Source organism: Arthrobacter sp. 05L417 (assembly GCF_056397865.1).
Genome location: NZ_JBFTOG010000002.1, coordinates 1 through 112,407 on the forward strand (window position 1 = coordinate 1; position 112,407 = coordinate 112,407).

104 protein-coding genes, 1 tRNA gene, 1 other RNA gene, 1 pseudogene and 1 riboswitch (1 of these 108 only partly in view) are annotated in these 112,407 nt (G+C 63.5%); of the genes and pseudogenes, 65 read left to right on the forward strand and 42 right to left on the reverse strand.

Going from position 1 to position 112,407, the window contains the following annotated elements:
- The 3 genes and pseudogenes from AC1DJW_RS01910 to AC1DJW_RS01920 all read left to right on the forward strand — a co-directional run.
- A pseudogene (locus AC1DJW_RS01910) lies at positions 1-177 on the forward strand (dTDP-glucose 4,6-dehydratase); the annotation flags it as partial.
- Between the two features lie 3 nt (positions 178-180).
- The gene (locus AC1DJW_RS01915) at positions 181-1,605 is read left to right on the forward strand and encodes a sugar nucleotide-binding protein (protein ID WP_284751295.1); all 1,425 of its coding nucleotides are present in this window, start codon (positions 181-183) and stop codon (positions 1,603-1,605) included.
- Positions 1,606-1,617: 12 nt separating this feature from the next.
- Entirely contained in the window at positions 1,618-2,619 is a 1,002-nt protein-coding gene (locus tag AC1DJW_RS01920; protein WP_284751294.1) for a glycosyltransferase, read from the forward strand.
- On the opposite strand, the gene AC1DJW_RS01925 is transcribed toward AC1DJW_RS01920, so the two are convergent.
- The 3 genes from AC1DJW_RS01925 to AC1DJW_RS01935 all read right to left on the reverse strand — a co-directional run bounded on the left by AC1DJW_RS01925 (position 2,620) and on the right by AC1DJW_RS01935 (position 8,818).
- Positions 2,620-3,807 (reverse strand): lipopolysaccharide biosynthesis protein, encoded by a 1,188-nt coding sequence (locus AC1DJW_RS01925; protein ID WP_476900589.1) that lies wholly within the window; start codon positions 3,805-3,807, stop codon positions 2,620-2,622.
- Positions 3,808-4,056: 249 nt separating this feature from the next.
- Positions 4,057-6,291 (reverse strand): lysozyme, encoded by a 2,235-nt coding sequence (locus AC1DJW_RS01930; protein WP_476900590.1) that lies wholly within the window; start codon positions 6,289-6,291, stop codon positions 4,057-4,059.
- A 619-nt stretch (positions 6,292-6,910) separates the two neighbouring features.
- On the reverse strand, positions 6,911-8,818 hold the full coding sequence (locus AC1DJW_RS01935; protein ID WP_476900591.1) for an S-layer homology domain-containing protein: 1,908 nt from the start codon (positions 8,816-8,818) through the stop codon (positions 6,911-6,913).
- 193 nt (positions 8,819-9,011) lie between these two features.
- On the opposite strand from AC1DJW_RS01935, the gene AC1DJW_RS01940 reads away from it, so the two are divergent.
- The 13 genes from AC1DJW_RS01940 to ssrA all read left to right on the forward strand — a co-directional run bounded on the left by AC1DJW_RS01940 (position 9,012) and on the right by ssrA (position 19,295).
- Complete coding sequence (locus AC1DJW_RS01940; protein WP_476900592.1) at positions 9,012-10,235, forward strand: CpaF family protein; 1,224 nt, start codon at positions 9,012-9,014, stop codon at positions 10,233-10,235.
- Entirely contained in the window at positions 10,235-11,086 is an 852-nt protein-coding gene (locus AC1DJW_RS01945; protein ID WP_459341256.1) for a type II secretion system F family protein, read from the forward strand. Before AC1DJW_RS01940 ends, AC1DJW_RS01945 begins: the two co-directional genes overlap by 1 nt.
- Entirely contained in the window at positions 11,083-12,021 is a 939-nt protein-coding gene (locus tag AC1DJW_RS01950) for a type II secretion system F family protein (protein ID WP_476900593.1), read from the forward strand. The genes AC1DJW_RS01945 and AC1DJW_RS01950 overlap by 4 nt, the downstream gene beginning before the upstream one ends.
- A gap of 129 nt (positions 12,022-12,150) precedes the next feature.
- The gene (locus AC1DJW_RS01955; protein WP_459341258.1) at positions 12,151-12,414 is read left to right on the forward strand and encodes a hypothetical protein; all 264 of its coding nucleotides are present in this window, start codon (positions 12,151-12,153) and stop codon (positions 12,412-12,414) included.
- A gap of 3 nt (positions 12,415-12,417) precedes the next feature.
- Complete coding sequence (locus AC1DJW_RS01960; RefSeq protein ID WP_284751286.1) at positions 12,418-12,840, forward strand: TadE family protein; 423 nt, start codon at positions 12,418-12,420, stop codon at positions 12,838-12,840.
- Positions 12,821-13,339, forward strand: coding sequence for a hypothetical protein (locus AC1DJW_RS01965; RefSeq protein WP_476900594.1), 519 nt, complete (start codon positions 12,821-12,823; stop codon positions 13,337-13,339). The genes AC1DJW_RS01960 and AC1DJW_RS01965 overlap by 20 nt, the downstream gene beginning before the upstream one ends.
- An 11-nt stretch (positions 13,340-13,350) precedes the next feature.
- A complete protein-coding gene (locus AC1DJW_RS01970) occupies positions 13,351-13,806 on the forward strand; it encodes a hypothetical protein (RefSeq protein WP_476900595.1) in 456 nt (151 codons plus the stop codon).
- Positions 13,807-13,872: 66 nt separating this feature from the next.
- Positions 13,873-14,988 carry a peptide chain release factor 2 gene (prfB, locus tag AC1DJW_RS01975; protein ID WP_284751283.1) on the forward strand — a complete coding sequence of 372 codons (1,116 nt, stop codon included), beginning with the start codon at positions 13,873-13,875 and terminating at the stop codon, positions 14,986-14,988.
- Positions 14,989-15,151: 163 nt separating this feature from the next.
- Positions 15,152-15,916 (forward strand): cell division ATP-binding protein FtsE, encoded by a 765-nt coding sequence (ftsE, locus tag AC1DJW_RS01980; RefSeq protein ID WP_284751282.1) that lies wholly within the window; start codon positions 15,152-15,154, stop codon positions 15,914-15,916.
- Positions 15,913-16,827, forward strand: a complete 915-nt coding sequence (gene ftsX / locus AC1DJW_RS01985; protein WP_284751281.1) for a permease-like cell division protein FtsX — start codon at positions 15,913-15,915, stop codon at positions 16,825-16,827. The genes ftsE and ftsX overlap by 4 nt, the downstream gene beginning before the upstream one ends.
- A 2-nt stretch (positions 16,828-16,829) precedes the next feature.
- On the forward strand, positions 16,830-18,254 hold the full coding sequence (locus AC1DJW_RS01990; RefSeq protein ID WP_390279117.1) for a peptidoglycan DD-metalloendopeptidase family protein: 1,425 nt from the start codon (positions 16,830-16,832) through the stop codon (positions 18,252-18,254).
- A 64-nt stretch (positions 18,255-18,318) separates the two neighbouring features.
- On the forward strand, positions 18,319-18,789 hold the full coding sequence (gene smpB, locus AC1DJW_RS01995) for an SsrA-binding protein SmpB (protein WP_028264808.1): 471 nt from the start codon (positions 18,319-18,321) through the stop codon (positions 18,787-18,789).
- A gap of 137 nt (positions 18,790-18,926) precedes the next feature.
- Positions 18,927-19,295: a transfer-messenger RNA gene (gene ssrA, locus AC1DJW_RS02000) on the forward strand.
- Positions 19,296-20,018: 723 nt separating this feature from the next.
- On the opposite strand, the gene menE is transcribed toward ssrA, so the two are convergent.
- The 6 genes from menE to AC1DJW_RS02030 all read right to left on the reverse strand — a co-directional run bounded on the left by menE (position 20,019) and on the right by AC1DJW_RS02030 (position 26,596).
- On the reverse strand, positions 20,019-21,578 hold the full coding sequence (menE, locus tag AC1DJW_RS02005; RefSeq protein WP_476900596.1) for an o-succinylbenzoate--CoA ligase: 1,560 nt from the start codon (positions 21,576-21,578) through the stop codon (positions 20,019-20,021).
- A gap of 40 nt (positions 21,579-21,618) precedes the next feature.
- On the reverse strand, positions 21,619-22,986 hold the full coding sequence (locus AC1DJW_RS02010; RefSeq protein ID WP_476900597.1) for an MFS transporter: 1,368 nt from the start codon (positions 22,984-22,986) through the stop codon (positions 21,619-21,621).
- A 63-nt stretch (positions 22,987-23,049) separates the two neighbouring features.
- Entirely contained in the window at positions 23,050-23,505 is a 456-nt protein-coding gene (locus AC1DJW_RS02015) for a MaoC family dehydratase (protein ID WP_284751278.1), read from the reverse strand.
- 26 nt (positions 23,506-23,531) lie between these two features.
- Positions 23,532-24,755: an acyl-CoA dehydrogenase family protein gene (locus tag AC1DJW_RS02020; RefSeq protein ID WP_476900598.1), complete on the reverse strand. Its 1,224-nt coding sequence runs from the start codon at positions 24,753-24,755 to the stop codon at positions 23,532-23,534.
- Between the two features lies 1 nt (position 24,756).
- On the reverse strand, positions 24,757-25,653 hold the full coding sequence (locus AC1DJW_RS02025; protein WP_459341263.1) for an amidohydrolase family protein: 897 nt from the start codon (positions 25,651-25,653) through the stop codon (positions 24,757-24,759).
- A gap of 1 nt (position 25,654) precedes the next feature.
- Complete coding sequence (locus tag AC1DJW_RS02030) at positions 25,655-26,596, reverse strand: SDR family NAD(P)-dependent oxidoreductase (RefSeq protein ID WP_476900599.1); 942 nt, start codon at positions 26,594-26,596, stop codon at positions 25,655-25,657.
- A 123-nt stretch (positions 26,597-26,719) separates the two neighbouring features.
- On the opposite strand from AC1DJW_RS02030, the gene AC1DJW_RS02035 reads away from it, so the two are divergent.
- Together AC1DJW_RS02035 and AC1DJW_RS02040 are read left to right on the forward strand one after the other, a co-directional pair.
- Positions 26,720-27,190 (forward strand): MarR family winged helix-turn-helix transcriptional regulator, encoded by a 471-nt coding sequence (locus AC1DJW_RS02035; RefSeq protein ID WP_284751274.1) that lies wholly within the window; start codon positions 26,720-26,722, stop codon positions 27,188-27,190.
- 141 nt (positions 27,191-27,331) lie between these two features.
- Positions 27,332-28,330 (forward strand): S1C family serine protease, encoded by a 999-nt coding sequence (locus AC1DJW_RS02040; protein WP_284751273.1) that lies wholly within the window; start codon positions 27,332-27,334, stop codon positions 28,328-28,330.
- Between the two features lie 62 nt (positions 28,331-28,392).
- Here the strand turns inward: AC1DJW_RS02040 and AC1DJW_RS02045 are convergent, their stop codons facing one another.
- The gene (locus AC1DJW_RS02045; RefSeq protein WP_172465476.1) at positions 28,393-28,533 is read right to left on the reverse strand and encodes a hypothetical protein; all 141 of its coding nucleotides are present in this window, start codon (positions 28,531-28,533) and stop codon (positions 28,393-28,395) included.
- Positions 28,534-28,654: 121 nt separating this feature from the next.
- The gene (locus AC1DJW_RS02050) at positions 28,655-29,029 is read right to left on the reverse strand and encodes a hypothetical protein (protein WP_390279102.1); all 375 of its coding nucleotides are present in this window, start codon (positions 29,027-29,029) and stop codon (positions 28,655-28,657) included.
- Positions 29,030-29,102: 73 nt separating this feature from the next.
- Between AC1DJW_RS02050 and AC1DJW_RS02055 the strand changes: the two genes are divergently transcribed.
- Positions 29,103-30,554: an MFS transporter gene (locus AC1DJW_RS02055; RefSeq protein WP_390279100.1), complete on the forward strand. Its 1,452-nt coding sequence runs from the start codon at positions 29,103-29,105 to the stop codon at positions 30,552-30,554.
- A 54-nt stretch (positions 30,555-30,608) separates the two neighbouring features.
- On the opposite strand, the gene AC1DJW_RS02060 is transcribed toward AC1DJW_RS02055, so the two are convergent.
- The 7 genes from AC1DJW_RS02060 to AC1DJW_RS02090 all read right to left on the reverse strand — a co-directional run bounded on the left by AC1DJW_RS02060 (position 30,609) and on the right by AC1DJW_RS02090 (position 37,819).
- On the reverse strand, positions 30,609-31,322 hold the full coding sequence (locus AC1DJW_RS02060) for a metal-dependent transcriptional regulator (protein ID WP_390279098.1): 714 nt from the start codon (positions 31,320-31,322) through the stop codon (positions 30,609-30,611).
- Positions 31,323-31,351: 29 nt separating this feature from the next.
- Positions 31,352-32,128 (reverse strand): class I SAM-dependent methyltransferase, encoded by a 777-nt coding sequence (locus tag AC1DJW_RS02065; protein ID WP_476900600.1) that lies wholly within the window; start codon positions 32,126-32,128, stop codon positions 31,352-31,354.
- A 51-nt stretch (positions 32,129-32,179) separates the two neighbouring features.
- The gene (locus AC1DJW_RS02070; RefSeq protein WP_476900601.1) at positions 32,180-33,604 is read right to left on the reverse strand and encodes an aminotransferase class V-fold PLP-dependent enzyme; all 1,425 of its coding nucleotides are present in this window, start codon (positions 33,602-33,604) and stop codon (positions 32,180-32,182) included.
- A gap of 35 nt (positions 33,605-33,639) precedes the next feature.
- A riboswitch (SAM riboswitch) is annotated at positions 33,640-33,752 on the reverse strand.
- Positions 33,753-33,912: 160 nt separating this feature from the next.
- Complete coding sequence (gene hisN, locus AC1DJW_RS02075) at positions 33,913-34,725, reverse strand: histidinol-phosphatase (RefSeq protein ID WP_284751267.1); 813 nt, start codon at positions 34,723-34,725, stop codon at positions 33,913-33,915.
- Between the two features lie 59 nt (positions 34,726-34,784).
- Positions 34,785-35,900 (reverse strand): ribosome small subunit-dependent GTPase A, encoded by a 1,116-nt coding sequence (gene rsgA / locus AC1DJW_RS02080; protein WP_476900602.1) that lies wholly within the window; start codon positions 35,898-35,900, stop codon positions 34,785-34,787.
- A 2-nt stretch (positions 35,901-35,902) separates the two neighbouring features.
- Entirely contained in the window at positions 35,903-37,297 is a 1,395-nt protein-coding gene (gene aroA, locus AC1DJW_RS02085) for a 3-phosphoshikimate 1-carboxyvinyltransferase (protein WP_284751265.1), read from the reverse strand.
- 6 nt (positions 37,298-37,303) lie between these two features.
- Positions 37,304-37,819 (reverse strand): DoxX family protein, encoded by a 516-nt coding sequence (locus AC1DJW_RS02090; RefSeq protein ID WP_284751264.1) that lies wholly within the window; start codon positions 37,817-37,819, stop codon positions 37,304-37,306.
- A gap of 307 nt (positions 37,820-38,126) precedes the next feature.
- Between AC1DJW_RS02090 and AC1DJW_RS02095 the strand changes: the two genes are divergently transcribed.
- Together AC1DJW_RS02095 and rsrA are read left to right on the forward strand one after the other, a co-directional pair.
- Positions 38,127-38,876, forward strand: coding sequence for a sigma-70 family RNA polymerase sigma factor (locus AC1DJW_RS02095; protein WP_284751263.1), 750 nt, complete (start codon positions 38,127-38,129; stop codon positions 38,874-38,876).
- Positions 38,873-39,130 (forward strand): mycothiol system anti-sigma-R factor, encoded by a 258-nt coding sequence (gene rsrA / locus AC1DJW_RS02100; protein ID WP_028264789.1) that lies wholly within the window; start codon positions 38,873-38,875, stop codon positions 39,128-39,130. Before AC1DJW_RS02095 ends, rsrA begins: the two co-directional genes overlap by 4 nt.
- A gap of 79 nt (positions 39,131-39,209) precedes the next feature.
- Here the strand turns inward: rsrA and AC1DJW_RS02105 are convergent, their stop codons facing one another.
- The 5 genes from AC1DJW_RS02105 to AC1DJW_RS02125 all read right to left on the reverse strand — a co-directional run bounded on the left by AC1DJW_RS02105 (position 39,210) and on the right by AC1DJW_RS02125 (position 45,568).
- Positions 39,210-39,284: a 50S ribosomal protein bL37 gene (locus AC1DJW_RS02105; protein ID WP_369299106.1), complete on the reverse strand. Its 75-nt coding sequence runs from the start codon at positions 39,282-39,284 to the stop codon at positions 39,210-39,212.
- Between the two features lie 154 nt (positions 39,285-39,438).
- On the reverse strand, positions 39,439-40,053 hold the full coding sequence (locus AC1DJW_RS02110; protein ID WP_284751262.1) for a PadR family transcriptional regulator: 615 nt from the start codon (positions 40,051-40,053) through the stop codon (positions 39,439-39,441).
- Complete coding sequence (locus AC1DJW_RS02115) at positions 40,053-40,901, reverse strand: DUF4097 family beta strand repeat-containing protein (protein WP_476900603.1); 849 nt, start codon at positions 40,899-40,901, stop codon at positions 40,053-40,055. Before AC1DJW_RS02115 ends, AC1DJW_RS02110 begins: the two co-directional genes overlap by 1 nt.
- A gap of 116 nt (positions 40,902-41,017) precedes the next feature.
- Positions 41,018-41,617 (reverse strand): GDSL-type esterase/lipase family protein, encoded by a 600-nt coding sequence (locus AC1DJW_RS02120; RefSeq protein ID WP_284751260.1) that lies wholly within the window; start codon positions 41,615-41,617, stop codon positions 41,018-41,020.
- Positions 41,618-41,761: 144 nt separating this feature from the next.
- A complete protein-coding gene (locus AC1DJW_RS02125) occupies positions 41,762-45,568 on the reverse strand; it encodes a multifunctional oxoglutarate decarboxylase/oxoglutarate dehydrogenase thiamine pyrophosphate-binding subunit/dihydrolipoyllysine-residue succinyltransferase subunit (protein WP_284751259.1) in 3,807 nt (1,268 codons plus the stop codon).
- 532 nt (positions 45,569-46,100) lie between these two features.
- Here AC1DJW_RS02125 and AC1DJW_RS02130 point away from each other — a divergent pair.
- The 5 genes from AC1DJW_RS02130 to AC1DJW_RS02150 all read left to right on the forward strand — a co-directional run bounded on the left by AC1DJW_RS02130 (position 46,101) and on the right by AC1DJW_RS02150 (position 51,609).
- Positions 46,101-47,582, forward strand: a complete 1,482-nt coding sequence (locus tag AC1DJW_RS02130) for a hemolysin family protein (RefSeq protein ID WP_476900604.1) — start codon at positions 46,101-46,103, stop codon at positions 47,580-47,582.
- On the forward strand, positions 47,579-48,649 hold the full coding sequence (locus tag AC1DJW_RS02135) for a hemolysin family protein (protein ID WP_284751257.1): 1,071 nt from the start codon (positions 47,579-47,581) through the stop codon (positions 48,647-48,649). Before AC1DJW_RS02130 ends, AC1DJW_RS02135 begins: the two co-directional genes overlap by 4 nt.
- A gap of 124 nt (positions 48,650-48,773) precedes the next feature.
- Positions 48,774-49,736, forward strand: coding sequence for a metal ABC transporter solute-binding protein, Zn/Mn family (locus tag AC1DJW_RS02140; RefSeq protein ID WP_390279080.1), 963 nt, complete (start codon positions 48,774-48,776; stop codon positions 49,734-49,736).
- Between the two features lie 121 nt (positions 49,737-49,857).
- Positions 49,858-50,691 (forward strand): metal ABC transporter ATP-binding protein, encoded by an 834-nt coding sequence (locus AC1DJW_RS02145; RefSeq protein ID WP_476900605.1) that lies wholly within the window; start codon positions 49,858-49,860, stop codon positions 50,689-50,691.
- Entirely contained in the window at positions 50,692-51,609 is a 918-nt protein-coding gene (locus AC1DJW_RS02150) for a metal ABC transporter permease (RefSeq protein ID WP_284751254.1), read from the forward strand.
- On the opposite strand, the gene AC1DJW_RS02155 is transcribed toward AC1DJW_RS02150, so the two are convergent.
- Positions 51,606-52,088 carry a Fur family transcriptional regulator gene (locus tag AC1DJW_RS02155; protein ID WP_284751253.1) on the reverse strand — a complete coding sequence of 161 codons (483 nt, stop codon included), beginning with the start codon at positions 52,086-52,088 and terminating at the stop codon, positions 51,606-51,608. The two genes, AC1DJW_RS02150 and AC1DJW_RS02155, sit on opposite strands and share 4 nt — an antisense overlap.
- Positions 52,089-52,197: 109 nt before the next feature.
- On the opposite strand from AC1DJW_RS02155, the gene AC1DJW_RS02160 reads away from it, so the two are divergent.
- Complete coding sequence (locus AC1DJW_RS02160; protein ID WP_284751252.1) at positions 52,198-52,854, forward strand: MBL fold metallo-hydrolase; 657 nt, start codon at positions 52,198-52,200, stop codon at positions 52,852-52,854.
- An 18-nt stretch (positions 52,855-52,872) separates the two neighbouring features.
- On the opposite strand, the gene cds1 is transcribed toward AC1DJW_RS02160, so the two are convergent.
- Positions 52,873-53,961 (reverse strand): L-cysteine desulfhydrase Cds1, encoded by a 1,089-nt coding sequence (gene cds1 / locus AC1DJW_RS02165; protein ID WP_284751251.1) that lies wholly within the window; start codon positions 53,959-53,961, stop codon positions 52,873-52,875.
- 115 nt (positions 53,962-54,076) lie between these two features.
- Here cds1 and AC1DJW_RS02170 point away from each other — a divergent pair, with 115 nt between their 5' ends.
- The 3 genes from AC1DJW_RS02170 to AC1DJW_RS02180 all read left to right on the forward strand — a co-directional run bounded on the left by AC1DJW_RS02170 (position 54,077) and on the right by AC1DJW_RS02180 (position 56,624).
- Positions 54,077-54,931, forward strand: coding sequence for a sulfurtransferase (locus AC1DJW_RS02170; protein ID WP_284751250.1), 855 nt, complete (start codon positions 54,077-54,079; stop codon positions 54,929-54,931).
- A gap of 77 nt (positions 54,932-55,008) precedes the next feature.
- A complete protein-coding gene (locus AC1DJW_RS02175; protein ID WP_284751249.1) occupies positions 55,009-56,199 on the forward strand; it encodes an NAD(P)-dependent alcohol dehydrogenase in 1,191 nt (396 codons plus the stop codon).
- Entirely contained in the window at positions 56,196-56,624 is a 429-nt protein-coding gene (locus AC1DJW_RS02180) for an HIT family protein (RefSeq protein ID WP_476900606.1), read from the forward strand. The genes AC1DJW_RS02175 and AC1DJW_RS02180 overlap by 4 nt, the downstream gene beginning before the upstream one ends.
- A gap of 205 nt (positions 56,625-56,829) precedes the next feature.
- Here AC1DJW_RS02180 and hrpA read toward each other — a convergent pair whose 3' ends face one another.
- Genes hrpA through AC1DJW_RS02195 form a run of 3 tightly spaced genes read right to left on the reverse strand, consistent with a single transcriptional unit; the run spans position 56,830 to position 62,010 of the window.
- Positions 56,830-60,786 carry an ATP-dependent RNA helicase HrpA gene (gene hrpA, locus AC1DJW_RS02185; protein ID WP_476900607.1) on the reverse strand — a complete coding sequence of 1,319 codons (3,957 nt, stop codon included), beginning with the start codon at positions 60,784-60,786 and terminating at the stop codon, positions 56,830-56,832.
- A 13-nt stretch (positions 60,787-60,799) separates the two neighbouring features.
- Positions 60,800-61,786, reverse strand: coding sequence for a helix-turn-helix transcriptional regulator (locus AC1DJW_RS02190; protein WP_284751246.1), 987 nt, complete (start codon positions 61,784-61,786; stop codon positions 60,800-60,802).
- Between the two features lie 59 nt (positions 61,787-61,845).
- Complete coding sequence (locus tag AC1DJW_RS02195; protein WP_284751245.1) at positions 61,846-62,010, reverse strand: hypothetical protein; 165 nt, start codon at positions 62,008-62,010, stop codon at positions 61,846-61,848.
- 81 nt (positions 62,011-62,091) lie between these two features.
- Between AC1DJW_RS02195 and AC1DJW_RS02200 the strand changes: the two genes are divergently transcribed.
- Positions 62,092-63,060, forward strand: a complete 969-nt coding sequence (locus AC1DJW_RS02200; RefSeq protein WP_284751244.1) for a GlxA family transcriptional regulator — start codon at positions 62,092-62,094, stop codon at positions 63,058-63,060.
- Here the strand turns inward: AC1DJW_RS02200 and AC1DJW_RS02205 are convergent.
- From AC1DJW_RS02205 to AC1DJW_RS02235, 7 genes are all read right to left on the reverse strand, one after another.
- Positions 63,057-63,380: a protealysin inhibitor emfourin gene (locus AC1DJW_RS02205; RefSeq protein WP_284751243.1), complete on the reverse strand. Its 324-nt coding sequence runs from the start codon at positions 63,378-63,380 to the stop codon at positions 63,057-63,059. The genes AC1DJW_RS02200 and AC1DJW_RS02205 overlap by 4 nt on opposite strands.
- Positions 63,381-63,413: 33 nt before the next feature.
- Complete coding sequence (locus tag AC1DJW_RS02210) at positions 63,414-64,430, reverse strand: M4 family metallopeptidase (RefSeq protein ID WP_459341299.1); 1,017 nt, start codon at positions 64,428-64,430, stop codon at positions 63,414-63,416.
- Between the two features lie 115 nt (positions 64,431-64,545).
- Complete coding sequence (locus AC1DJW_RS02215; protein WP_284751241.1) at positions 64,546-64,716, reverse strand: hypothetical protein; 171 nt, start codon at positions 64,714-64,716, stop codon at positions 64,546-64,548.
- Positions 64,717-65,011: 295 nt separating this feature from the next.
- Positions 65,012-65,084, reverse strand: a tRNA-Arg gene (locus AC1DJW_RS02220).
- An 86-nt stretch (positions 65,085-65,170) separates the two neighbouring features.
- On the reverse strand, positions 65,171-66,691 hold the full coding sequence (locus tag AC1DJW_RS02225) for an FAD-dependent oxidoreductase (protein WP_284751240.1): 1,521 nt from the start codon (positions 66,689-66,691) through the stop codon (positions 65,171-65,173).
- Positions 66,688-67,560 (reverse strand): FAD:protein FMN transferase, encoded by an 873-nt coding sequence (locus AC1DJW_RS02230; RefSeq protein WP_284751239.1) that lies wholly within the window; start codon positions 67,558-67,560, stop codon positions 66,688-66,690. Before AC1DJW_RS02230 ends, AC1DJW_RS02225 begins: the two co-directional genes overlap by 4 nt.
- Positions 67,561-67,564: 4 nt before the next feature.
- A complete protein-coding gene (locus AC1DJW_RS02235) occupies positions 67,565-67,984 on the reverse strand; it encodes an FMN-binding protein (RefSeq protein ID WP_284751238.1) in 420 nt (139 codons plus the stop codon).
- Between the two features lie 232 nt (positions 67,985-68,216).
- Between AC1DJW_RS02235 and argS the strand changes: the two genes are divergently transcribed.
- From argS to AC1DJW_RS02285, 10 genes are all read left to right on the forward strand, one after another.
- Positions 68,217-69,866 carry an arginine--tRNA ligase gene (argS, locus tag AC1DJW_RS02240; protein ID WP_284751237.1) on the forward strand — a complete coding sequence of 550 codons (1,650 nt, stop codon included), beginning with the start codon at positions 68,217-68,219 and terminating at the stop codon, positions 69,864-69,866.
- Positions 69,867-69,871: 5 nt separating this feature from the next.
- Positions 69,872-71,353 carry a diaminopimelate decarboxylase gene (gene lysA, locus AC1DJW_RS02245; protein ID WP_284751236.1) on the forward strand — a complete coding sequence of 494 codons (1,482 nt, stop codon included), beginning with the start codon at positions 69,872-69,874 and terminating at the stop codon, positions 71,351-71,353.
- Complete coding sequence (locus tag AC1DJW_RS02250) at positions 71,346-72,662, forward strand: homoserine dehydrogenase (RefSeq protein WP_284751235.1); 1,317 nt, start codon at positions 71,346-71,348, stop codon at positions 72,660-72,662. The genes lysA and AC1DJW_RS02250 overlap by 8 nt, the downstream gene beginning before the upstream one ends.
- Positions 72,663-73,769: a threonine synthase gene (gene thrC / locus AC1DJW_RS02255; RefSeq protein WP_284751234.1), complete on the forward strand. Its 1,107-nt coding sequence runs from the start codon at positions 72,663-72,665 to the stop codon at positions 73,767-73,769. It begins immediately after the preceding gene.
- 2 nt (positions 73,770-73,771) lie between these two features.
- A complete protein-coding gene (gene thrB / locus AC1DJW_RS02260; protein WP_390279048.1) occupies positions 73,772-74,746 on the forward strand; it encodes a homoserine kinase in 975 nt (324 codons plus the stop codon).
- A 301-nt stretch (positions 74,747-75,047) separates the two neighbouring features.
- The gene (gene rho, locus AC1DJW_RS02265; RefSeq protein ID WP_476900608.1) at positions 75,048-77,168 is read left to right on the forward strand and encodes a transcription termination factor Rho; all 2,121 of its coding nucleotides are present in this window, start codon (positions 75,048-75,050) and stop codon (positions 77,166-77,168) included.
- Positions 77,169-77,345: 177 nt separating this feature from the next.
- Positions 77,346-78,419 carry a peptide chain release factor 1 gene (prfA, locus tag AC1DJW_RS02270; protein ID WP_028264759.1) on the forward strand — a complete coding sequence of 358 codons (1,074 nt, stop codon included), beginning with the start codon at positions 77,346-77,348 and terminating at the stop codon, positions 78,417-78,419.
- A gap of 18 nt (positions 78,420-78,437) precedes the next feature.
- Complete coding sequence (prmC, locus tag AC1DJW_RS02275) at positions 78,438-79,310, forward strand: peptide chain release factor N(5)-glutamine methyltransferase (protein ID WP_390279044.1); 873 nt, start codon at positions 78,438-78,440, stop codon at positions 79,308-79,310.
- 12 nt (positions 79,311-79,322) lie between these two features.
- A complete protein-coding gene (locus AC1DJW_RS02280) occupies positions 79,323-80,129 on the forward strand; it encodes an L-threonylcarbamoyladenylate synthase (RefSeq protein ID WP_476900609.1) in 807 nt (268 codons plus the stop codon).
- Positions 80,126-80,923, forward strand: a complete 798-nt coding sequence (locus AC1DJW_RS02285) for a WecB/TagA/CpsF family glycosyltransferase (protein WP_390279040.1) — start codon at positions 80,126-80,128, stop codon at positions 80,921-80,923. Before AC1DJW_RS02280 ends, AC1DJW_RS02285 begins: the two co-directional genes overlap by 4 nt.
- On the opposite strand, the gene AC1DJW_RS02290 is transcribed toward AC1DJW_RS02285, so the two are convergent.
- Positions 80,920-81,816, reverse strand: a complete 897-nt coding sequence (locus tag AC1DJW_RS02290; protein WP_476900610.1) for a glycosyltransferase — start codon at positions 81,814-81,816, stop codon at positions 80,920-80,922. The two genes, AC1DJW_RS02285 and AC1DJW_RS02290, sit on opposite strands and share 4 nt — an antisense overlap.
- A gap of 213 nt (positions 81,817-82,029) precedes the next feature.
- Between AC1DJW_RS02290 and AC1DJW_RS02295 the strand changes: the two genes are divergently transcribed.
- The 14 genes from AC1DJW_RS02295 (at position 82,030) to AC1DJW_RS02360 (ending at position 95,514) form a co-directional block, all read left to right on the forward strand.
- Complete coding sequence (locus AC1DJW_RS02295; protein WP_284751226.1) at positions 82,030-83,139, forward strand: MraY family glycosyltransferase; 1,110 nt, start codon at positions 82,030-82,032, stop codon at positions 83,137-83,139.
- Between the two features lie 128 nt (positions 83,140-83,267).
- Positions 83,268-83,756, forward strand: a complete 489-nt coding sequence (locus AC1DJW_RS02300; RefSeq protein WP_476900611.1) for a hypothetical protein — start codon at positions 83,268-83,270, stop codon at positions 83,754-83,756.
- Positions 83,743-84,081, forward strand: coding sequence for an AtpZ/AtpI family protein (locus tag AC1DJW_RS02305; protein ID WP_390279036.1), 339 nt, complete (start codon positions 83,743-83,745; stop codon positions 84,079-84,081). Before AC1DJW_RS02300 ends, AC1DJW_RS02305 begins: the two co-directional genes overlap by 14 nt.
- A gap of 81 nt (positions 84,082-84,162) precedes the next feature.
- Positions 84,163-84,963, forward strand: coding sequence for a F0F1 ATP synthase subunit A (gene atpB / locus AC1DJW_RS02310; protein ID WP_284751224.1), 801 nt, complete (start codon positions 84,163-84,165; stop codon positions 84,961-84,963).
- Positions 84,964-85,044: 81 nt separating this feature from the next.
- The gene (gene atpE / locus AC1DJW_RS02315) at positions 85,045-85,263 is read left to right on the forward strand and encodes an ATP synthase F0 subunit C (RefSeq protein WP_028264751.1); all 219 of its coding nucleotides are present in this window, start codon (positions 85,045-85,047) and stop codon (positions 85,261-85,263) included.
- A gap of 54 nt (positions 85,264-85,317) precedes the next feature.
- Positions 85,318-85,878 carry a F0F1 ATP synthase subunit B gene (locus AC1DJW_RS02320; protein ID WP_284751223.1) on the forward strand — a complete coding sequence of 187 codons (561 nt, stop codon included), beginning with the start codon at positions 85,318-85,320 and terminating at the stop codon, positions 85,876-85,878.
- Positions 85,878-86,705 (forward strand): F0F1 ATP synthase subunit delta, encoded by an 828-nt coding sequence (locus AC1DJW_RS02325; RefSeq protein WP_459341283.1) that lies wholly within the window; start codon positions 85,878-85,880, stop codon positions 86,703-86,705. The genes AC1DJW_RS02320 and AC1DJW_RS02325 overlap by 1 nt, the downstream gene beginning before the upstream one ends.
- Before the next feature lie 83 nt (positions 86,706-86,788).
- Positions 86,789-88,426, forward strand: a complete 1,638-nt coding sequence (gene atpA / locus AC1DJW_RS02330) for a F0F1 ATP synthase subunit alpha (protein ID WP_078108478.1) — start codon at positions 86,789-86,791, stop codon at positions 88,424-88,426.
- Between the two features lie 93 nt (positions 88,427-88,519).
- Positions 88,520-89,407 carry a F0F1 ATP synthase subunit gamma gene (locus AC1DJW_RS02335; RefSeq protein WP_284751221.1) on the forward strand — a complete coding sequence of 296 codons (888 nt, stop codon included), beginning with the start codon at positions 88,520-88,522 and terminating at the stop codon, positions 89,405-89,407.
- Positions 89,408-89,493: 86 nt separating this feature from the next.
- Positions 89,494-90,948: a F0F1 ATP synthase subunit beta gene (gene atpD / locus AC1DJW_RS02340; RefSeq protein ID WP_284751220.1), complete on the forward strand. Its 1,455-nt coding sequence runs from the start codon at positions 89,494-89,496 to the stop codon at positions 90,946-90,948.
- 1 nt (position 90,949) lies between these two features.
- Positions 90,950-91,234, forward strand: coding sequence for a F0F1 ATP synthase subunit epsilon (locus tag AC1DJW_RS02345; RefSeq protein ID WP_059387616.1), 285 nt, complete (start codon positions 90,950-90,952; stop codon positions 91,232-91,234).
- Positions 91,235-91,244: 10 nt separating this feature from the next.
- Positions 91,245-91,676: a DUF2550 domain-containing protein gene (locus tag AC1DJW_RS02350; protein WP_284751219.1), complete on the forward strand. Its 432-nt coding sequence runs from the start codon at positions 91,245-91,247 to the stop codon at positions 91,674-91,676.
- Between the two features lie 23 nt (positions 91,677-91,699).
- Entirely contained in the window at positions 91,700-92,953 is a 1,254-nt protein-coding gene (locus AC1DJW_RS02355; protein WP_284751218.1) for an alpha/beta hydrolase, read from the forward strand.
- 68 nt (positions 92,954-93,021) lie between these two features.
- On the forward strand, positions 93,022-95,514 hold the full coding sequence (locus AC1DJW_RS02360; RefSeq protein ID WP_459341300.1) for a bifunctional lysylphosphatidylglycerol flippase/synthetase MprF: 2,493 nt from the start codon (positions 93,022-93,024) through the stop codon (positions 95,512-95,514).
- Positions 95,515-95,586: 72 nt separating this feature from the next.
- Here the strand turns inward: AC1DJW_RS02360 and AC1DJW_RS02365 are convergent, their stop codons facing one another.
- From AC1DJW_RS02365 to nucS, 3 genes are all read right to left on the reverse strand, one after another.
- Positions 95,587-95,790 (reverse strand): cold-shock protein, encoded by a 204-nt coding sequence (locus AC1DJW_RS02365; protein ID WP_028264741.1) that lies wholly within the window; start codon positions 95,788-95,790, stop codon positions 95,587-95,589.
- Between the two features lie 320 nt (positions 95,791-96,110).
- The gene (gene nagA, locus AC1DJW_RS02370; RefSeq protein ID WP_284751217.1) at positions 96,111-97,358 is read right to left on the reverse strand and encodes an N-acetylglucosamine-6-phosphate deacetylase; all 1,248 of its coding nucleotides are present in this window, start codon (positions 97,356-97,358) and stop codon (positions 96,111-96,113) included.
- A gap of 64 nt (positions 97,359-97,422) precedes the next feature.
- On the reverse strand, positions 97,423-98,118 hold the full coding sequence (gene nucS, locus AC1DJW_RS02375) for an endonuclease NucS (protein WP_284751216.1): 696 nt from the start codon (positions 98,116-98,118) through the stop codon (positions 97,423-97,425).
- A 69-nt stretch (positions 98,119-98,187) separates the two neighbouring features.
- On the opposite strand from nucS, the gene AC1DJW_RS02380 reads away from it, so the two are divergent.
- On the forward strand, positions 98,188-98,520 hold the full coding sequence (locus AC1DJW_RS02380; protein WP_284751215.1) for an ATP/GTP-binding protein: 333 nt from the start codon (positions 98,188-98,190) through the stop codon (positions 98,518-98,520).
- An 18-nt stretch (positions 98,521-98,538) separates the two neighbouring features.
- The gene (locus AC1DJW_RS02385; RefSeq protein WP_284751214.1) at positions 98,539-99,333 is read left to right on the forward strand and encodes an alpha/beta hydrolase; all 795 of its coding nucleotides are present in this window, start codon (positions 98,539-98,541) and stop codon (positions 99,331-99,333) included.
- 24 nt (positions 99,334-99,357) lie between these two features.
- Here the strand turns inward: AC1DJW_RS02385 and AC1DJW_RS02390 are convergent, their stop codons facing one another.
- Entirely contained in the window at positions 99,358-100,548 is a 1,191-nt protein-coding gene (locus tag AC1DJW_RS02390; RefSeq protein ID WP_284751328.1) for an AI-2E family transporter, read from the reverse strand.
- 299 nt (positions 100,549-100,847) lie between these two features.
- Here AC1DJW_RS02390 and AC1DJW_RS02395 point away from each other — a divergent pair, with 299 nt between their 5' ends.
- The 8 genes from AC1DJW_RS02395 (at position 100,848) to AC1DJW_RS02430 (ending at position 110,466) form a co-directional block, all read left to right on the forward strand.
- Entirely contained in the window at positions 100,848-102,662 is a 1,815-nt protein-coding gene (locus tag AC1DJW_RS02395) for a DUF8094 domain-containing protein (protein WP_390279028.1), read from the forward strand.
- A 36-nt stretch (positions 102,663-102,698) separates the two neighbouring features.
- Positions 102,699-103,664, forward strand: coding sequence for a co-chaperone YbbN (locus AC1DJW_RS02400; RefSeq protein WP_476900612.1), 966 nt, complete (start codon positions 102,699-102,701; stop codon positions 103,662-103,664).
- Positions 103,664-104,767, forward strand: a complete 1,104-nt coding sequence (locus tag AC1DJW_RS02405) for an NADH:flavin oxidoreductase/NADH oxidase (protein ID WP_284751211.1) — start codon at positions 103,664-103,666, stop codon at positions 104,765-104,767. The genes AC1DJW_RS02400 and AC1DJW_RS02405 overlap by 1 nt, the downstream gene beginning before the upstream one ends.
- 145 nt (positions 104,768-104,912) lie before the next feature.
- Positions 104,913-105,704 carry an ABC transporter ATP-binding protein gene (locus AC1DJW_RS02410; RefSeq protein WP_284751210.1) on the forward strand — a complete coding sequence of 264 codons (792 nt, stop codon included), beginning with the start codon at positions 104,913-104,915 and terminating at the stop codon, positions 105,702-105,704.
- The gene (locus AC1DJW_RS02415; protein ID WP_390279023.1) at positions 105,686-107,257 is read left to right on the forward strand and encodes a transporter; all 1,572 of its coding nucleotides are present in this window, start codon (positions 105,686-105,688) and stop codon (positions 107,255-107,257) included. The genes AC1DJW_RS02410 and AC1DJW_RS02415 overlap by 19 nt, the downstream gene beginning before the upstream one ends.
- A gap of 92 nt (positions 107,258-107,349) precedes the next feature.
- Entirely contained in the window at positions 107,350-108,132 is a 783-nt protein-coding gene (nagB, locus tag AC1DJW_RS02420; protein WP_390279021.1) for a glucosamine-6-phosphate deaminase, read from the forward strand.
- A gap of 36 nt (positions 108,133-108,168) precedes the next feature.
- Positions 108,169-108,507 carry a DUF3039 domain-containing protein gene (locus AC1DJW_RS02425; protein WP_390279019.1) on the forward strand — a complete coding sequence of 113 codons (339 nt, stop codon included), beginning with the start codon at positions 108,169-108,171 and terminating at the stop codon, positions 108,505-108,507.
- Between the two features lie 180 nt (positions 108,508-108,687).
- Entirely contained in the window at positions 108,688-110,466 is a 1,779-nt protein-coding gene (locus tag AC1DJW_RS02430; RefSeq protein WP_284751206.1) for a DEAD/DEAH box helicase, read from the forward strand.
- Between the two features lie 24 nt (positions 110,467-110,490).
- On the opposite strand, the gene AC1DJW_RS02435 is transcribed toward AC1DJW_RS02430, so the two are convergent.
- Complete coding sequence (locus tag AC1DJW_RS02435; RefSeq protein ID WP_284751205.1) at positions 110,491-111,117, reverse strand: isochorismatase family protein; 627 nt, start codon at positions 111,115-111,117, stop codon at positions 110,491-110,493.
- Positions 111,118-112,407: the 3' portion of a nicotinate phosphoribosyltransferase gene (locus AC1DJW_RS02440; protein ID WP_390279017.1), read on the reverse strand. It continues 39 nt past the right edge of the window; the window shows 1,290 of its 1,329 coding nt (coding positions 40-1,329); the start codon falls outside the window, past its right edge; its stop codon occupies positions 111,118-111,120.

The following is a 112,407-nucleotide window of genomic DNA, read 5'->3' on the forward strand; positions in this document are numbered from 1 at the left end:
GACCTGCGCTACGCGATCGACTCCACGAAGCTGCGCACCGAGCTGGACTGGAAGCCCGAGTTCTCCAACTTCGAGGCCGGCATCGAAGACACCATCAAGTGGTACCGCGACAACGAAGCATGGTGGCGCCCGCAGAAGGCCGAAACCGAAGCCAAGTACAAGGAACAGGGCCAATAGACGATGTCGATCGAGTTTTCCAAGCAGCTCAGTGCCCGCGAAACACCGATTCCCGGCGTCGTTCTTTACGAGCTTCCCGTCCACGGCGACAACCGCGGTTGGTTCAAGGAGAACTGGCAGCGCGAGAAGATGCTGGCCCTGGGCCTTCCTGACTTCAAGCCGGTTCAGAACAACATCTCTTTCAACGAAAAAGCCGGTACCACCCGCGGCATCCACGCCGAACCTTGGGACAAATTCATCTCTGTGGCCACGGGCAAGATCTTCGGCGCCTGGGTGGACTTGCGCGAAGGGCCATCGTTCGGTGCCGTATTCACCGCCGAGCTGGATCCGAGCCAGGCAATTTTCATCCCCAGGGGTGTGGGCAACGCTTTCCAGACCCTGGAAGACAACACTGCTTACACCTACTTGGTCAACGACCATTGGAGCGCTGACGCCCAGGGCCAGTACACCTTCCTGAACCTGGCCGACGAGACAGCGGCCATCGACTGGCCCATCCAGCTCGAGCGGGCCGAGCTTTCTGACAAGGACAAGGCCCATCCGCGCCTGGCGGATGTGCGGCCGATGGGCCCTAAGAAGACGCTGGTTCTGGGTGCCAACGGCCAGCTCGGCAAAGCCCTTCGGGAACTGTACGACGGCGATGCCTCCGTTGAGTTTGCCGGCCGCGCCGAGTTCGACCTCAGTTCCCCGGATGCGATCGAGCAAAGGAACTGGAAGAACTACTCCGCCGTCATCAACGCGGCCGCTTACACCGCCGTCGACGCGGCCGAAACCCCGGAAGGCCGCCAGGCCGCCTGGGAGACCAACGTCGCTGCCGTCGCTCGTCTGGCACGGGCCGCCGTCGAGCACGACCTGACGCTCGTGCATGTCTCCTCCGACTACGTGTTCGATGGCGCTGCTGACACCCATGGGGAAGACGAGCCAGTCTCGCCGCTGGGCGTGTACGGGCAGACGAAGGCCGCCGGCGACGCCGTGGTCAGCGTCGTTCCAAAGCACTACATCGTGCGCACCAGCTGGGTCATTGGTGAAGGCAACAATTTCGTCCGCACCATGGCGTCCCTCGCAGCGCGCGGGATTGAACCCTCCGTGGTCAACGACCAGATCGGCCGCTTGACCTTCACCGAGGATATCGCCGCGGGAATCAAACACTTGCTCGACTCCAAAGCCAGCTACGGCACGTACAACCTCAGCAACGCCGGTGAGCCGCAGTCATGGGCTGACATCGCCGCCGACGTCTACGAGCTCAGCGGCGCGGCACGGGATTCCGTCACAGGCGTCACCACCGAAGAGTACTTCCGTGGCAAAGCCGCCGCTCCACGCCCGCTCAACAGCGTCCTGGACTTGAGCAAGATCCGGGAAGCGGGATTTGAGCCGCGGTCCGCCCGGGAAGCTCTTGACGCCTACCTCGCCACCAGTCCCGCGATCGGCTAGCGGCTGACCGAGATGGCTTATGACTCTTCCTCATTCGGTGTGGTGGCCCTCGCCGCATACCGTCCTGACTGGGACCTTTTCCGTGCCCAGCTCCGGTCTATCCAGGATCAAAGCCACACCGATTTTGTCTGCCTGATCTCCGCCGATGGGGGCGACCAGGAAATCGCCGAATTTGTCAGGGCGGAGCTCAACGACGATAGCCGGTTTCGGGTCCTTGGATTCCCTGAAAGACTGGGGTTTTACGGTAACTTCGAGAGGGTTGTTCAAGCTGTTCCCCCTGAAGCGCAGTGGGTGGCGCTGGCGGACCAGGATGATCGGTGGTACCCCTCCAAACTCGCCACGCTTATTCCTCAGCTGAATGATGTGGCGCTGGTTTCGGGGCAGGCCAGGGTGGTCCGAAATCCCGGGCATGAGGTTGTGGCTGATTCCACAGCCCGAAAGAACGTTCCCTTTAGCGCGTTGGTTGCCCAAAACCAAGTGACCGGAAGCCTTTGCGTCTTCCGCAGGGAACTTCTCGATCTGGCGCTTCCCTTTCCGCGGCTGGAAACCATCACGCAGGTCCACGATCATTGGCTCGCAGTGTGCGCCGCGGCCACCGGTGGTGCCCTGGTGGTAGAGGACGTGCTGCAGGACTACGTCCAACACGGCGGAAATGTCCTTGGGGAGGTGGAAGACCACCGAGGCATCCTGTCATCGTGGCGGCACCTTGCGTCGATGTCGAAGAAATACCATGGCAGCAAGAGCCTGCTGGCGATGCTGCGCACATCCAACGATCTCAGCTTTGGGTGGCGCCGGACCATGATGGACTGTCTGAAGGCCCGGGTTGCCATTAGTTCCGCGGACGTGGAGACCGGTCTGTCGGCCTTTTCCAGCGGTCATGCGTGGAGGCCGACGCTGAGGGTGTTGTGGTCAGGCTTGCGCAGTGGGGACATCGCGCCGCCATGCCTGCTGGAATTCGTTGCGGGTGCTCCGGCGGAGCTCTTCGTCAACGGCTTAGGAGCTCGAAGCCGCTAACTAAGGAGCGGTTGGGCCGGTGCCTGGATCCTCCACGGACTCAGGCACCGGCTTCAATGCCTGCTCCCTGAAGTGTCGCCGTACGGCCATCACTTGATAGGCGGCCACGACAACCTCGGACAAACCGACGGCCCACGCCACGCCCGAACCCCCGTACAGTGCCCCCATGGCGAACATCAGGGGAACGTTAAGAATGGCGCCCAGCGCCGTCGATTTGGCCAGGATGGCGCCTTCGCCGAGCGGTATGAGACATGCCAGGCCGACGACTTGGGCTACCAACACGGCCGCGAAGATCAAGCCAAAAGGAATGCTCAATACGTATCCGACGGTGATCTCGCCCCGTGAGAAGATCGGGCTTGCCCACGGGATCAACACCGCCAGAAGCACCCCGCCCAGGGCCCCGACAGCGGGGACAAACTTGGCCACTAGTTGGATGCGTTCCATGCTGCGGGCTCGCCCAGATTCGGGAATCCAGCCCTGCACAACTTGCAGCACCGGCCCAAACCCTGCCACGGCAAATCTGAACAGCTTGTCCGTGAGGGCGTAGAGGGGGACCGCCGGCGGGACTACGAGCGAGACTGCGATCATCGGCAGATTGCTGTTGATGGTTCCGGTGCCTGCAGCGATGACGCCAAATTTTTGGTTCCGAAGCCGTTGCATGGCGGGCACAAAGCCCAAGTTCATCGTGAGCGGTGTTTCATGTCCCCCCTTCGTGGCCGCCAGGGCTCCGACCGCGACGGCGATGACGTTAAACGCAAGCAGGCTGCCGGCAAACACGATTGCATAAGGGAAGAATTGCAGCAGAATCACGCCGGTGATGACGCCTAGTCCCTGGGGGAGCACATCGAAGAACAGAAGGGACCACGGCTTGGCCTGGCCGATGAAATACCAGGAGGCGCCGAGGAATGGCATCAAATAGGCCAGTGAGGCAACCGCGGCCGCCACGGGATCGACCCGCGTCAACAGAAGGAGCACGAAAAACATCACTGGCGCTGCGAAGAGGAACAGGTAGAGCCGGCTGACCACCGAATTCAAGAACATCTGGGGCCGCCGTGCTACCGGGGTGGAGGCGACCATGGCTGCCCCGACGGTTCCCCAACCGAACGCGACGACGACGCCGAATATTGCCGCCGTCGCTTGCGCCACTGCCAGTTCGCCCCATATCCCTGGACCCAAAGTCGATATCACAAAAGGAATGGCGAGGAGATTTACGGCAGTTGAAAACAAGAGCGACGTTGCAAAGCCTCCGAATCGGCGCAGCAAAGCAGAAGCGGGCTTCGAAGCCACGGATATTCCCCGTTCGTGTCGGTATTTGCACTTGGCCGATCGGCGCGGCTCATTGGCCGAACAGAATCTTACCTTGGGTATGCCGGCCTCACCGACAGCGTACGCACTGTCGAAGCTTGGTGGCGGCCCCGCAGTGGGGCCGCCACCACACTAGAACGTGATGTTCGTGCAACCCAGGAGCGTGTTTCCCAACGAGAAGGGAGACGTAGCTATTCCATGCGCGCATACCCTGTAGGTGCCCCGTTGGAGGATGTTTGTCGACAGCGAGAAGCCATGGTCTCCCGTGGTCTTCATCGCCGCGTTCACATCGGGCCTTGGCAGGTTGGCGATGATGGGGAAGTACTTTTGCTGGGTGTCTGGCTGTGTCACGTAGACGTGCACCTCAATTGATGCGCCGGTGGTCGGGTCCATGGCCCATCCGGAGGCGGTAAGGGACGTGACGCCGTTCGTTGTCGAGAGCTTGACCGAGTCCAGAAATCCGACGGGCTTGGCGCTGACTCCGACCGTCACGGACTTGCAACCGAGCAGGGCGTTTCCTGGAGCGACGGGGCTAAGTGCGATGGCCCAGGAACAGACCCTGTACGTGCCCGGTGCGCTAAGTGGTATGTCCGTCTGGTATCCATGGTCCCCAGGGACCTGAAGAACCTTGTTCACGTCCGGTCGCGGCTGTGAAGCCGTGATCTTGTAGAGCTGGGTGGTTCCGTCCGGTGATTGTACGTAGACGTGCACCGCAATTTGCCTGGTGGTGTCTCCGTAATCCAGGGCCCAACCGCGCGTGGTCAGCGAGGCCGTGGTGCTGGTCGTCTTGAGATCCACGGAGTCAAAGGACCCGACCGGCAGGGCTGCCGCAGCGATGGTGAAAGACTTACACCCCATGTCCGAGTGCAGGTACTGGCCCACGGCGTAGAAGCAAATGCGGTAGGTCCCGGCTTTTGTGATGTTGATGTCCTGCTGGAAGCCGTGGTTGCCTCCAATGCCCAAGACCTGATTCACGTCAGGTCGGGATGCATTGGCTGGCACTACGTAACCCGTGGTCGTTCCGTCGGGTGCGGAAACATAGGCGTGGGCGGCCGCCGTCGACGATGTGTTGCTCATGTCCACTACCCAGCCGCGAATCCTGAAGCTCACCTTGTCAGGTGTACGGACTTCGTAGGCATCATCGACGTTGCCGATGGGTGGTTCCGCTCCTACGACTGAGACGGTTTTGCATCCCAACCCAACGTTGGTGAATTTTCCAATGGCGTAGACGCAAACTTGGTAGTTCCCCGATACGGTCACGGGGATTTGTTGGTCGAAACCGTGGTTGTCTCCGAGACCCAGTGCTTGGTTTACATCCGGTCTATAAGTTGTGGCCGGGATCTTGTAGAGCTGTTGCGAGCCGTTCGGGGCGGTGACGTAGGCGTGTGCTTCGGTAGTGTTTTGCGGTAATCCGGCGTCCGCTGCCCACCCCCTGACTCTTAGAGAAGCGGCCGTGTCGGTTCGCTCCGCGGTGAGGCTATCAAACGATCCTTGCGGTGTCGTGCCCGCAAAGACTGCGAGCGAGGCGTATGAGCCGTTCCACACGTTCGAATCCCCCTGGAACGGGCCGGTGCTGCTGTACTGCCACATGCTGAATTGGTTCCAGCTGGCCGGCAAAACGCCCGGCGAATTGCCTGGGGAAGAGGGGTAGGAAGCAATCCACAGCGGATATGCACTGAAGGAAGCCGAGTTTCCCGTGCATCGAGCCCACCAATCGGTAGTGCTGTAAATAACGGGATACCGGCCGGTCAGTGCTTGTATGGTGTTCCCGAAATCCGCTATCCAGCTGCTCATTTGCGCACCTGACATGCCATAGCAAACGTCGCCGAAGTAGAAGCCGCCGATGGTTTGGCCCTCATAGGGGTTGTATTCGATGTCCAGGACCGGCGGGAGTGTGTAGCCGTCAGGGCTCCACCCTCCACCGTTTGCTACGAAGTACCTAGCCTGGTCTGCCCCCGAGGACCAGTTCGGAATGGCGAAATGATACGCGCCACGGATCATTCCGACGCTGCGTGAGCCGGCGTATTGCTGGGAGAAATTCCCATTGACGTAGTAGTTGCCCTCCGAGGCCTTCACGTAGGCGAAACGTGAGCCTTGGTTCCACTGGGATGCCCAATCGACGTTCCCTTGATACGCGCTGACATCCTGCCCAGCGACACCGAACGACGGAGACCAGTGTCCGGTGTCTAGTGCCATGGAGAGAGTGCCTGCCACGGTACGGGACCCCATGGGTGCTGCACTTGCCGGTTGGTTCTTGTCAGCCAAGACTCGCGGCGACCGCTGGCCCATTTCGGCTCCACCGCTGGGAATCGCCTGGAGCATGGCGCGCTTCATCGCGTCGCCGATGATCGGAGTGCTGCCGGGCATCGCTGGCATTGCGACCGGCGAAGGTGTGGTGACCGGCGCCGTCGTCTCTGCAGCGGAGTCGGTCAACGGACTTAGCGCACTTGCTGGAGCAGGCGGCCTAGGAGCAGGGGAGCCGCCAGGAACCGTCGGAGATTGGCCCGGTTTCGTACCCGCAGTTGTTTCTGCTTTCGTGGCTTGCGTCTGTGCTGAAGCAGCGGAGATCGCGCTTTCCGACGGAGTGGCCCCGGCCACGGTGAGAGTCAAGCCGAGCGCGATGCCTAGTGCGACGCCAGTGCGCGCGACGGGGAATCGAAGTGCCTTTACAGCGGTTGTTCGTTTCATTTTCAATTCCGGCAAGGTGCCGCTCAATTGAGGGCACATGGTGATAGCTTGCGACTGCAGCTCCAGCAACTAACGCTTCTGCAGTGCACCATAAGGCCAGCTCCTAACCGGGACACCATAGCATTCAGGGGCAGGAGTGACCAGAGTTTTATGTGGTGCTGGTGTGACTAGTGGCTGAACAGTTATCCAACGACTGGACCAACATTGGCGCCACTGTGCGTCCATCCGAACCTGGGGTCCTCAAAGTTAGTCGGTTCACAGCGCCGGATGGGCTAACCGGCGCCTGTGGCTGTAGTCCTCAACGACCGATTCTGGCGTTGTAGCGGTACATGAACGCAGCCATGGCGTCGCGGTTGACAGGGTTCAGCGGCCGGAAGGTGCCATCGGCATATCCGGTCGTGATGCCGGTCGAGGCCAGCCACGTGATTTCGAGGTAGAACGGGGTAGCCGGGGTGAGATCGGTGAACGGTGAGGCACCGGGCGGGGTGTATGCGGGTTTGCCGGCAAGCCGGTAGAGGAATGCAGCCATGGCATCGCGATTGACAGGTTCCGAGGGGCGGTAGGTGCCGTCGGGGTATCCGGTGGTGATGCCGGTGGAGGCCAGCCAGGTGATTTCCTTGTAGAAGGGTGAAAGTAGTCCGATGTCCCTGAACGGAGAGATGACCGGCGGGATGAAGAAGGGACTTCCCCTGAGGCGATAGAGGAAAGCAGCCATTGCTTCGCGCGTGACGGGTTGGACGGGGCGGAACGTACCGTCGGGATAGCCCGTGGTGATGCCGTTGTATGCCATCCACGTCACTTCTATATAGAAGGGGTAGCTGCCGGGGACATCGGTGAACGAAGGCGGGCTCGAAGAAGAAGTGAAGGCTGTCAAACCTTGAGCGGTGCCGAGCCCGGTGGGCCCGTCGTATCCGTAGCCGGCGGTGCACAGATAAGGCACGGTGCACGTCCCGTTCGCACCGTTGGCAACATCATTGAGCGCCCACGGTGAGCTGTAGCCAAGCTGGGCAGGGGAGATTCCCGCAGGCGTGGGGCCCGCGAGGGCGTACGTGGCTGCGATGACGGGGGCGGCAGCGCTGGTTCCGCCAAAGACCATCCACCCGCTCATCCCGTTGCTGGGGGTGCTGTCGTAGACAGCGACGCCGGTGCTCGGGTCGGCAACTGAGGCCAGATCGGCGACGGTGCGGTTGGGACAGCCCGTGTCGTGCTGCCAGGCCGGCTTGGGCTCGTAAGCCGAGCACCCGCTGCCCGGACCGGCCGCGCCGGATCCGGTGGCCCCCCAAGCGCGCTCGGTCCAGCCCCGCACCTTGCTTGTGTCGAGGGTCAGGGTGGTGCCCCCAACCGCGACGACATTGGGGGAGGAGGCTGGATAGTTCACCGAAGGCGGTGCGGTGGTGTTCGTGTAGCCGTTGTCGCCGGAGCTGGCCACGAGAGGGATCCCGGGGTGATTGAAATAGGCGGCGTCGAACCGGGTGATCCCGCTGACCTCTGGCCCCCCGAAGCTCATTGAGACAGCACTGGCACCCAGATTGACCGCGGTATTGACCGCAGTGCCCAGATCGGTGAGGGAATTGGATGTGGCCTCGACGAGCAGGATGTTGCAATTGGGACAGGCCGCCGAGACCATTTGGACATCGAGGGACGCTTCCTGGGCCCACGCCGCGTTGGGGGCCGGCAGGGAGGTTCCGCCGTTTTGGTTTACTTTCCGGAAGCACCCCGAGGCTGAAGAACAAGGAAGCTGCCCGTACCTCGTCCGGTAGACAGCCAAATCCGCCTCGGCAGTCGGGGCATCATACGGATCGACTACCGCTACGGTCCTGCCGGTGCCGGCGGTGAGTGAGGGCAGCTTATAGGCGGACTGCAGGTCTGCCGGCCCGTACCCGGCGGGGAGAAGCTGCCCGGCAGCCAGGGGACCAGCGACTTCGTCGTCGATTTCCGCATGGCATGATGCGTAGCCTGGGGGTGCGTCGCCGCATACCCGCGAATGTCGGTGCCCCTTCAACCGTGCCATGGCCTGGGCAGCCGGCGTGGGGTCAGGGGGCGAGACTGATGCCGACGATGTTCCAGGAAGGGGGTCGCTTGAACTCTCTTCTGCTTGCGCAGGCGTGACAATCGCGGACAGTACCATCAGTACCGCGGCACCGGTCACCAAGCGGGGCCTGCTGAACCAGCGGCCGCGGGGATATCCGCGCGGTGTTTTCGGCATGAGATCCTTCTTTTGCCCTGATAATTGGGGTCTGGAGTGGCCAGAGATTCACGTGTTTCTGGTGTGACTTGCGGATAAGACAATTATCCACAGGTCCCTCAAAATGACTTGGTCTCAGCTTGTAACCTCCCCTACTTTTAACCTTGTTGAAGGTTTTCCGCAGCGCGTGGGCGCATGCTGCATTGGGGGGAAAATGGAGGCTTTGCGCATCGTCGAGGATGAAGTCCGCGAGCTGATTCGTCGGCGTGGACTGGATCCTTTGAGCCAAGCAGTCGAAGTTCACCGGCTCGTCGAGGCCGCCGTGAATGACTACGATGAGCGGGCGCTTCTCGGCCCCTTGCCTCCTTTGGGACATTTGGACATTGCGCGCAAGTACGTGTTCGACGCCGTTGCCGGCTTCGGCCCGCTCCAGCCGCTTCTGGATGACCCCACCATCGAAGAGGTCTGGCTCAATGCGCCGAACGAGGTTTACGTTGCCCGGAACGGCGAATCCGAACTTACCTCGATCAGCCTCACGGAGCAGCAGGTTCGCGACCTCGTTGAACGGATGCTTAAGAGTTCCGGGCGCAGGCTGGACCTCTCGTCACCCTTCGTGGACGCGGCCCTGCCCGATGGCTCCCGGCTCCACGTAGTCATTCCCGATGTCACCCGCCGCCATTGGGCTGTCAATATCCGCAAATTCGTGGTCAAGGCGACCCGGCTCGAGCATCTGGTGGAGCTGGGGACGTTGACGCCCGGGTCAGCCCGATTCCTGGGAGCCGCGGTGGCAAGTGGACTGAACATTCTCGTCTCAGGAGCCACCCAGGCCGGAAAGACCACCATGCTCAACTGCCTGGCAGCCAATATCGGCTCCCGGGAGCGGGTCATCACCGTCGAAGAGATCTTTGAACTCCATTTCCCGCTGCGTGACGTCGTTGGCCTCCAGTGCCGCCAGCCAAACCTCGAGGGTCAAGGCCAAATTCCCTTACGCCGGCTCGTCAAAGAGGCTCTTCGCATGCGGCCGGATCGTCTCGTGGTGGGGGAGGTCCGGGAAGCCGAAAGCCTGGACATGCTTATTGCGTTGAATTCGGGCCTGCCTGGCATGTGCACCGTCCATGCGAATTCCGCCCATGACGCCGTGACCAAGATTTGCACTCTGCCTCTGCTGGCCGGCGGGAACATTTCGAGCGCGTTCGTCGTTCCGACCGTGGCATCCTGCATCGACCTCGTGGTCCATTGCAGCCGCCACGCCGATGGACGCCGTCAAGTCACAGAGATCCTTTCGCTGGGCCGACGCGTGGAGAACGGCATCATTGAGTCGTCCAAGGTATTCGCGATGCAGGATGGCAGACTCCAACCCACGTCGAATTCCATGCCGGCCGCAGAGAAATTCGCCCGGGCAGGTTTTGACGTCGCCGCGCTCCTGGAGCACTACTGATGGCGCCTCTGCTGGGCGTTCTCTGTGGCCTGGGGGTGTTTCTCATCTGGTGGTCTGCATGGGAACACCCGCTCGCCGTCAAGGAGCCAAAACCGAAACGCCTTGAGTCTCTGTTGCTCATGGCCGGGATCGAAAAGGTGAGCGGCGGGGGATTCATCGCATCGTGCCTCGGATTGGGCCTTTTCACCACACTGATGATCTACATCATGACGGCGTCCTTCTCGATCGCGGCGTGCTTCGGCCTGTTCGGTGCGTGGCTTCCCTTGGCCGTTGTCAGCTGGCGGGCGCGTAAGCGGACCGCCATGCTACGGGAGCTCTGGCCCGATGTGGTCGACCATTTGCGCTCGGCAATCCGTGCGGGACTTTCGCTGCCCGAGGCGCTTGTCCAGCTCGGTGACAAGGGCCCAGAAGAGTTGCGTGCCCTCTTCCGAGAGTTTGGTGCGGATTACCGTTCCGGCGGCCATTTCGATTCGGCGTTGAACAAATTAAAGGACCGCTTGGCCGATCCCGTCGCCGACCGGATCATTGAGGCGCTCAGACTGACGCGCGACGTGGGCGGATCCGATCTCGGACGACTACTGGGAACCCTCGCCGAGTTCCTCCGTGAGAGTGCGAGGACCCGCAGTGAGCTTGAGGCGCGACAATCGTGGACCATCAACGGAGCGCGCCTGGCCGTTGCCGCCCCATGGATCGTCCTGATGCTGCTGGCCAGCAGGCCGGAAGCTGTCGCCGCCTACAACTCCGCGGCCGGAGTCAGCGTGCTGGGAGGCGGATTGTTGGTCTCGGGCTTCTGCTATTGGGTCATGCTGCGCATCGGCGCCCTTCCTGAAGATGAAAGGGTGCTTCGTTGACTGCGTTGACTGCCCCGGCCGTGTTCTGCGGACTTCTCCTGGGAGCCGGATTGTGGCTCATCTTTGTCCGCATGCCGTTTATGCGGGCCATTCCCTTCGCGGGGCGCATCGAGCCGCAACTCCGGTCCCAGAACATTGAATCGCGGCTGCTGTCCACAACCCCGGACGTTGCACCGTTCGGCCCTTTGGAGCGCATTCTGCGGCCGGTGTTCCGGGACGCCCTCCGCTACTTGGCGAAGTTCAACCTGGGCACCACTTCCCTCAACAGGAGGCTGGCAAGGGCCGGCTCTGGAAAGTCCGCGCTGGACTTCCGCGCGGAGCAGTTGCTGTGGGCGGCGGCGGGCTTTGCCACAGCGATTGTTCTGGTGGTCATGGGTGCGACCGCGGGCCGGTTCAGTCCGGGGCTTGCGGTCGTCTCGGTCCTGGTTTGTGCACTGGGAGGGTTTCTTTTCCGGGACTACATGCTGGGGGTGCGGATCAAACGAAGGGAAAGGCGGATGCTGGCGGAATTCCCCAGCCTTGCCGAACTGATGGCCCTCGCGGTGGGCGCGGGGGAGAGCACCAGCGGTGCCCTCGATCGAGTGTGTCGCACGGCCCGCGGCGAATTGGCGAAGGAATTTGCCTTGGTATTGGCGGCCACGCGGGCCGGCACGCCCCTGGTCGAAGCCTTGCACGAGTTTTCGGGACGAACCGAGCTCGGCCCGCTTGTTCGGTTCGTGGATGGAATCGTCGTTGCCGTCGAACGCGGTACTCCTTTGGCTGATGTTTTGCGGGCCCAAGCTGCGGATGTCCGCGATTCGGCCAAGCGAGAGTTGATGGAATCGGCGGGTCGCAAGGAAATCGCCATGATGGTGCCGCTGGTTTTCGGCGTCCTGCCCCTCACCGTGATCTTCGCCGTCTATCCCGGTTTGGCCGCGCTGGATCTTGGCTTCTGATGGCGGTTTCCAACAAGCCTTTTCATGTCCATCACATCGGCATTCGCTTGAATGCCGAAAACAAAGAACTGCACGGATATTCGTAACGGATTCCGGCACAACGAAATGGGGGAAAATTAAATGGGGAAAATGAAAAAGCTTGGACGTCGGGCCTTGCCCGCTTCAGGACTTTTGCTGTGGCAGCTGCGGACTCTCCTGCCGTCCAGATCAGCCGATGGAACGCCTTCGGACAAAAGGCCGGCCCCCGGCGACGATCATCCCGAGCGAGGCGACGTACCCGGATGGGTCATGATCACATTGATGTCCGCCGCACTTGTAGCCGGGCTGCTGGCGCTGGCAGGCCCGGCTCTTGAGGGACTCTTCAACCAGGCCATGAGCAAGGTCGGAAAGTAGTCCATGCCGTTCCGCACCAGGGGAGCGGAAGATGGCAGCGGCATCGGTGCCGGCAGCGGTGGTGAACGTGGCTCCGCCGTCGTGGATTTTGTGCTCGTCGGCGGGCTGTTGACGATGTTTTTCCTCGCCGTCATCCAACTGACCCTCGTGTTGCACGTGCGCAATACCCTCATTGACGCGGCCTCGTCCGGTGCCCGTCACGGCGCCCTCGCCGACCGGACACCGGCCGATGCACGTGAGCGCACCGCAGACCTGATCGAAACGGCGCTGAACGCAGACTTTGCCCGGGACATCTCGACGTCGGAGGCTAGTTTCCGAGGAATCCGTACCTTGGAAGTGACGGTCCGGGCACCCTTGCCCGTCATCGGGCTGATAGGACCCGGAGCGGCGCTGGAGGTGAGCGGGCATGCTGCCACTCCCGGCTGATCCTGGCCGTGCCGTGCTCGCCCGCTGCCGGGAGGCGGCCTGCCTGCCACTCGCGGAGAACCGGGAATCTACCGGCCCGGCATGTGCTTCTGAGCGGGGAAGCGCAGTGGTCGAGTTCATCCTGCTGTCCCTTCTGCTCATGGTTCCCGTGGTCTATTTCATCGTCACTATTGGACAAATCCAGGGCGGCTCGTTCGCCGTCGTGGGGGCAGCGGACCAAGCCGCGAAGGTCTATGTCATGCAGAATGACACCTCCCAGGGGCGGGTCGCCGCTGAACAGGCCGTCCTTTTGACCCTTGCCGACTATGGCCATTCCGCGGAGCGGGCATCCGTGGACGTCGCGTGCGATCGCAGCGATTGCGGGTCTGCCGGTGCTGCGGTCACCGTTACCGTCAGGCTCACGGTGCCGTTGCCGATGGTGCCCTTTGGAGACACTCTGAATCTGGACGCCGCGAATCTGAGTGCGTCGGCTACGCAAATCGTCGGGCGGTTCCGGTGACAGACCTTCCCATGAGCACGCGGTCCGGTAAATCGGAACGGGAAGCCGGCCATTTGATGGTCTTGACCATCGGTTATGTCGTGATTGCGTTGTTGCTGGCAACGGTCGTTGCTGCGGCCTCCGCCATCTACATCGAACATAAGAAGCTCCTCTCCATGGCCGACGGAGCTTCGGTCGCAGCCGCGGACAGCTATTCCCTCGGCCAAGTAGACAGCAGCGGTGAAACGCCCTCGGCCGTCCTGAACAGCGGGCGGGTGCGAAGCGTCACCGAGTCATACCTCAGCCAAAACGGCGCCCATTCTCGGTTCGATCAACTTGCCGTTGCACCGGGTACTGGTAGTCCGGACAGCACCACGGCCGAAGTTGTGCTGAGCGCGGTTGCCCATCCGCCCGTGGTCAGCTTTCTGCTTCCCGGCGGTGTTCCGATCGAAGCGCGGTCCACCGCACGTTCCCGGCTGACCCGCTGAATTCCAAGCGTCACACGTCCAGCCCCGTGCCAAGGCCGCCAGCGGATGGCGTACTCTGGAACAACCATGGCTCAGATTGACTTTCCCGCAGAAATCCGCGCGCTTCGCTCCACCTACCGCTCCATCGAACAGGTTTCCGACGTCGAGAAGCTCAAGGAAGAGATCGAAGAACTGAGCGAGCAAGCTGGTGAACCGAATCTCTGGGACGATCCAGCCTCCGCGCAGGTCATTACGTCCAAGTTGTCCCACCGGCAGTCGGAACTTGAGCGGTTGAACAGGCTGACGGGCCGCATCGACGATCTCGAGGTTCTTGTCGAACTCGGCCAGGACGAGGACGACGACGACTCCATGGTCGAAGCCGCCACGGAACTCGAATCAATCCGCAAGGCCCTCAAGGAACTTGAAGTGGTAACCCTGCTCTCGGGCGAATACGACGAACGTGAAGCCGTCGTCACGATTCGTGCGGGCGCCGGCGGTGTTGACGCGGCAGACTTCGCCGAAATGCTCATGCGCATGTACTTGCGCTGGGCGGAACGCCATGGCTACCCGACGACCGTGATGGACACCTCGTACGCCGAAGAGGCCGGCCTCAAATCGGCCACTTTCGAGGTCAAGGCGCCGTACGCTTTCGGTACCCTCAGTGTCGAAGCCGGGACGCATCGGCTTGTCCGCATCAGCCCTTTCGACAACCAAGGGCGCCGGCAAACGTCTTTTGCCGCCGTCGAGGTCATCCCGCTCATTGAGCAGACCGACTCGATCGACATTCCGGACAATGAGATCCGCGTCGATGTTTTCCGTTCTTCCGGTCCTGGCGGGCAATCCGTCAACACGACCGACTCCGCAGTACGGTTGACCCACATCCCCACGGGGATCGTCGTCTCCATGCAGAATGAGAAGTCCCAGCTGCAGAACCGCGCAGCCGCAATGCGCGTGCTGCAATCGCGGCTCCTGCTCCTGAAAAAGGAGCAGGAAGATGCTGAGAAGAAGGCATTCGCAGGTGACGTGAAGGCATCGTGGGGCGACCAGATGCGTTCGTATGTGCTCAATCCGTACCAGATGGTCAAGGATTTGCGGACTGAACACGAAGTGGGCAACACGTCAGCGGTGTTCGACGGCGACATCGACGACTTCATCGACGCGGGCATTCGTTGGCGCACGGGAAACCGGAACGCCGAAGGGTAACGGCGCCTGCGCTGATTGAGCGACACACCGTACCAAGCCCGCGATTCCATCGCAGAGCGTGCGTATAGTCGAAGAGCCGGCGCTCAACTTCCCCCAACGAAAGCCCGTGCGCTGGCGGTTGGACTGGCCGAACGTGGCATGTCCGGCGGGGTTCTGAAGAGTCATGATCCGATTTGAGAATGTCACCAAGGTCTACGACCCCAATGCCCGTCCGGCGCTGGATGCTGTCAACCTTGAGATTGACCGTGGAGAATTCACCTTCCTCGTCGGGGCCTCGGGCTCCGGCAAGTCGACGTTTCTACGACTCATTCTGAAGGAAGACCGGGCAACATCCGGTTCGGTCTACGTCGCAGGCCAGAACGTAGCCAACATCTCAAGCTGGCGGGTCCCCAAGCTTCGCCGTGGAATCGGCGTCGTTTTCCAGGACTTCCGCTTGCTGCCGCAGAAGAATGTCTTCGCCAACGTGGCCTTCGCCATGCAGGTGATCGGCAAAAGCCGGAGCATCATCCGGGAGACAGTTCCGGAAGTGCTGAAGACTGTCGGGCTTGAGGGCAAGGAACGCCGCATGCCCCATGAATTGTCCGGTGGTGAGCAGCAGCGCGTGGCCATCGCCCGCGCCGTGGTCAACCGCCCAGGCATCCTGCTGGCAGACGAACCCACCGGAAACCTGGACCCCATTACTTCGATGGGCATCATGGGCGTGCTCGACAAGATCAACCAGAACGGCACGACTGTGGTCATGGCAACGCACGACGACGACATTGTGAACGAGATGCGCAAGCGCGTGGTAGAGCTCCGGAACGGAGTAGTGGTCCGTGATGAGGCAAAGGCCCTCTACACTTCGATGATTCCGGTGGTCGGAGAGTCCCGGCGAATGAAGGACGCGAGCGATGCGGAAATAGACCGCGCGCAGGGGGTCCAGCAGTGAGGCTCGCTTTTATCCTGGGCGAGATCGGAAGCGGCCTGCGCCGGAACCTGTCCATGGTGATTTCCGTCGTCCTGGTGACTTTTGTCTCCCTCACCTTCGTCGGCGCGGCCGGCATGCTGCAGATGCAGATCAACCAGATGAAGGGTTACTGGTACGACAAAGTCCAGGTTGCCATCTTCCTCTGCAACGACTCCTCGACATCGACCGGATGTGCTTCGGGCGCTGTCACCAAAGAGCAGCAGGACAACCTCGCGAAGATGCTCGATTCGCCGGCGGTCAAGCAGTACATCAACGATTACCAGTTCGAGTCACAAGCCGATGCGTTCAAACACTTCAAGGAACAGTTCTCCAACTCTCCGATTGTTGATTCGGTAACCCAGGACCAGCTTCCTTCGTCTTTCCGGATTAATATGAAGGACCCCCAGAAGTACCAGATCATCAGCGAGACATTCTCGTCCCAGGCCGGGGTGGAGACCGTGAGCGACCAGCGCCAGGTCCTTGAACGAATCTTTGAGTGGATGAACGGCGCCTCCGTGGCGGCAATGGTGGTCGCCGGAGTCATGATCTTCTGCGCCGTCCTGCTCATCACCACAACCATCAGATTGTCCGCGTTCAGCAGGCGGCGGGAGACAGGCATCATGCGCCTCGTTGGTGCATCGAAGACCGTCATCCAACTGCCGTTCATCCTCGAAGGCGTCATCGCCGCCGTCGTGGGCGCAGTCCTGGCCTCCGGCACCCTGTGGCTGGTGGCCCAGTTCTGGCTCAATGGAGACTTGTCGCAGCAGTTCCTGAACACTCCGTTTATTTCCTCGACCCAGGTACTCGTGATTGCTCCGGTCCTGATAGCGTTGGGCGGCGGCCTGGCCGGGATCTCTTCACTCCTGACCCTCCGTCGATATCTCAAGGTGTAGCCATGAAGAGCACTGATCCCGAGCGAACAGGACAGCCGATGCCCCGGAAGTACCACGCTGCCATGCGGATGCGCATGGTTAGTGGCCGTGCCAAGGTTGCCGGCTCTGTGCTTGCCATCGTGCTGGCTGCGAGTTTTGGAACAGCGCCCGTGGCACACGCGGATGACCTCGATGACCAACAGGCCGCCCTCAACGCGGAATCGGCGCGCGTGCAGCAGTCGCTGGAATTCGTTGATGCCAATATCGCCAAGGCGGCTGGCGACCTTGTGGTGTACCAAGGACAGCTTCCGGGAGCGCAGCAGGCACTTCTCGAAGCCCAGGGCAGGGTTGCTACTGCGGTGAAGGAAGCTGATGCCCTGGCGGCGCGCGTGGATCTGGCTCAGCAGAGTAAAGCCCAGATCACCCAGCAGCTGGAAAACGACAAGCAAAAGATTACGGATACCAAGAAGCTCATCGGTCAGATCGCGGCGCAGGCATATAAATCCGGCGGCGTTCCCACGAATGTTGCCTTGTTGTTCGGATCGAACGACGGCGGCAACCTCACGGAAACCATGGACCTCGCCAACCAGGCGATGCGCAGCCAGAACGCCGCGATGACGAAACTGACGCAGCAGAGCGCGACGAACGTGAACTCGCAGGCCCGGCTCGCCGCCGTCGAGCAGGAAATCCGCGATCTCAAGGCGAAAGCAGACGCGGCACTTGAGCGTGAAAAGGTAGCCCGCGATGACGCCGCTGCCAAGAAGGCACAGGTGGACAAGCTCATCTCCGACACCACCCGTCTCAACGCCCAACTTCAAGCGGCCAAGCCCGGAATCCAGGCCCAGCTCCAGCAAGTGAAGTCGATGCAGGACGCCGTCGCCGCGGAAATCTCGGAGCGGGACCGCAAGCTGCGCGAAGCATGGTTGGCCGAACAACAGCGGCTGGCCGCAGCCGCTGCAGCCGCCGCCCAGGCGCAGGGCCAGGCCCCGCAGCCCTACGTCCCGCCGGTGAGCAATCCGCGCGGCAACTTCGGCTTGATCCACCCGGTACCTGGGAACATTCCCATCACTTCAGGGTTCGGTTGGCGCGCGACGCCGCCCGGAACCATCGATTTCTACGGCCAGGGCGGTTACATGCACACGGGCATCGACTTCGGTGCCCCTTGCGGAACGCCCGTATACGCAGCCGCAGCCGGCACCGTGTTTTCGGCAGGCTGGGGCAACGATGGTGGTGGCAACCGTGTCAAGATATCGCACGGAGTCATCAATGGAGATTCCCTGACTACGGTTTACTACCACAACACCAGCGTGGTGGTTTCTTCCGGGCAGCAGGTGAGTCAAGGCCAGCTCATTGCATATTCGGGTACCACGGGTAACTCCACCGGCTGCCATGTGCACTTTGAAACCTGGGTGAACGGGCAGGCTGTTGACCCGATGAACCTTCTATAGCCCACACGACAAGGTTCTGCTGGCGTAGACTAGTGTGATTCTTCGACAACCAAGGAGTTCTACCGTGCCCAAGGAAAGTGGCCGTAAGGTAGTGGCCACCAATCGCAAGGCTCGGCATGACTACCACATATTGGATACCTATGAGGCCGGCATTGCCCTCATGGGAACCGAAGTAAAGTCCCTGCGTGAAGGCCATGCGTCCATGGTCGATGGCTTCTGCACCTTCTACAATGACGAGTTGTGGATGGAGGGCATCCATATCCCTGAGTACAACCAGGGGAGCTGGACCAACCACGCGGCGCGCCGCCGTCGGAAGCTGCTGCTTCACCGCGAGGAGCTCAACAAGATCTCCGGCAAGATCCGCGAGACCGGGCTGACAGTAGTGCCGCTCCAGCTGTACTTCCTGGACGGACGAGCCAAAGTAGAGATTGCCTTGGCTCGAGGCAAGAAGGATTACGACAAGCGCCAGACCTTGCGCGAGCAGCAGGACAAGCGCGAATCCCTGAGGGAACTGCGTGAGCGCAACCGCCGCTGAGTTCGGCGAATACGGTCGGCAGTCGAAGTGTGTCCCGGAATGTCCGGGCGCCGCGATGCGTTATGATGATTAACCCGGCGGGTTTTAGGCGGTCGCTTTAGGGCGGGCTTCGTCTGCGGGGATTGATAACAAAATACGGGGATGATCGGTTTCGACGATGTTAGTCGCGACAGGTGAAGCGGGCCGAGGATGCAGAATTATCTCGTAAACGCTGTCTGCAAACCAATAAGTGCCAATTCTAAGCGCACTGACTTCGCTCTTGCTGCCTAAGCAGTAAGACAGTCCGTCAGCCCGAGGTTGCTATTGCCCCGGATCCTGGCGTCATTTAGATAGCCACTGCTGCTTGCCTTCGTCATCGAGGCGAGCGGGACTCTTAGATGACTGGGCCCGGATCAGCTACTTGTTCGCAGGATAGCTGGGGCCGAGAAAATCCGACGCGAACTGCGCCCGGAGAAGCCCTGACAACACGACATCGGACGGGGGTTCAATTCCCCCCATCTCCACTTTTTGTGATGAGTCGAGACATCCTTCACGGGTGACTCGACTCATCGGTAACACCCCGGTCTCTGACCGGGGTGTTTTTCTTTGTCTGGGTTGGTGGTCCCGGGCGGGGTTTCGCCACTCCAACCTGGTCTCAGTGGTTCGGACTCCGGGCTGCCGGCTCGTCATCCGAGCTGTCGACGCCGTTCGGGGGGCTTCCGGGTTCCCCGCCGGGATGTTTGGTGCCGGGTTTGCGATCAACCAGCCTTCGTCGCTGGTGTCCAAAGACCATCACGACGGCTACCAGTGCGGCCCCGACAAGGACCATCACGACCCAAATCCATTGTTGCCCGTCCACGTTCGCCCCAATCTCAGCCCGTTGGCTGGGTGCTGCGTTGTGCTACGAAAGGCCCTCGCTCCGTCGGCCCACGCTGGGAGGACAGGCCCGGTAAGGAGTCAGTCTTTCTCCTGATGGATTGCGTAGGCGATACACCGACCCCGGTTTTTGGAATGTGGGTAGTCCATTCAGCAAGCCCCCTTGCTTTTTGGCTGCGGCCCCTCGCCGGTCTGAGCCCAGTCGTGGCGATCCGCCCATCTGTTTGGCATGGACGCTCTCCGACACGATAGGACTCCGGGCCGTTGTTGTCTTGAGTAGTTATTACTCGTTTTCGGATATTCCTGCGAGACAACCATGCCGTGCCGCCGAGGGTGCTTATTAACAAGTACCAGGCACCCTGTCAGCGGATCCTTCAGGAAACGGTGCTCCGGCGGAGCTCGCTCTTGCGGATCTTTCCACTGGCCGTTCGCGGCATATCGTCCACGAACACCACAGTTTTCGGGATCTTGTAACGGGCCAGTTTCCCGGTCAGGTGTTCCTTGAGTTCGTCCTCGGTCAAGAAGGCGCCCTCGCGGAGCACCACCACGGCGCGTGGCACTTCTCCCCACTTCTCATCCGGCACGCCGATGACTGCCACGCTGCCCACGGCGTCGAGTTCGCTGATTGCTTGTTCCACCTCGGCGGGGTAGATGTTCTCGCCGCCCGAGATGATCATGTCCTTGAGCCTGTCCGAGACGAAGATGAATCCGTCTGCGTCCTTGTAGCCCATGTCTCCGGACTTGAACCAGCCGCCGTCTTCATATGATTCGGCAGTGGCGTCGGGCCGGTTCCAGTATTCGTGGATGACGTTGGGGCCTTTGATCTGGATTTCGCCCACCGTGCCCTGCTGGGCAAGGCCTCCGGCGACGTCGGCGATCCGGACGTCGCTGAAGAAATGCGGCAGTCCGGAAGAGCCCGCCTTGTCCCGGGACCTGGCGGACGGCAGCGTGGTGGCGCCGGGCGCCGTCTCCGTCATTCCGTAGCCGTTGGAGAAGCGCAGTCCACGCGCCTCGTACGCTTCCAGGACGCGCGTCGGAACTGCCGATCCGCCGCAGGTCAGCTTGTTGAGGGAGCTAAGGTCCGACGTCGGCCAGGCCGGATTCTCGCACAGCATCTGGTAGGTGGTGGGCACCCCGCTGATGGTGGTGGCCCGGTGCTGCTCGATGAGCTCCAGGGTGCGTTGGGGGTCGAACCTCGACTCCAGGACGACAGTTCCGCCCTTGAGGAGCGTTGGCAATACCCCCATGGCGAGTGAAGCGACGTGGAACATCGGCGAGATCATGAGGGCCACGTCGCTGGAGGAGAAATCGAAGTCGACAATCACGTTGATGCAGTTCCAGGTGATGTTGCCGTGGGTCAGGAGCGCACCCTTGGGGCGTCCCGTTGTTCCGGACGTGTAAAGGATCATGGCGCCGTCATCGAGCTCGACTTCCTCGTCCAGATGCAGGGGTGCCCCGGAGGCGACGACGTCCTCGTAGTCTTCCGCCGACGTCGGGGTCTCACTTACGGAAGCGGCGCTACGGTCGCCCGGGAAGGAATCGTCGACGACGACGCGCCGGCCCACGCGGGTGCCTTCCGCGCCGCTGGCCGCGAGGCCGTTGAGGCTCGCTGAGTGGATCAGCGCAACGGCTCCGCAGTCCTCAAGCTGGAAGTTGATCTCCGGAGGCGCCAACCGCGTGTTGAGGGGTACGAAGATCGCCCCGAGCTGCCCGCAAGCGAAAAGCGCTTCCAGGAAAGCGGGATGATTGTCACCGAGATATGCGACCCTGTCGCCTTTGGTAACGCCCCCCGCTTTGAGGGCGTTGGCGAGCCTGTCCGATCGTTCGGCAAATTCCTCATAGCTGAGTTGGCGGTTTCCGGAGATCAGCGCAATCTTGCTTCCGGACTTCGGGCGGCGACGCTGCAACCACGAACCGATGCCAAAATTCTCCATGGCGGTCCTTTCTTATTCCCAAGCTAGACCCTTCCCGGCGTCAAGGCCGGACGGCCTGCAAATCGTTGTTCTTCGGTTCCCGGGTCAACAGGATGAAGATGATGGAGACGACGGACATCGCAGCCATGTAGAACACCACCGAGCCTGTGTTCTGGCCCGAGTCCTTGAAGATCTGGGCCACGATCCCCGGCGTGAATCCCGCGCCGAGTAGCGTCGCGAGCTGGTAACCGAGTGAGGCTCCCGTGTAGCGGGAGGTGGTGCCGAACTGCTCGGACACGAATGCGGCCAGTGGCCCGAAGAGCGTTGAGTGGATCATCAGGCCGACGGTGAAGGCGACGAAGACCAGGAGGATGTTGTTCGAGGACAACAACTGGAACATCGGGATCAGATAGGCGATGAAGAGTACGAGCCCGCCGATCATCACGGGCCTCCGGCCCAGCTTGTCGGAGAGCCTGCCGCCAAGGACCACGAAGGCGATGGAAATGAAAGAAGCGGCGGCGAAGGCGTACAGCACCCCCTGGCGGTCGGCGCCCTTCGAGACGGCGAAGGTGACCGCGAAGGTTGCCAGCACTACTTGGAGGGCAAAGCCGGCGGCCCCGGCGAGCATGGTGAAGATCAAGGTCTTGGGCCGGCGGAGCACCTGGAGGAGCGGCATGACGGGCTTCGCGATGGATCGGTCGTCAGTGTTCCGGGCCGCCCTCTCCTGCTCTGCGATCCTTTCCTGCTCAATGGCGGCTTGGAAGATGGGGCTCTCCGAAACCTTTAGCCGGACGAACATGCCCACTGCCAGCAGGACAAACGAGAGCAGGAATGGAACACGCCAGCCCCAGGCAAGGAACTGGGAGTTTGGCAGGGCAGAGAAGGCGCCCATGATGAGGGTGCCGAGCACGGCGCCCGACGGAGCTCCGGCATTCACGAACGAGGCCGCGAACCCGCGCTTCCCCGATTCCGAATGCTCCAACGCCATCAAGGCGGCCCCGCCCCACTCGCCGCCCACGGCGATGCCCTGGAAAACGCGGAGCACAACGAGCATCACTGCGCCCCACGGACCGGCCACCGAGGCGCCGGGGACCAGGCCGATCAGTGCCGAAGCCAAGCCCATGACCAACATGGAGACGATGAGCATTCCCTTGCGACCCAGCTTGTCGCCGAAGTGCCCGAAGATGACTCCACCCAACGGGCGAGCTACGTATCCTGCGGCGAAAGTTCCGTAGGCTGCCACGACGCCAACCCAGTCGTCCATTCCCGAAAAGAAGACCTTGGGGAAGACCACGGCCGCGGCTGTGGCATAGAGCAGGAAGTCGTAGTATTCGATGGTGCTGCCCAGGTAGCTGGAAGCAATGACGGTGCGTGCTTCCTTGCGTTTGGTGGCCACGTCCATGGATTGAAGCTGCGATATTTGGGACATCGTTGTTCCTTAAAGCAGAGGGTGGGGGAGTGCCCGCAGCAGCGGGCTATTTGTAGAAGCGGGCTATTTGTAGAAGCGGGCGAGGAATTCGGCCACGACCGCGGGGCGTTCCTGGCCTTCGATCTCGATGGTGTTGGAGACCTTGATCTGGGCGCCGCCCTTGACCTCGGTGACTTCGGCGATGGTGGCTTGCATGCGGATCCGCGCGCCCACCTTGACAGGGGACGTGAAACGGACCTTGTCCAGGCCGTAGTTCACTTTGGTGGTGACGCCTTCGACGTCGAACAGCTCGCCCCAGAACGGGATGATGAGCGAGAGCGTGAGGAAGCCGTGGGCGATCGGGGCGCCGAACGGGCCGTCTTTGGCGCGTTCCGGATCGACGTGGATCCACTGATCGTCTCCGGTGGCGTCAGCGAACTTGTTGATTTGTTCCTGGGTGATTTCGCGGTATTCGGTGACGCCGAGATTGGTTCCGGCGAGGGTGAGCAGTTTGGCGAAGTCGACGACGAGATTTGGCATGGTTGCCTCCTGTGGTGGTTTTGGGGTTAGCGGGCGAAGGCGCTTTCGCCCGTGAGTGCGCGCCCGACGATCAGGGCGTTGATTTCGTGTGTTCCTTCGTAGGAGTAGACGGCTTCGGCGTCGGCATGGAACCGGGCAACATCACTCTCGAGCGTGATTCCGTTGCCGCCTGCCAGCTCCCGGGCAAGCGCGACTGTCTCCCGCATCGCCAGGCAGCTCTGCATTTTCGCCAAGGCGGAGTCCTGGTCGCGGTAGACCCCGCGGGCCTGCTGTTCGGTCAGCCTGACCACGAGGGACAGGCTTGCCGTGAGGTTGCCGAGCATGCGGGCCAGCTTTTCCTGCACCAGCTGGAAGGAACCCAAAGGGCGGCCGAACTGGTGGCGCTCGCGGACGTACCGGTGGGCTGCTTCGAAGGCGCCGGCCTGGATGCCGGTGGCAATCCAGGCGACGTCCGAGCGCATGGCCCGGAGCATCGCCGCTACATCCCTGAAGGAATTCACGTTGTGCAGGCGCATGGATTCGGGGACCCTGACGCCGTCGAGGGTGATGTGGGAGTTTTGCATCATCCGCAGGGAGGTCTTCCGGTGGATCTTCTCCAAGGCCACCCCGGAGGCTTCGCGGTCCACGAGGAACGCCTTGACCTGTCCGTCGCCCACGTCCCGTGCGAACACAGCGAGGACATCCGCCGTCGAAGCGCCCCCGATCCAGCGCTTGGCACCATCGAGCACCCAGGTATCGCCCTCACGGTGGGCCCTTGTGGAGAGCCCGCCGGCAATGTCCGATCCGGATTCCGGTTCGGTCAAGGAGAAGACGCCCTTGAGCGAGAAATCGACCACGCGCGGCATCCACTCGGCTTGTTGTTCTGCCGAAGCACCTACGCGGATGGCGGTGCGGAAGAGGCCGGCCTGGGCCGTGTACCAGGTAGCGAGCGAAGCATCCGTGCGGGCGAGCTCGAAGATCCTGAAGCCCTGGTAGATCCCGCGCGCCGGGTTGCTCCCTGGCCCGAGGCCCCTGAGTTCGGCCGGTTCCATGAGGTCCAGTTCGATGAGCGGCTGGACCAACTTGTCGGGGAACTCGCCCCGCTCCCAGTAGTCGGCCAGCAGCGGCTTCGCTTCGCGGTCCAGGAAATCCCGCAGTCGGCGCAGGACCCGGCGCTCGTCCTCGGTGAGGAGGGACTCCGCGTCGTAGTAGTCGCAGTCGTTGTAGAGGCGTTCCGCAACCGCGGTCTCCACGGGGGTGTCAAAGCTCAAGTCAGCCTCCCAGCCCGAGCAAGCGCACGGCGTTGTGCTTGAGGATCTTGGGACGGACCTCGTCCTTGAGCGGGAGGTCAGCGAAGGCGGCCAGCCATTTCTGCGGCGTGATGAGCGGGAAGTCCGTGCCGAAGAGGACTTTGTCCTGCAGCACCGAGTTGGACATGCGCACCAGTGACTCGGGAAAGTACTTGGGGGACCAGCCGGAGAGATCGATGAACACGTTCGACTTGTGCGTGGCGATGGAGTTGGCTTCATCCTGCCAGGGAACCGAGGGGTGGGCCATGATGATCTGCAGGCCCGGGAAGTCGGCGGCTACGGCGTCGAGCAGGAGCGGGTTGGAGTAGGCCAGCTTGATGCCGTAGCCGCCGGGCAGGCCGGCGCCCATGCCGTTCTGGCCGGTGTGGAAGATGGCTGGCAGGCCCAGTTCCTGCAATGTCTCCCAGAGCGGGTAGAACTGTTCGTTGGAGGGGTCGAAACCCTGCAGGCTGGGGTGGAACTTGAAGCCGCGGGCGCCTAGGTCGATCGCCTGGTACTTGGCGCCCTGGATGGCCTCGGTGCCGGTGCGAGGATCCACGCTGCCGAACGGGATCAGCACGTCGTTGTTCCTTGCGGCTCCCGCGATCAGTTCGGGAATGCTGTTGGGCGCGTGCTTGAGCTGGGTGCGGGCGTCCACGGTGAAGACGACGGCGGCCATGTTCAGTTCGCGGTAGACCTCGGCGATGCGGTCCAGCGAGGGCGTGCGGTCCTCGGCCTTGAAGTACTTGGCAGAGGCCTCCGTCAGGGCCGGTGGCAGGGATTCGTGGCCGTGGCCGTCCACTTCGAGATGGACGTGCATATCGATCGCTTCAAGTTTCGAGACGTCGATGCCGGGTTCGTAGTGCTGGGGTGCGGGCATGTCAGCGGACCTGTGAGGCGGCGGCCTCAGGCTGCAGTTCCGCGGGGAGCGCCAGGAATTCCTCGCCGACGGTCTGAAGCTTGTCGCTGAACAACGGGCCGAAGTTCTCCACGAGGTCCTGGTAACCCCAGCCGCCCTCGCGGTAGGCGGTCGCCGCGGCTTCGGGGTGGGTCCATAGCTGGAGGCGGTCTCCACCGGCGCCGATCGCCTGGCCGGTAATGCCGGCCGCCTCGTCGGAGGCGAGGAAGGCAATGAGCCCGGAGACGTCGTCGGCCGTTCCAAAGCCAAGCTCGTGGCGGAAGAAGTGCGGCATGGCCTCGCCGCGTTCGTCCGCCTCCAATGCTTTCCGGAAGTACGGGATAGTCTTGGTCATCGCCGTCGCGGCTACCGGAATCACGGCATTGGCAGTGACGCCGGCCTTCTTCATTTCCAGCGCCCAGGTCCGGACCATGCCCACGATTCCGGCCTTCGCTGCGGCGTAGTTGCTCTGGCCGAAGTTGCCGCGCTGCCCGGTCGGGGAGCCGATGGCGATGATGCGGCCGGCGATCCCGTTCTCCTTGAAGTAGCCAAATGCCTCGCGGGCGCACGTGAAGGTGCCGCGGAGGTGGACGTTGATGACCAGGTCGAAGTCTTCGTCCGTCATCTTCAGAAGGCTCTTGTCCCGCAGGATGCCGGCGTTGGTGACCAGGATATCCAGGCGGCCGAATTCCGTGACAGCCGCTTCCACCAGCTGCTTCGCCGCTTCTGTGCTGCCTACGGGAGCGACGACGGCGACTGCCCGGCCGCCGTCGGCCTCGATGGTCCGGACCGCTTCGCCGGCCACCTCGGCGTCGACGTCGTTGATGACCACCGCCGCGCCTTGGCGGGCGAGTTCCCGGGCGTAGGCGAGCCCCAGGCCGCGTCCGCTTCCGGTCACAATTGCTACTTTTCCTGACAGGCTCATCGCTGCTCCTTTGCTCGATCCCTGTGCATCCAGGCCTTCGGCGTGGGATGCTGTTCTGTATCCATGAAAATACGTATAGTTGAAAATGTCAACGATTGATTTTGAAGATTATTGGAGTTTGTTATGACGATCGAGGCGCAGGACGAGCAACAGGCTGCCACGAAGGACCGGCTGGTCGCCGCGCCTATCAGCCAGGATGTGGGTTTCCTGCTGGCCAAGCTCCATGCAAGCGGCTCGGTCGTGAACAACCGGGCGCTTGCTGAGTTCGACTTGAAGGAGAGGTCCTATTCGGTGTTGATCCTGGCCGACAGCGGGCTGGAGCCTACCCAGCGGGAGTTGGCGGACTTCCTCAGCCTTGACCCCAGCCAGATCGTCGCCTTGGTGGACGAACTTGAAAAGCGGAAACTGGTGGCCAGGGCCCCAGGCAAGCAGGACCGAAGGGCCAAGACAGTGACGGCAACGTCGAAGGGGAGCCAATTGCTCGCCCAAGCAGCCATTGCAGCCCGGCACGCGGAATCCGAAGTGCTGGCGGCGCTGGACGACCGGGAAGCCGCACAGCTTAAGGCGCTGCTGCGAAAGGCGTTATGGGGTTAGGCGTTGTTGGGTTAGCTGCTGAGGGGCCGGTTTCCCATTCATTAGTGCCGTGACAGAGTTCACCCACGGCGTAGGCCGGAACGGACTAACCGGAGCAGTGTATTCGTTGATATAGACACCACCGGTTACAGGAGGTGCACGATGAGTACGTTGCCGGAACAGACATTTCCCGAGGACATCCCTGACGCCCCGTCGGACGACGAAGCCTTGGACGCCTACTCGCGGACAGTGATGCACGTCGCAGAGACGGTCACGCCGCATGTTGCAGCATTGGAGATGAGCAGCGCCCGCAGGAACGGCCAGGTCAGGATCGGAAGTGGGTCGGCCGTGGTGTTCACGGGCGACGGCTATATGCTGACCAACGCCCATGTGGTCTCAGGCCTCCGCTCGGGGCGGGCAATATTCGCCGACGGAACCCATTCCGACGTCGAACTCGTCGGTGCGGATCCCTTGTCCGATCTCGCCATCGTCCGCGGGCACCACACGCCGCTGCCCGCCATCTTGGGCAACGCGGAGTCACTGCACGTCGGCCAATTGGTGATCGCCGTCGGTAACCCGCTGGGGCTGGCAGGATCAGTGACCGCGGGCGTCGTCAGCGGACTTGGACGTTCCATCCCGGTTAGGTCCGGCCGGCACAGCAGGGTCATCGAGGACGTCATCCAGACCGACGCAGCGTTGAACCCGGGCAATTCAGGGGGAGCCCTGGCCGACACCAGGGGGCGGATTGTGGGAATCAACACCGCTGTGGCAGGTTTGGGGCTCGGACTCGCAGTGCCCATCAACACCACCACTCAACGGATCATTGCCGCCCTGCTGAAGGACGGCCGTGTCCGCCGGGCATACCTTGGGTTGGTGAGCACCCCTATTCCGCTGGACGCGAGTGCGGTGATCCGGACAGGCCAGAAGGAAGCGCTCCGGGTGGTGGAAGTCATCGCCGGATCTCCCGCGGAGCGGGCGGGACTGCTCGCGGGCGACCTGGTCCTCAGTGCACAGTCGCGGGCCGTATCCAGTGCCGAGAGCCTTCAGAAACTCCTGTTTTCGCAGGCCATAGGGGAGCCGTTCCTCCTGACGGTCCTGCGCGACGGCAAAATCCACGCGATAGTGGCCGTGCCCAGCGAAATGACCGACGCGGATTCGTGAGGAGCCGCAGCCATGACGGAACCAGTCCGCTAAAAAGCCGGGGCCAAGGCTCCGGCTTTTTGCTACTTCTTCCTCATCCTCAAATGGGCCACGGGATCTACAGCGGCATCGGATTCGTGCTTGGCACGCTTCACTGCCCGTTTCTCCTTGATGGACTTGATACTCTTCTTCGTCTCGTGCTGGTGAGGCGCTTTGTCAGGCATGTCATGCTCCCTAACTACGGATCTTCCCTGCAGATCCTGCAAAGAGGGTCCTGAAAGGCCCTCTCCTTGTAAGCTACGCCTGTTTCAGGCGAAAGCAACCGGCCGCTGAACGCCCAAGGAACTAGGCTTCGGAAGCCGGGACGTCCACAACGCCAACGAAGCGCGAGCCGATTCCTTCGTACTCGCTGCGGACCTCGCCGGGCAGGATTCCGGGGACCTCGCTATTCCGGTGGTGACCACAGAAAACGTAGGTGAACTCCGGCCACCATTTCTTGGGACGCGCAGCTTCGGTGTAACCGCACACGACGCAGCTCAGGTGCACCCACACAGGACGCTTGCCGGTGCGGTTGGCGCGGGATTGGACGAGCCACTGAGGTGGATTGTCTTGCAGCTCGTTCAGCTCGGCTTGTGAAAGCCGGGAGGGGATGCCGTGGCGTTGGGCCATTTCCATCGAGATATCAAGGGCCAATGCGGCGTCACGTCTGCTAATCACCATTCAACGATACGGGACTATCGCCGTGACAGGATCCGCAGGAATCCGGGCGACAGGGTTCTAGCAGGCGTAGGCTGTGCTCATGACCGACGCAGCGGCCCTGCTGCCAAGCACTCCGCTGCAAAGGCGGGTCCTTGTTGTGGCTATTGTGGCTTCCTTCATCGCCATTTTGGATGGCTTCGTGGTGAACCTCGCACTCCCGGCAATTGGCCGCGAGTTGGGTGGTGGCCTTGTCATCCAGCAATGGGTGGTGGATGCCTACCTTTTGACCCTGGGCGCGCTGATCCTGGTCGCCGGATCCTTGTCCGACCACTTCGGCCGCGCGCGCATCCTGGAATGGGGACTCGCCGGCTTCACCCTCACCTCCGTCACGTGCGGTCTTGCCTGGAACGGGGAGGTGTTGGTGGTATCGCGGGCCCTCCAGGGGATCGCCGGTGCCCTGCTAGTCCCGAGTTCGCTCGCGATGATCGTCACGTTCTTCTCCGGGCCCGCGCAGTCGAAGGCAATCGGCCAATGGTCCGGTTGGACCAGCGCGGCCGCTATCGTCGCCCCGCTGATCGGCGGCGCATCGGTCGATCTGCTGTCCTGGCGCGTCATCTTCTTTATCAATGTCATTCCGGCCGTCGCCGTCTGGCCGATCCTCGCCGGATTGCGGAAGTCCGATGCCGCGACGGACACGAGCAAGAAGATCGACTACCTCGGCGCGTTCCTGGCCATGGTGGGACTCGGTGGCCCGGTCTACGCGTTCATTGAACAAGGGCGCATGGGCTGGGGGAACATGGTGGTCTGGATGCCGCTCGCTGTCGGAGCCGTCGGCCTGGTCCTCTTCCTTGTCCACGAAGCCAGGACCCAGGAACCGATGTTGCCCCTGCGGCTCTTCGGCATCCGCAATTTCGGTTGGGGAAACATCGCCACACTGGCCATTTACGGCGCCTTGTCGCTCGGCTTCTTCGCCGTAGGCATCTACTTGCAGCAAGTGGGAGGAATGAAGGCGACCACTGCGGGGATCGCGTTGCTTCCCGCGACAGTCCTCCTGATGCTCACGGCCTCATTCTTCGGTGGACTGGCCGGAAAGTACGGTCCGCGGTGGTTCATGACGGCCGGACCGTTCATCTGCGGAATCGGTTTTCTCATGACCCTGGCCGTCCAGGAGCCCCTGAACTACTGGACGCAAGTGCTGCCCGGGCAGATCGTCTTCGGGATCGGCCTCAGCACCTTGGTGGCGCCCCTCACCGCTGCTATCCTCGGCGCGGTACCCACGGAGGAGGCCGGGATCGGCTCCGCGGTGAACAACGCCGTGGCCCGTATCGCGGGCTTGATCTGCATCGCTTTTGCCGGGCTCATCATCGGTCCGGTCTTCAGCCGCCAAGGCCTCATGAATGCCGTGGTGGTTACCGCGGTGCTGTTCTTCCTCGGGGCGGCGGCATCCGCCGTCGGGATCCGGAACCCGGTGCTGGGCGCTGCAGTGGTGGACTCTCCGGAAGGCCCAGCTCCCGACGACGGCGGGACGGCCGCCCAGCGCGCCTGAACAGCGCCTTCTAAAACACGCCTTCTAAAACACGCCTTCTAAAACACGGCTTCGTCAGCGTTCCGCGAGGACGCAGCCTTCGTGTTCGACGTCGGTGGCTACCCACAATGCCGAGGCGACCTCATCGGCGAGATCGTAGTCGCGGCTGCCCGGGCCTTTTCCGATCCGGACCACCAGCGCACCGCCGAACGGTTTGCGTCCAATCACCTGGATGCTGGCATCGAGGTCGATTTCTTCGGCGGACAGGTAGCGCAGCAGCTCCGGGTTCTCGTCGCTGATCCGGGTGATCTTGCCGGAATGGCCGTCGTCGAGCTCTATCATCCGGTGCGCATGCGGGAGGGTCACTGAGCCGTCCGCTGCGGGGATGGGGTCACCGTGGGGATCGCGTCCGGGGTTACCCAGCTTTGCGGCCATGCGATCGATGAAGGTGTCCGAGACGGCGTGTTCGAGCATCTCGGCTTCATCGTGGACTTCATCCCAGCTGTAGCCCAACTCCCTCACGAGGTATGTCTCGATCAGGCGGTGCCGGCGGACCATGCCCAAGGCAAGCTGAATTCCCTGGGCGGTCAACGTAATGGCGCTGTAGGGCTGGTGGTCGACCAGGCCTTGGTCCTTGAGCTTGCGGACCATCTCCGAGACGGACGAATTGGCGACGCCGAGCCGCTGCGCGAGCTGTGAGGACGTGATGGGTTTGTCCTGCCACTCCGTAAAGGAGTAGATGACCTTGACGTAGTCCTCGATCGAGGAGGAGGGCGCACTGGTCTTCACGGTTCCAAGCCTATCGTGAACCGGCCGGATCAGACTTTCCGCGCCCGCCAGCTCTGCGTGAGATAGGGCAAGGGGATGGCCTCGTCTTCGGCATGTTCCAAATGTTCGAAGAGGTACCACCGGAGATTTCCCATGACTTTGGCCCGGGTGGCGTCGTTCGCCCTCAGGTAGTAGCTGCGCGACTTCACGAGTTCGAGGATGTCCGCCGGAGTCACGGGATCCTCCCAACGCGTCAGGTGGCTTTCGAGGCCGGCGAACTCCGGGCCCACCACAGGCCGGAAGTCCGGTTTGTGGACATCGCCGGCATGCATGATTCGGGACAAGCGATGGACCCAGGGCACTGAAGTGTCCAGCTGGTTCCAGATCAAGCCGATGACGCCCTGCGGTCGAAGGATCCGGGCGATCTCGGTGCTGGCGGCGAGGGGATCGCACCAGTGCCAGGCCTGGGCAACGCTGACGACGTCGAATGCTGAGTCCGCCAGTCCAGTTGCCTCGGCCGTGCCCTCCAAGGCGATCACATGCGGATACGTTTTGCGCAGCTGCATGAGCATGTCCGTGGAGGGGTCCACTGCGGACACCGCCAACCCGCGCTCGACGAGAAGAGCGGTGAACTTTCCGGTGCCGGCGCCGATGTCTGCCGCGTCCCGCGCGCCTACAGGTAGCAGCCAGTCGGCCGAATCCGCGGGGTAGCCGGGCCGCACGCGATCATAGTGCTCCCCGCCGTCCTGGAAACTCTGACCGAGTTCAAGGCGCCGTTCCTCGAAGAGCTTGGGGCCGGCTGACGCGCCTTTGGGTCGCGGGGACACGCGGGAACTCCCTTCGTAGGACAGGAAAAATACCCTACGAATCTACCGCAATCAGTCGATGCTGCAGGGTGCGGCGCCCGCGGTCCCGGGAGTGTTGGGCGCCCACTCCGGGTAGCTGCGATGGTCGTTCGCCGGAACCCAGCGGCCGGCATCCACCACGTAGTCCCAGCCGAGGCCATTGCTCTTGAGCGCCCGGATGCCCGCGATGAGCCGGGTGGCGTCTTCCAATCGCGACCCCACGCCGAAACTGGCGCGCAGGGAACCGGAGGGAAGGCCGAGGCGCTTGAGCAGAGGGTGGGCGCAAAAGCGTCCGTCACGCAGGCCAATGCCGTGTTCGGCGGCAAGATAGGCCGCAACGAGTCCGGCGTCGTAGCCCTGGAGCGAGAAGTTCACGACGCCGATGGTGTCCTCGGGATCCGTGTCGCTGAAGATCTGGTGCACGGTGACGCCGTCGATTTCCTTGAGGCCCTCGACCAGGTGCGAGCGGATGGCGGCCTCGTGGGCGTGCCATTCATCGTGGTCGAGGCTGGCGATGACCTGGGTGGCGCGGGCAAGGGTGGCCGCGCCGAGTACGTTCGGTGAGCCACCTTCGTGCCTTGCCGGTCCCGTGGCCCAGCTGACGGAATCCAGGCGCGCCTCGCGGACAGCCCCGCCACCTGCAAGGTGGGGCGTGCCGGCGTCGAGCCAGTCGGGACGGCCCACCAGGACACCGGCGCCGAACGGTGCATAAAGCTTGTGCCCCGAGAAGACCAGGTAGTCAACATCCGCGGCGGCGATATCGATGCGGCGATGCGGGGCGAGTTGCGCCGCGTCCACCACAATCCGCGCCCCGAATTCGTGGGCCAAGGCAGCGAGTTCCTTGATGGGCAGGATCTCGCCGGTCACGTTCGATGCGCCCGTGACTGCCAGGAGGCTGATGCCACCGTGGGTGAGGGCAGTGCGGACATTGGCCACGGTCTCCGACAACGTTCCCGCGGCAACGATGCTTCGGTGGGGGACGCCTTGCCACGGCAGCAGGTTGGCGTGGTGCTCGATGTCCAGGTAAAGGACTTCGGCGGTGTGCTTGCCGTCTTCGACCGGCAAGCAGCCGGCCAGGAGGTTGAGGGAATCGGTGGTGTTGCGCGTGAAAATGACGGAATCGTCCGGCCTGCCGCCCACGAAGTCACGGACGATGTTGCGGGCGTTTTCGTAGACCGAGGTGCTGATCTGGGAGGCATAGCCGGCGCCGCGGTGGACACTCGCGTAGTACGGCAGGATTTCGTTGAGGTACGCGGAAACCACGGTCAGGGCAGGCGCGGAGGCGCCGTAGTCAAGGTTGGCGTAGCGGATGTGGCCGCCCTGGATCAGGGGTGCCTGCAACTCCGCGCCGGTGACCGCGGCGAGCGGGCGCGACGCCGGAGTCCGGGATTCGCCGTGCTGATGCGCAGATTCGTGGTGCTGCGGGAGAACAGGAGAAGTAAATGTGGCTGTGCTCATGGGACCTCACTCAAGAGGGACCCCTGCGTACAGGGGGTCCGCGCTTGCCGCATCCGTTCCGGACCGGCCGGGTCGTCACCCGGGGCACCCCGCCGCGATGGAGGGTTGCCGGCCAGCAAACCGGGGTTTCGCGCTGGCACTCGTGACCTGTAAAGAGACTAGGACACCGGCGCGGCTCGTTCCAATGTGACCTCGATTGTTAAGCGGATTGTTACACAGCCGGAAAAATGTGCCTTCTGCCGAAGAAAAAGGAGCGGACGCCCCCAAAAAAGGGGCGCCCGCCGTCGTTTATTCAGTGAAGAGGGTGACTAGAGGAGGTCGTCGAGCTCGGGGTTGAGCCTCTTGAGGACCTCGGAGTGCAGGATCGAGTTGCTTGCAACGGCGTTTCCGCCGAAGGGGCCATCCGTGCCGTCCAGGGACGTGAAGCGTCCGCCGGCCTCCGTCACGATCGGTACCAAGGCGGCCATGTCGTAGACCTGGAGCTCCGGCTCGGCCGCGATGTCCACGGCGCCTTCGGCCACGAGGCAGTAGGACCAGAAATCGCCGTACGCGCGGCTGCGCCAGACATCGTTCTCCAGGCCCAGGAAGTTGTCGAGCTTATCGTGCTGCTTCCACTCGGAAAGCTCGGAGTAGGAAAGCGAGGCGTCCTCAAGCCGCGACACGTTGGAGACTTTCAGCCGGGTGGCTGCGGCCAGTGATCGGCCCATGTAGGCGCCTGAGCCCTTGGCCGCCCACCAGCGCTTGCCGAGCGCCGGAGCGCTGACGAGCCCCACCACTACTTCGCCCTCGTCCACGAGGGCGATCAGCGTTGCCCAGACGGGTACGCCGCGCACGAAATTCTTGGTCCCGTCGATGGGATCGATGATCCAACGCCTTGAGCCGTGGCCCGTGCTGCCGAATTCTTCGCCGAGGACGGCGTCGCGGGGGCGGGAACGGGAGAGCTGCCCGCGGATTGCTTCCTCGGCGGCTTTGTCGGCATCGGTGACTGGGCTCAGGTCGGGTTTGGTCTCCACCTGAAGGTCCAGCGCCTTGAACCGCTCCATTGTCAGGGAATCGACGGAGTCGGCGAGGACATGGGCCAGCCGCAGGTCGTCGTTGTAGCTCGAATCGGGTTGGGTCATGGTTCCAAACTACCGTCTATTCGCCGGTGAGCCGGGGACGTAGCCCGGCATGCGCTGAGTTAGTTGATCGTACCCAGTTCCTTGGCCTCTTGGGCTTCCATGCGCGGGTCGGCACCAAGGAGCCTGCGCAGCGATGCGAGGCGGGCGGGGCCGGCCTCCCCGGCATGGCCATCGGCAACCCAGGAATCCAGTCCGCATCGAACGGCGGAGGCATCGTGCTTGCAGCCCCGCTCGCACGTTTCCGTTCCGGGCTCCAGATCCGGGAAGGCATGCAGGATGCGGTCAGGGTTCACGTGGGCGAGGCCGAAGGAACGGATGCCGGGCGTATCGATGATCCAGCTTCCGCCCGGGGAGTCGCTGAGCTTCAGCGCAAGGGCAGAGGACGAGGTGTGGCGTCCGCGGCCCGTTACTGCGTTGACTCCACCCGTGGCGCGTTCGGCGCCGGTCAGGGCGTTCACCATGGTGGATTTCCCGACGCCGGAATGGCCCAGGAGCACGGTGACCTTGCCGTCGAGGTAGTCCCGCAACTGGCCGACGGCGTCACCATCGAGGCGGGCGGACAGACCGTCGTCGGAACGGGCGTCGATGCCGGAGGCACCCGCGTCGGCCGTGCGGCTGATGATGATCGGGAAACCCAGGCTCACATAGTTGGCGAGCAGTTCCGTCGGATCCTTGACATCCGCTTTGGTGACGAGCAGCAGCGGCTCGATTCCGGCGTCGTACGCTGCCACCAATGCGCGGTCGATGAATCCTGTCCGCGGCTCCGGGTTGGCGGCCGCAACCACCACCACGAGCTGGTCGGCGTTGGCGACGACGGCCCGTTCGATCGGATCCGTGTCATCGGCACTTCGCCGCAGGAGCGTCTTGCGCTCCTCGACGCGCACGAGGCGCGCGAGGGTGTCCGGGGCTCCGGATACATCGCCGACGAGGGCCACGAAGTCTCCGGGAACCACGGGGGAGCGCCTGAGTTCCCGGGCGCGGGCCGCGATGACGATGCGCTCGTTGTCCGAGCTTTCATCCACTATCGCGGTGTAGCGGCCGCGGTCGACTGTGATGATGCGCCCGATCACGGCGTCGTCGTGGCTGGGGCGGTCCTTGGTGCGGGGGCGTGTGCCCTTCTTGTTGGGGCGGATCCGGACATCGGACTCATCCCAGGAGCGTGCGTCGCGAGCCATCGTCAGTTGCTTGTCTCCGTTGAAACGGGGTCCGCGGCCGCTGGGCCGGCAGTGAGCATCGATGCCCAGATTTGCGGAAATTCGGGCATGGTCTTGGACGTCGTCGCGATGTCTTCAACCTGGACACCCTCGACGGCGAGCCCCAGGATGGCGCCGGCGGTGGCCATGCGGTGGTCCGCGTAGCTGTGCACGACGCCGGCGTGCAGCGCTGCGGGCCGGATCACCAAGCCGTCGCTGGTTTCCTCGGCGTCGCCGCCGAGCCGGTTGATTTCGGCGACCAGCGCAGCCAGCCTGTCTGTCTCGTGTCCACGCAAATGCGCGATGCCGGTGAGCCGGGAAGGGCCGGTAGCCAGGGCGCACAATGCCGCTACGGTAGGGGCGAGTTCGCTGGTTTCGTCGAAGTCCGCGCCCAGGATCTCGGAACCGCCAGTGACGGTCAGCGTGCCGTTGTCCAGTGTGACAGTGGCACCCATGGTGGCAAGGATGTCCCGCCAGAGATCCCCGACCTGTGTGGTGTTGACCGGCCAGTTGGGGATGCGGACGGTTCCCTTCGTGGCGAGTGCCGCAGCGAGGAAGGGACCCGCGTTGGAGAGATCCTGCTCGATCCTCACGTCGAACGCCTGGATGGTGCCTGGGGAGACGCGCCAATGGTTCGGAACGGAGTCATCCACTTGCACTCCGACGCCGCGCAGGACCGAAACGGTCATGTTGATGTGGTCGAGGCTCGGCACGGGCTTGCCGACGTGCTCCAGGTGAAGGCCCTCTTTGAACCGGGCACCGACGAGCAACAGGGCGGAGACGAACTGCGACGAAGCGCTCGCATCGATCACCAAATGGCCACCGCGGACAGAGCCGGTGCCGGAAACCTTGAACGGCAGGGAGCTCGCCGATTGCCCGTCCAGTGCGCTGACGTCCACTCCGAGTGTCCGGAGCGCTTCGATGATGGTGCCCATGGGACGTTGGCGTGCGTGCGGATCGCCGTCGAACACCGAAGCACCGTTGCGGAGGGCCGCGAGCGGCGGCACAAATCGCATGACCGTGCCAGCCAGGCCGCAGTCGATGGCGGTCTCCGACGCGGCAGCCGCCGGGTCGATGGGGGTGACTTCAAGATCCGGGCCGTACTGACCATCGCCGGGAACCTCGGTGATGGTGGCGCCAAGCTGGCGCAGTGCCTCGACCATCAACGCGGAATCCCGCGAATGCAGGGGTGCCCGCAGCCTGCTTGGGCCGTCGGCCAATGCCGCCAGGACCAGGTAGCGGTTGGTCAGCGACTTCGAGCCGGGAACCGTGACCGTGGCATCCACAGGGCGGCTGGCGAAGGGCGCCGGCCACAAGGGGAGTGCGGAGGCTATGGTGCTCCCTGAATCGTCTGTCTGCGTGGCGGGGGTTCCTGGCATGCTTCCTTATGCTCCAACTGCGTTGTTTACGGCCTTGCGGACGGCCCGGTCTGTCTTCTTGATCTGCTTGCCCGTGGCGTTCTTGGCGTCCATGGCGAGGTGTTCGGCGCGCCATGCGAGGCTCGGTTTGCCGGCCGTGTCGACGGCGGCTAGGAGGACGCCGCCGGTCAGGGAAATGTTCTTGAGCAACTGGGCGCGGCGGGCGAGCCGGCCTTCCTTGGTGCTGATGTCGGCAGAACGCCACTCAACAAAGGTGTTCAGGACCGAAATGCCGGCAAGCAGGGTTGCCGAGAACCGTGAACATTTGCCGAGGGCAAGCAAGGCGCCTGCGCCCACCTGCGTGCCGCCGATGACCCGCGCCAGCATCTTCTCGTCCGCCGGGAAAGGCAACGACTCGGACGCGCGGCGGAGCAGCGGGGAGAGCTGCTTGGCAGTGTCATCCGCGTTCTTGAGCTTGTCCAGCCCTGCGACGACAAAACTGGAAGCCAACATTGGCCTGGCGAGAAAACGGACGAGGGACATGTTTTGCCTCCTGGATGGCGTGCCACAGTGTTCAGGTGGTGCTGCGTTCAAGTGGTGCGGTGTTCACGGGGTGCAGTCGGATCTAGTCTTGCATCTTTGCGGAATATTTGCCCGGAGCTTGCCGTTGTCAGAAGAAGGTGCGGTATGGGCTGGACCTTGGATTGTGGCGTGTGTGTCGTGCCGCGCTTTGTCACGTCGTTTGAGCGGAGATGGTTTTTTGGCCTTGGTTAAGGACCGCGAGGGACACTTGGCGCTTGGGCGGAAGCTGCCAGGGGACTCCCCGAGGGTGACAGTAGACTTGGATGCAATGAGCACCATGGATCCGGCCGCAGCGGCCATGTACAAAGCAGCGACGGAAGTCGCGGACGCAACGTCCGACGGCGACGCAACTGTTGAGGCCGGCGTCGAGATTGCGGTGGACTTCGCGAAGGAGACTCCCGAACAACGGAGGGCGCGCTTCGAGCGCGACGCCATGCAGTATGTCGACCAGCTCTATTCGGCTGCCATGCGCATGGCCAGGAATCCGTCCGACGCCGAGGACTTGGTCCAGGAGGCCTACACGAAGGCCTTCTCGGCGTTCCACCAGTACAAGCCGGGTACCAACCTCAAGGCGTGGCTGTACCGCATCCTGACCAACACGTACATCAACCTCTACCGGAAGCGGCAGCGCGAACCGCTCCAGTCGAATTCGGACTCCATCGAAGACTGGCAGCTGGCGCGGGCGGAATCCCATACGTCCACGGGGCTCCGCTCTGCGGAGGCGGAGGCACTGGATCATCTACCGGACTCGGACGTGAAGAGCGCCCTGCAGTCCATTCCGGAGGAATTCCGGCTCGCGGTGTACTTCGCTGACGTCGAAGGCTTCGCATACAAGGAAATATCAGACATCATGAATACCCCGATCGGGACGGTCATGTCCCGGCTTCATCGCGGCAGGAAGATGTTGCGCGATCTGCTGGCGGACTACGCCGCAGAACGGGGAATCAGCGCCGGCGCGGAAGAAAAGGCATTGGCCGTGGGCGCGGCCACAAGCAAAAAACAGGAGAAAAGGAAATGAGCTGCCAAGGATTGGGCGACTGCGACGATGCTCGGATGCAGCGTATCTACGAGTACCTGGACGGTGCGTTGACCCGCGAGGACATCGCAGAGATCAAGGTGCATCTGGAAGACTGCCCGGAGTGCACCGAGCAATACGACCTTGAGTGCGTCATCCGCACCGTGGTCAAGCGCTCCTGTACGGAAGCGGCTCCTGAGAATCTCAAGAACTCGATCCTGGACAGGATCCACGCTATGAAGTCCGTGGACGTCTAAGAGCCTGGAACGGCAAGGGCCCCGGAAACCTGATGGTTTCCGGGGCCCTCCGCATTAAGTCTTACGCTAAGCCGCTGGCTTAGGTGTTGGGACGCTTGCCGTGGTTTGCGCCGCCGCGCTTACGGTCACGACGCTTACGTGCACGCTTGCTCATAGCTGGCCTCCTTAGATTCTTGATACTCAATAAAGCTGCCCTCCAGTCTCCCACATCCGGGGGCCGCCCCGCGAACCGTGCCGGCCAGCCCCGCAGGGAATCCGGACTCAGCCCCGCAGGGAATCCGGACTGAGCCCCGCAGGGAACTGGCGGCTCAGTCCCGAAGGGAATTCCGGATGGAGATCCTGGCCTGGTCCAGGACCGTTCGCACGGTTTCAAGGGCCATCGGAGTCAGGGCCTTCGAGCCGGCGTGCTTTCGCAGCTCGACGCGGATGTCGTCCCGGAAGGACTGGACCATCATCTCGGCTTCCTTCAGGATGCGGTGTCCCTCGGGCGAGTAGCTTCCAGCCCACGACTGGAATTCCGCGGACTTCGCTGTGGCCCGCGCGGCCTCGGCGGTTGCTGCCAGGTCTGCGCGCAAGCCGCGCATATTGCTGCGGATGTCTTCTCGGAGATTATCGGCCAGCCGCCGCACGGAGGCAGAGATGTTGTCCTCGACATCCGCCAGTTCCTGCCGGCGGCTGTTGAGCTCCGCCAGTCCGGCCGCAGTGATGGAGTAGTTGGTGCGGCGCCCGTCGCTGCTGGTAGCTACGAGTCCTTCTTCCTCGAGCTTGCCAAGGCGCGGGTAGATGGTTCCGGCACTGGGCGAGTAGGTCCCGCCGAAGCGTTCGCCGAGGGCCTTGATGAGCTCGTAGCCATGCTTGGGGCCTGATTCCAGGAGTGCCAGCAGGTAGAGCCGGAGGGCTCCGTGGGCAAAGACGGGCGGCATCAGGCTTCCTCTTCTCCGGGGACTGGGTGCGTTGTTCCCGGTGCTGGCGCACTACCGTGGACGATGGACGTCTTTCCGGACACGGAATTGGTGCGCGCCACCATGAGCCGTTCGTCGGGGCCGACGATGGTCTGGACCCTGCCGCCTGCCTGGGCGTAAAGCTGGTCATCGATCATCACGGTCCCACCGGCCGTTTTGGCCACGATGTCCACGCCCACGTCATGCGGCAAGCGGATGGTGAGGTCGCCTGAAACGGAATTGGCTCCGAGATCCTGGGTAAAGCCGTGAAGGTCGAAGCTGAGGTCGCCGCTGACAGTATTGGCCCGGATGTTCTTGAAACGGCCCGAAGCCGTGACTTCGCCCGAGACGCTCTTGGCGGTCATGACGCCGTTGTGGTTCCGGGCGATGACTTCGCCGCTGACGGTGTTGACGTGAAGATCGCCCCGCGTGCCGTCCGCGAGCACGGACCCGGAAACCGTGTTGAGGCGGATGTGGCCGCTGACGCCGGACACCATGCCGTCACCGCCCACGGTTCCTGCTTCGACGTCGACGCCGGCAGGCAGCGCAATGCTGATGACGATCGTGTTGGTGCTGGTGTTGTTGACGGTCCCCATCAGGTTGCGGAACCAGCCCTGCGGGCCGTGCAACTGGTGGCGGACTTCGAGCCGGCCGTCAATGAGGCTCACGCTCAGCGGATCGCCGCCGATTTCCGAGACTTCGATCCGGGTGATTGCTTCGTCGTGGGTGACGACGTCGAAGCGGCCCTTGACGATCCCCAGCTTGAGTGAGCGGACGCCGTCGACGTCGATGGTCTGCGGACCGGTAACGGTCCAGTTTTCTTCTGACATGACCCCTCCAATGATGCGTCATCGCCAATGCGATATATCGCGTTGATGGATTCACGATATATCTCGATATCGAAGTTGGCAATGGGTCCCGCTTGGAGAGGGGGCTTTTGCCCCGGTTATTCCGGCTGGGCGATCCTCAGCCACTGGAACCAGCCGCGGTGCAACACAAGCCAGGCCATGAGCCCGTAGCCCGCCTGGCCCGGTGTGCCGCCATTCGCTGCGAGGTCCGTGCGCCATTGTTCGTGGTTGAGCAACGGCGAGAACGTGTCGACGTATTGGTGGTTGCGGCGGGTGGTGACGTCCGCAAATGCTGCGTTCAGTTCGGCGATCCTGCGGTTCTTGGCCGGGTCCAGCGTGGGTGGCGGACCGACGACGAACACTTCGATGTTGCTTTGGGACGCCCCGTCCAGGATATTGGCCAGATTGAGGCGGCTGCGTGCCGTGGAGACGCCGAATTCGATGTCGCGGCCGGACAAGCCGATCACGAGGCGGTTTTCGTGGACGTTGCTGAAGCGCCTCCCGGCTTCGTCGAGCCAGCGCCCCGCAAGGCCTTCTGTGCCCTCCATGGGGCAGGGAAGAGAGTAGCTCTCCACAAGAACGGAGTCCTGGGGAGTTCGCGCAAGAACCCGTCCGAGCCAGCCCAAAGCCCTGGGGTCACCGAGCCCGGCGAGTAGTTCATCACCAACAGCTGCGATGCGCAGCTTCCTGTCTTCCACAGTTACCTCTTCACCAAACGTTGCGGTCCTTGCACTGTGCCCGGCCGGGCGGCTTGATCACCGGACACTTGTTCCATTAAACAGAATTGCCCGGCTGGAAGCGGGTATTGAACCTCCAGCCGGGCAGCCTTCTTATATTAGGGCCTACTTGCGTTCGAATGCCTGCTTGAGCAACGTGGCCTGCTCGGCGCTGTGGCGCTTCATGGAACCGGCTGCCGTCGAAGCCGATGCCGGACGCGAAACGAGTCGGACCTTGCGGTCCAGTGCCTGCGGCAGGTTCAAACCGATGAACGGCCACGGACCCTGGTTGGCCGGTTCGTCCTGCGCCCAGACGATGTCGGCGTTCGGGTACTTGGCCAGTTCCGCCTCGATCTGGGCCTGGGGCAGCGGGTACAGCTGCTCCAGTCGGATGATTGCCGTCGAGGTGTCGCCGGTCTTCTGGCGGTTCGACAGAAGATCGTAGTAGAGACGGCCGGAAACCAGGATCACGCGGTCAACGCTCTGGGCCTGGAGGGGCTCGTGTTCGCCGATGACCGGCTTGAAGCCGCCCGTGGTGAAGTCCTCCACCGCGGAGGCTGCACCCTTGAGGCGCAAAAGCTGCTTCGGGGTGAAGATGATGAGCGGCTTGCGGGGACGGCTGTAGGCCTGCCGGCGCAACAAGTGGAAGTGCGAGGCGGCGGTGGTGGGGTTCGCCACGATCATGTTGTCCTCGGCACAAAGCTGCAGGAAGCGCTCGATGCGTGCGGACGAGTGGTCCGGTCCCTGGCCTTCGTAGCCGTGGGGCAGCATGAGCACGAGCGAGGAGCGCTGGCCCCACTTCTGCTCGGCCGAGGAGATGAATTCGTCGATGATGGTCTGCGCACCGTTGACGAAGTCACCGAACTGGGCTTCCCACAACACCAAGGCGTCCGGGCGTTCCACGGAGTAGCCGTATTCGAAGCCCATGGCTGCGTATTCGGACAACAAGGAATCGTAGATCCACAGCTTGGCCTGCTTCTCGCTCAGGTTGCCCAGCGGCATCCATTCGCTGCCGTTGGCGCGGTCGTGGAAGACGGCGTGACGTTGCACGAAAGTGCCACGGCGGGAGTCCTGGCCGGCAAGGCGGACGGGTACGCCCTCCATGACGAGGGAACCAAAGGCCGCGATCTCGCCGAAGCCCCAGTCGATGCCGCCTTCGCGGGACATCTGCTCGCGCTTCTCAAGGAGTTGCTTGAGCTTGGAGTGGACCGTGAAGCCTTCCGGAATATCGAGGTGCGCCTGGCCGATCCGCTGGAGCATTTCGGCTGAAATGGCGGTGGTGGCGGGCGCGTTGGTACCGAAGTCCGCCTGCTGGGCGATGGGGCGCTCGATGTCCGAAACCGCGGCGGAGTCCGCCGTGATGATCGGGATGGGCGAAGTCTGCGCGGCGTGGGTCTCCGCGAAGACGCGTTCGAGGCGTTCCTGGTAGTCGCGCAGCAACTGCTCGGCTTCGTCCTCGGTGATGTCGCCACGGCCGATGAGGGATTCCGTGTAGAGCTTGCGGACGGAGCGCTTGGCTTCGATCAGGTTGTACATGAGCGGCTGCGTCATCGAGGGGTCGTCGCCCTCGTTGTGTCCACGGCGGCGGTAGCACACCATGTCCACAATGACGTCCTTGTGGAAGCGCTGGCGGAACTCGTAGGCCAACTGGGCGATGCGCACCACGGCCTCGGGGTCGTCGCCGTTCACATGGAAGATCGGCGCCTGGATCATCTTGGCCACGTCGGTGGAGTACGTCGAAGAACGCGATGACGACGGTGCGGTGGTGAAACCGACCTGGTTGTTCACGATGATGTGGATGGTTCCACCGGTACGGTAACCGCGCAGCTGGGACAAGTTGAGCGTTTCCGCCACAACGCCCTGGCCGGCAAAGGCGGCATCGCCGTGAACCATGATGGGCAAAACGGGGAACGCCTCGCCCTGGTCCAGCCGGTCCTGCTTGGCCCGGACAATGCCTTCAAGCACGGAGTCCACCGCTTCAAGGTGGGACGGGTTGGCCGCGAGGTAGACCTTGGTCTCGTTGCCGTTGTCCGAGGTGAACGTGCCCTCGGTACCGAGGTGGTACTTGACGTCGCCCGAACCCTGCACGGAGCGCGGGTCCTGGGTTCCTTCGAACTCGCGGAACACCTGGGCGTACGTCTTGCCCGCGATGTTGGTGAGCACGTTGAGGCGGCCTCGGTGTGCCATGCCGATCGCGACTTCGTCGAGTCCGTCGTCGGCGGCGTCCGAAATGATGGTGTCCAGCAGCGGAATCAGGGATTCCCCGCCTTCGAGGGAGAATCGCTTCTGGCCCACGAACTTGGTCTGCAGGAAGGTTTCGAAAGCCTCTGCCGCGTTGAGCTTGGACACGATGCGCAGCTGTTCTTCGCGGCTCGGCTTGGAGTACGGGTGCTCCACCTGGTCCTGGAACCACTTGCGTTCTTCAGGCTCCTGGATGTGCATGTACTCAATGCCCGTGGTGCGGCAGTAGGCGTCGCGGAGAACGCCCAGGATGTCGCGGAACTTGAGCATCGGCTTGCCGCCGAAGCCGCCGGTGGGCCACTCGCGGTCCAGGTCCCACAGCGTGAGGCCGTAGGTCAGGACGTCAAGGTCCGGGTGCTTGCGCTGGACATATTCGAGTGGGTTCGTGTCTGCCATGAGGTGGCCGCGGACCCGGTAGGAGTGGATCAACTGCTGGATGCGGGCGACCTTGTTGATCTCGTCGGCCGGGTCCACCTGGAGGTCGGGGCTCCAACGGACGGGCTCGTAGGGAATGCGCAGCGCTTCGAAGATTTCGTCGTAGAAGTTCTGGGCACCAAGGAGGAGCTGGTGGACGAGCTTGAGGAACTCGCCGCTTCCGGCGCCTTGGATGACGCGGTGGTCGTACGTGGACGTCAGCGTGAGGATCTTGCTGATGGCGTTTTGGGCGATGATTTTCTCGCTCGCGCCTTGCCATTCAGCCGGGTAGTCGAGGGCTCCGACGCCGATGATGGCGGCCTGGCCCTTCGAAAGCCGGGGCACGGAGTGCACGGTACCGATGCCACCCGGGTTTGTGAGGGAGACGGTGGTGCCCGCGTGGTCGTCCGCCGTGAGCTTGCCGTTGCGCGCGCGCTTGATGAGGTCTTCGTAGGTGTGCCAGAACTCCGCGAAGTTCATGGTCTCGGCCTTCTTGATGTTGGGAACCATCAGGAGGCGCGTGCCATCGGGCTTGGGCATGTCAATGGCGATGCCGAAGTTGACGTGTGCGGGCTGCACGGCAACGGGCTTGCCATCTACTTCGTCGTAGTAGACGTTCATCGACGGGAACTGGGACAGGGCGCGAACCACTGCGTAGCCGATGAGGTGGGTGAAGGAGACCTTGCCGCCACGGGCGCGGGCAAGGTTGGAATTGATGACAACGCGGTTGTCGATCAGGAGTTTGGCGGGAACGGCCCTGACGCTCGTGGCGGTAGGAACCTCGAGGCTCAGGACCATGTTGGAAGCGATGGCCTTGGCCGGGCCACGGAGGACGGAGACGACGTCCTCTTCCGGCGGGGTGGGAGCCTTGGTGCTCTTGGGAAGCTGTGCCGGGATCGGCTGGGACTGGCTGCCGTCGGATGGCTTCTGAGCGCCGTCCTTGGCGACAGTGGCCGGAGCCTTCTTGACCGGTGCCGCAGGTGCGGCCGGAGCCGGTGCCGCAGGGGCAGCTGCCGGGGCAACCGCGGGCGCAACCGGCGTCATTGCCGTTGCCGCGGCCTGTGCCACGAGGGGAAGTTCGCGAGTGGGAGGGTTTGCAGGGGCTGCGGACGTTCCGTTGGAGGAAGTGCCGTCAGCGGTGTCGAAGGACTCGAAAAGCGGCCACCACTTGGCGTCGACCGAATTCTTGTCCTGCTGGTACCGCTCGTACAGTTCGTCAACGAGCCACTCGTTTCCGCCAAATTCCTCGGGTAGACGGTGGCTTGGCTGCTCTGGCACTTGAAATACGCCTCTTCCATGAGTGTTGATTTCCAGCTGGCCCGGGGAACTGCAAGGGGTGCAAAGGCGAGCCAGGGTCTGGGTCCCGCGAACTCAGACCCTAGCCAGTCTAGTGACGAGCGGAGGCTATCTGCCAATAGTGGTGACCTAAATCATGCCAATCGCGATATGGCCCGGCCTTTACGTCCTGGGAGGGGTCTTCTTCCACGGGTTTTTCCTACCGTTTGACGCGTCGGGAACCGTGCCCCTGCCGGTGAAGTCGTGCGCCGGCCGGACTGTAGACTTGAATTCTTATGGACAGTAATTCTAGGTGCCGGCCTGGGAGCTGCAGGGGAAGCCGTTCGGCAATCTCCGCGCAACGCACCCGCAGAGCCGGCAATGCCCGTACACATGCCCATCGCACCCCGGAGCTCTTGGCCGGCCGGTCGGCGGATCATTCATCCGCTGCGTCCGACCAACCCCCGCCGGGTCAACAAGCCTTTAGCCCTCCTGGTGCCCTGCTCCAGCCGTCCGCGCTATCCGGCGGCCTCTAATGGAGTGGCTTTTCCTTCTCGCCGGCATACTCCTGATTCTGGGCACCGGCTTCTTTGTCGCCGTCGAGTTCTCGCTCGTGGCACTCGACCAGTCAACCGTCCAAAGAGCGGTCGACGGCGGCGACCACGCCGCCGCTGCGTTGCTCAAATGCCTCAAATCCCTTTCCACCCAGCTCTCAAGCTGCCAATTGGGGATCACCCTCACTACCCTGCTGACCGGTTTCGTCATGGAGCCGTCCGTTGGCTCCCTATTGCACGGACCGCTGCTCTGGGCCGGGCTGCCTGAGGCTGCTGCGCAGTCCTTGTCGCTCGTCCTGGCCATGACGTTCGCCACCGCCTTGTCGATGCTGATCGGCGAACTCGTCCCCAAGAACATGGCCCTGGCATTGGCATTCCCGCTGGGCCGGGCGCTGGCCCGCCCGCAACTGCTGTTCACGGCCGTGTTCAAGCCCGCAATCGTTGTGCTCAATGGCTTCTCGAACAAGATGCTCAACCTCGTGGGACTCGAGGCCAAGGAAGAGATCTCCGGTGCCCGCTCGCCTTCTGAACTGGCCTCCCTGGTGCGCCGTTCGGCAGAGCTGGGAACCCTCGACGCCGGGACGGCCAACTTTGTTGCCCGGACCCTGAACTTCTCGGCGCGTACGGCGGCCGATGTCATGACCCCGCGCATCCGCATGGAAACCATCGATGCCGACCAACCGGTATCGGACATCATCGAAGCGGCCCGGCGGACCGGGTATTCGCGCTTCCCGGTCATTGGCGAATCGGCCGATGACATCCGGGGCGTGGTGCACATCAAGAAAGCCGTGTCCGTTCCGTCCGAACGCAGGAGCCGGCTCGAGGCCGGAGCCATCATGTCCGAGGTCCTGAGCGTTCCTGAGACCATCCACCTTGACGCCCTGCTCCTGGAACTCCGCGAGGGCAACCTGCAACTCGCCGTCGTGCTCGATGAGTACGGAGGAACCGCGGGAATCGCCACGCTTGAGGACTTGGTGGAGGAAATCGTCGGCGAAGTGGCGGATGAACACGACAGAGTCCGGCCCGGATTGCTCCAGAGCGCCTCGGGCGACTGGTATTTCCCCGGACTATTGCGTCCGGACGAGGTTAGCGAACAGATCCCGGGCCTCACGGTCCCCGAGGACCCCGCCTACGAAACCGTGGGTGGTTACGTCATGAGCCAACTGGGACGGATCGCGATGGTCGGCGACGTCGTCGAGGCGGGCGGCGGCACGCTGGCCGTCACCCGGATGGACGGCCGCCGGATCGACCGCATTTGTTTCCACCCCACGGCGCCCGACACCAACGATGACGGCGACGACGGTGACGGCACCGGCGAAAATGGCACAGCGGAAAGCGATTCGGGCGGATGGCAAAGCAGGAAGCAAGCCGGCAAGCGGCTGGGTAGGGGCTCCGGCGGTTCGGCAGGCGATGCCGTTGGCAACCCCGTAGCCAAAACCAACCGCAAGGGACGTGCCGCATGAGCGACTGGGTAGGAATCCTGTGGCTCGTGGCGCTGTTGATCGGCAATGCCTTCTTTGTCGGCGCCGAGTTTGCCGTGATGTCCGCGCGCCGCAGCCAGATAGAGCCTTTGGCCCAAGGCGGTTCCAAGCGCGCGCAGACCACCCTGTATGCGATGGAGCACGTCTCGCTGATGCTGGCGTGCGCCCAGCTTGGCATTACCGTGTGTTCCTTGCTGATTCTCCTTGTGGCCGAACCTGCCATCCACCATTTGCTGGGGGCGCCGCTGGAGTCCGTGGGCATCCCTGTTGAATTGGCAGACGTCATCGCTTTTGCGGTTGCCTTGCTGGCGGTCACGTTTCTGCATGTGACCTTTGGCGAGATGGTCCCCAAGAACATCTCGGTTTCCGTGGCGGACAAGGCCGCCTTGCTGCTGGCGCCGCCGTTGGTTCACATCGCCCGTTTCGTGAAACCAGTTATCTGGACGCTGAACTGGTTGGCCAACCGCATTCTGCGCCTGATGAAGATCGAGCCGAAGGACGAGGTGACCTCCTCCTTCACGCTTGAAGAGGTGCAATCGATCGTCCAGGAATCGACCCGCCACGGGTTGGTGGATGACGACGCCGGCCTGCTGAGCGGCGCGCTCGAATTTTCCGAGCACACCGCGGCTCACATCATGGTGCCGCTCGACAAGCTCGTGATGCTCAAGCCCGGGTCCACGCCGCGCGAACTGGAGAAAGCGGTCAGCCGTACCGGTTTCTCCCGTTTCCCGGTGTTGGACGACGACGGCGAGCTGACAGGCTACCTGCACATCAAGGACGTGCTCTCGATCCCCGAAGAAGGACGCCGCTATCCGATTGCGGAAAGCCGGATCCGGTCCCTCGTGAACCTCGCACCCGAGGACGAGATTGAAGATGCCATGTCCGTGATGCAACGGACCGGCTCGCACCTGGGCAGGGTTGTGGGGACGGGCGGCGCGACCCTCGGTGTGTTGTTCCTGGAAGACGTGATCGAGCAGCTTGTGGGTGAAATCCGTGACGCCACCCAGGCCAGGGGAATCCGACGGCTGGGCGGAACCGAGTCGGCGTAACCTCTTGCTGGCCCCCGAGGGGGCCAGCAAGTCCCTCAGATTTTCTAAATAGGAATCATTCCCATTTGTGGGTACACTCATTTGAGTCCCTGTTGTGTTTGATTCGGTAGATCCGAGGTTTCCCGTGCGTCGTACAGCCGCCCGACTTTCCCTTGCCACCCGCCTTTCGCTTGCCGCTTCCGCCGGCCTAGCCGTCCTGCTTTCCGCATGCGCGGCACCCGCCGCGACTGCGCCGTCGTCGTCCTCCGGAGTGATCGATGTGGTGGCCTCCACCAGCGTGTACGGCGACATCGCCAAGAGCGTCGGCGGTGACAAAGTGTCTGTCACTTCCATCATCAGCAAGACCAGCCAGGATCCGCACTCCTACGAGGCAAGCACCCAGGACAAGCTGGCCGTCTCCAAGGCCCAACTGGTGATCGACAATGGTGCGGGCTACGACGACTTCTTCAGCAAGCTGGCCGATGACAGCAAGGTGGCGGCGGACAAAACCGTCACCGCGGTCAATGTTTCCGGGCTCCTTCCCACGGCGACGGCCGGCGCATCTCCCGCAGCGGTGCCGGAAGGGTTCAACGAGCATGTCTGGTACAACTTCGACGCGATGGCGAAAGTGGCCGATGCTGTCGCTGCGAAGCTCGGAAGCCTGAACCCCGCCGATGCCAAGGCCTTTACCGCCAACGCTGACAAGTTCAAGTCCTCGCTGACCGGACTCAGCGCCAAAGTCGCTGAAATCAAGTCATCCAAGGGTTCCGCTCCGGTCGCCATCACCGAGCCCGTCCCGGGCTACTTGCTTCAAGCCGCCGGCTTGGAGAACAAGACGCCTGAGGAATTCAGCCACGCCATTGAGGTCGGCTCGGACGTTCCGCCGGCAGCGGTCAAGGAAACGAGCGATCTGATTTCCTCGAAGTCCGTTCGCTTCCTCGCGTACAACGAGCAGACCGCCAGCGCCGAGACGGAAAAGCTGAAGGCCGCAGCAACTGCTGCCGGTGTTCCGGTGGTCGGTTTCACCGAGACACTTCCCGAGGGCAAGGACTACGTTGCCTGGATGACGGACAACGTGAGCCACGTTGCTGCTGCCCTGAACAAGTAGACGGCGCCGACAAGTTAAGAACAGACGGGCCCCGCAATCGTCCTAAGATGTACAGGGCGGCTGCGGGGCCCTCTCTGTTCATCCAAGTGCAGGCCACCAGCAACATAGCTTCGCGAACCCCATGGATCGAGGAATCTTTTTGACACCGGTAGTGAGCCTTCGCGGCGCGGGCCTCCAGTTCGGCCAACGGGCCCTCTGGAAGGACCTCGACGTGGACATCCAGGCGGGTGAGTTCTTCGCTGTGCTCGGTCCCAACGGCAGCGGCAAGACGAGCTTCCTCAAGGTCCTGCTCGGCTTGCAGCAGCTTCACTCGGGGACGGTGACTGTGGAGGGACACCCCGTGGAGCGTGGCAGCCGGAAGATCGGCTACATACCGCAGCAGAAGTCCTTTGCTCCGGATACGCCCTTGCGTGCCAGGGACTTGGTTGCCCTGGGCGTCGACGGCCACCGCTGGGGCCTGCGGATCAAGGCCAAAGCCGTCAATGAGCGTGTCGACGCCCTCCTGGATTTAGTGGGGGCGAGTGATTACGCCCGCGTGCCTCTTGGTCAATTGTCCGGCGGAGAGCAACAGCGGCTCCGTGTTGCGCAAGCCCTTGTCGCCGAGCCTGAACTCCTGCTCTGTGACGAACCGCTGCTGTCCTTGGACCTGCATCACCAGCAGGCCGTGAGTGCCCTCATCAACCAGCAATGCCATGAGCGGAACAGCGCCGTGGTTTTCGTGACCCACGAGATCAACCCGGTCATCGACTACGTGGACCGCGTCCTCTACCTTGCCGGCGGCAGGTTCCGGGTGGGAACACCGGAGGAGGTCATGACCACCGAGGTTCTCTCCGAGCTGTACAACAGCCGCGTTGAGGTCATCCGCGCGAACGGCAGGATCGTCGTCGTCGGACTCCCGGACGCCACTACCCACTACCACGATGACGCCCACGCCGGTGTGGAAGAAGGCCACTAAATGGATCTCGGCAGCATCCTGCACACCATCTTCAACTTTGAAAACTACGGCGAACTGCTGGCGCTGGTCCAGAATTCCATCTGGGCCGGTGCGGTCCTTGGCCTGCTCGGCGGGCTCATAGGCACCTTTGTCATGAAGCGGGACCTCGCTTTCGCGGTGCACGGGATTTCGGAGTTGTCCTTCGCCGGCGCCTCCTTCGCCCTGCTCATCGGGGCGGACATCATTTTCGGTTCGCTCGCGGGATCCGTCGCGGCTGCGCTGCTTCTGGGACTCATGGGCGTCCGGGCGCGGGACAAGAACTCGATCATCGGCGTCATCATGCCGTTCGGGCTAGGCCTAGGCATCTTGTTCCTTGCCCTTTACCAGGGCCGGGCGGCCAACAAGTTCGGGCTTCTGACCGGCCAGATCGTTTCGGTGGACACCGTCCAGCTCCAGGTCCTGGCAGGCACGGCCGTGGTGGTCATGCTCGCCCTGGCCGCGATATGGCGCCCGCTCAGCTTCGCCAGCGTGGATCCCGAGATGGCGGAAGCCAGGGGAGTGCCTGTCCGCGGTTTGGCAATTGCCTTCATGGTGTTGCTCGGAGTGAGCGTTGCCTTGTCCATCCAGATAGTCGGCGCGCTTCTGGTGCTGGCCCTGCTGATCACGCCCGCGGCTGCTGCCCTGCGGGTGACCACTTCGCCGCGGCTCGTGGTCTTGTTGAGCGTGGTCTTTGCGATCACCGCGACTGTAGGCGGCATTCTCCTGGCGCTCGGCAGCAGGATTCCCATCAGCCCGTATGTCACCACGTTGTCGTTCCTGATTTATGTGGTGTGCCGGATCATCGGCAACGTACGCGCCAAACGCGGAATCAACGGCAGGGTAGTCCGTCCCCACGCTGCCATGGGCCAGGCAGTGGAAGACCAGCCGGTAGCCGGCTAGAGCAGGCCCGCAGCCTTCTTGGCAGTGCACTCAGGGCACAGCCCGAAAATCTCCACCGTGTGCGCCACTTCGGTGTAGCCGTTCTCGGCAGCCACGCGGGCCGCCCACGTCTCTACTGCCGGAGCTTCCACTTCAACGGCCTTGCCGCAATTGCGGCACAGCAAATGGTGGTGGTGGCCCGTGACCGCACAGCGGCGGTAGACGGCTTCACCATCGGCATTTCGAAGGACATCGATCAGGCCGTCGTCGGCAAGCGACTGAAGAATGCGGTAAGCCGTGGCCAGGGATACCGAGACGCCCTGGTTCTGGAGCAGCCGGTACAGTTCCTGGGTGCTCACGAAGTCGTCGAGTTCGTCCAGGGCGGCGCTGACGGCCAGGCGTTGCTTGGTGACGCGCTGCTCTTTGACGGCGGGATCCTTGGCGGCCGGAAGCGGCTCGGCTGAGGGCCCGGACGTGGCGGCATTGGCGCCCTGTGACATTCGTGGACTCATTTCGATGTGGATGTTCGCAAACACCAACGTTACCAGCCGGCCACGCTTGGACGCCGGTTCGTGGACACCATCGGAGGCCCGCCCCTAGGCTGGCTCCATGAAGCTCACCAAGTTCACCCACGCTTGTGTCCGTCTGCAAAAGGATGACCAGGTCCTCGTGATTGATCCCGGGACATTTTCGGAGTCCGAGGAAGCCCTTGCGGGCGCCCATGCTGTGCTGATCACCCACGAGCACGCCGACCACGTGGACGCCGACGCCGTCGTTGGTGCCCTCAAGGGAAACCCAGTGCTGCAGGTGCACGCACCCTCCGGTGTCGCGTCCCAACTTGCCGAGAAGGCGGGCGACGACGGCGAGCGTGTACACGCCGTCGAACCCGGCAGCTCCTTTGAAACCGGGGGCTTCGCGATCCGTTCCTTCGGAGGGCAGCATGCCCTCATCCACCCGCAGATTCCGGTGGTGGCCAACATCGGCTACCTCGTGGACGAAAATGTCTTCCACCCCGGGGACTCATTCGTCGTCCCCGATGGCATCGACGTGCAAACCCTGCTGGTGCCCATCCACGCGCCGTGGTCAAAGGTGGGCGAAGTGGTTGACTTCGTGATCGCGGTCCGCGCACCCAAGGCCTACCCGGTCCACGATGGCCTGCTCAACGAACTCGGACGCGGTTTGGTGGAAGGCCACGTAACCCGGATCGGCGCGAAGTACGGGACCAGCTATGCAAGGTTGTCGCCGCGCGAATCGGTGGAGGTCTAGCTCACTCCGCTGCGCCGCCTACATGCTGCTTGGCCACTTGCCCGTCTCGAAGAAGTCGGCCAGGACAGCCTCATACGGTGCAGGATCCAGGCCACGCTCGGCGATCCAGTCCGGGTTGTAGTAGCTCCCCGTGTAGCGATCACCGGCGTCGCACATAAGTGACACAACGCTGCCGCGCTTTCCCTGGGCCACCATCTCGCCGATTAGTTGGCAAACACCCCATAGGTTGGTTCCCGTGGAGGGCCCGGCGTGGAGCCCTGCCAGCCGGCGCAGGTGCCGCATGGCAGCCACCGAGGCGGCATCGGGAACCTGGATCATGGTGTCGATGACGGCCGGGACAAAGCTGGGCTCCATGCGCGGCCGCCCGATGCCTTCGATCCTGGATGGCATGCCCGTGGAGTAGTCCGATACGCCGTCGCGCCAGCCGGGATAAAACGCGGAATTTTCCGGATCGACCACGGCCAGCCGGGTTGAGTGGCAGTGGTACCGCAGGTACCGGCCGATGGTGGCGCTGGTTCCCCCGGTGCCGGCGCCCACCACGATCCACTCGGGCACCGGATGCTCCTCAAGCGCGAGCTGCTCGAAGATCGATTCCGCGATGTTGTTGTTGCCCCGCCAGTCGGTGGCGCGCTCAGCAAAAGTGAATTGGTCCATGTAGTAGCCGCCGGACGTCCGGGCAACCTCCTCGGCCATCGCGTAGACCTCCGAGGCGTGGTCTACGAGGAGGCAGGCGCCACCGAACTCTTCGATGAGCGCGATCTTTTCGGGGCTCGTGGTCCGGGTCATCACGGCAATGAACGGAAGCCCGATCAGCCTGGCGAAATATGCCTCGGACACCGCTGTGCTCCCGCTGGAAGCCTCCACGATGGTGGTCCCTTCCGTGATCCATCCATTGACCAGGCCGTAGAGGAAGAGCGAGCGGGCCAAGCGATGCTTGAGGCTGCCCGAGCGGTGGGTGGACTCGTCCTTGAGGTAAAGCTGGACACCCCAATGCTCGGGGAGCGGCACCGCGTAGAGGTGCGTGTCCGCCGATCGGTTGTTCTCGGCCTCGATGCGTCGGATTGCCTCGCTGGCCCATGCCCGGTCCTGGTTGCGTAGAGTGCTCACCGATCCAGCCTACCGGCCGAGGCTGCCGCCCAAGGATAGGCTGGTAGCCGGTCGGCAGCTGCATGGCGGCAGCTTCGAAATGGTTTGGTAGACGCAGCAAAACGAAGGAGATTTGATGGCCACCCTCATTGACGTAGCCGCGCTCAAGGACCGCGTGGATGCGGGCAAGCGGACCGTGTTGCTCGACGTCCGGTGGGTGTTGGGCGATCCGCACGGTCATTCGCACTTCCGCCAAGCCCACATTCCCGGGGCAGTCTACGTGGACTTGCATAACGAGCTCGCCGATCCCACGGCCGAGGGCCAAGGCAGGCACCCGTTGCCCCCGACCGCTGCGTTGCAGCGGAGTGCCCGCGCCTGGGGAATCAACGACGGCGACACTGTGGTTGCGTACGACGACAGCGGCAGCACCGCCGCGGCGCGGTTGTGGTGGCTGCTCCGCGACGCCGGTTTCCATTCCGTCTTCCTGCTCGACGGCGGATTGGGTGCCTGGCGCGCTGCCGGCTACCCGCTGGCGCAGGACGAACAACCGCCGGTTCCGGGCGACGTCGTGCTTGGACACGGCCACATGGATGCCATCAGCATGGAGGATGCGGCTGATTGGCACAGCAGGGGAATCCTTCTCGATGCCCGGGCGGGGGAGCGCTACCGCGGCGAATTCGAACCCATTGATCCCCGCGCGGGACATATACCGGGCGCGCTGAGCGCCCCCACCAGCGGAAACCTCGGACCGGACGGCACATTCCTTCGCGCAGCGCAGCTCCGCAACAGATTCGCGGCCCTGGGCATCGACGAGGGCAGCAAGGTAGCGGTCTACTGTGGCTCCGGGGTAACGGCAGCCCACGAAATCGCCGCCCTCGAAATCGCGGGATTCAGGGCAGCCCTGTTCCCGGGCTCGTTTTCGCAATGGTCCTCGCTCGACGCCAACCCGGTCGCCACCGGTGCAGCGCCGCTGGGTACTCCGGGCCACTGAGACTTGGCCGCGGTGCAGCTGGCTGGCGTCACGGGGCAGAGTGGCAAAAAATCAGCCCGCGGGGGTAGCGTCGAGGCATGACTCCCGGACGCCCCGTTCCTCCGCCCCTTGGCAAGCCGCTCGTCGTGAGTGACGAGACAGCGGACCCCACCCCTGCCACGCCATCAACACGCGTGGCCGCGCAGCGCACTCCGACACTCGCGGCCGCATACGGCGCCACTTCTGCGGACAGCGGGCTTGTCCCGCTGACGGTGGCCCGCCGCGTTCCCAAGGAAGACGACGTCGAGATCGAGATCGATTTCTGCGGCCTCTGCCACTCCGATGTCCACGCGACACGGGGCGAATGGGGGACCCAGAACTATCCGCTCGTCCCAGGCCACGAAATCGTGGGCCGGGTCAGCAGGGTGGGCTCCGCCGTCGACGACTTCGCGCCCGGAGACCTCGTGGGAGTCGGTTGCTTGGTGGATTCCTGCCGCGAGTGCGATAGCTGCCTCGAAGGCCTCGAGCAGTACTGCGAACGCGGAAACGTCGGCACCTATGGGGTGAAAGACGCCCGGAACGGCGGCGCCATCACCCAAGGCGGTTATTCGACGTCGGTGGTGGTTGACCGCCGCTTCGTGTTGCGCGTGCCCGAGGGCCTTGACCCGGCCGCGGCGGCGCCCTTGCTGTGCGCGGGCATCACAACCTACTCGCCGCTTCGCTACTTCGACGTCGAGGAGGGGGACGTTGTGGGCGTCGTCGGACTTGGCGGACTCGGCCACATGGCGGTCAAGATCGCGAAGGCCATGGGGGCGCAGGTGGTGGTCTTCACCACCTCGGATGCCAAGGTCGAGGCGGCAATAGAGCTCGGTGCGGACGACGTGATCCTCTCGAAGGACCCGGAAGCCATGGAAGGCGCCGACCGCACTATCGACGTCATTATCGACACCGTCGCGGCGCCCCATGACCTGAACCCGTACTTCCGGACCTTGCGGCTGAACGGCGCCCTCTTCCAATTGGGACTCCCTCCCACCGCCATGCCTCCGGTCAGTCCCGGGGTGCTGATCCGACGCCGGCTCTCCTACGCGGGCTCGTTGATCGGCGGCATTGCCGAGACCCAGGAAATGCTGGACTTCTGTGCCGAGCACGGCGTAGTCAGCGATGTGGAAGTCGTCACTGCCCGGCAACTCAACGAAGCCTACGACCGCATGGTTGCCGGCGACGTAAAATACCGATTCGTCCTCGATACCAAGACCCTTCAGCCCGCTTCGGAAAAGGCAGACGTATGAGCACCCTGTTTACCAAGATCATCAACGGCGAGATCCCCGGACGCTTTGTCTGGAAGGATGACGACGTGGTGGCCTTCCTGACCATCGCCCCGCTCACCGACGGCCACACGCTCGTGGTGCCGCGCGAAGAGGTGGACCGCTGGACCGACGTCCCTCCCGAGCTCCTCAACAAGGTCATGTCCGTCGCGCAGACAATCGGCAAGGCACAAGTGGAGGCGTTTGGCGCACCACGGGCGGGACTGTCCGTGGTGGGCTTCGAAGTGGAGCACTTCCACGTGCACGTCTTCCCGGCAACGTCCCTGGCCGACTTCGACTTCGGAACCGTAGAGCACAACCCGGACCCTGCCCGGCTCGACGCGAACGCGGCGAAACTCCGCGCCGGCCTCGTCACCGCCGGACACGGAGAGTTCGTTCCCGCGGACTGAGGTTTGCTCCTGGGCAACGCTCGCTCATGTTTGGCGGTGTTTTCCCGAACGCTCGCTTACCTTTGGCAAGGAATGCCTGTATAGGTGAGCGAGCGTCGGGGGAATTGGCCATAGAGGTGAGCGAGCGTCGGTATCCTCGTGGCAACCCGACGCATCCCGGGAGGAGCGGAGCGGGGTGGCGGGTATTTTTCCGCCCGTCACCGCGCTACGCGGGTGCCAGAGCCTGGTTGAGGACCGTCCGGATGCGCTTTTCCGAGACCGAGTAGGCCGTGCCGAGCTCGACGGCGAAAAGGCTCACGCGAAGTTCCTCGATCATCCAGCGCACCCGTGTTAACTCCGCTCCTGCGCGTCGGCCGGGCAACAGTGCGGAGACGGCGTCGTCGTAGTCGTCCTCCAGCGCCTGCACCACCGACATGTTCAGCCCGTCGCGCTGGACATTGTTCGGGAGCTTTTCGAGGCGCTTCTCGATTCCGGCCAAATACCGGGGCAACTGGCTCAATTGGGCGTAGCCCGTCCGTGCTACAAAACCGGGGAACACGAGTTGCTCCAGTTGGCTCTTCATGTCGTTGAGTGCACTGATCAAGGCGAGGCTCGTGCTGTCCTTGAGTTGCTTCTCGATCCGCCGGGTGCTCCCCAAAACGCGTTCGACGACGGCGGTCACCGTGAAGACGGTGTCGATCAGTTCCGCACGGACCAGCTCGTACAGGGCATCGAACGCCTCCTTGTCCCATGGAAGTTCGGCTGGAGTCAGTTTGTCGATGGCCGCCAGGACGCAGTCCGCGATCAAGGCGCTCACCGAACCATGGGGATTCTGGCTGAACGTCAACTTCTCCGTGTTGTTCAGATGTTCGAGGACGTAGCGGTCCGGGGCGGGAACACGCAGGGCGAGCAGCCGGATAACCCCGCCCCGCATTGCAGACTCCTGCTCCGCGCGGGTCTGGAACACGCGCAACGCTACCGATTTGCCTTCGTCCACGAGAGCGGGAAAACCCGTGACATCGTGCCCCTTTACCGTGCGCGTCACTTGGCGTTCGATAGCTCCGAAAGTCCACGCGGTGAGCCCGGTTTGCTCTGAGAGGAAACCGGTGGCCTGAGGGGTCGCGCCGCCGCTGCCGTTTCCACTGGGGGATCCGGCACCGCCGGCATGTGCAGCGCCCTTCGGACCGTTGACGCGTGCCGTCGTCGCGGGTGTTGCCCCGAGGGATTCGGCGATGGCACGGCGGGTAACCGGAGCCAGCTGCTCCTGGAGAGCGGCGAGGTCCTTGCCTTCGTCGAGCACCTTGCCGCGGCTGTCCACTACCTTGAAGCTGACACGCAGGTGCGCCGGAACGCCGTCCCAATTCCACGATCCCGGAGGAATGATGTGTCCCCGGATTCGGCGCAGCACCAGCTCAAGTGAGGCCTCAAGATCGTCCGAGGCAGGATCGAAGTCGGCCTCCAAGGCAGCCGCCGCTTGCCGGGCGACATCCGGGGCCGGCACGAAGTTCTTGCGGAGGTGTTTTGGCAGCGACTTGATCAAGGCCGTGACGAGCTCCACCCGCTGGCCGGGTATCTGCCAACGGAAAGCGGCGTCATCGAGCTGGTTGAGGAACAGAACGGGAACCTCGGCCGTGACACCATCCGAGGGATTGGGCGGCGAGCCGGGGGCGACTGGATGGAACTCGTAGCTCAGGGGCAGCTCAAAGCCCTTGTGCAGCCAGGTTTTCGGGTAGGCGGAATCATCCAGGGCTTCCGCGTCCTCGCTGATGAGCAGCGATTGGTCGAAGTCCAGCAAGGTGGGTTCCTGCTGGCGGGCTTCCTTCCACCATTTGTCGAAGTGGCGTTCGGAGACCACGTCCTTGCCGATTCTGGAGTCGTAGAACTCGAAAAGCGTGTGGTCGTCCACCAGGATGTCGCGGCGGCGCATGCGCGTCTCGAGTTCCTCGATTTCGAGGAGCAAGGCGCGGTTGCGGTGGAAGAACTTGTGGTGGGTCTTCCAGTCTCCCTCTACGAGGGCATGCCGGATGAAGAGTTCGCGGGAGAGCTCCGGATCGATCCTGCCGTAGTTGATGCGGCGGTTCGGGATGATGGGGACTCCGTAGAGCATCACCTTCTCGTGCGCCATGACTGAGCCCGTACGGCTGGACCAGTGGGGCTCGCTGTAGGAGCGCTTCACGAGGTCCGGTGCAACCTGCTCGGCCCACAAGGGATCGAACTTCGCCTCTACCCGGGCCCAGAGCCGGCTTGTTTCAACCAATTCCGCGGCCATGACGAAGGCGGGCGACTTCTTGAACAACGCCGAGCCCGGGAAGATGGCGAAACGGCTGCCGCGTGCTCCGGCGTATTCGCGCTTGCGTTCGTCCAGCATGCCGATGTGGCTCAGCAGTCCCGAGAGCAAGCTGATGTGGATTCCCTCGTTGTTTCCTACGGGGTCGGCCTCGCGCTTGTTGTCGATAGTGATGCCCAGCGGCTTGGCGAGCTGGCGCAATTGTTGGAAGAGGTCCTGCCATTCGCGGACGCGCAGGTAGTTGATGAACTCGTTCCTGCACAGCCGGCGGAACTGCGTGGAGGAGAGCTCCTGCTGCTTTTCCTGGATGTAGTTCCACAGGTTCAGGAATCCGGTGAAGTCCGAGTTCTCGTCCCGGAAGCGTGCGTGCTTCTCCGCGGCAAGCTGCTGCTTGTCCGTCGGGCGCTCGCGCGGGTCCTGGATAGTCAGAGCAGCTGCCAGGATCATGACTTCCTTGACACAACCGCGCTTTCCGGCCTCAACGATCATCCGGCCGAGCCGGGGGTCCACCGGGAGCTGGGCCAACTTCTGCCCGACGGCGGTCAGGCCGCCCAGGTTGTCGGCGGCGCCGCTCGTGCGGGCAGCGCTCAAGGCGCCGAGTTCGCGCAACAGCGTGACGCCGTCGTTGATGGCACGGGAGTCCGGCGGCTCAACAAACGGGAAGTTCTCGACGTCCTTGGGGCCGCGGGCTACACCCATGGCCGTCATCTGCAGAATGACGGCGGCAAGGTTGGTTCTCAGGATCTCCGGATCGGTGAACTGCGGGCGGGACTCGAAGTCTTCCTCGGAATAGAGCCGGATGGCGATACCCTCGGACACGCGGCCGCAGCGGCCGGAGCGCTGGCTTGCCGAGGCCTGTGAAACACGTTCAATCGGCAGCCGTTGCACCTTGGTGCGGTGCGAGTAGCGCGAGATGCGGGCCGTGCCGGTATCGATGACGTACTTGATGCCGGGAACGGTCAAGGACGTTTCCGCGACGTTGGTGGCAAGGATTATCCGCCTCTTGCCGCCCGGGTTGAAGACCCTGTGCTGCTCCTGCAAGCTCAAACGGGCAAACAACGGCAGGACTTCCGTGCCCGCCAACCTGCGGTTGGCTTGGATCCGGCCGTTCAAGGCTTCCGCGGCGTCGCGGATCTCGCGCTCGCCGGAGAAGAACACCAGGATGTCTCCCGGAGCCTCAAGCGCAAGCTCGTCGACGGCGTCGCACACGGCGTCGAGGGGATCGCGGTCTTCCTCAAGCTCGTCGTCGGACGCGTCTTCGTCTTCACCGGGTGCACCGCCGGCCGGTTGGGACAGCGGCCGGTAACGGATTTCCACCGGGTAGGTGCGGCCCGAGACCTCGATGATCGGCGCGGGTTCTTCTTCGCTGCCGAAATGCTTCGCGAAACGTTCGGGGTCGATGGTGGCCGAGGTGATGATGACTTTCAGGTCCGGCCTTTGCGGCAGGATCCGCTTGAGGTAGCCGAGGATGAAGTCGATGTTGAGGCTGCGCTCATGTGCCTCGTCGATGATGATGGCGCTGTACTTCCGTAGCAGCTTGTCCCGCTGGATCTCGGCCAGCAGGATGCCGTCGGTCATCAGCTTGATTTTGGTAGCCCTGCTGACTTCGCCGGTGAAACGGACCTGGAAGCCCACTTCCTGCCCGATCTCCACGCCCATCTCGAAGGCGATGCGTTCGGCAACGGTACGCGCGGCAAGGCGGCGCGGCTGGGTGTGGCCTATCAGGCCCTTGTCCCCGAGGCCGAGCTCCAGGCACATTTTGGGGATCTGCGTGGTCTTGCCGGAACCGGTTTCGCCGGCGATGATGGTCACTTGGTTTGCGGCGATGGCCGCCATCAAGTCCTCGCGGCGCTCGGAGACGGGCAGCTCTGCGGGGTAGGAAATATGAAGTGTCATGGCTGCTGACAGTCTACTGTGGCGGCGCGTCGCCTTGCATTGCGTGGTTCCCCGCGGCTTTTTCCAATCGCCCGGCCATGGTGCGGGCGTACTCCTTGAACTCTTCCGGAGAGATGATCTCGAAGTCCATGTCGAGCGCTGCGAGGTGTGCCGCCGGCTGCGCCAGACTGTCCCAGCCGGCGCGGAGCAGGGTGGCGTTCCCGCCGTCGTCGCTCAAGCTCGCGAGCTGCGGGCCGACGACGGCGGCCACCTCGCCGATGGGGGCGTGAAGGCGCACGACGACGTCGTAGCGGTAAGGCGAGCGGGTCACGGAGCGCTGGACGTAGTCCGCGAGGTCCTTGGCGGGCAGGGGGCGCGGCACGTACTTCTTCCGTTCAGCCGGCAACGAGGCGATGCGGTCGGCGCGGAACGTGCGCCAGTCTTCCCGGTCCACATCCCACGCGACGAGGTACCAGCGCCGCCCGGTGTCGACGAGCCGGTATGGTTCCACCAGGCGCCGCCCGGCGTCGCCGTCGGCCTTGACGTAGTCGAAACTGAGTTGTCGCTTGTCCGCGATCGCCGCAGAGACCACCGTGAGCTGTTGAGGGTCTACCGACGCCGCGTTGCTGGGCAGTGTGGTGACCGCGGCCTTGAGCATCGCGAACTTCGGGCGGAGACGTGAGGGCAGCACCTGCTCAAGTTTGGCGAGGGCGCGAACCGATGCTTCGCCGATACCGGCCACGGGACCCGCCGCCACCGAGCTCAGCCCCAAGGCGACGGCGAGAGCTTCATTGTCGTCGAGGAGCAACGGCGGGAGCTGGGCTCCGGCGCCCAGTTGGTAGCCGCCGGCCATGCCCGGCGAAGCATGGATGGGATAGCCAAGGTTCCGGAGCTTGTCGATATCGCGGCGGACGGTGCGCTCCGTGACACCCATCCGGTTGGCCAATGCCGGGCCGGTCCATTCGCGCCGGACCTGCAACAAGGACAGCAATTGCAGCAGCCTGGCGGACGTTTGGATCATGCATTGAATCTAGCCCACGATGCGGACAAAAGTCGTCCGTGTTCAGGGGCAGACTGTGCTTAGAAGGCGCGCAGTGTCCAGCATGAGTTGTTAGGCAGGTCCCTCGCGGTCCAAGGCTCGGAACGGTCGGGAAGGCGGCCGGGGCCGTCCCGAAGGACCGCTGAGATGGAAGCGGCGGCAGTGATGATGAGAATGATGAAGAGTAAGACTCCGATGAATTCCATGACTCCATCGTGTTCCTCATCCCCTTCAAGAAACAGTGGCAGAAACGACCCATTTAGGCAATTTTCTGCCACACTGGATCTATGTTGAAAACGGTGGCGATCATTGTTGTTCCCAACTTCTCGATCTTCGAATTCGGAACCGCCTACGAGGTGTTCGGGATTGACCGGGCGGACCGGGGGAGCGGCGTTCCCGGCTTTGACTTCAGGGTTTGTACTCCCGTCCCGGGAGACGTGAAGATGAAGTCCGGCCTGTCGATGTATGTCGACCTGGGGCTGGAGGCTACGGCCGATGCCGACCTGGTCATCATGGCCCCGTACGGACGGGATGAGGATGTTCCGGAATCTGTGTTGGATGCGCTGCGGGCGGCGCATGAACGGGGTGCCTGGGTCATGTCGATTTGCTCCGGGGCCTACGCGCTTGCGCGCGCAGGGCTCTTGGACGGGCGCCGCTGCACTACGCACTGGCACTATTCACAGGACCTGGCCAGTAGGTATCCGAAGGTTCACGTGGACGAAAATGTGCTCTACGTCCAGGACGGAACGATCATCTCAAGTGCCGGCACGGCGGCCGGCATTGACGCCTGCCTGCATCTGATTCGCGTCGAGCTCGGCGCCAACGTTGCCGCCGCCATCGCCCGCGACATGGTGGTTCCGCCGCACCGCGACGGCGGCCAGGCCCAATTCATCGACCGGCCCATGCCCACGTGCGGCTCCGCGCCCATGGAGGCCTTGCTTCGCTGGATGGTGGAGAACCTCGAGCACGAACACAGCGTCGGAGAGTTGGCGTCCCGGCTGCACATGTCAGCCCGGACCTTCGCACGCCGGTTCCGGGCCGAAACGGGTGCCACACCGGCGGCGTGGCTCAACTCGCAACGGGTGCTCCGGGCGCAGGAGCTCCTTGAAACCACGGAGTTGAATATCGACGAGGTCGCGCGCGAAGCCGGGTTCGGACATTCCGTGCTGCTGCGGCACCACTTCGCCAAGGTCCTGGACACGAGCCCGCAGTCGTACAGGAGGGCTTTCCGCGGCCAGCTGGCGGAGGTTGGCTAGCGGCGGAGGGTCTCCCGGCCCTCTACCTTGGCATTCTCAACGAGGGTGTGCCAAGGTCCGGTGACATCGGTCTCGGGAAGGGTGGCCCTGTGTTGTCCGGCGCGGATCGAATACATGAACCGGTCGGCTTGCCCGGACGCTTTCCCGGCTGCCCGCGCGGGCGTTTGCCCTTTGGCCTGCGCGCCGGATGGCACCTGGTCCCAAGGGCAGGCCTCCACGATCGGCATCCAGCGCCGTTTATCTTCGGAGGTGGCGGCATCCACGGTCCAGACGCGTGTGATCGCAGCGACGCCACCGCTGCGCTGGACAGTGATTTTCATGTTCTGCGGCTTCCACTGCTCTGAGAGGTGTTGCTAGAGCTTTACCTTCACAGTTTCCCATGCCTTACGGACTGCGTCATGCTCGTTTGAGCCGGCGCCGAAGAGTTCCTCTGCCGACGCCACTGTGGCCTTGGCGAAGCGCCCGAAGGTGCACGTGGCAGGCAGTGAGCCGCTAGTCAGCGTGTTGTACCAGATCTGTCCCGGGGCCTCCCACGCATTGCCACCCAGCTCCAGGGCGACAAGGGAGAACGCCCGGTTGGGGATGCCTGAGTTGATGTGGACACCGCCGTTGTCCGCGGTGGTGCGGACGTAGGTGTCCATGGAGTCCGGTTGCGGATCTTTGCCGAGCACGTCGTCGTCATACGCGGTCCCTGGTGCTTTCATGGACCGGAGCGCGGCGCCTTGGACGGCGTCGGTGAACAAGCCCTCGCCGATCAGCCAGCTCGCCTCGGCGGCAGATTGCTTTTTGGCATATTGCTCCACGAGCGCCCCGAAAACATCCGACATGGACTCGTTGAGCGCTCCGGCCTGGTTCCGGTAGGCGAGGGCTGCCGTGTACTGGGTGACGCCGTGGGCGAGCTCGTGCCCTATCACGCTGAGCGACTTCGTGAATCTCTGGAAGATCTCGCCGTCGCCGTCACCGAAGACCATTTGGCTGCCGTTCCAGAAGGCATTGTCGTACAGCTCGCCGTAGTGGACGGTGGCATCGAGTTTCAGCCCGGCGCCGTCGATCGAATTCCGGCTGAACGCCTCGGCATAAAGCGCGTGTGTCTCGCCCAATCCGTCGTAGGCCTCATCCGCGGCCGCATCGCCCGTCGCCGGACCCTTCTCCTTGCGGACGAGCTTGCCGGGCAAGGCTTCGGTGGAGTTGGCATCGTAGATGGTCCTCTTGGGCGGACCGGGCTTGGCCTGGCGCGCTGTGGGCACCGGGACCGGCACCGGAAGCGAGCGGGCGGCCTGGAGGTTCTTGATGTGGAGCAGGGACTCCTTGGCCGCGCGCGCAATCACCCTCAGGCGGGGCTCGTGCTGTGCCGCCAGCCTTCGCAGCATGTAGGGAGGAATGATGGAACAGATCACGGCGAACCCTTTCGTACCTGTTGGACGGGTACGAACAGCTTAGGAGCGGCCACTGACTTTATAGCCGGCCCGGCGCGGCATGTCCGCTTCACGACGACGATGAGGCCTCATGCGGGCATGCCGGCAACGGTTCCGCGTCGCCTTCGGGGCCCTTCAGGATCCGTTGCAGCTTGCCGAGGTTCACGATGCCATTGCCCCATGCCAGCTCGATTTCGTGGAGGGCTTGTTTGTTGCGGCGGGCGGCTTCACATTCAGGCATGGGTGTCCTCGGGTTGTGGGCAAAGGATGGTTGCGAGTTACCCTGCTGGGAGCCGCGAGAGTTTCCCGGCGAGGACCGGGGCCGTGGCATCGAGCTCGGGGAACGCTGCCGCGGGCTCCTCTTGAGGTGTCTGCTCAAGTCTTTTTGTCGTCTGCACAAGAACCTTGTGTTGGCAGACGGCCAAACGTGACGCAGTTTTCCACCTTTTGTTGCCTGGTACGGAACCTGCCAGGCGCAACGTGGCCACGCAAAGAAAAACCCCGCCGGTTCCTTGAACTGGCGGGGTTTTCTGTTGTGCCCTCGATAGGATTCGAACCTACGGCCTTCTGCTCCGGAGGCAGACGCTCTATCCCCTGAGCTACGAGGGCATCCGGGGCTCCCGTCCGTTGCCGGAGGGACGTCCACGAGCTTAGCAGGTCACCGCGCCGCAATGGAAAACGGGCGCGGCGAGCCGTCAGTAGCCCGCGAAAGCGTCCACGTGGATTCGCCGGGCTCCGGCATGGCGGGCGGCGGAGCGAAGGGTGTCCACGTTTGCCGGAGACCCTGAGATATACACGTCCCGCTCGGCCACATCGGGGATGAGCTCACGCAGGGAGTCGCCGTCGATGCGGCTCCGCCCGGCGTCGTGCATGAACGACGGCGGCGGGGAACCGTCCGAAAGGCGGGCGATGACCCGTGCGCCCGAGGCCTCCAGGACATCGCTCCCGGCGAGTTCTGCGGCGCTGGGGGCGAGATACAGCACGACGATGTCCCTTCGCGCGGAGTCGCCGGACGCCAGCTGGGAAAGGAAAGGCGCAATCCCGATTCCCGCCGCGATGAGCAACACGGGTTTGCCGGCGTCGGGCGGCAGAACAAAGTCGCCACCCACCGCGGTTCCGCTGACGCACTCTCCAGGCTCGAGCGCGAGCAACGCGCGCTTGGCGGCGGAGACTGGTTCCGCCGTGCCGACGCCGAATGTCATCTCGGGCGAGTCGGGCGGGCTGGTGATGCTGAAAACCCGTCGCCGCCCTTTACCGTCCGAGCGCGAGTGCGGAAGGTTGAGTTCCATGAACTGCCCGGGGAGGAAACGGACGGGCCGTCGTGGTTCAAAGCGGAATTCGGTAGTGAACGGCGTCAGAGGACGCGAACCCTTGAACATCAGCATGATTCCGCCCCGCTGTCCCACGAGGAATGCGAGGAGGTTCCCGATCAGCAGAGCGAGTTCCGGCGAATTGGCCACGCCAGCCACGTTGTACGGCACAGCAAAAAACAAGGCCACGACGGCGGCCAGTGCCACTTGCTGCCAGCGGCGGGGAGGCAGGGTGAGGGGCTCGGTGAGCATGAAGCCGACGAAAAAGAGAAGCGGCTGCTGCGCGATCGGTTGCCACAAAGCGGGTCCGAAGGTCATGCCGCCCCGCAGGAGCACGGCGCACACCACCGACAGCGCCACCACGAGGAAAGCGCAGGCCATGAGCACCTTCAGCGTCCGGTACAGCACCAGCAGCACACCAGGGACCAAGAGCCACAACATGGCTGGAGTCGCTGCCCACCACGTGGCGATGTTCAAGCCGGTGAGCCCGGCGATGAAGGCGCCCGCCGCAGCGGGATTGAAAATGTGCCGGCCGCGGAAGGCCAAGACGTATTTGGATGCCGACGCCAGGACGCATGCCACGGCGACTCCGGCGAGATCGGGGATCTGGACCGCGGGAATCAGCGCGGTGGGCCAGAACAGGAAGTACAACAAAAGGCCCGTGATGAGCGAGGATTCCGAGTGCGGCTGGACCTTGAAGAGCATGGCCATGAGCCGGTTGGATGCGTATGTCAGGCCCAGGCACAGCACAAGGTGGAAAAGCATTTCGGGCAGTCCGAAGCTCAGCCAGCCCAAGGCGTTCAGCACGAGGCTGTACGCCGCGAGCACGGCAAGGACCCACAGGATCAGCCGGTACATCGTGAAATGGCCGAGCCAGGCATCCACTCGCGCTTTGATGGCAATCATGAGAACAGTGTCCCTTCGAAGCCGGCCGAATAGGCGGCGTGTCCGTCCGAAAAGACCTTGAGCCAGGAGAACTCGAATTCTCCCTCAAGCACTTTCGGATCCACCATGAAGAGCGCCGTGGCCAGGGCATCGGCTTCCATTGCCGTTGCAGCCATCGTCCACGTGGCCACCACCGTCTCCACCGGGCGCCCGGTGGCGCCGTCGAGGACATGGTGGAGGCCGTCGCCCCACGCGCGGCGGTTGGCGGCGGAAGCGCAGAGCGCGCCGTCGTGGAGTTCGACGACGCCGATCGCCTGGGTGGGGTCGTAAGGGTGTTCGAGGCCCACGCCCAACGGCTCCGCCCCGGAATGAAGCATGTCGCCGCTGGCATCGACCAGGAACTCAGTGATTCCGGCCCCTCGCAGGACTGCAGCCACAATGTCCACCAATTGGCCCTTCCCGGCGGCTCCGATGTCCAGGACCACCGGAGCGGAAACGGACATCTCCGTGCCGCTCCATACGAGGACGTCTTCCCAGCGCGGTGCCGGCACCGGATGGCCGACGGGCCGCAAGGCATAGTCCGCCCCATAGCCCAGCCGCTCGAGGCTGCCGCCGATGAGGGGCGTCATGGCGCCGTTGCTGAGGCGGTACAGCTTCCTGAAAAGCTGTTCCAGTTCGCCGGCCCCGGCCGGGAGGGTGACGGTGCCGGGTTCACGGGCGAGCGCGGCAAGCATGGAGTCGTCCCGGAAGCGCGAGTAGCTTCGGTCGTAGTCCTCCACGACGTCGAGCAAGCCGGCGCGCACGTCCTCCGGGAGTTCCTCCGGCGTCGAGATTTCCCACGTGGTCCCGATACCGTCGAAGCCGAAAACGCTCCAGCCCGTGTGCGTCATGCGCCTATTTGGCCTCGGCCTTGATGGTTTCCACGGCCTTGTTGAATCCTTCGCTCGTCAGGGAGGAGCCGGCTACTTTTGAGACGTTGATCTCATCCAGTTTCTTGCCGACCACCTGCGCGGCGATGCCGTTCTTGAACTGCCCCTGGAATTCCTTGGTGTTCGGGTTGTTGGCATGGACGGTGATGTCCACCGCGGAAATAGTCCCACCAGCCAAGGTCAACTGGACGCCCACGGTTTCACCGCCGTTGGGTGAGATGTAGTCACCGTCCGCACTGTAGGTTCCGTCCTTGTACGGGCCGGAAATTGTGGAGGTCTTTTGCGGCGTGCTGCCTTGGGCCGAAGGGGCGCAAGCTGCCACCGAACTGGCCAGGGAGAGGCCGGCGGCGCCCACCAGGAGGCCCTTGCGGAGTGGCGTAGTCATGGTTCTGCTCGTTTCAACTGGACTCGTCAACTGGACAAGAAAAATGGTCAATGCAAAGTGCTCCGGACGGTGGCCGCCCGCACCATTGACGTGGATTTCAGCCTATCGGTTCAGTCTGGGAGCTCTACTGGCCGAAGCTGGGCGTCGGCTGGGTGCGCGCTGGTGCATGCGTGTGCGCATTACTAAGCATAAGAATTCCACCAGTTGCAAGCCCCACCGGTAGGCTAGACGGGTGACTCCCGAAGAACTCTCCGCCGCCATATCCGCCTGCCTGAAAGACGCTGTCGCCGCCGGCGAGCTCGCGCTTTCCGAATCTGCCCTCCCCGAGGACGTGCGCGTGGAGCGACCCAAGAACCGGGAGCACGGAGACTGGGCCACCAACATCGCCTTGCAGCTTGCCAAGCATGCCGGGACCAACCCCCGTGAATTCGCCACGATCCTGAGTAAGCGACTGGAGGCGATCGACGGCGTCACCGCCGTGGATATCGCGGGCCCGGGCTTCCTTAACATCACTGTGGATGCAGCCGCCGCCGGCGCGCTGGCCAAGGCCATCGTCGAGGCGGGAAGCTCCTACGGAACCAACCAGGCGCTCGCAGGCCACGTGGTCAACATGGAATTCGTGTCGGCGAACCCCACTGGACCGCTGCACATTGGCCACACGCGTTGGGCCGCCCTGGGTGATTCGATTGCCCGCGTACTCCGCGCCTCCGGTGCGGACGTCACCGCTGAGTACTACATCAACGACGCCGGCTCGCAGATGAACGTCTTCGCGAACTCGGTGCTGTCCCGCCTGCACGGACGCGGCGTTCCCGAGGGCGGCTACCCCGGTGAGTACATCCGGGAACTCGGCGACGAGGTCCTCAAGGCTCATCCGGCAATCCGCGAGTTGACCGACGAGGCAGCACTGCCGGTGATCCGTTCCGCCGCTTACCAGGCCCAGATGAAGGATATCAAGGACACCCTGGCCGAATTCGGCGTGGCTTTCGATGTCTTCTTCTCCGAGCAGGAACTGCACGACGGCGGTGCGATCGAGTCCGCCGTCGCCCGCCTCCGGGAGCAGGGCCACGTGTTCGACGACGGCGGGGCGGTCTGGCTGCGCACCACCGACTTCGGCGATGACAAGGACCGCGTCATGATCCGGGCCAACGGCGAACCCACGTATTTCGCCGCCGACGCCGCCTACTACCTGTCGAAGAAGGACCGCGGCTTCACGGAGAAGATCTACCTGCTGGGTGCCGACCACCACGGCTACATCAACCGGCTCAAGGCCATCGCCGCCTGTGCGGGCGACGACCCCGAGGTCAACATCGAGGTCCTGATCGGACAGTTGGTCTCCGTCAACGGCGCCAAGCTGTCCAAGCGTGCCGGCAACATCATCGAGCTCAAGGACCTTATCGAATGGCTCGGTAAGGACGCTGTGCGTTACTCGTTGGCGCGATTCCCCGCTGATTCGCCGCTGACACTGGACCCGGAACTGCTGAAGAAGAACAGCAACGAAAACCCTGTGTTCTACGTGCAGTACGCGCATGCCCGCTCCCGCGGCACGGCACGCAACGCGATCGAGGCCGGCGTGGACCACAGCGCCTTCGACGCCTCCCTGCTGGACCACGCCACCGAGAACGAGCTGCTGTCCTACCTCGGCAGCTACCCGTCCATCGTTGCCAAGGCCGCGGAGCTCCGCGAACCGCATCGCGTGGCCCGCCACCTCGAAGTCATCGCCGGTGCCTACCACCGCTGGTACGACGCTTGCCGCGTTTCGCCGCTTGGCGATGAACCGGTCCAGGACGTCAACCGCACGCGGCTGTGGCTCAACGACGCCACGAGCCAGGTGCTGGCCAACGGGCTTGAACTCCTCGGCGTTTCAGCTCCGGAACGGATGTGATCAGGGTGCAAAACAACGCCGCAGCCTCGCCCCTTGCCCCCGAATGGCTCGCCCTGCCGGAGGACACGAACGCGCTTCACGCACCGATGTGGGCCGAAGGAGTTCAGAGGAACGACGACGGCCAGCTCGCCATTGACGGGGTTCCCGTCAGTGAGCTCAAGGCACAGTTCGGCACACCGCTGTTCGTCATGAGCGAGGGTGATTTCCGTGCCCGCGCCCGCTCCTTCAAGGATGCCTTTGACGCAGCTTTCGAGGACATCTGCGGGGGAGTGGACGTCTACTACGCCGGAAAGTCCTTCTTGTGTACTGCCGTGGCCAGTTGGGTGGCCGAGGAGGGCCTGCGCCTGGACACCTGCTCCGGCGGCGAACTCGCCGTCGCGGCCCGCGCCGGCATCGACGGCGCCAATTTGGGGCTGCACGGCAACAACAAGTCCGACGCCGAGATCAACCGCGCACTGGACATGAAGCTCGGCCGCATCGTGGTGGACAGCCTCGACGAGCTTGAGCGGGTTGCAAAGATCGCCTCCGGACGCGGCGAGACGGCGAAGGTCATGCTGCGGCTGACTCCCGGTGTCCACGCCCACACGCACGAATTCATCGCCACGGCCCACGAGGACCAAAAATTCGGGCTCTCCATGGCCGGGGATTCCACGGAGTCCGCCGGCCTCTCGGCCGCGGAGGAAGCCGTCGCTGCGGCCACCTCGTATTCCAATGTGGAACTCCTGGGCCTGCACTGCCATATCGGTTCCCAGATCTTCGAGCCTGACGGCTTCGCCTTGGCAGCCGAGAAGCTTCTGGGATTCCTCGCCGCGATGCAAGCGAAGTACTCCATCGCCTTGCCGGAACTGGACCTGGGCGGTGGCTACGGCATCGCCTACACACCGGTGGACACCCCCCGCCCGCCGGCCGAAATCGCGCAGGCGATGGCCGCCGTCGTACGCTCGAAGTGCGCTGAACTGGGCATCACCCCGCCGCGCATTTCGATCGAACCGGGCCGTGCAATCGTGGGCACCAGCACCTTCACCTTGTACGAGGTCGGGACGCTGAAAACGGTCCGCGTGGACGCGCCTGCAGAAGCGCCTGTAGATGCCGGTGGCAACCAAAACGTTACGTTCCCGCGTCGCTATGTGTCGGTGGACGGTGGCATGAGCGACAACCCCCGTCCGGTGCTGTACGACGCGGATTATTCGGCCGTTCTCGCCTCGCGGAGCTCGGACGCTGCCCCGCAACTGTCCCGAGTAGTGGGCAAACATTGCGAGAGCGGCGACATAGTTGTTAGAGATGTATATCTGCCCGAAGACGTGGCAGCCGGTGATCTGCTCGCTGTACCGGGAACCGGCGCTTACTGCTGGGCCCTCTCAAGCAACTACAACTATCTGGCCAGGCCTGGCGTTGTCGCTGTGCGCAATGGATCCGCCCGGCTGATCGTCCGCGGGGAAACCGAAGAAGATCTCTTGAACCGCGACATGGGAGTGGCGAATGTCTGAAGTGCGAACCCTGAAGGTGGCCCTGCTGGGCTGTGGCAACGTGGGAGCCCAGGTAGCGCGGATTCTCCTTGACGACGCCGACGCCCTTGCGGCCCGCACCGGCGCGCGCTTGCAGCTGTCCGGCATCGCCGTGCGAAACCTTGATTCAGAGCGCGACGTCGAACTGCCGCGCGATCTGTTCACCACAGACGCCGACACCCTGGTCAAGGACGCCGATCTGGTGATCGAGCTCATGGGCGGCATCGAGCCGGCCCGTTCGCTCATACTGACCGCCATGCAGAACGGCGCCTGCGTCGTGACCGGCAACAAGGCGCTCCTGGCACAGGACGGCCCGACCCTCTACGAGGAGGCTGACAAGGCCGGCGTCCAGCTCTCGTATGAGGCCGCCGTCGCCGGAGCCATTCCGATCCTGCGTCCCATCCGCGACAGCCTCTCCGGCGACCGCATCACCCGGGTCCTGGGCATTGTCAACGGCACCACCAACTTCATCCTCGACCAAATGGACAGCACCGGTGCACAGTTCGCCGACGCGCTGGCCGAGGCCCAGCGGCTTGGATACGCGGAAGCCGACCCGACTGCCGACGTCGAAGGCCATGACGCCGCGGCGAAGGCCGCCATCCTGGCGTCGTTGTCCTTCCACACGCGCTTCGCCCTCGAAGACGTCTACTGCGAAGGCATCACGAAGGTCAGCGCAGCCGACATTGCCGCCGCGAAGGAAGCCGGCTTCGTCATCAAGCTGCTTGCCATCGCCGAGAAGATCACCAACGCAAACGGCGACGGCGGCATTTCAGTCCGCGTCCACCCCACCCTCCTGCCCCGCGAACACCCGCTCGCAGCCGTTCGCGGTGCGTTCAACGCCGTCTTCATCGAAGCCGAGAACGCGGGCCAGCTGATGTTCTACGGCCAGGGCGCCGGCGGAACCCCGACGGCGTCTGCCGTCCTGGGCGACCTCGTTTCGGCGGCCCGCCGTGTGGTGCTTGGTGGTCCCGGTCGTACCGAGACCACCACCGGTTACGTGCCCGCGCTGTCGATCGATGCCTCGACCACGAGCTACTACATCGGGCTCGACGTCGCCGACCAGGCCGGCGTGCTGGCCCGGATCACCCACATCTTTGCGGAGAACGGCGTATCGATCGAAATCATGCGCCAGACGATCCACCGCGATGCCGCCTCGAATGTTGAGTCGGCCGAACTGAAGATCGTCACCCACCGCGCATCCGAAGCCGCACTCGCGGCAACCGTCGAGGCCGTCAAGGGCCTGGACGTCATCAATTCTGTGACATCCGTCCTGCGGGTAGAAGGGGTCTAAGTGGCTCACCAATGGCGCGGAGTAATCCGCGAATACGCTGATCGTTTGCCCGTAACTGAAGCCACGAAGGTCATTACCCTCGGCGAGGGCGGAACCCCGCTCGTCCACGCGCAGAAGCTCTCCGAACTCACCGGATCCACCGTGTACCTGAAGGTGGAGGGCATGAACCCGACCGGTTCATTCAAGGACCGCGGTATGACGATGGCCATGACGGCAGCTGTCGAAGCGGGCGCCAAGGCGGTTGTCTGCGCCTCCACGGGCAACACTTCGGCCTCGGCAGCAGCCTACGCCACGGCCGCCGGGCTCAAGTGTGCCGTGCTGGTTCCCGAAGGCAAGATCTCCATGGGCAAGCTCAGCCAGGCCATCGCGCACGGCGCCACGCTCCTGCAGGTGGACGGCAACTTCGACAACTGCCTGGACATTGCCCGCAAACTCGGCGAGTCCTACCCGGTGTTCCTTGTGAACTCCGTCAACCCGGCGCGTATCCAGGGCCAGAAGACGGGTGCCTTCGAAATCGTCGACGCCCTCGGAGACGCCCCGGACATCCACGTCCTGCCGGTGGGCAACGCGGGCAACATTAGCGCGTACTGGAAGGGCTACAAGGAGTATTCCGCGCCCTTCGAGTCGGCAACCGCGGGCACCCTTCCCGCCGTCTCCACCAAGACGCCGGCCATGTGGGGATTCCAGGCAGCAGGCGCCGCACCGTTCGTGGCAGGCCACCCCATCACCGAACCGGACACGATCGCGACGGCCATCCGCATCGGCAACCCGGCGTCCTGGGACACGGCCATCGCGGCACGTGACGAATCCGGCGGATTCATCGACGCCGTAACTGACGAGGAAATCCTCGATGCCCACCGCTGGCTCTCCGCCAAGGAAGGCGTCTTCGTGGAACCCGGTTCCGCGGCAGGCGTTGCCGGTCTCATCAAGAAGCACGCCGCAGGCGAGGTTCCCGCCGGCAAGACGATCGTCATCACGGTCACCGGACACGGACTCAAAGACCCGCAGTGGGCCCTCCGCACCGAAGACGGCAGCGAGGTCCAGCCGGTCAAGGTGCCGAACGACGTCGTGACCGTGGCATCCGAACTGGGACTGGAAGAAAACTAAGAGTGGAAACCACGCAGCCCACCGCGACCGGTCTTAAGCTCGTCGCGGCAGGCCAGCAGCTGACCGTCAGGGTCCCGGGCACCAGCGCCAACCTGGGCCCCGGCTATGACAGCCTGGGCCTGGCATTGTCGATCTACGACACCCTGACCGTCGAAACTCTCACCACCGGAGAGCTTGAGTTCGAGCTCTCCGGTGAGGGAGCCGATACCCTTCCCCGCGATGCGAGTCACCTCGTCGTGCGTGCCCTCAGCACGGCTTTGGAGCGCCTCGGTTTCCGGCACAGCGGCCTCAAGATCACTGCGGACAACGTCAACCCGCACGGCCGCGGGCTTGGCTCCTCGGCCTCGGCAGTGGTTGCGGCCGTGACCGCGGCCAACGCCTTGGTGCCCGAATCCGCACAGCGCGACCGCGAATGGATTCTGCAACTCACGAGCGAGATGGAAGGTCACCCGGACAACGTCGCACCCGCGATTTTCGGCGGACTGGCCTTGTCGTGGCAGGACAGCGAGCAGTACAGCAGCACCCGCGCAGAAGTGGTCCCGTCGGTCATCCCGATCGTCGCCGTGCCTGACTACGAACTGTCCACCGAAACCGCACGCGGCTTGCTGCCGGCTTCCATCGGCCACCACGCAGCGGCCATGAACTCAGGACGCGCCGCGCTCCTGATCCACGCATTGACGGCCGACCCCCGTTTCCTGCTTCCCGGAACCGAGGACTACCTGCACCAGAGCTACCGTGCAGAGGCAATGCGGCCAAGTGCGGCGTTGATCAAGGCACTGCGGTCTTCGGGCCATGCAGCCGTCGTTTCGGGAGCAGGACCCACAGTTCTCGCATTGGCCAACGGCGCGGACGAGGCCGAGGCGATTGCCGAAATGATCATTGCGTTCACTGCGGACAACACTCCGGACGTGGCTTGGCGCGTGATGACACTGGCAGTGGACGTTGAAGGTGCTAGAGTGGACTTGCACCGGCGGTAGAACCGCGGGCAGTTCCCTGACATTGGATCCCGGCTTAACGCCGTTCCCGTCTCCTACTGTGTCGAAGTCTGCCGGTGTCGTCTCCTTATCGGCCTGTCGCAGGTGCCACAGAACCCTTTCTGTTACCCGAACCGTCAGCCCGCGCCCCGCCCGCCGGAGCATCGAAGACGTATTAGTATCCGGCCCTGCTGAAACTAAACCGGCAAGACCGAAATCACGGCTGCAGATCTGAACTGCAGTCCAGAACAAATCATCGCGTCCAGCTCTAGGTCTGGACGCCGTCGAGGGGGAAGGATCCTTCGTGACAGAAACCACTGAGCTGGCTTCAGCTGTGGACACCACATCTTCTGCAGCTGAATCAACGGCCGCAACCGCTAAGAGCAGCGGCCTTGCAGGCCTCAAGCTCGCGCAGCTCCAGGCTCTCGCCAGTCAGCTGGGCATTTCGGGCGGATCCCGGATGCGCAAGGGGGACTTGGTCTCGGCCATTTCAGCCCACCGTGCCGGCGCAACCACCAGCAAGGCTCCCACCGGGGCCAAGGCCGTAGCAACAAAGGCCGCGCCCGCAGCTCCGGAAGCTGAGACCGCTGCCGCACCTGCCGCAGCGTCCACCGAAGCTCCCGCGCAGGAAGGCACCCGGGCACGTGGCCGTGGCCGAAGCCGCCGCGCCACCAGCGACGGCGTTGTTGCCACTCCTGCCGCCGCGGAAACCGCGGAGGCTCCCGCCGTCGCCGTCGAGGCTCCTGCCGCTCCCGCCGCCGAAGCAAGCGAGGCGGCCGGCGAACGCCGCCAGCCGCGCACGCGGAACCGTCGTCGTGGCGAGGCCGTTGCTCCTGTGGAGACCGGTGAAGTCGCCGAGACCCGCGCGCCGGAGCAGCCCCAGGCCGAACAGCCCCGCGCAGAACAGCGTCAGGCCGAGCAGCGCCAGCCCGAGCAGCGCCAGACGGAGCAGCGCCAGCCCGAGCAGCGCCAGGCACAGCCGCGCCAGGGCGAGCAGGCCTCGGTCGAGGCCGGCGAACCCGCCCAGCGCGAACGCCGCGACAACACCCGTACGCGTCGCGAAGACACTACCGAAGGCGATGACGCCGGCAACCGCCGCAATCGTCGCAACCGCCGCGACCGCAACGATCGTCCGGGTCCTCAGGACAACCGTGACAACCGTGATGGAAACACCCGCAGCGACCGCTTCCGCGACCGCAACGAACGCCGCCGCGGCCGTGGCCAAGGCCCGGACGTCGACGACGTCGAGGTCACCGAGGACGACGTCCTGCTGCCGGTCGCCGGCATCCTGGACGTACTGGAGAACTACGCGTTCATCCGCACCTCGGGGTACCTGCCCGGCGCCAACGACGTGTACGTGTCCCTCGCCCAGGTCAAGAAGTACAACCTGCGCAAGGGCGACGCCGTGGTCGGCGCAATCCGCGCCCCACGTGACGGCGAGGACCGCAACCAGCAGTCCGCGCGCCAGAAGTTCAATGCGCTCGTCCGTGTCACGTCGGTCAACGGCAAGACGCCGGAAGAGCTCAAGGACCGCGTTGAATTCGCCAAGCTCGTCCCGCTCTACCCCTCGGAGCGCCTGCGCCTCGAAACGGATCCCAAGAAGATCGGCCCGCGCGTCATCGACCTCGTGGCCCCGATTGGCAAGGGCCAGCGCGGCCTGATCGTCTCCCCGCCCAAGGCAGGCAAGACGCTCATCCTGCAGTCCATCGCCAACGCGATCACCACCAACAACCCTGAGGTCCACCTCATGATGGTGCTGGTTGACGAACGTCCCGAAGAAGTCACGGACATGCAGCGCACCGTCAAGGGCGAGGTCATTGCCTCCACCTTCGACCGTCCCGCCGATGACCACACCACGGTTGCCGAGCTTTCCATCGAACGCGCCAAGCGCCTCGTGGAAATGGGCATGGACGTGGTGGTCCTCCTGGACTCCATGACCCGCCTGGGTCGCGCCTACAACCTGGCAGCACCGGCCTCCGGCCGCATCCTGTCCGGTGGTGTCGACTCTGCTGCGCTCTACCCGCCGAAGCGCTTCTTCGGTGCTGCGCGCAACATCGAGAACGGTGGCTCGCTCACCATCCTGGCAACCGCGCTCGTGGAGACCGGTTCCAAGATGGACGAAGTCATCTTCGAAGAGTTCAAGGGCACGGGCAACATGGAGCTCCGCCTGTCCCGCCAGCTGGCGGACAAGCGCATCTTCCCGGCCGTGGACGTCAACGCTTCGGGTACCCGTCGCGAAGAGAACCTGCTTTCGGCCGAAGAGGTCAAGATCATGTGGAAGCTGCGCCGTGTCCTGTCCGGACTCGAGACCCAGCAGAGCCTTGAACTCCTGACCAACAAGATCCGGGAGACCGGGAGCAACGTCGAGTTCCTCATGCAGGTACAGAAGACGACTCTTGGAGCCAAGTCGGATAACGACAAGTAGCTGTTTTAGGGGCGGGCGCTGGTTCGTTCGTGCGGTTGGTGCCGCGCGGATGTTCCGCCCCGCCCCTTCCCGTTGCAACGCGGGGTCAGATACGGCCCATCTTGGCCCTCGGCATGGGCCGTAAGTGACCCCGCGTTGCAGTTATTAGACTTGTAGAAGTCGAAAGAGGTTCTGAAAATGTTTGAGTCCGTACAGGGATTGCTTGATGAGCATGCTGCTATCCAGGCGCAGTTGAGTGATCCTGCTGTTTATGCCGACCAGGCTTTGGCCCGCAAGCTGGGCCGGCGGTCTGCCCAGTTGCAGGGCATCGTTGAGGCGTACAACCGTTGGCGCGGGCTCATGGACGATCTTGAAGCGGCCAAGGAAATGGCTTCCGAGGACGCCGAATTTGCCGCCGAGGTCGACGAAATCGAGGCGAAGCTTCCGGCAGCGCAGGAGAAGTTGCGCAGGCTGCTGATTCCGCGCGATCCAGACGACGCCCGCAACGTCATCCTCGAGGTCAAGGGCGGCGAAGGCGGCGACGAAGCTGCCTTGTTCGCCGGAGACCTGCTGCGGATGTACATGCGTTACGCCGAGTCCCGCGGCTGGAAGACCGAACTCATCTCGGCCACGGAATCGGACCTGGGCGGCTACAAGGACGTCCAGATGGCCGTCAAGGGCAACTCGAACGATCCCGCAGAAGGCGTGTATGCCCGCTTGAAGTTCGAAGGCGGCGTGCACCGCGTCCAGCGTGTTCCCGTCACGGAGTCGCAGGGCCGCATCCACACTTCCGCAGCCGGTGTGCTGGTGCTCCCGGAAGTGGATGAGCCCGAAGAGCTCGAAATCAACCAGAACGACCTCAAGATCGACGTCTACAGGTCCTCGGGTCCTGGCGGCCAGTCCGTCAACACCACGGACTCGGCGGTCCGCATTACCCACCTCCCTACGGGCATCGTGGTGGCCATGCAGAACGAAAAATCCCAGCTCCAGAACCGTGAAGCCGGCATGCGCGTCCTTCGTGCCCGTATCCTGGCACACCAGCAGGAGCAGATCGACGCCGAGAACTCGGCCCAGCGCAAGTCGCAGATCCGCACCATGGACCGTTCGGAGCGCATCCGCACGTACAACTTCCCGGAAAACCGGATTGCCGACCACCGTACCGGTTACAAGGCCTACAACCTCGACGCCGTCATGAACGGCGACCTGGAGCCGGTCATCCAATCGGCCATCGAAATGGATGAACAGTCGCGCCTGGATGCCCTGGGCGAGTAACAGCCTGCAAGGATCTTCATGACGTTCTTTCCGGGCCAAAGCCTCGCCGACGCCGTCCGCGAGGCAACAGCCGTCCTGTCCGACGCCGGAGTCCCCACTCCGCGAGTGGACGCTGAACTCCTCGCGGAACACCTCCTGGGTGTCGGCCTCGGCCGACTGCGGGCCATGCTGCTAGGCGATTCCGAGGCCCCGGAAGGCTACGCGGATTTGGTGGCCGAGCGCGCACAGCGCGTTCCGCTCCAGCACATTACCGGCGTCGCGCACTTCCGATACCTCACGCTGGCTGTCGGCCCGGGGGTGTTCATTCCGAGGCCGGAAACGGAATCGGTGGTCCAGCTTGTCATCGACCACCTCCAGGGACTCCAGCACCCCAAAGTGGTTGATCTTGGCACAGGCTCCGGCGCCATTGCAGCTTCGATCGCCCACGAAGTGCCCGGGGCCGAGGTCCACGCCGTCGAATTCAGCACCTTCGCCCATGCCTGGGCCACCAAGAACCTGAAGCCACTCGGTGTGAAGCTCGTGCAGGGCGACCTCCGCAATGCCTTGCCCGAACACGACGGAACGTTCGACGTCGTCGTTTCCAATCCGCCGTACATTCCGGCTGAAGCCATTCCGAACGAACCCGAAGTGGCACTGCACGATCCGCCGGAGGCATTGTACGGCGGGGGAGCGGACGGAATGGAGCTTCCGACGGCGGCTGCCGCCTCGGCTGCCCGCCTCCTCAAGAGCGGCGGGTTCTTCGTGATGGAGCACGCGGAGGTGCAGGCAGGGTGGATTTCCGAACACCTGAAGGCTGCAGGCTGCTGGACGCAGGTCACTACCCACCTCGATCTCAACGGCAAGGAACGTGCCACGAGCGCAGTGTTGGCAATCGCTGCCTCCGGGAAATGAAAGAATAGCGCTGTGACCACAAGCTACAACTGCACGTCAGAGGAACAACGCGCCGAAGGCCTGGAGCATGCGCAGCGCGCCATCAGCGAGAAAAAGTGTGTCGTCATGCCGACGGACACCGTCTACGGCATTGCCGCCGACGCGTTCTCGCCGCAAGCCGTGACCATGCTGCTTGTCTCCAAGGGCCGCGGCCGCCATATGCCGCCCCCGGTGCTGATCCCGCGGCCCACTGCGCTGGACGGGCTGGCAACTGATGTATCGGAAGATGCCCGCAAGCTGGCAGATACCTTTTGGCCCGGCGGCCTGACGCTCATCTTCCATGCCCAGCCGTCCTTGGATTGGGACCTGGGGGAGACCCGCGGAACCGTGGCCCTGCGGATGCCCGACGACGATATTGCGCTTGAACTGCTCAACCGCACCGGCCCACTGGCAGTGTCCTCGGCTAATCGCACCGGTCAACCGGCCGCGCAGACAGCCGCCGAGGCGAGGACCCAGCTTGCTGAATCGGTCGAGGTATACCTTGAGGGTGGGTTCCGGCCCCTCGAGGGAACCGAGCCGGTGGCATCCACGATTGTTGACGCCACCACCGTGCCACTCCGTGTGGTTCGCGATGGTGCCATTTCCCTGGAACGACTTCGCGAGGTTGTTCCCGGAGTGCTGGCCCTCGGGGAAGCCGAGCCTGAGCCAGCGTCGGAGGCCCCCGTCGCCGACGAGGCTCCTGCTCCCGACGAGGCTCTTGCTCCCGGCGAGGCTCTTGCTCCCGGCGAGGCCCCGATACCGGGCGAGACCGTTGTCCACACGGAGACCAGGGCCGAATGAGCCTGGTCCGGGACCGTGTCCCACTACTGGACGTAGACGTCACCGCCCTGTGCGCCGAGCAACTTATAGAAGCCATCAGCGGGTACGTTTCGGACGGCACTACCAAGGTTGTCCTCGGACACAATCTGCACAGCGTCACGTTGTTTCATTCGAGTTCCGACTTCCGGCATCTCTATGAACGCAGCGATGTGGTGCTCATGGATGGTGCGCCGGTCGCAATGCTCTGGGGGCTTGGACGCCGCGGAGGTCCGCGGGACGATGGCGCGGGGTTGATGGAATACCGTTTGGGATCCACGGACTGGGTGCCGGCGCTCGGCGGCGTCGAAGGACTACGCCGGATCGCCGTCGTCGGCGCCGGCCCCGAGGCCAACGGCAAGACGGTGGAACGCCTTCGCGAAATCGTGCCCGGCGCCGAGGTCTCCGGACGGCCCGGTGAGAATTGGAACGATGCCAGCGAAGCGGCCACCGTTGCTTGGCTGGCGGAATTCCGTCCCCAGCTGGTGCTTCTTGGCCTTGGAATGCCGTTGCAGGAATCGGTGCTGCACCGTCGCCTGGATGAGCTTCCACCCGCCGTCTACTGCACCGTCGGAGGGGCTATCGAGCAGCTGGCTGGCCTCCAGAAGCTCGCTCCACGCTGGCTGGGCCGCCTCGGGCTCGAATGGGCCTGGCGGCTCGTCCTGCATCCGGGACGCGTCGCTTACAGGGTCTTCGGCGAGCCGTGGGTGCTCCTCGGCCTGCTTGTGCGCCGTCGGCTCGCCGGCAGGAAAAGCACGCCGCGCCCGGCGGACCGCTAGAACTTCTGATCCTCCAACGGGCCGAAGCCCTTGTCCCGCAAACCGGCGGAGAATGCCCGGAACCACTCCGCGAGCCCGCGGAAGTCACCACGGGGGAGGAAATAGCCCAAGTAGCCTCCGACGTCGGCCACCATCGACTTGCCGCGCCGGTAGCGGCGGATCAAATAGCCCCGGTTGCGGTAGTAGAAGTAGCGCTTGAACGCTGAATCCGGCACGATCACGTGCCAGCGCGCGCCGAAGACATGCTTTGTCTCGGAAAACGCATGCGGGTGGCTGATCCACGCCGTCGCGACCGTACCAAAGCGGATTCCCGCTTTCCGGAGGCGGATCATGAAGTCCACCTCGTCGCCCCGGATGAACAGCCGGATATCCGGCACTCCCACTTTGAAGAAGACATTGGAACGGATGAGCGCACCGTTGAAGAAGTGCCCGACGTCGGGCAGGAACCCCGCCTTCTCGACTTCGGCGCGGTCGTGGGTCACCTTGCCGTCAATCCGGAAGAAGAAGGAGAGCTTGTCCGGGTGTCCGGGCGCGACGACGAGCGGGACGACGGCATCGAGTCTACGGGCCTCCGCTTCGCGGACCAGGGTTTCGAGGCATTTGGGATCGCCGGGTTCGGCGTCATCGTCCATGATCCACACCCATTCGGCGCCGCTGGCCACCGCCTTGAGGATCGCAAGGGCGAAGCCGCCCGCCCCGCCCAGATTCGCCTCCGAGCGGACGTAGTCCACCTTTGGATGGCTTGACGCAAGCTCCCGCGAAGGGGTGGTTCCGCTGTCCACGAGGCAAATGGTGTCCACGGGCATCGATTGTTTGTTGATAGCGTCGAGCAGGACTGCTAGCTCTCCGGGGCGGTCAAAGGTCACAGCCGCTACGGCAACGGAGACAGTCATGTAGGGTTCCTTCCGGGCAGTTGCGGGGAGGGTCCTCCCGGCTCGCCCTAGGGGCGCGTGAAACGGAGCAAAGCCGCCGTAGCCGCTAGTATCTTGACAGAGTCCAACTGTAGTACAGCAATATTCGGCGGTGCGCAGAGGTGTTGCAGGTGTTGTGCCGGCAGCTAGTCGCCAGGGACAAAATCCACCACCACCGCCAACAGGAGCCGCCACGTGATCATGTATTCGCTCATGATGCTCACGGCTGCCGTCGTGTCGTATCTCGCTACGTGGGTAGCCCGCCAGATGGGTAACAAACTCCGGCTTTTCGCCCCTATCCGCAGCCGGGACATGCACTCGGTGCCAATTTCCCGACTCGGTGGCCTAGGACTCTTCGCGGGCTTCGCCGTGGCCCTCGTCGTGGCCAGCAATTCGTTCTTCGTGAAGGACATCTTCCACGGGAACGGTGCGCCGTGGGGAATCCTGGCAGGTGCCCTTGTGATTGTCGCGGTGGGTGTCGCCGACGACGTGATGGACATCCGCTGGTGGGTTAAGCTGATCGGCCAATGCACGGCCGCTACGATCGTCGCAGTCTGGGGGGTGCAGATGTCCGTCCTTCCCTTTGTTCCGGAGCCCATACGGATTGATGCGGAACCGCTGCGGATCGTCTTGACCGCCCTCCTCATCGTGACCACCATGAACGCCGTCAATTTCATCGATGGACTCGATGGCCTGGCGGCAGGCGTCGCCGCGATTGGCGGGGTTGCGTTCTTCCTGACGGCGTATTGGGTCCACCGCAATGCAACACTCACGGACCGCTCGGATCTGGCGGCGCTGCTGATGGCCATCATTGTGGGTTGTTGCATCGGATTCCTGCCGCACAACTGGTTCCCGGCCAAAATCTTCATGGGCGACTCGGGCGCCATGCTTTTGGGCCTCGTGATGGCCTCGGCCGGCGTGGTGTCCACGGGCCAGATCAGTTCAGGTCTTTACGACCGCGCGAATGGTATTCCCACCATCGTTCCCATTCTGTTGCCGTTCGCGATTCTGTCGCTACCGTTGCTGGACCTCGGCCTTGCGGTGTTGCGGCGTACAGCACGTGGCCAATCGCCCTGGTCGGCTGACCGAGGACACTTGCACCACAAGCTCATCGAGCTCGGCCACACCCACCGAACGGCGGTGCTCATGATGTACGTGTGGACCTGCATTCTGGCGTTTGGAGGCCTGGCGTTTGCCATCTTCCCTTGGCAGATGGTCCTCACCGTGGACATCGTGGCCGCCCTGATCATGGCCGGAGTGACAGCGTGGCCGTACTTTGCCCGAAAAGGGCGCGAAGCCCAGTAGATGGTGTGTGACAAGGGCGTTAACATCACAGTTCTATCTCATGTAGAATTTTAGGGCGGACAGTCACTCGCCCGCGCACCCACCCTTTTTGAGACTTTGGCATTTTTGCCACGACGATTGGCATCCCCATGACCTCCAACGCCGGCGGACAGCAGTCCGACTCGAGCGGCGTTGCTGCCTCACGCTCCACTTCTTCGCTCTGGCTGCGGCTTCTTTTCCTCAGCTCGACGGCGGCAGTGGTGGCTCTCGCTGCAACGTCGGTTGTCGCGGCGGTCATGAACGGTGGCGTAGGAGTGCTTTCTGCCGCATTCGGCGGGGCACTGGTCATGGTCTTTTTTGCCATCAGCCTCTTGATCGGCCATTTTGTCGGCCGGGATAATCCTTCCGGCGCGGTCGGCCTTTTTGTTGCCAGCTACTTTGTCAAGGTCGTCGGTTTCGCGGTGGTGCTTTTCGTCTTAGGCGCCCCCGCATGGCTGCACGGACGCTGGTTCGTGATAGGCGCCGTCGTCGCGGTTGTCTCGTGGCAAGCCGCCGAAATCTATGGCTTCAGTAAGGCCCGGCTGCAGATCTACAACGGCCCCGCAGCAGGCAAGGGAGGCGACGATGTTCACTCCTAGGAACAAGCGACCCTCCGTCACACCCCATGCCGCAAAACCCGGCGATTCCACTGAGCAAGCGAGCGACGGAAGCGACGGCGGATACAACGCCGGAATTGCCGTCTTTAGCTACATTGTTGGCGGAATCATAGTCTGGAGTTTGATAGGCTGGGGTCTGGATATTCTGTGGGGGACTCGCTGGATTGTGCTCGTTGGCGCTCTGCTCGGAGCCGCAGGGGGGTTCTATCTTTCCCACATGCATGGCCTTACCAGTCAGCGGTCTTCATCTGGTGAGAGCAAAGCAGACAGCGGTCCGCCCCACGACGGGGACAGTAATGCCAAATAATTTCACACGGGAAATGGCTGCAGGAAACGCGGCCGGATCCTCAACAACGCCCAATGATGGACACTGCAGAGAGGAAACGCGTTGATCGCGCTTGCGCTCCCGGCCCAGGATTCAGGGACCTTCACTCCTCCCGGAATCGACCAAATGCACCTGCCGGCTATCCTGCCGTGGGGTGCGAGCGATGGCTTCTCCAAGCAGATGTTGCTGGTGATCCTGTCGGTCGTCCTTATCGCTTCATTCTTCATCGCTGCTGCACGCAAGCAGCAGTTGGTCCCCGGCAAGTTGCAGTTCGCGGGCGAGATGGCCTACGGCTTCGTCCGCAACAGCATCGCCAAGGACATTATCGGCGGCCGCGACTTCATGAAGTACGTACCGCTCCTGTTCACCTTGTTCTTCTTCATCCTGGTGAACAACATCTACGGCGCCATTCCCGTGATCCAGCTCCCGAGCTTCTCGCACGTCGGCGGGGCCTACGTGCTGGCCGCGGTTGTATACGTCACCTGGATCGGCATCGGCATCAAGAAGAACGGCTTGAAGTACTTCAAGCTGGCCACGGTTCCCTCGGGCGTCCCGTGGTTCATCCTGCCGATCGTCGTACCGATCGAAATCATCTCGAACTTCCTGGTCCGGCCGGTGACGCACAGCCTCCGTCTCTTCGCCACCATGATGGCCGGACACCTCATTGTCATGATCGCCGGCTCGGGTATCGAGTTCCTTGTCATGCAGGAAAACGTCCTCCTCAAGGGCGCATCGGTGCTGGTCCTCGCAGGTGCCATCGCCATGTACATGCTCGAAGCCCTGATCATGGTGCTGCAGGCATACGTCTTCACCCTTCTGACTGCGATCTACATCGAAGGCGCACTCCACGCCGACAGCCACTAGGCACAACCCTTAATCTTCCCCCTCGGGGGTTGAAGCAAACCAAACAACCTGCCGCGACTGCGGCATCTTGAAAGGAATACAATGAACGGCGACATCAACGGCTCCCTTAACCTCATTGGCTACGGTCTCTCCGCCATCGGCGGTGGTATCGGTGTGGGTCTCGTATTTGCTGCTTACATCAACGGTGTTGCACGTCAGCCGGAAGCCCAGCGCGTGCTCCAGCCGATCGCGTTCCTTGGTCTGGCACTTACCGAAGCCCTCGCCATCCTCGGCCTGGTCTTCGCTTTCGTTCTCAAGTAAACAGCTAAGAACCAAGCGAACATTCAGAACCGAGTAGATAAGGACGGGTGAAAAATGAATCAGCAGATCATCTCAGCCGCCGCTCAAGGCGCCGCCGAGTCGGCTAATCCGCTCCTTCCCAACCCGTGGGAAATGGGCGTCGTCTTCGCCGGCTTCGCGGTCCTCTTGTACATCGTGGTCAAGTTTGTTGTCCCGATGTTCGAGAAGACCTTCGCGGAGCGCGCAGAGGCGATTGAGGGTGGCATTGCCAAGGCTGAAAAGGCCCAGGCTGAAGCTTCTGCAGCTCTCGAAGAGTACAAGCAGCAGCTCCACGACGCCCGCGCCGAGGCTAACCGCATCCGCGAAGAAGCTCGAGCTGAAGGAGCCCAGATCCTCGCGGAGCTGAAGACCAAGGCAGCAGCCGAGTCGGCACGCATCACCGAGCAGGCACACGCCCAGATCGAATCGGAGCGCCAGGCAGCTGTTGTCGCCCTGCGTTCCGAGGTGGGCACCCTGGCCACGACTTTGGCAGAGCGCATCGTTGGCGAATCGCTCAGCGATGACGAGCGTGCCGCCCGCGTGGTGGACCGCTTCCTCGCAGATCTGGAGACCCAGAGCGCAGGTGCAGCTAAGTAATGGCAGGTGTATCGAGCGAATCGCTGACCAAAGCGCTGGAGCAGTTGGAAGCCATGCTTCCGACGGCCTCGCTGCAGTTGGCTAAGGACCTCTTCGGAATCCTGGGAACGGTGGACAGCTCGGCTGGCTTGCGCCGCGCCCTGACTGACCCCTCCCGCAGCGGAGAAGAAAAGTCGGCGCTGGTCAAGCAGCTGGTTGGCGGGAAAGTCTCCGCTGATGCTGCGGAAATCGCGAGTGGATTGGCCAGCTCACGCTGGGCATCGGCACGCGATATCGGCGATGCACTCGAGACTCTTGCCGCCACGGTGGTCATCGCCGTGGCTGAAAACAAGTCGGCCGTTTCTGCCTCCGGAATCACGGGGCTGGAAGAGCTGGAAAACGATCTGTTTGCTTTCAACCAGACCGTTGCTTCCAGCCACGAGGTACAACGTGCTCTGGGAGAGTCGCAGGCAAGTGCTGCGGCCAAGATCACCCTGGCGGAGAAGTTGGTTCCTGGCGCAAGCCCGGAGGCCCAGCTTCTCATCGGCCAGGCCGTGTCGCAGCCGCGCGGCGTCAAGCCGAGCAAGCTCATCGACAACTTCGCAAAGCTTGCAGCCAAGCGCCAGCAGCGCTGGATCGCAACTGTCCGCGTCACCCGTCCGTTGACGGATGCGCAGGCCAGCCGCCTGCAGGCCGGGCTTGATGCCCTCTATGGCCGCGAGCTGAAAGTCAACGTCAGCGTTGATCCGACTCTGATCGGTGGAATCCGGGTCCAGGTGGCAGACGAAGTGCTTGACGCTTCCGTCGTAGCCCGCCTGTCCGAACTCCGCCGGCAACTCGCTGGCTAGCCAGACAAGCACAACTTAACTGATACAAACACCGGTCATCGTGAGCAGCGATGATCACGAAAACAGGAGAGCAGGGACTGCAGATGGCCGAATTGACCATCAACGCCGACGACGTCCGTAATGCGTTGAACGAGTTCGCGGCGTCCTACGAACCCGGAAACGCAGAGCGCGTAGAGGTCGGCCGCGTGACCGCCGCAAGTGACGGCATCGCCCGTGTTGAGGGCCTTCCCTCGGTCATGGCGAACGAGCTGCTTCGCTTCGAAGACGGCACCCTGGGCTTGGCCCAGAACCTCGACGTCCGTGAGATCGGCGTCATCATCCTCGGTGACTTTACCGGCATCGAAGAAGGCCAGGAAGTCCACCGCACCGGTGAAATCCTGTCCGTCCCGGTAGGCGACGCCTTCCTGGGCCGCGTGGTTGACCCGCTGGGCCAACCGATCGATGACCTCGGCGAGATCAAGGCCGAGACCACCCGTGCACTGGAACTCCAGGCCCCGGGCGTGACCCAGCGTAAGTCGGTCCACGAGCCCATGCAGACCGGTCTCAAGGCTATCGACGCCATGATCCCGATCGGCCGTGGCCAGCGTCAGCTGATCATCGGTGACCGCCAGACCGGCAAGACCGCCATCGCCGTGGACACGATCATCAACCAGAAGGCCAACTGGGCTTCGGGCGATGTCACCAAGCAGGTACGCTGCGTTTACGTCGGCGTCGGCCAGAAGGCTTCCACCATCGCCGCTGTCCGCCAGACCTTGGAAGACCATGGCGCGCTGGAATACACCACCATCGTGGCTTCTCCGGCATCGGACCCCGCCGGCTTCAAGTACTTGGCTCCGTACGCGGGCTCGGCCATCGGCCAGCACTGGATGTACGGCGGCAAGCACGTACTGGTGATCTTCGACGATCTGTCGAAGCAGGCTGAAGCCTACCGTGCAGTGTCCCTGCTGCTCCGCCGCCCGCCGGGACGCGAAGCGTACCCGGGTGACGTTTTCTACTTGCACTCCCGTCTGCTGGAGCGTTGCGCCAAGCTCTCCGACGAGCTGGGCGCAGGCTCGATGACCGGTCTTCCGATCGTCGAAACCAAGGCAAACGACGTCTCGGCCTACATTCCGACCAACGTTATCTCCATCACCGATGGCCAGATCTTCCTGCAGTCGGACCTCTTCAACGCCAACCAGCGCCCCGCTGTTGACGTCGGTGTATCCGTGTCCCGCGTTGGTGGTGCGGCACAGGTCAAGTCCATGAAGAAGGTCTCCGGTACCTTGAAGCTGGACCTGGCGCAGTACCGCGACATGCAGGCGTTCGCGATGTTCGCGTCCGACCTCGACGCTGCTTCACGCCAGCAGCTGACCCGTGGTGCCCGCCTGATGGAACTGCTCAAGCAGGGCCAGTACTCGCCGTTCCCGGTCGAGGACCAGGTCGTTTCCATCTGGGCCGGTACGAAGGGCTACTTGGACGATGTCCCGGTTGAGGATGTCAGCCGTTTCGAGTCCGAGTTCCTGGAGCACCTCAAGCACAAGTCCTCCATCCTGACCACGCTGGCGCAGACCAACGTCCTGGATGATGACACCGCTGAAGCGCTGAAGTCCTCGATCATCGACTTCAAGAAGGGCTTCTTCGGAGAAGGCGACAACCGCTTGGTTGGTGCCGGCCACGAAGAGCACGAAGCGATTTCCGGTGGCGAAGTCGACCAGGAAAAGATCGTCAAGCAGAAGCGCTAGAGCATTGGTTCCCGGGCCTGCGGTATCCGCAGGCCCGGGGCCTTCGCCAAAGCCTTAGCCGCTGATCCATCGGGATCTTAGGAAAGGAAATGTATGGGAGCCCAGATCCGGGTCTACCGCCAGAAGATCAGCTCGACGACGTCGATGCGCAAGATCTTCAAGGCGATGGAACTGATCGCTACCTCGCGCATCGGTAAGGCCCGCGCCCGCGTTGCAGCTTCGACGCCCTACGCAAACGCGATTACCCGTGCTGTTTCTGCTGTCGCAAGCCAGAGCGAAATCGATCACCCGCTAGTCACCGAGCCGGAGCAGATCCGCCGTGCCGCCGTCCTGGTTATCACCTCGGACCGTGGCCTGGCTGGTTCTTACTCCGCAAGCGTGCTCAAGAAGGCCGAAGGTCTCAACGAGCTTCTCCGTGCAGAAGGCAAGGAAGTCAAGACCTACCTGGTTGGCCGCAAGGCCCAGGCATACTTCGACTTCCGCAGCCGTCCGTACTCCCGCGTGTGGACCGGCGGAACGGACGCACCGGAATTCGAGACTGCCAAGGAAGTCGGCGCCGCTCTTCTCGAAGAGTTCGCCAACGACTTCGCTGAGGGTGGCGTGGACGAGATCCACGTCGTTTACACCCGCTTCAAGTCGATGGTGACGCAGGAGCCCACGGTTGTCCGTCTGCTGCCGCTTGAAGTCGAAGAGCAGGCTGTCACCGAGTCCGAGCTTCTGCCGCTGTACGAGTTCGAACCGGAATCGGAGCAGGTGCTTGACGCACTGCTGCCGCGTTACATCGAGTCCCGCATCTTCGCAGCAATGCTGCAGGCAGCAGCTTCCGAGCTCGCAGCCCGCCAGCGCGCCATGAAGTCGGCAGGCGACAACGCGACCGAACTGATCAAGAAGTACACGCGTCTGCGCAACACGGCCCGCCAGGCTGAGATCACGCAGGAGCTTTCCGAAATCGTGGCCGGCGCCGACGCCCTGAGCGCGTAGTTGCCGGTGCATGGTTCGGCGCAAGCCACACCTGCACCAAATAGATAAACTTAACCCCACGCCATCTACTGAGTGAAGTGAGAGAGATGACTGCCACCGCTACCGAGCACGCAGCCGCAACGGCCGGCGCCACCGGCCGCATTGCCCGCGTCATCGGCCCGGTTGTCGACGTCGAATTTCCGGCTGACGCAATCCCGTCGATCTACAACGCACTCACCACCGAGGTAACCCTCAACGGTGAGACCAAGACCATCACGTTCGAGACCTCCCAGCACCTGGGTGACAACCTTGTCCGTGCCATCTCCCTGCAGGCCACCGACGGACTCGTCCGCGGCACCTCCGTGCGGGACTCCGGCTCCCCGATCTCCGTGCCTGTCGGCGACGGCGTCAAGGGCCACATCTTCAACGTTCTCGGCAAGCCGCTGGACGTCGACGAGTCCGAGATCAACGCGGACGCTTACTGGCCGATCCACCGCAAGGCCCCGGCCTTCGCGTCCCTCGAGGGCTCCACGGAGATGCTCGAGACCGGCATCAAGGTCATCGACCTCCTCACCCCGTACATCAAGGGTGGAAAGATCGGTCTGTTCGGTGGCGCCGGTGTCGGCAAGACCGTTCTGATCCAGGAAATGATCACCCGTGTTGCCCGCAACTTCGGTGGTACTTCGGTATTCGCCGGTGTCGGCGAGCGTACTCGTGAAGGCAACGACCTCTGGGTTGAAATGGAAGAGGCAGGCGTCCTCAAGGACACCGCCCTTGTATTCGGCCAGATGGACGAGCCGCCGGGAACGCGTCTGCGCGTGGCACTGTCCGCCCTGACCATGGCGGAGTACTTCCGCGATGTGCAGAACCAGGACGTGCTGCTCTTCATCGACAACATCTTCCGCTTCACCCAGGCCGGTTCCGAGGTCTCCACGCTGCTCGGCCGTATGCCGTCCGCTGTTGGCTACCAGCCGAACCTCGCCGACGAGATGGGCCTCCTGCAGGAGCGCATCACCTCGACCAAGGGCCACTCGATCACGTCGATGCAGGCCATCTACGTGCCTGCTGATGACTACACCGACCCGGCTCCGGCAACGACCTTCGCACACCTCGACGCGACCACGGAACTTTCCCGTGAAATCGCCTCCCGTGGTCTGTACCCGGCCGTTGACCCGCTGACGTCGACGTCCCGCATCCTGGACCCGCAGTACATCGGCAAGGACCACTACAACACGGCTGTCCGTGTGAAGCAGATCCTGCAGAAGAACAAGGAACTCCAGGACATCATCGCCATCCTCGGCGTTGACGAACTGTCCGAAGAAGACAAGATCGTCGTGTCGCGTGCACGCCGCATCCAGCAGTTCCTGTCCCAGAACACCTACACCGCCAAGCAGTTCACCGGCGTCGAAGGCTCCACCGTGTCCATCAAGGACACCGTGGAAGGCTTCACGGCGATTTGCGACGGCGAGCTGGACCACATCGCAGAGCAGGCGTTCTTCAACGTCGGTGGCCTGGATGACGTCGAGCGCCAGTGGGCCAAGATCCAGGAACAGACCAAGTAGTATGGCTGAGCTCGAGGTTGAGATTGTCGCAGCGGACCACTTCGTGTGGTCCGGTGCGGCCAAGATGGTCAAGGCCCGCACCAGCGATGGTGAAATCGGGATCCTGCCCGGCCACTCGCCGCTCCTCGCCATTCTGGCCGCGGGCGAGCTGGCCATCGAGCCGGTTACCGGAGACCGCCTTGCAGTAGTTGTGGACGGCGGATTCTTCTCCGTCGACAACAACCGCGTGGTGATCGTCGCTGACAACGCCCAGTTGGGCGATTCAGCTACTGCGGGGATCCGATAGCAAGACCTTGATGGACGATTCTGCTATTCCGTTCATCGCCTTGGCAACGGCGTTTGCGTTGCTGATCTTTACACTGTGCCTCGTCGGGGTGCGCCGCTTCAATTTGCGGCGCGCCCTCGGCACGGTCGACGCCTCCATTTGCACGGCTGGAAACAGCTGGCGGATGGGGGTTTGTCGTTATCAGGACTCGGAGCTTGAGTGGTTCCGCCTGCTGTCCCTCAGCTTCCGTCCGAAACATAGCTTCCGCCGCAGCTCTTTGGAGCTCCTTGGCCGCCGGAAGCCAACGGAGGAAGAGCTGACGAGGCTCCAACCCGACGTCGTGGTAGTCGAACTGCAGCATGAAGGCCAGCGGTTCATGCTGGCAATGAGATTTGATGCCTACGCCGGGCTGTCGTCCTGGCTGGAGGCCGGCCCAGTGGTGGGCGTCGGCACCTGGCGCTGAGGACAGTGGACTTCCTATTCAACATGAGACTTGTTGACGGTCCCTTTTACTGGACCGTCCTTGGTGCCGGAATTGCCGGGAGTGCCTTCCTCCTCCTGCGGCGGGACCGGCGCTGGTTACTTTCCATAGTTGTCTCGCTTGCGGTGGCGAGTGGAGTTGTCGCAGTCATCCACTGGCTCCTAGTCAACGTCCTCACCGTGTTCCCGGAGGACCTTCCCGTCGATGTCCTCATTTGGTCGACCGTTGCCTTCTCTGCGTTCGCCCTCTTCCTTGCCAGGCTCCCTGGTTCGTCGTGGCGCGGCAGGAGCGCCGCAGGGGTCTCGTGCGTCTCCGTGCTGCTCCTCTCCGCGCTTCAGATCAACAGCTACTTCGGGCTCAACCACACGGCGGCTGATCTCTTCGGCCACAACGTGGGGCGGATCCCGGAGCTTGAGGAGGGGTTCAAAAGGGGTGTTTCCGGAATCCTGCCGGTGTCAGCGCCTAGCGGGGGAATAGTCCGGAGGGCATCGATTCCAGGGATTGAATCGGGTTTCAAGGCCCAGGACGCTTTCATTTACCTGCCGCCGGCTTACCTGGCCGCCGATCGCAGCCAACTACCCGTACTGGTTCTCTTTGCCGGCCAGCCCGGACGTCCCGCCGATTGGCTGACCGGCGGCCTGCTTGAGCCGACCATGAACACCTTCGCCGCCCGGCACGGAGGCGTGGCGCCCGTCGTCGTGGTGGTCGATCCAAACGGTTCCGATACCGCAAACACCATGTGCATGGATAGCCTTATCGCACGTGCCGACACGTATCTCTCGATCGATGTTCCGCGCTGGATCAACCAGACGCTCGAGGTTTCCGCCGACCCGAGGAAGTGGGCTGTCGGCGGGTTTTCCTTCGGTGCAACCTGTGCGGTGCAGATGACTGCTTTGCATCCTGAAATCTACCCTTCCTTCATCGCCTTCTCGGGAGAGCGGGAACCTTCGCTTGGTCCTGATCGCCAGCGGACCATCCAGACTGCATTTGGCGGCGACTCTGCGGCCTTCGAGGCCCTGACACCGTTGAACCTGATGAAACAGCGGAGCTATGACGGCCATGCAGGCTACTTCGCGGTCGGGGCCGCGGACAGCGAATTCGTCCGTTACTCCACCGAGGTGGCGGCAGCTGCCCGCACCTCCGGGTTCGACATCAGGCACGCTTCGGTTGCCGGCGCCGGCCACTCGTGGGCAGTGGCAGTGCAAGAACTTCCATCCGCAATGGAATTCCTGGCCCCCCGCTGGGGGCTCGTTCAGTGAGTATCCAGGAAGCCCGATTGTCCAGAGACCAGGCGCCTGAACCCGAAGATGGCAAGCCCGCCCGGAAGATGGCGGCAGTCCTTGCCCGGGCCATGCTTGGCAACATTGCCGCCCATATTGGCGCGATCCCCTTCACCGTGATTGTGCTCGCCCTGTACCTGCTCACTCCGGCGATCTTCGACCCCGATATCGGGTACGGCCCGGATGCGTTGCGGCACCTCTCGAGCGTGAGCGGTGGGGGATTGAAGGCGGGGGACTGGTGGTCCATGTGGACCTCGATGTTTTTCGCCGCCAACCCCGTCGACTACGTCTTGAGCTCGTTGTTGTTCGTCGTGTTGCTGGGCTCTGCGGAGCGCAAGCTGGGGTGGTTCCGCACTGCGGCGGGCTTCTTCGGCGGGCAGTTTGCCACGGTCACTGCTTTTTTGCTGGTGGTCCAGTTGGCGGCCTACGCCGACGATGGTTGGCTGGGTCGGATGATGGATGCCAGGACCTCCGGACCCCTTCCGGCGACCCTCTTCGTCTCGATGGCGGCCAGTGGCCTCCTCCCGACTTTGTGGCGCCGGCGATTGAGGGCGACGGTCGTGTCCCTGGCGCTTCTCCTGGTCCTGTACGTTGGCGATCCCTCGGCTGTCATGGCCCTGACTGGTGCCCTGCTCGGCCTGGGGGCCGGTCTTTGGCTCCAGCTTGATCATGGCATCCAACCGAGCCACCGTGCGACCAGGCGTGAGACGCGAAACCTGTTGTCGCTCATGGTGGCGATTTTCGGCGTCGGGCCCTTGGTGGCGGGCGCCGTGAGGAGCCCCGCGGGGCCGCTGGCGTTGCTGCGCGAAATGGTGTTGAACCCTGTTCCGACGCTCAATCAGTTGCAGGCGAACTGCGGTGGAACCGTGGACATCAGCTGCCTCGAACTTGGACGCCAAGGCTACCCCGGGCCCGCCGGCGTGGCCCTCGCGGTGGTACCGGCATTGCTCCTCTTGATTTGTGCGGTGGGTATGCGCCAAGGAAGGCGCCTGGCGCTGAAAATCGCCATCGGCGTGCAACTTGGCGTAGTGGCGCTCTCCTTCGCCTACCTGGTGTTGTTTGCCAGCATTCCGCATTTTCCAGGCCGGGGCCGCACCGTCGTTTTGGGCTCCGCGGTGTTCCACATCCTGACCCTCGCCCTGGTTCCCTTTATCCTCGCGGTTCTGCTTTTCCTGTTCAGGGGAAATTTCGTGGTGGGCTCGAGGGCGCCGCTCCGCCGGAAGATGGCGTGGCTGGTTGGCACAACGTGGCTCGTATTGGCGAGTGGCTACACCGGGGCCTGGCTCGGCTCCGGCGGTTTGGCGCACGACGGCGGCATCCTGGGTCTTATTGCGGAACTCGCCCGGCAGTATCTTCCCTTGCCCATACCCACCGCATTTGGTCGCGTGTTCGCGGAGCGGAGTGCCGCGGAGTCAATATTGTTCGCGTGGTCAGGGATCATCTTCTGGCTCGTGGCCCTGGCAGCGGTGTGGACGCTGCTCCTCAAACGGCAGCACGGTCCTGGCGGTGATGATCCGGCTCGCTTGGCGGCCAGGGATTTGGTCAAGCGCGGCGGAGAGTCCCTTTCCTGGATGGCGCTATGGGAGCCGAACAAGTTCTGGTTCACCCCCGGAATGGACGCCGGAGTTGCCTACCAGCAGCACGGCAACGTCGCGCTGACCCTCGCCGGTCCGTTCGGTGATCCCGAACAAGCCGCTGCCGCGACCGAGGGTTTCCTCGACTACTGCGCGCACCACGCATTGGTGCCATGCCTTTATTCCTGTACTGAAGAGTTGTGGCCGATGCTGCAATCCACCGGATTTCGCCGAATCGCGGTCGCCCAGGAAACCCGGCTCTCCATCGGTGATCTCGAGTTCACGGGCAAAGCGTGGCAAAACGTGCGCACGGCCAAGAACCGTGCACTGAAGGCCGGCGTTGAAGCCCGGTGGGGACGTTATTCGGAGTTTTCGCAACACATACGCTCCCAACTCGGCGAGGTGTCGGAAGAGTGGGCCGCCAGGAAAAAAGTGCCTGAAATGGGCTTTACCTTGGGTTCCCTCGACGAGCTGATGGACGATGAAGTGCTTTGCTGCATAGCCGTCGACGGCAAGGGCTTTGTCTATGGGGTCACCAGTTGGCTACCGGTGTTCCGCGACGGCCAGGTGATCAGCTGGACATTGGATTTCATGCGCCGGCGCAGCGACGCCTTCCCTGGCCTCATGGAATTCATGATTGCCTCGGCAGTCCACGAGTTGCGGCAGGGAGTGGAAGTCATTTCCCTGTCGGGCTCGCCTTTGGCTGGGGACACCGAGGAATTCTCCCGTGGGGAAGCCGGCATGGCGGGCATTCTGGACCTCGTTGGCAGGACCTTGGAGCCTGTTTACGGATTCCGCTCCCTCGCCCGCTTCAAATCGAGGTTCCAGCCGGAGTACAGGACTTTGTATATGTATTACCAAGACAGCCTAGAGATTCCCGCGATCGGCGCCGCGCTAAGCCGCGCATATTTGCCGGGGCTGTCCGTCCGGCAAACTGCCAGGCTCCTCCGCACCCTCGTTGCTTGAAAAGAAAAAGGGGTCCCGCAGGTGTGCGGAACCCCTTCGGTGAATCCTTCAGGCAGAATTCAAACAGTCAGACTAGACGGCGGTTACGCCGGTGGCCTGCGGGCCCTTTGCGCCCTGACCGATCTCGAACTGAACACGCTGGTTCTCGTCGAGGGTGCGGAATCCGCCGGTCTGGATCTCGGAATAGTGGACAAAGACGTCGCCTTCGGCGTCGTCCGGGGTGATGAAGCCGAAGCCCTTTTCAGCGTTGAACCACTTGACGGTGCCCAGTGCCATTTTTGTTTCTCCTCATTGTGGAACTTTTAAGTCCGGCACACCGCGTGCCGGCCTTGGTTACTCCGCGAGAAGACCTGGTTTTCCGCCCAAGCCAGGCTTGGTTGGCTTCGCAGGAGCTTCACGCTCGCAACACGTCTTGCGAGCATGAATCACACCTACACAAAGACTGCTACAACACTTTCATGGCGAATACTGGAGGTCAACGGTCTGCTGGGGAATTCCGACAAAATTTAAGTAAAAAGAAGGTAACGGAAGAAAGCGCGCTTGCCACTGGATCCGGCATTGGGGGCCGCAAATTCGGCCTAGGCCAGCCAATCCACCTATGCCAGCCAATCACCATTGCGCAATACGCCCGCGAGCTGCAGCTCCTTGTCCACGACGACGAGATCGGCCCGCAGGCCCCGCCGAAGGCCGCCAAGTTCGTCGGACAGCCCCAGCACTGCGGCGGGAACCGCCGTCGCCGAGGCAACCGCGTCGGCGAGCCCGACGCCGGCCGCAACCGTGCGCCTGACGACGTCGAGCATGGTTGCAGTGCCACCGGCGATGGATCCCGTGGCATCCAAGGTAGCGACGCCGTCCGTCACGGTCACCGGGGAGGGGCCGAGCATGTAGTTTCCGTCAGAGAGTCCCGCTGCCGCCATTGAATCGGTCACGAGGACAATGTTTGGGGCGCCTACCAGCTGAAAAACGGTTGCGACAGTGCTTGGGTCAAGGTGGGTGCCGTCCGCGATCAGTTCCACCACGGCCTTGCCTTCCTGGGCGGTGCGAAGGGAGGCGGCCACGGGGCCGGGGGAGCGGTGGTGCATGGGGGGCATGCCATTGAACAAGTGCGTGACAGTCGGCAACGAGCTGACGCCGTCGAAACCAGCGGATTCCAAGCCCTCCCGCGCTGCGGTCAGGGAGGCGGCGGCCGTCGCGTCGTCGCAATCCGTGTGGCCAAGGGACGGCGTCACTCCGTGGAACGTCATCAGGTCCACGAGTGCCGCTGCGCCGGGAAGCTCGGGGGCGTAGGTCATGGTGGCGAGCTTGCCGGCGGCGGCTTCAACCAGCTCGGTCATGAGATCCAGGTCCGGCTCCAGTAGATAGGCGGGGTTCTGCGCGCCGCATCGTGCGTGGGAGAGGAATGGCCCCTCAAGGTGGATTCCGGCTACGAGCCCTTCATCGGCCAAGCGTACGAAAAGCTCGATGCCGCGGAGCAGGTCTTCCCGGGGTGCCGTGACCATGCTGGCGAGGAGGGTGGTGGTTCCGGAGCGGTGCAGGAAATCGATGGCCTTTCGTGCCGAGGACTCATCGGCCCCGGGGAAGTCGCCTCCATTGCCGCCATGGCAGTGCACATCCACGAATCCGGGAACGATGTACCGGTCCGTGGGGAAATCGGTCCGCGGAGTTTCCTCGAACCCCTCGAAGGCTGCTTCGTGGAATTCGGCCGCCGGCCCGGCGAAGGCTATGCGGTCGTCCTCCACCGCCACCAGGCCATCTTCGATCACCGCACCGTCGCTGACGATGGTTCCGGTAATCAGGTGGCGCACGGGCGCAGAGGAAGATACAGGCCGGTCTGGGACAGTCATGTTTTGATTCTAGTTGCCGGGGCCCACGCTTGACCTGGTTTACCAGGGATGAAGGTCCGGACAGCTAGAACAAGCGTGACTCGCTGTCGTCCACGCCGCGCATCGCGTCATAGTCCAGGGTGATGCAGTCGATTCCGCGGTCATTGGCAAGGACCTTCGCCTGCGGCTTGATCTGCTGGGCGGCGAAAATGCCCCGCACCGGGGCCAGCAGTGGATCGCGGTTGAGTAGTTCGAGGTAGCGCGTGAGCTGCTCGACGCCGTCGATGTCACCGCGCCGCTTGAGTTCGACGGCGACTGTCCCGCCGTCGCCGTCCCGGGCGAGGATGTCCACGGGACCGATGGCAGTGAAGTACTCGCGCCGGATGAGCGAATAGCCGGCACCAAGGGTTTCGATCTGCTCGGCGAGCAGTCGCTGCAGATCAGCCTCGACGCCGTCCTTGATGAGCCCGGGGTCCGTTCCGAGGTCGTGGGACGTGTCATGGAGTTGCTCGTAGATGTTGATGATGAGCCGGTCGTCGGTCTTGGCCGACTGCACGGTCCACTGCTCCACCACGCCTTCCTCGACCTCGGTCTCCTCCGGCGTGGTCACCCGCAGGGTAGCGGGCGGGCTCATCCAGTTCAGCGGCTTGTAGGAGCCGCCGTCGGAATGGACCAGCACGGAACCATCGGATTTGACGAGCAAGAGCCGGGTGGCAAGCGGGAGGTGGGCCTTGAGGCGGCCAACGTAATCTACGGAACAACGGGCTATGACGAGTCGCACCCGCTCCACTTTACTTCCTCTGCCGCTTACCCTGCCGCGCGCAACTAGCGACTGGGGCAGAATGGAGTCATGCCTCGCTCCAACCGCCCCCGACGCACCGAATCAGCCAAGGCAAGCTGGAAACGGACAGGCGAGTCGCCGGAACTGGATCTGGAACGTGCCCGTTCGGGCATTGCACGCAGGGAAAGCGCCCCCGACGGCGACTGGATGGTCCGGACCATGACCGCGCGGAATGCCGAGAAGACCTATATCTGCCCAGGTTGTTCGATGGCCATCATGCCCGGCATCGCCCACTTGGTGGTGTGGTCCGAGACCCACCTCTTCGGCGATGCCGCCGGGTTGGCGGAACGCCGCCACTGGCACAACAACTGCTGGACAGGCCGGACCTACAGGTACCGCTGAGCACTTAAGCTTGGAAGCATGAGTTTCGATCCCGCTTCCCTCGTTTTCAGCCAGCCGGAGTCTGCCACGGACATCAGGGCATCCACGGTTTTGCCGGCGCACCGCGAGAACGTGGAGTTCCTCACCGAAGACGGCAAGCGGCTCGTGGGAGAGTTGGCGCTGCCGGAATCCGGCGAGATCTCGGCGACGCTCATCATGCTGCACCCCTTGCCGACGCATGGCGGATTCATGGATTCGCACGTCTACCGGAAGGCTTCCTATCGGCTGCCGGCACTCGCCGGCGTCGCGGTACTGCGCTTCAATACGCGCGGGACGCATTCGCCGCGGGGTACCAGCCAGGGGCATTTCGACGAGGGAATCGGTGAGCGGTACGACGTCGAGGCTGCCGTTCGCTTCGCGGTGGAACGCGGGCTTCCGAACCGCTGGTTGGTGGGCTGGTCCTTCGGCACCGAGCTGGCCTTGATGTACGGGGCCGTTGAGCCCGTGGCTTCCCAAGTGGAGGGTGCCGTCCTGCTGTCTCCGCCGCTGCACCGGGCCACGGATGTGCATTTGAAGGAATGGGCTGCCTCGGGAAAACCGCTGACGGTCCTGGTTCCGGAACACGACGACTATCTTCAGCCCGCCGAGGCCGCCGAACGATTCAGCTTGGTGCCCCAGGCCCGGGTCTTGGGCATCGACGGCGCCAAGCACTTGTGGGTCGGCGAGAAATACGCGGCCCGGGTTTTGGACGAAATCGTCGACGACGTGACGGAAGCCGGCTCAGGACCGGATGGCCTGCCGCGCCGCTGGACAGGTCCAGTGGCCACGGCCTAGTCGCCCCGGCCTAGTCGTCACGGCCTAGTGGCGGTCTTGGCGGACGATGAAGACTTCCTTGATCAGCAGCATGATGGCTGCCGCCGTCGGGATGGCGATCAAGGCGCCGAGCACGCCCAGCAGGCTGCCGCCCGCGATCACTGAGATCACGGCAACGGCACCGGGAACGGCAACGGCCTTCTGCATGATGCGCGGGGAGATGAAGTAGGCCTCGAACTGCAGGTAGGCGAAGTAGCAGATGGCGTAGACCACGGCGGTCTGCCAGCCGGCGGTCAGGGCTACCAGAATGACCACCACAGCGGCAATCATGCCTCCCACCAAGGGGATGAACGCAAGCAGGGCAACCACGAAGGCCAGCAGGACGCTGAACGGAACGCCCAGGATGCTCATGACGATGAAGGCGAACAACGCGTTGAGCAAGGCCACGCAAACCTGGCCGATCACATAGTTGCCCACGGAGCGCGTAATTTCCTCGGACAGCGCCTCCACGCGGGGCCTGCGCGACCGTGGTGCGAGCCGGTATCCCCATCTCTTCATGGCGGGCAGGGCGCCGAGGAAGTAGAGGCTGAGGACCAGGACGATAAGCGTCCCGAAGACCCCGTTGGCCACCGTGGATCCGAAACCGACCACGCCGCCGAAGATGCCGCCCATGGCATCGGGGTTCTTGACGAACTTGTCGAGTTCCTGGCTGATCTTGTCGCGAACGCCGAATTGGCTGTCAAGGGAGCGGAAGAAGTCCGAATCCACGAAGCCCCGGATCCAGTCCGGAGCCTGCCGGACGATCTGCGAGACCTGTTCCACGATGGTGGGGATAAGGGTGGCGAAAAACGCCGCCACTCCGGCAACGAGGACCCCGACGGCGATAACGACGCCGGCCGGGCGGGGAACCTTGCGGTTTTCGAGCCAACGGACCACGGGGTCCAGTCCCAAGGCAATGAACAGGGCCGTAACGATCCACAACAACAGTTGGACGGTACTGGTGCCGATGTAATACAGCATGAGGGCCACGCCGACGCCGGCCGTGCCCATGAAGCCGACATACAGCGGATGTTGTGCGGACATCCTCGGGCCGGGGGAGCCGAAGCGCGGACCGTCGGATTCATCCGGGGCGGGCTCGGTTATTGCATCGTGCTCAAGCTCGGGAGGCATTTCGAAACGGACTCGCGGTTGGGCGCCCGGAATGGGCTGGCGGAGGCGGCGCACGAAGGACGCCATCAGGCCCTCGCCGTGATCCCTGCCGTCCGGGGCAGACCCGTTGGCCAAGCCACCCGGGGTGGCTCCGGGGCCTTGATCAGCGGTAGTGGGATCCTTGCGCTCTTTCACGTGCTTCAGCTGCCTTTTCGTTCCGCGGTCAGGCTCGATGAGTGCCCGATGTCATGTTGTTCGCCACACTATCAGCAGGCCGGAATTGGCGAATTCTAGGGGTTGAGCCGTGCTCCGGGAAGCCCTTTGCGAGGACCCCGAACTGACTCTTAGGTAACAAAACCGTTACCCTTGAAGTTCAACGACCGCTGATGATTGGTATTCCTGTGCGATTGAAGACTGCAGTTTCGCTGGTGCTGCTTGGCCTGCTGACACTGTTGGCCGGCATTGGCCAGCTGACCTTTTGGGCCCCGGCCGAGACGGTGACCGCGTCCGCCCCCGGCGACTCCAAAGCCGCTCCGCTGACCGTGATCACCCAAGACGTGTTGGCCCACAAGGGCGGTCCCAAACAAATCAGCATCAAGGGCGACGGCAAATTCGTGTTGGCTGTCGGACGGCCCGATGACGTCGATGCGTGGGTAGGCAAGACCGCGCACAACAGCATCACCGGTGTCTCCGAGGACGGCAAGTCCCTGCAGCTTGCCGGCACCGACGGCGAAGCAACCGCTCCGTCGCCTGCGGGATCGGATCTGTGGGTGGAAACGGAGAACGCCAGCGGACAGCTGGACTACACCTTCACCCCGCCCGCGAGCGGCAACTGGTCGCTCCTCCTGGCCAGCGACGGAACCAAGCCGGCGCCGTCGTCGGTCTCCGTCACGTTCGCCAACGATGCCACCATGCCGTGGGCCGTCCCGCTTATCGTCATTGGCGCGATCCTCATTGCCGCGGGTGCGGCGTTGCCGTTCGTCAACAAGTTCACCAGGGGCCGGGGCAAAGGCCCTCGCGCCAACGGTCCGCTGGGCGGCGGGAGCACGGAAGCCGACAAAGAGACCGTCGGTGAGGACGCTGGCGCGCAAAGCAACAAGGACATCATTGGCGAGGACACCGCTGCCGAGGACACCAAGAAGGGCACGGGCGGGGGTCCCGCACTTCGTATTTCTCTTGTAGCTACCGCCATTGTGACGGCCCTCGTGGGTGGCACCGCGGCAGGCGCGCAGGCGGCCGAGACTCCTTCTCCTTCGGGGTCCGCGATTCCCTCCGGATCCGCGACGGCGAGCCCGGGAGTGACCGCCGGTGCGCAGGCCGTCCCCGTCTTGGTGGACGCTCAGCTCAAGCGCATCCTGGACCAGGTCGCGGGCGCCGTGGCCGCCGGGGATGCCGCACGCGATGCCTCCAAACTCGCTCCCCGGGTTGACGGCACGGAGCTTCAAGTTCGCACGCAGAACTACAAGATCCGGTCCCAGGTTGCCACGCACGAGGCGCGGATGCCCGTCCGGTCCAGCAAATTGCTCGGTAGCGTCATCTCCACCCAGCGCACCTGGCCGCGGACCGTGATCGCCTTGACCCAGGGCGATGGCAACGTGGTTCCCCAGGTCCTGACCCTCGTGCAGGCCTCGCCGCGGGAGAACTACAAGCTGAAGAGCACCTCCCCGCTTCAGCCGGGAACGTCCTTCCCGGCGATCCCCTTGGGCGGAACCGCGCAATTGGCTGCCGGAGACAAGTCCGGGCTGCAATACAGCGGGACCGAAGCGATGGCAGCCCTGGGCGATCGTTTGACCAAGGCGGATTCGGCGTTCAAGGACAAGCTCGTGGAAGGCACCAACTCGCCTTACATCGCAGATGTCCTGGACTACCAGGCGAGCACTGTGAAGTCCGGCACCAACGGCAATTTCACCTTCACGCACACACCCTCTCCGGCGGATACGGCCGTGTTCCGGACCTCGGACGGTGGTGCCGTGGTGGTGGGAAAGCTTGACTTCGATTTCACCAGCAAGCCCAAAGCCGACGGCGACACGCTGACCGTGGACAAAGCCGCGGCAGTGCTTGCGGGCGGGGATTCCACGAAAGTCGGCCTCGTGCAGACCTTCTCGGAGTCGGTAGCCATCTACATTCCACCGGCAGGCTCGACTGCTCCCATGAAGCTCGTTGCCGCGGTCCGCGGTCTGGTCGGAGCCAGCTTCAAGTAGGCAAATGCTGTTGGCGCAGCGGCTAGAGTGGACGGTATGAGTTCGCCAGGATCCCGTCCCGTCTCTCCAGCCGCCGCCAGCCAGCTCAACCTGCGCGGCGCCGTCGACCTCTCCGCATTGCGGCGTCCCGCGCCGGCGGCATCGAGCGGTGCCCCGGCTGCGTCGGGTGGGAGCCCGGGAAGCAGCCAGCCCCTTCGCGTAGATGCCACCGAGGCCAATTTCCAGGACCTCGTCCAGCTGTCCGCGCAGATTCCCGTCCTTTTCCTCTTGTGGTCGAATCGATCCTTGGAGGCTTCGACCCTCCTGCATAGCCTCGAAGGTGTCGTCGAAAGCTACGCCGGCAAAGTAGTGCTGGCCGCGGCGGACGTTGACGCGTTCCCACAGCTTGCGCAGGCATTCCAGGTCCAAGCCGTCCCTACCGCCGTCGCGGTCTTGAAGGGCCAGCCCGTTCCGCTCTTCGAGGGGCCTGCTTCGGACGAGGAAATCCGCAGCCTCATCGATGAGCTCCTCAAGGTGGCTGAAGCCAACGGCGTAACGGGCAGTATCGGTGCGGGTGCTGCCAGTGCGGAGGCCCGTCCTCTCCCGCCGTTGCACCAGGCAGCCTTCGACGCGATTGAAGCCGGGGACTACGCAGCTGCCGCCACTGCCTACCGCCAGGCGCTGGCAGAGAAACCCGCCGATGCCGAGGCGAAGGCCGGGCTCGCCCAGGTGGAACTGATGGGCAGGCTCGAGCTCCTGACGGCGACGGAAGCCGAAGCCATCCGTCAGCGGGCGGCAGAGGAGCCGGACAACATCGAAGTACAGCTCACGGTGGCCGACCTTGACATCTCGGGCGGACACATCGAGGACGCGTTCAACCGCATCATCGCCTTCATCGGCCGCAACTTCGGTCCCGAGCGCGAGACGGCGCGCGTGCGCCTGCTGGAACTGTTCGACGTCGTCGGCATTTCGGACCAACGTGTGGCGAAGGCCCGGCAAGGTCTGGCGCGGGTCCTGTTCTAATGACACAGCCGGCGTTGTTCAGCCCGCTTCAATTGCGCTCCTTGACGTTGCCGCATCGTGGCTGGGTCTCGCCGATGTGCCAGTACAGTTGCTCGCCCGACGGCGGAGGCGGCGTGCCGAACGATTGGCATCTGGTGCATCTTGGAGCGTTTGCCACGGGCGGCGCTGCCCTCATCCTCACCGAGGCGTCGGCCGTCAGCCCGGAGGGACGGATCAGCCCGCGCGACGCCGGGCTGTACACGGATGAGCAGGCGGCCGCTTGGGAGCGGATTGTGGATTTCGTCCACCGCAACAGTGCCGTGGACGGCAAAATCGGCGTCCAACTGGCGCATGCCGGCCGCAAGGCTTCCACCTATTGGCCCTTCGCCGAAGAGAGCGGATCCGTAGCGGAGTCCGACGGCGGATGGGTCACCCGGGGCCCGGGGGTTGAGGCCTTTGCCGGTCTTGCAAGTCCTCTGGCGATGGGCGAGGCGGACATCCAAGCCGTGATTGCCGATTTCGCGGCGGCAGCCAGACGGGCTGTGGACGCCGGATTCGACACGGTGGAGATCCACGGCGCGCACGGCTACCTCCTGCACCAATTCCAAAGCCCCTTGATCAACAAGCGCGACGATGCCTGGGGCGGCAGCGAGGCGGCACGAAACCGCTTGATGCTTGAGGTCATCGACGCCGTGCGTGCGGTCATCCCCGATTCGATGCCGTTGTTGCTGCGGATTTCCGCCACTGATTGGGCTGAGGGCGGCGTGGACATTGACGCCTCCGTGCGCCTCGCGCGGGCGGCGTCCGAGCACGGCGTGGACTTGGTGGACGTCTCCAGCGGTGGCGCCGTGGCCCACCAACGGATCAAGGCCGGTCCCGGATACCAGACGGGATTCTCGGAACAGATCAGGCGCGAAGCGGGGGTTCCCACCGGGGCCGTCGGCTTCCTGACGTCCTCGGGACAGGCCGAACACACGGTGGCCACAGGCCAGGCCGACGGCGTATTCATGGCAAGGGCAGCCCTCCGCGATCCGCACTGGTGGCTTCGCGCGGCTTTTGAACTCGGATTCCCCTTGGAATGGGCGCCGCAGTATCAGCGCGCGGTTCCGCGGCACAGCTTCTAGGAGCTGCTCTTTTCGGGAGCGGACCCTCTCGGGAGCCAATCATTTGGCGATCTAGTCCTTTGGGATGAGGCCGCCCCGGAAAGGTGTCCCGTAGTTACCCCTCGGGGACGACCCCTGGAAGCGCCCCCGGGGCTAGGCTGGCTGCATGAATGTCCAGCTTCCCGGTCCGTCTCTTAATTCCCCGGTGCCTGCATTGGCCTTGCGCGGATTGGCAAAACGCTTCGGCGGCAAGATCGCCGTCGATGGGATCAGCCTGGATGTGCCGGCCGGCTCCTTCTATGGGGTCGTGGGTCCCAACGGGGCGGGCAAAACGACCACGTTGTCCATGGCCACGGGGCTCCTGCGGCCGGATTTCGGGACGGCCTACATCCATGGCGTGGACGTTTGGGCGAAACCGCTCGAAGCCAAGAAGCTCATGGGGATACTGCCCGACGGCGTCCGCCTCTTCGACCGCTTGACGGGTGAACAGTTGGTCACCTACGCCGGCTTGCTCCGCGGCATGGACAGGGACGTCGTTGCCCAACGGGTGGGAGAACTGATGGCCGCGCTGGACCTGAGCGGCGACGCCGGCACCCTCGTGGTGGACTACTCCGCCGGCATGACAAAGAAGATTGCCCTCGCCTCGGCGCTCATTCATGCGCCCAGGCTGCTGGTGTTGGACGAGCCCTTTGAGTCCGTGGATCCCGTCTCGGCAGCCAACATCAGGGGAATTCTTGACAACTACGTGGCCTCGGGAGGAACGGTCATCGTCTCAAGCCATGTCATGGACCTTGTGCAGCGCATGTGCGACCACGTGGCCGTTGTGGCTGCAGGCAGGGTCCTCGCCGCCGGAACCGTCGAAGAGGTCCGCGATGGCGCCACGCTCGAGGACCGTTTTGTGCAGCTGGTGGGCGGCGGAAACCAGACGGGGGGCCTGGAATGGTTGCGCACCTTCTGAGCCTGAAGTGGCGGCTCCTGCTGAACGGCTTCCGACGCAGCCCGGGCCAGCTCGTGGGAATCGCGATCGGCGGGCTTTATGCATTGGGAGTCGTCGCGACCCTGGTGGGGACACTCGTCGCCTTGCGGTGGGCCGACCCCGAGACGGCCCATACCGCCGTCGTCCTCGGTGGCGCCGCCGCGATCCTGGCCTGGGCAATCGTGCCCCTCATGGCTTCGGCAGCTGACATGACGCTTGACCCTTCCCGCTTCACGACGTCGGCGATCCCCATGCGCCAGCTGCTGACCGGGCTCGCCCTCGCCGGATTCATCGGCGTGCCCGGACTGTCCACGATGATCGTGGCGCTATTCACGGCGGCAACATGGTGGCGCAGCGTGCCGGCCGTGCTCGGCGCCCTGTTAGGCGCCGCGCTTGGCGTGCTGAGCTGCGTGGTCTTGTCGAAAGTCATCACGACGGCGACGGCCAGCCTCGCAGCCTCCCGCCGTTTCAAAGACGTAAGCAGCATCGTTGTCTTTGTGCCACTCGTGCTGATGGGACCGATCGTGGCCGGCGTCTTCAGGGGAGTGTCCGGTTCCACCGGGTATCTCCCCGAACTTGCCCGGACGGTCTCCTGGACTCCACTCGGAGCTTCCTGGTCGCTTGGCGGCGATCTGGCGTCCGGAGACGTTGCTGCTGCCGGCCTGAAGGCGTTGATCGCGCTGGCCACTCTCCTCGCGTTATGTGCCGCTTGGAATCTCCTGCTCAAGCGCGCGCTGGTCACTCCGCCATTCTCGGGCGGTTCAGGGAAACGCGGCGGGAAACTTGGCTTGTTCGGACTGCTGCCGGCAACTCCTACCGGGGCAGTAGCAGCGCGGGCCCTCAGCTACTGGATCCGCGACCCGCGCTACGCAGCCTCGCTGATCGTGGTCCCGTTATTGCCCGTCATTTTCCTGTTCCAGTCCGCTCAGTCCGGAAGCTACTCCATGCTGGTGATTCTGGGGCCAATGGCTGCCTTTGTCCTCGCATGGTCCATTGCCGCGGATGTCTCCTACGACAGCACCGCGTTCGCCTTGCATCTGGCCACCGGGGTCCGCGGTATCCATGACCGGCTCGGCAGGGCCTTGGCCTGCCTGGCATTCGCCCTCCCGGTGGTGTTGATCTTCGCCGTCGGGCCCTTCTTCCTGACGGGAGAATGGGGCTGGTTGCCGGGCATCCTGGGTCTTTCCCTGGGCGTGCTGTTCACTGGCCTGGGATTAGCCTCCATCGTCTCGGCGCGGTACACGTCCACCGTGCCGTTGCCCGGGGACAGCCCGTTCAAGAAGCCACCGGGGAACGTTGCCCAGACGCTGGCTGTCCAGTTCGGGGGAATGGCGGTGCTGTTCCTTTTGGTCCTTCCTGAACTTGCACTGGTCATAGTCCAATCAGCCACGCGCGATCCGCTGTGGGGATGGATCAATCTGGCAATTGGTACGGTTCTTGGGACGGCCTTGTTCGTGGCGGGTGTCCGGGTCGGAGGACGCTGGCTTGACCGACGCGGGCCGGAGCTCTTCGCGCAATTGAGCGTCAACCGGTGACTCCATGACCAACAATGACAAGTTATGGGACATGGGATAACCTCGAGTTTGAACCAGTCGATCCGGAAACACAGCTAGAAAGGTCGTGGACGATGGAAGTTGTCATCCTTCCGGGAAGCAAGCAGATCGGGGCGCTTGCCGCGGATGCCATCGAGGCGCTTCTCCTCCGAAAGCCGAATGCCGTCCTGGGCCTGGCCACAGGGTCTTCTCCGCTCCCTGTCTACGACGAACTGGCGCGCCGCCACCAGGAACGGGGACTCGACTTCAGCCAGGCGCACGCCTTCGCACTTGACGAATACGTCGGGCTCGAACCCGGGCATCCGGAGTCGTACCGGGAGGTCATACGGCGTGAATTCACGGACCGGGTCAATATCGACCCCGCCAATGTCCACAGCCCGGACGGCACCGCCACCGACCTTCCCGCGGCCTGCGAAGCCTACGAGGACTCCATGCGGGCACTTGGCGGCGTTGACCTGCAGATCCTTGGCGTAGGCACGGACGGCCACATTGGATTCAACGAGCCCGGCTCCTCGCTCGCTTCGCGGACACGGATCAAGACGCTGATCGAGCAGACCCGGAAGGACAACGCCCGCTTCTTCAAGAGCATTGACGATGTCCCGCACCATGTGGTGACTCAAGGCCTTGGAACCATCATGGATGCCCGGCATGTTGTCCTGATTGCCACGGGGGCGCAGAAGGCCCAGACCGTCAGGGACTTTGTGGAGGGACCGGTGGCGGCCATCTGCGCGGCATCGGTGCTGCAGATGCACCAGCACGCCACCATCATGATCGATGAGGCTGCGGCTTCCTCGCTCAAGCTCGCGGACTACTATCGCCACACCTATGACAACAAGCCGAAATGGCAGAGCATCTGACGCGGTGCATCGGATAGGGAAGCTGCAGCGGCTAAGATGGATGGCATGACGACGCTGCCTCCGGACCCATTCGAAAACGATCCCATGCGCGAGCTTTCCGGAGCCGGAACTTCCACTGCAACCATTGAGCGCGAGGAAGTGCGCCAGGAAGTGGAACCCGGTGACCGGGAGCGTTTCTCGCACTATGTCCGCAAGGAAAAGATCATGGAGTCCGCTATGACAGGCGAACCCGTGATTGCGCTGTGCGGTAAAGTGTGGACCCCTGGACGCGACCCGCAAAAGTTCCCGATCTGCCCTGAATGCAAAGAAATCTATGAAGGACTTCGCCCCGGTAACGACGGCGGAGACAAGGGCGGCTCGGGCGACTCCAAGTAGTAGGTAAGCCCCAGTAGTCGGGTATTTCCTGGTAGTAGGCGGGGGAGCGCTTTCCCCTGCCTGTTTGCTGCCCTGCGTGATTCGGCGCATCCGGAACAGATTGGTGTTTTTTGTGGTTATTTGGGTTTCGCTGGCTGCAGCGGCCTTGCTTGGAATCGTTGCTGGTCGGGGGGAAACCGCGTGACTGAAACACTCTTCGGCGGCCCTGCGCTGCCTCCGGCTTATCCGGAACGCGCAGCCTGGGGAACCGCCCCGAAGCTGCGCGCCTGGCAGCAGGAAGCGCTGGATCTGTACCTGAACGCGAGCCCGCGCGATTTTCTCGCCGTGGCAACGCCGGGCGCAGGTAAGACCACCTTCGCCCTGCGGATTGCGTCGATACTCCTTGACAGTGGAACCGTGAACCGCGTGACGATCGTCGCTCCCACCGACCACCTGAAACGGCAGTGGGCGGACGCCGCGGCCAGGGTGGGCATTGCCATCGATCCGAACTTCAAGAACGCAGACGGCCAGCACGGCAGGGGCTTCGTCGGCGTCGCGGTGACCTACGCACAGGTGGCCAGCAAGCCCATGCTCCACCGGGCCAAGACCGAGGCTGCCCGCACGCTGGTCATTCTCGACGAAATCCATCACGGCGGCGAGGCGTTGTCCTGGGGCGACGGATTGCGCGAGGCCTTCGACCCTGCCGCGCGGCGCCTGGCCCTGACGGGCACGCCTTTCCGTTCCGACACCTCACCCATCCCGTTCGTCGAATACGCCGAAGACCGCGACGGCATCCGCCGCTCGAAGGCGGACTACACCTACGGTTACGGCAATGCCTTGAGGGACCACGTTGTCCGTCCAGTGCTCTTCATGGCGTATTCGGGCCAGATGCGTTGGCGTACCAGCGCGGGGGACGAAATGGCGGCTTCGCTCGGCGAAGCTGCCGTCACCAAGGACATCACCTCCCAGGCATGGCGCACCGCGCTCAACCCGGGCGGCGAATGGATCCCCGCGGTTCTTGCTGCCGCCGACAAGCGCCTCAGCGAAGTGCGCCGTACCGTGCCCGACGCCGGCGGCCTCGTGATTGCCACGGATCACGACGACGCCCGCGCCTATGCCGGTCAGCTCAAGAAGATTACGGGCCAGTCGCCCACGGTGATCCTGTCCGATGATTCCAAGGCTTCGCACAAGATCGAGGAGTTCACCGCCAGCGACAAGCGCTGGATGGTGGCCGTGCGCATGGTGTCCGAAGGCGTTGACGTCCCGCGGCTTTCAGTGGGCGTCTACGCGACGTCCACGTCTACGCCGCTGTTCTTCGCCCAAGCCGTGGGCCGCTTCGTCCGTGCCCGCAAACGCGGCGAAACGGCGTCGGTCTTCTTGCCGTCCGTGCCGCCCCTCATGGCCTTGGCCAACTCCATGGAAGCCGAGCGGGACCACGCGCTGGACCGGCCGGAGAAGGAAGATCCGGACGGCCTCTTCAACCCCGAAGAGAACCTGATGGCTGAGGCCAACCGCGAAGAGAAGGCCTCGGACTCCCTGGAGAAGGGCAAATTCGAGGCCCTCGATTCGCAGGCATCCTTTGACAGGGTGCTGTTCGACGGCGGCGAATTCGGCACGGGAGCCGATATCGGCTCCGAGGACGAACTTGATTTCCTCGGGATCCCGGGACTGCTCGACGCCGAACAGGTGGGAACGTTGCTCCGGCAGCGGCAGCATGATCAGCAGTCGAGGAAGAAACGCCAATCTCCGTTGGCTGCCGCCGCGTCACCCGCTGTTCCGGACCACCGCATGCTGATGGACTTGCGCAACGAGCTCGCAAAAAACGTTGCGGCCTGGTCCGCCCGCACCGGTACCCCGCACGGCGTCGTCCACAACAAGTTGCGCGAGGTGTGTGGCGGACCGGCAGTCGCGCAGGCAAACGAGGAGCAATTGCAGTCACGGCTGCGCAAGCTTCAGGACTGGTTCATCGGACGGAAGTAGAACTTCCTGGCAGGGCTCCTGTCCTTAGCGCTGCCCCAGTTCGACGCCGTTTTCTTCCAGCTCTGCGTAAGTCTCGTCAAGATCTTCCGCGATTCCGGCGGTGAGATCACCGATCACTGTCACGGAGTAGCCCGCTTGCACGGCGTCCAGCGCGGTGGCCCTGACGCAGTAGTCCGTGGCGATTCCCACTACGACGACTTCTTCCACTCCGTGGCTCTGCAGCCAGTCATCGAGCCCGAGGGCGTCCTCGTCCAGCTCGACGGAGGGGACCGCGCCGGGCGTGAGCTCGCCCATGGGCACTTCGTCTTCAGGCGCGAGGACTCCTTCGAAGCCTGAATAGGCGGCGGTGTACTGTCCCTTGCGGAAGTAGGCCTGGACGTATTCGGCGTCGAGATCCGGGTGGAGTTCGGCGCCCTTGCTCCCGGCGCGGCAATGCGGCGGCCAACTGTCCACGAAGTCCGGGGTTTCCGAAAAATGGCTGCCCGGGTCCACGTGCCAGTCCTGCGTGGCCACGACATGGTCGAAATGCTGATGGTTCTCGTCAAGGTATTCGCTGATAGCGGCAGCCGTAGCGGCGCCGCCTTCCACGGCGAGGGAGCCGCCCTCGCAGAAATCGTTCTGGACGTCCACGATGATCAGGGCGCGGGACATTCAGTCCTCCTCGTAGACGGTGGGGATTGCGGGCTCGCCGCGCTGCAGCCTCCGGACTACCGGGGGGAGTTCGGCCATGGTGGCAGCGTGGCGTTCCTGTGCCCGGACCACGCCCTCGTGTCCGGTCCATCCCGGGAGCAGCTCACCGTTCTTGACGAACTGCTGGAGCAAGGGGCGGTCGTTGCCGTCGTCTTCAGGGCGGTGTCCGATGCCCACGATCTCCTGGGTTGCGATGCCGAGTTCGTTGAGTTTGCGGAGGGCGTATTTGCGGCCGCCCACGCTGGCCTTGTTCTTGGCTATTTTGGCCACGGGAACGAATTCACCGTCATCGTTGGTCCGGCTGACGAGTTTGTAGACCATGCTGGCCGTCGGAGCTCCCGATCCCGTGACCAGCGAGGTGCCCACGCCGTACACATCCACCGGGGCCGATTGCAGGGCCGCGATGGCGAATTCATCGAGATCCGAGGTGACGACGATCCGGGTGTTGGTGTTGCCGAGGTTGTCCAGCAGCTCGCGGACCCACTGGGCCTGGGCCACGAGGTCTCCGGAGTCCAGGCGGACTGCCCCGAGCTTGTCACCCGCGAGTTCCACCGCGGTGCGTACGCCGACCTCGACGTCGTACGTGTCCACCAGGAGCGTGGTTCCCGGTCCGAAGGCCGAGATTTGCGCTTCGAAGGCTTCGCGCTCGGTGTCGTGCAGAAGCGTGAACGAATGGGCGGCTGTGCCCACGGTCTTGATGCCGTAACGGCGGCCGGCCTCAAGGTTGGAGGTACTGCCGAAACCGGCGATGACCGCGGCGCGGGCTGCAGCCGTCGCCGATTCCTCCTGGGTGCGCCGGGAGCCCATCTCGATGCACGGCCGGTTGCCGGCCGCGCTGGTCATGCGTGAAGCAGCCGAAGCAATCGCGGTGTCATGGTTGAGCACGGACAAGATGTACGTTTCAAGGATGCAGGCTTCCGCGAATGTGGATTCGACGATCAGGATGGGGGAGCCGGGGAAGTAGGCTTCGCCCTCCGGATAGCCCCAGATGTCGCCCGAAAACCTGTAGTCCGCGAGGAAGTCCAATGTCTGCCTGTCAACGACTTTGTGCTGATCGAGGAACGCGAGCTCGGCGTCTCCGAAACGGAAGTCCTTGATTCCCTCAAGCAGCCGGCCGGTGCCGGCCACGATGCCGTAGCGGCGGCCATCGGGCAAGCGGCGGGCGAAGGCCTCGAAGACGGAGCGCCGGTGCGCCGCGCCCGAATGGAGGGCAGCTTCCAGCATTGTCAGCTCGTAGTGATCGGTGTACAA

What these genes read in the sequence shown, in the direction of transcription:
- AC1DJW_RS01915 (WP_284751295.1), top strand. Translation starts at nt 181, where the DNA reads ATGTCGATCGAGTTTTCCAAGCAGCTCAGTGCCCGCGAAACACCGATT.
- AC1DJW_RS01920 (WP_284751294.1), top strand. Translation starts at nt 1,618, where the DNA reads ATGGCTTATGACTCTTCCTCATTCGGTGTGGTGGCCCTCGCCGCATAC.
- AC1DJW_RS01930 (WP_476900590.1), bottom strand. Translation starts at nt 6,291, where the DNA reads ATGCCCGGCAGCACTCCGATCATCGGCGACGCGATGAAGCGCGCCATG.
- AC1DJW_RS01935 (WP_476900591.1), bottom strand. Translation starts at nt 8,818, where the DNA reads ATGCCGAAAACACCGCGCGGATATCCCCGCGGCCGCTGGTTCAGCAGG.
- AC1DJW_RS01940 (WP_476900592.1), top strand. Translation starts at nt 9,012, where the DNA reads ATGGAGGCTTTGCGCATCGTCGAGGATGAAGTCCGCGAGCTGATTCGT.
- AC1DJW_RS01945 (WP_459341256.1), top strand. Translation starts at nt 10,235, where the DNA reads ATGGCGCCTCTGCTGGGCGTTCTCTGTGGCCTGGGGGTGTTTCTCATC.
- AC1DJW_RS01955 (WP_459341258.1), top strand. Translation starts at nt 12,151, where the DNA reads ATGAAAAAGCTTGGACGTCGGGCCTTGCCCGCTTCAGGACTTTTGCTG.
- AC1DJW_RS01960 (WP_284751286.1), top strand. Translation starts at nt 12,418, where the DNA reads ATGCCGTTCCGCACCAGGGGAGCGGAAGATGGCAGCGGCATCGGTGCC.
- AC1DJW_RS01965 (WP_476900594.1), top strand. Translation starts at nt 12,821, where the DNA reads ATGCTGCCACTCCCGGCTGATCCTGGCCGTGCCGTGCTCGCCCGCTGC.
- AC1DJW_RS01970 (WP_476900595.1), top strand. Translation starts at nt 13,351, where the DNA reads ATGAGCACGCGGTCCGGTAAATCGGAACGGGAAGCCGGCCATTTGATG.
- prfB (WP_284751283.1), top strand. Translation starts at nt 13,873, where the DNA reads ATGGCTCAGATTGACTTTCCCGCAGAAATCCGCGCGCTTCGCTCCACC.
- ftsE (WP_284751282.1), top strand. Translation starts at nt 15,152, where the DNA reads ATGATCCGATTTGAGAATGTCACCAAGGTCTACGACCCCAATGCCCGT.
- AC1DJW_RS01990 (WP_390279117.1), top strand. Translation starts at nt 16,830, where the DNA reads ATGAAGAGCACTGATCCCGAGCGAACAGGACAGCCGATGCCCCGGAAG.
- menE (WP_476900596.1), bottom strand. Translation starts at nt 21,578, where the DNA reads ATGGAGAATTTTGGCATCGGTTCGTGGTTGCAGCGTCGCCGCCCGAAG.
- AC1DJW_RS02010 (WP_476900597.1), bottom strand. Translation starts at nt 22,986, where the DNA reads ATGTCCCAAATATCGCAGCTTCAATCCATGGACGTGGCCACCAAACGC.
- AC1DJW_RS02015 (WP_284751278.1), bottom strand. Translation starts at nt 23,505, where the DNA reads ATGCCAAATCTCGTCGTCGACTTCGCCAAACTGCTCACCCTCGCCGGA.
- AC1DJW_RS02025 (WP_459341263.1), bottom strand. Translation starts at nt 25,653, where the DNA reads ATGCCCGCACCCCAGCACTACGAACCCGGCATCGACGTCTCGAAACTT.
- AC1DJW_RS02030 (WP_476900599.1), bottom strand. Translation starts at nt 26,596, where the DNA reads ATGAGCCTGTCAGGAAAAGTAGCAATTGTGACCGGAAGCGGACGCGGC.
- AC1DJW_RS02035 (WP_284751274.1), top strand. Translation starts at nt 26,720, where the DNA reads ATGACGATCGAGGCGCAGGACGAGCAACAGGCTGCCACGAAGGACCGG.
- AC1DJW_RS02040 (WP_284751273.1), top strand. Translation starts at nt 27,332, where the DNA reads ATGAGTACGTTGCCGGAACAGACATTTCCCGAGGACATCCCTGACGCC.
- AC1DJW_RS02045 (WP_172465476.1), bottom strand. Translation starts at nt 28,533, where the DNA reads ATGCCTGACAAAGCGCCTCACCAGCACGAGACGAAGAAGAGTATCAAG.
- AC1DJW_RS02050 (WP_390279102.1), bottom strand. Translation starts at nt 29,029, where the DNA reads ATGGTGATTAGCAGACGTGACGCCGCATTGGCCCTTGATATCTCGATG.
- AC1DJW_RS02070 (WP_476900601.1), bottom strand. Translation starts at nt 33,604, where the DNA reads ATGAGCACAGCCACATTTACTTCTCCTGTTCTCCCGCAGCACCACGAA.
- hisN (WP_284751267.1), bottom strand. Translation starts at nt 34,725, where the DNA reads ATGACCCAACCCGATTCGAGCTACAACGACGACCTGCGGCTGGCCCAT.
- rsgA (WP_476900602.1), bottom strand. Translation starts at nt 35,900, where the DNA reads ATGGCTCGCGACGCACGCTCCTGGGATGAGTCCGATGTCCGGATCCGC.
- aroA (WP_284751265.1), bottom strand. Translation starts at nt 37,297, where the DNA reads ATGCCAGGAACCCCCGCCACGCAGACAGACGATTCAGGGAGCACCATA.
- AC1DJW_RS02090 (WP_284751264.1), bottom strand. Translation starts at nt 37,819, where the DNA reads ATGTCCCTCGTCCGTTTTCTCGCCAGGCCAATGTTGGCTTCCAGTTTT.
- AC1DJW_RS02095 (WP_284751263.1), top strand. Translation starts at nt 38,127, where the DNA reads ATGAGCACCATGGATCCGGCCGCAGCGGCCATGTACAAAGCAGCGACG.
- rsrA (WP_028264789.1), top strand. Translation starts at nt 38,873, where the DNA reads ATGAGCTGCCAAGGATTGGGCGACTGCGACGATGCTCGGATGCAGCGT.
- AC1DJW_RS02110 (WP_284751262.1), bottom strand. Translation starts at nt 40,053, where the DNA reads ATGCCGCCCGTCTTTGCCCACGGAGCCCTCCGGCTCTACCTGCTGGCA.
- AC1DJW_RS02115 (WP_476900603.1), bottom strand. Translation starts at nt 40,901, where the DNA reads ATGTCAGAAGAAAACTGGACCGTTACCGGTCCGCAGACCATCGACGTC.
- AC1DJW_RS02130 (WP_476900604.1), top strand. Translation starts at nt 46,101, where the DNA reads ATGGAGTGGCTTTTCCTTCTCGCCGGCATACTCCTGATTCTGGGCACC.
- AC1DJW_RS02135 (WP_284751257.1), top strand. Translation starts at nt 47,579, where the DNA reads ATGAGCGACTGGGTAGGAATCCTGTGGCTCGTGGCGCTGTTGATCGGC.
- AC1DJW_RS02145 (WP_476900605.1), top strand. Translation starts at nt 49,858, where the DNA reads ATGGATCGAGGAATCTTTTTGACACCGGTAGTGAGCCTTCGCGGCGCG.
- AC1DJW_RS02150 (WP_284751254.1), top strand. Translation starts at nt 50,692, where the DNA reads ATGGATCTCGGCAGCATCCTGCACACCATCTTCAACTTTGAAAACTAC.
- AC1DJW_RS02155 (WP_284751253.1), bottom strand. Translation starts at nt 52,088, where the DNA reads ATGTCACAGGGCGCCAATGCCGCCACGTCCGGGCCCTCAGCCGAGCCG.
- AC1DJW_RS02160 (WP_284751252.1), top strand. Translation starts at nt 52,198, where the DNA reads ATGAAGCTCACCAAGTTCACCCACGCTTGTGTCCGTCTGCAAAAGGAT.
- AC1DJW_RS02170 (WP_284751250.1), top strand. Translation starts at nt 54,077, where the DNA reads ATGGCCACCCTCATTGACGTAGCCGCGCTCAAGGACCGCGTGGATGCG.
- AC1DJW_RS02175 (WP_284751249.1), top strand. Translation starts at nt 55,009, where the DNA reads ATGACTCCCGGACGCCCCGTTCCTCCGCCCCTTGGCAAGCCGCTCGTC.
- AC1DJW_RS02180 (WP_476900606.1), top strand. Translation starts at nt 56,196, where the DNA reads ATGAGCACCCTGTTTACCAAGATCATCAACGGCGAGATCCCCGGACGC.
- hrpA (WP_476900607.1), bottom strand. Translation starts at nt 60,786, where the DNA reads ATGACACTTCATATTTCCTACCCCGCAGAGCTGCCCGTCTCCGAGCGC.
- AC1DJW_RS02190 (WP_284751246.1), bottom strand. Translation starts at nt 61,786, where the DNA reads ATGATCCAAACGTCCGCCAGGCTGCTGCAATTGCTGTCCTTGTTGCAG.
- AC1DJW_RS02195 (WP_284751245.1), bottom strand. Translation starts at nt 62,010, where the DNA reads ATGGAATTCATCGGAGTCTTACTCTTCATCATTCTCATCATCACTGCC.
- AC1DJW_RS02200 (WP_284751244.1), top strand. Translation starts at nt 62,092, where the DNA reads ATGTTGAAAACGGTGGCGATCATTGTTGTTCCCAACTTCTCGATCTTC.
- AC1DJW_RS02205 (WP_284751243.1), bottom strand. Translation starts at nt 63,380, where the DNA reads ATGAAAATCACTGTCCAGCGCAGCGGTGGCGTCGCTGCGATCACACGC.
- AC1DJW_RS02210 (WP_459341299.1), bottom strand. Translation starts at nt 64,430, where the DNA reads ATGCTGCGAAGGCTGGCGGCACAGCACGAGCCCCGCCTGAGGGTGATT.
- AC1DJW_RS02215 (WP_284751241.1), bottom strand. Translation starts at nt 64,716, where the DNA reads ATGCCTGAATGTGAAGCCGCCCGCCGCAACAAACAAGCCCTCCACGAA.
- AC1DJW_RS02225 (WP_284751240.1), bottom strand. Translation starts at nt 66,691, where the DNA reads ATGATTGCCATCAAAGCGCGAGTGGATGCCTGGCTCGGCCATTTCACG.
- AC1DJW_RS02230 (WP_284751239.1), bottom strand. Translation starts at nt 67,560, where the DNA reads ATGACGCACACGGGCTGGAGCGTTTTCGGCTTCGACGGTATCGGGACC.
- AC1DJW_RS02235 (WP_284751238.1), bottom strand. Translation starts at nt 67,984, where the DNA reads ATGACTACGCCACTCCGCAAGGGCCTCCTGGTGGGCGCCGCCGGCCTC.
- AC1DJW_RS02250 (WP_284751235.1), top strand. Translation starts at nt 71,346, where the DNA reads ATGTCTGAAGTGCGAACCCTGAAGGTGGCCCTGCTGGGCTGTGGCAAC.
- prfA (WP_028264759.1), top strand. Translation starts at nt 77,346, where the DNA reads ATGTTTGAGTCCGTACAGGGATTGCTTGATGAGCATGCTGCTATCCAG.
- prmC (WP_390279044.1), top strand. Translation starts at nt 78,438, where the DNA reads ATGACGTTCTTTCCGGGCCAAAGCCTCGCCGACGCCGTCCGCGAGGCA.
- AC1DJW_RS02285 (WP_390279040.1), top strand. Translation starts at nt 80,126, where the DNA reads ATGAGCCTGGTCCGGGACCGTGTCCCACTACTGGACGTAGACGTCACC.
- AC1DJW_RS02290 (WP_476900610.1), bottom strand. Translation starts at nt 81,816, where the DNA reads ATGACTGTCTCCGTTGCCGTAGCGGCTGTGACCTTTGACCGCCCCGGA.
- AC1DJW_RS02300 (WP_476900611.1), top strand. Translation starts at nt 83,268, where the DNA reads ATGACCTCCAACGCCGGCGGACAGCAGTCCGACTCGAGCGGCGTTGCT.
- AC1DJW_RS02305 (WP_390279036.1), top strand. Translation starts at nt 83,743, where the DNA reads ATGTTCACTCCTAGGAACAAGCGACCCTCCGTCACACCCCATGCCGCA.
- atpE (WP_028264751.1), top strand. Translation starts at nt 85,045, where the DNA reads ATGAACGGCGACATCAACGGCTCCCTTAACCTCATTGGCTACGGTCTC.
- AC1DJW_RS02320 (WP_284751223.1), top strand. Translation starts at nt 85,318, where the DNA reads ATGAATCAGCAGATCATCTCAGCCGCCGCTCAAGGCGCCGCCGAGTCG.
- AC1DJW_RS02325 (WP_459341283.1), top strand. Translation starts at nt 85,878, where the DNA reads ATGGCAGGTGTATCGAGCGAATCGCTGACCAAAGCGCTGGAGCAGTTG.
- atpA (WP_078108478.1), top strand. Translation starts at nt 86,789, where the DNA reads ATGGCCGAATTGACCATCAACGCCGACGACGTCCGTAATGCGTTGAAC.
- AC1DJW_RS02335 (WP_284751221.1), top strand. Translation starts at nt 88,520, where the DNA reads ATGGGAGCCCAGATCCGGGTCTACCGCCAGAAGATCAGCTCGACGACG.
- atpD (WP_284751220.1), top strand. Translation starts at nt 89,494, where the DNA reads ATGACTGCCACCGCTACCGAGCACGCAGCCGCAACGGCCGGCGCCACC.
- AC1DJW_RS02345 (WP_059387616.1), top strand. Translation starts at nt 90,950, where the DNA reads ATGGCTGAGCTCGAGGTTGAGATTGTCGCAGCGGACCACTTCGTGTGG.
- AC1DJW_RS02350 (WP_284751219.1), top strand. Translation starts at nt 91,245, where the DNA reads ATGGACGATTCTGCTATTCCGTTCATCGCCTTGGCAACGGCGTTTGCG.
- AC1DJW_RS02355 (WP_284751218.1), top strand. Translation starts at nt 91,700, where the DNA reads ATGAGACTTGTTGACGGTCCCTTTTACTGGACCGTCCTTGGTGCCGGA.
- AC1DJW_RS02360 (WP_459341300.1), top strand. Translation starts at nt 93,022, where the DNA reads ATGGCGGCAGTCCTTGCCCGGGCCATGCTTGGCAACATTGCCGCCCAT.
- AC1DJW_RS02365 (WP_028264741.1), bottom strand. Translation starts at nt 95,790, where the DNA reads ATGGCACTGGGCACCGTCAAGTGGTTCAACGCTGAAAAGGGCTTCGGC.
- nagA (WP_284751217.1), bottom strand. Translation starts at nt 97,358, where the DNA reads ATGACTGTCCCAGACCGGCCTGTATCTTCCTCTGCGCCCGTGCGCCAC.
- AC1DJW_RS02380 (WP_284751215.1), top strand. Translation starts at nt 98,188, where the DNA reads ATGCCTCGCTCCAACCGCCCCCGACGCACCGAATCAGCCAAGGCAAGC.
- AC1DJW_RS02385 (WP_284751214.1), top strand. Translation starts at nt 98,539, where the DNA reads ATGAGTTTCGATCCCGCTTCCCTCGTTTTCAGCCAGCCGGAGTCTGCC.
- AC1DJW_RS02390 (WP_284751328.1), bottom strand. Translation starts at nt 100,548, where the DNA reads ATGGCGTCCTTCGTGCGCCGCCTCCGCCAGCCCATTCCGGGCGCCCAA.
- AC1DJW_RS02395 (WP_390279028.1), top strand. Translation starts at nt 100,848, where the DNA reads ATGATTGGTATTCCTGTGCGATTGAAGACTGCAGTTTCGCTGGTGCTG.
- AC1DJW_RS02400 (WP_476900612.1), top strand. Translation starts at nt 102,699, where the DNA reads ATGAGTTCGCCAGGATCCCGTCCCGTCTCTCCAGCCGCCGCCAGCCAG.
- AC1DJW_RS02405 (WP_284751211.1), top strand. Translation starts at nt 103,664, where the DNA reads ATGACACAGCCGGCGTTGTTCAGCCCGCTTCAATTGCGCTCCTTGACG.
- AC1DJW_RS02410 (WP_284751210.1), top strand. Translation starts at nt 104,913, where the DNA reads ATGAATGTCCAGCTTCCCGGTCCGTCTCTTAATTCCCCGGTGCCTGCA.
- AC1DJW_RS02415 (WP_390279023.1), top strand. Translation starts at nt 105,686, where the DNA reads ATGGTTGCGCACCTTCTGAGCCTGAAGTGGCGGCTCCTGCTGAACGGC.
- nagB (WP_390279021.1), top strand. Translation starts at nt 107,350, where the DNA reads ATGGAAGTTGTCATCCTTCCGGGAAGCAAGCAGATCGGGGCGCTTGCC.
- AC1DJW_RS02425 (WP_390279019.1), top strand. Translation starts at nt 108,169, where the DNA reads ATGGATGGCATGACGACGCTGCCTCCGGACCCATTCGAAAACGATCCC.
- AC1DJW_RS02435 (WP_284751205.1), bottom strand. Translation starts at nt 111,117, where the DNA reads ATGTCCCGCGCCCTGATCATCGTGGACGTCCAGAACGATTTCTGCGAG.